Genomic DNA, 111,764 nt, shown 5'->3' with positions numbered 1-111,764 from the left:
TGCGGGGGATCTGCTTGACCAGGTCCTTGCGGATTTCCCAGATCTTGTAATAGGCATTCTTATTGTTGTGCACCACCTTGAACTCGATGGCGGTCGAGGCCTTTTCGCCGTAGCTGTCCTCGATCCAGATATCCACCTTGCGCCGCTCGGCAGCGATCAGCCAGCGCGGGACGTTACAGCGAGGAACGCTGATGTGGCTGGGGCGGTAGTCGTCGCGTTCATCCAACTGGCCGCCGAGGCCGAAATGCTCGCGATTGATGTCCAGCAATGCCGCCGATTCCAGGCTCAGCCACAGTTCCGGAGCGACGCTGACAACAATCGATTTGAGAATGCGCTGGCGTTCTTCCTGTTGCAGGTGCGTCAGCAGCAGTTCGGTAAAGCCGGGAACAAAGGACATGAGATCTCCTTATCAGGTCCGAAAGGGTGGAGCGGTGAGGTTGATGCTGTTCTGTAGGAGCGAGCTTGCTCGCGATGATCTCCAAAGCGCCGCAGGTTTCCTGTGAGTGCGGGTTATCGTTGACGTCCTTCGCGAGCAAGCTCGCTCCCACAAGGTTGGGTCAATATGGGCCACGGGGTTCCGGGATGCCCAGTTGCTGTTGCCGGGCCTCGATCTGTTGGTCCACGGCGCGTTTGCCACTGTGCAACTTCAGGTGCTGCAGGCTGGGCGGCAGCTGTTGCTCGATCAGGGCCAGCAGGTCCACTTGTGGGATCTTGATCAGGCACAGGTCGGCGATTGTCGAGGTGTGCAGGTGGTTGATCAGCCCCAGGTTCTTGAGGTTGATCAGGCTCAGCTTGCGCAACTGCGGCGCACCGCTCAGGTCCAGTTGGCCGAGTTGCGCCTGGTCCTCGATCTTCAGCGCTTCAAGCTGTGGAAAGCCGTCCAGGTCCAGGCGGTTGAGGCCGCGCACCCGCATGATCTCCAGCTCCTTGACCTGCGGGTTGCGCAGCTCCGGCATCTGCTCGCGGCTGCCGAAGGTCACCGAGAGGCTGCGCAGGCCGCTCATGCCGGCGACCATCCCCAGGGGCGTCTTGGCCGGCATGCGGTGCAGGTCCAGGTGGCTGATGCCCGGGCACTGGCTGAGCACGTCCAGGTGATGGGTTTGTACGCTGAGGGATAGGGTGTGCAGCTCGGGCATGGCGGCCAGTGGCGCCAGGTCGATGGCCGGGCCTTTGTCCAGGGACAGGCGCAGTGTTTGCAACCGCCTCAAGTTGGGCAGGGCCAACAGGTCCGGCAGTTCGGCGCTGATGACCTGCTGGGCAAAGTCCTTGACCTGGTGCAGGCTGCCAATGGCCTCGTAGTGATCCAGGGTGTCGAGGCAGTCCAGGCTCAGGGACTGCACGTGGGGCAGGGCCAGCAACACCCGGGCATCGAACGCGCTGCCCGGGTAATGGCTGTAGAAACGCACCTTGAGGCGTTCACCGAAACGGGCGCAGAGCGTGTCGAGCTGACTCAGCAGTTCGCCGTTGTACTGTTCGGCCTTGGCGAACTGGACGACGACCTGGGCCTGGTCATCGGCCTCCAGGCGGGCGCTAACCTGCAGTTCCAGGTCGGCCTGGCTGGGGGCTTGAATTCGATGGGGAAACATCGGCGGTCCTTGATGATTTTCGCCGCGGCATCATGCCATTGCGCATGCTTCATCACCATCTGCGCGCAGGCCCGGCCAGCTGCCGGGCCGCCTTTCCGGAAGCGTTACGGGTCGACCTGACCCATCAGCTCGGCCACCGATTCCGGGCGCTTGGCGTAGCGCTGGGCCAGCACCGCGCAGACCATCAGCTGGATCTGGTGGAACAGCATCAAGGGCAGAATCAGCACGCCCATGGTGCTGCCGGCGAACAGCACCTGGGCCATGGGCACGCCGGTGGCCAGGCTCTTTTTCGAACCGCAGAAGAGGATGGTGATGCGGTCTTCCTGGTCGAAGCCGAACAGCTTGCCGAGAAAGCTCGAGGCCAGCAGCACCAGGGCCAGGAGGATGCAGCAGGCCACCACCAGCCCGCCCAGTTCCCACAGCGGGATCTGGTGCCAGATGCCTTCGTTCACCGCCTCGCTGAAGGCGCCGTAGACCACCAGCAGGATCGAGCCCTGGTCGACGAAGCGCAGCCAGTGCTTGTTGCGCCCGACCCAGGCGCCGATCCAGCGTCGGGCGATCTGCCCGGCGATGAATGGCAGCAGCAGTTGCACGCTGATCTTGATGATCGCATCCAGGGTCGAGCCGCCTTCGCCGTGCACGTTCAGCAGCAGGGTGACCAGGAGCGGGGTGAGGAAGATCCCGAACAGGCTCGACGCCGCGGCGCTGCAGATGGCCGCCGGGATATTGCCCCGGGCCAGGGAGGTGAAGGCGATCGCCGATTGCACCGTGGCCGGCAGCGCGCACAGATACAGCATGCCCAGGTACAGGTCGTTGCCCACCAGCGGCGACAGCAGCGGCTTGAGCGCCAGCCCCAGGACCGGAAACAGGATGAAGGTCAGGCTGAACACCAACAGGTGCAGGCGCCAGTGGCCGGCCCCGGCGATGATCGCATCGCGCGACAGCTTGGCGCCGTGGAGGAAGAACAGCAGGCCGATGGCGAGGTTGGTCAGCCAGCCGAAGCCGACCGCCACCTGGCCGCTGGCCGGCAGGAAGCTGGCCAGCAGGACCACGCCGATCAGGGTCAGGGTGAAGTTGTCGGGCAAAAGACGTGAGCGAGTCATAGCGGTTTCATCCGGGGGTTGCCAAGTGCAGTGGGGCGACTCTAACGTGGCTGCGGTTTACCGACTAACGCCAAGGAGCCCATTAATGCCGCCTAAAGGACATGAAAAGATCGTCCGCCGCAGTATTCCCGGGCTGCCGAGCCTGCCGCGACCGGTGTACGGGCGCACCGAATCCTTGCCCAACCGGGCCCTGACCCGGCGCCACAGTCACCCCTGGGTGCAATTGTCCTACGCGATCCAGGGCGTGCTGGAGATCCAGACCAACGCCGGGCGCTTTGTTGCCCCGCCGCAGCGCGCGGTGTGGATTCCCGCCGGGGTGCCGCACCGGGTGTTCAGCTCGCCGCGCACCGAAATGCGCAGCCTGTACCTGGATTGCAGCGTCACCGCCTGGGCGGCCACCGACAGCTGCCAGGTGCTGGCGGTCAGCAGCCTGTTGCGGGAACTGATCCGCGCCTTCAGCGAATTGCCGGTGGAGTATGTCGAGGACAGCGCCGACGGCCGCCTGGCCCAGGTCCTGCTGGACCAGCTGGCTGCCGCGCCACAACTGGACCTGATGCTGCCGCTGCCCCTGGACGCGCGCTTGCGCACGATCTACCGCAGCCTGCAGGCGCATCCGGAGCAGCCGACCACCCTGGGCCAGTGGAGCCAGAAGCTCGGGGTTACGGAGAAAACCCTCAGCCGCCTGTTTCTCAAGGACACCGGGCTGACCTTTCGCGCCTGGCGCCAACGCTTGCGCCTGCTCGGCGCCCTGACCCCGCTGGAGCAGGGCGAGCGGGTCACCGATGTGGCCCTGGCCTGCGGCTATGACTCGACCTCGGCGTTTATCGCCGCGTTTCGCCAGCAGTTCGACGCCACCCCCGGCGAGTTCTTCCGCGACCTCTGAACCCCCGCGATTCCTGTAGCCGCTGCTGAGCCCGCGAAGCTGCGCAAAGGTCCGCAGGACCTTGCTTGACGACCTCCCGTCGAACCTCTATCGATCTTAAGAACCCTACGTCCCTTCGGGCCGTTCGCAGCCTGCGGCAGCGGCTACAGGGTGCGACGATGCGACGATGCGACGTGCGGCAGGTGCGACGATACGACGATACGACGATGCGACGATGCGACGATGCGACGATGCGACGGTGCGACGATGCGACGATGCGACAGGTGCGACGGTGCGACGATGCGACGGTGCGACAGGTGCGACAGGTGCGACAGGTGCGACAGGTGCGACAGGTGCGACAGGTGCGACAGGTGCGACAGGTGCGACGATACGACGATACGACAGGCGCGACAGACGCGACAGGTCAGGCCTTTGATGGGCGCAGCAGTGCGATCTGCTCCGGCGGCACCAGGGTACGCAGGGTCTTGTACAGGGCCCGGGTTTCCAGCAGGTTCCAGATCCGCAGCAGGGTTTCCAGGGCGTCCAGCGGCTTGCTGATGAAGTCCCGCGCGCCCAGGGCCAGGGCCCGCAGGCGGGTGTCGCGGGTGGCGTCGGCGGTGAGCACCAGGATCGGCAGGTAGTCGTGGGCCGGAATCCGCCGGTTGAGCTGTTCGAGCACGGCAAAACCGTCGAACTCGGGCATGTGCAGGTCGAGGATCACCAGGTCCGGCTCGAAGCTGTTGAACAGCTCCAGGGTGCGCAGCGGCTGGGTGCTGCTCAGGACGTTGTGCAGGCCTTCGCGGGCCAGCAGCTGTTCCATCAGGTCGAGGTTGGGGCGCTGATCATCGACGATGAGGATGCGCATATCGGCAGTCATAGGGGCTCCGCTAAACAGGCGTCCAGGTGGGCGAAGAACGCCGGGATGTGAATGGGCTTGGTGAGAATCGCCGTGGCGCCGGCTTCCAGCAGGCTGCGCTGGGTCAGCTCGCTGGCGTCGGCGGTGATCATCAGGATCGGCGTGCTGGCGGTGCTGCCGGAGGCCCGCAGCCGTTGCAGCACTTCCAGGCCTTGCAGGTCCGGCAGGTTGACGTCCAGCAGGATCATCTGCGGTGAGTGCTGGCGGGCCAGGTCCAGGCCCAGCTGGCCCTGCATGCTCGACAGTAACTGAATACCCGGACGGCGCTGCAGCAGGGTTTCGATCAGCGCCAGGCTTTGCAGGTTGTCTTCGATGCAGAGGATCTTGCCCCGATAGGGGCTAGGCGTGGGCAGCGTCGGCGGCTTCAGCGCCGGGGTGGCCAGGGGCGTTGCGAGCGGGGCATCGGGCAGGCGCACACAGGGCAGCTCGAGGATGAAGCGGCTGCCGCTGCCCATTGTGCTGTGCACCTCCAGGCTGCCGTCCATCATCTCCAGCAGGCTCTTGCTCAGGGCCAGGCCCAGGCCGGTGCCTTCGACCTTGGGATCGGCGTCCAGGCGTTCGAAAGGCTTGAACAGGCGTTGCAACTGGTCGGCGGCAATCCCGGCCCCGGTGTCGATCACGGCAATGCGCAGGCGCGCTTCTTCCAGGGTCACCTCGATGCTGACCCGGCCCTGGGCGCGGTTGTACTTGATGGCGTTGGACAGCAGGTTGAGCAGGACCTGGATCAGGCGTTGGCGATCGGCGATCACCCCGCTGTCGGCGGGCAGTTCCGGCAAGGCGCTGAGCTGGATGCCGGCGTCGGTGGCCATCGGCGACACCAGGGTCAGGGCCTCATGCAGCACCGCCGCCAGGGGCATGGGTTCGACGTTCAGCGGCAGGCGCCCGGCTTCGATGCGGGCGATGTCCAGCACCTCGTTGATCAGCCCCAGCAGGTGCTGGCCGGCCCGCAGGATATGCCCGACCTGGGGCCGCTGGCCGGCGCTGGAATCCATGTCGAGCAATTGCGCGAAACCGAGGATGGCATTGAGCGGGGTGCGCAGTTCGTGGCTCATGCGCGAGAGGAACTCGCTCTTGGCGCGGCTGGCGCTTTCGGCTTCTTCGCGAGCGGTGCCCAGGGCGATTTCCGCGGCGCGGCGGTCGGTGATGTCCCGGGTGATCTTGGAGAACCCCCGCAGGGCGCCGCTGGCGTCGTATTGCGCGGTGATCACCACGCTGGCCCAGAAGCGGCTGCCGTCCTTGCGGCAGCGCCAGCCTTCTTCCATGTAGTGGCCGTGGGCGGTGGCTTCGCGCAGGGCCATGTCCGGGTGCTGCGGGCATTCCTCCGGCAGGTAGAACAGGGAGAAATGGCGGCCGATGATTTCCTGGTCGCGGTAGCCCTTGATCCGTTCGGCACCGAAGTTCCAGGTGGTGACCATGCCGGCGGTGTCCAGGGCGAAGATCCCGTAGTCCTTGACCCCGTCGATGATCAGCCGCAGGCGTTCCTCGTTGTCGCGCAGGGCGCGCTCGCGCTCGGCCAGCAGTTGCCCGGCTTCCACCAGGCGCGTGCCCAGCTGGCCGATCTCATCCAGCTCCGGGGCTTGCGGCAGCAGCGGCTGACCCAGGGCCAGGCGCTGGGCGTTGCCCTGGACCTGCTGCACCCGGGTGACGATGCCCCGGGACAGCAGCAGCACCGCGACGATGGCGCCAAACAGCCCGCAACCGGCGGCCAGCAGGGTGGCGAACAGCAGGCGCATGCGGGTCGCCGCCGCGGCCGCGGTGCGCTCGGCCAGCAGCGCGTCCTCGTGGATGCGCATGGCGCTGATCTGCTCACGCAGCACGTCCAGCACCTGCTTGTTGTCGATGAGGATCGCGGTCACCGTGGCGCTGTCGTCGCGGCTGCCGTTGCGCAGGGCCACCAGGCCTTCGAGCTTGGTCTGGATCAGCGGGGTGATGGTGTGCAGGTACTCGCGCATGCGCGTGTCGCGCACGTTGCGGTCCAGGCGTTGCAGGGCCGCTTCGATCTGCGGGCGGGCCTGGAGGTAGGCGGGCAGGAAGTCCTCGCTGCGGGTCAGCAGGTAGCCGCGCACGCTGGCCGCGGCCTCGGCCAGCAGGGTGTGCACGGTCTGGATATCGCCCTGCACCAGCAGCACCCGGCGCACGTCTTCTTCGGCGCGGGCGGTCTGGCGTTCGGCGCTGTAGATCAGCACCAGGGACAGCAGCAGGATCACCAGGGGCAGGGAGATCACCACCAGCGCCTTGCCCCGCAGCGGCAGGTCGGCCCAGCGCCGGGCGCTGCGCAAGTTCATGGCCACTGCCCGCTGGGCTGGGCCACCAGTCCCAGGGCGATCCCACGCACCGCTGCCTGGGTGCGGTCGGAGGCGCCGAGCTTGCCGATCACCCGCTCGACGTGGGCCTTGGCGGTGCCGGTGGTGATGCCGAGCTTTTCGCCGATCTCGCGGTTGCTGAAGCCGCCGGCCACCAGTCCCAGCACCTGGCGCTCGCGGGCGGTCAGGGCCTGGGCCTGGGGTATCTGGCCGTTGCCGCGTTCGGTCATGCGCCGCAGCAGGCGCGCGCTGACCGCACTGTTGAGGGCTTCCTCGCCCTGGGCCACCCGCTGCAGGGCGCCGATCACTTCGTCGCGGCTGGCGTCCTTGAGCAGGTAGCCCACGGCGCCGGCGGTCATGGCCGCTTCCAGGTGATCGGGGCTGTCGTCCATGGTGAAGATCACCACCTTGACCTCGGGCTGGCGCTGCTGCAAAAGGCGCGCGGCCCCCAGGCCATTGAGCCGTGGCATGCGGATGTCGAGGATGGCGATGTCCGGGCGCAGTTGCTCGCACAGGGCCAGGGCTTCTTCACCGTCCCTGGCCTGACCCACCACCTCGAACTCCGGGTTGCCCGCCAGCAGGGCGACGAAGCCGGTGCGGGTCACTTCATGGTCGTCCGCCAGGACCAGGCGTATCAGGCTACTCATGGCGCTTGCTCCAAGGGTTGCACGGGCACGCTGGCCAGCAGCCGGGTGCCGCTGCCGGGCCGGCTGTCGCAGCTGAAATGGCCGCCCAGCAGATGGGCGCGCTCATGCATGGCGACCTGACCCAACTGCTCGGCCACCGGGGCCGGCGAGCTGACGAATCCGCAACCGTCATCGTTGACCCCGAGCAGCGCCAGGCCGTCTTCCAGGGCCAGGCTCAGGTGCACCTGCGAGGCCCGGGCGTGCTTGAGGATGTTGTTGATGGCTTCCTGGGCGATGCGGAACAGGGCGATCTCCACCGCATCGGGCAGGCGCTGCGGCGCGCGCTGCCCCCAGTACACCAGCAGACCGGCGTCGCGCAGGCGGTCGGCCTCGCGGTCGATGGCCCGCAGCAGGCCGAAGTCGTCGAGCACGTGGGGGCGCAAGCCGCCGATCAGTTGCCGGCCTTCGCCGACGCAGCCCTGGGCCAGTTGCAGGATGGTTTGCAGATCCTGGTGCAGCTCGGCGGGCAACGGCGGACAGCGCCCGGCGAAGCCCTGCAGGCGCTGGTGCAGCCCGGCCAGGGTTTGCGCCAGGCCGTCGTGCAGGTCATAGGCGACCCGCTTGCGTTCGTCTTCCTGGGCGCTGAACAGGCGTTGCACCAGCTCCGACATGCTGCGCTCCCGGGCTTGCAGGTCGCGCAGCAGACGATGGTTTTCCAGGTGCGCCGCCAGCAGGGTGGCCAGCAGTTGCAGGGATTCCAGGTCTTCGCTGTCCGGCGGGCTGATGGGCACGCTGTTGGCCAGCAGCAGGGCGCCGAAGGCGCGGCCGTCGGCGCGGTGCAACAGCACGCGCAGCACGGCGCTGTCCGGGGTCGGCGGCGGCTCCGGCCATTGCGGGTGATCGGCCAGGGCACGCAGGCCTTGCAGGCGTTCTTCATGACCCAGGGCGGCGCGGGTGTGGATCACGCCATCCTCGGCCCATTCCAGCAGCAGTCCGTGGTCCATGGCGGCGAAGGCGCAGGCCCGTTGCACCACCCGCTGGCGCATCTGCTCGGGGGGCAGTTGCAGCAGTTCCTGGCCGGTGTCCACCAGCAGTCGCAGGCGCGCGGCGCGGCTCTGGGACTGTCGATACTGGCTGCGCAGGGCCAGGGCGCTGGCGGGGTCGAAGGATGGGGTGGACATGGCGTTGCTCCAGTGCGGCGGCGCTGCGGTTGAACAAAAGCGGGCATTAGACCCGCTGCTGCACGTCACGCCTATCTGCCGAATGGCATAGGCCGAAAGCTCCAGTTGGCCGATGGCGCGGACGACGGCGATGGGCAAAGTGTGGCTCATTGAAACCCACTGGAGAAATCGTATGAAACTGAAAACCACTGCCCTGGCCCTGTTTTTCGCCTTCACCGCTCCACTGGCTGTGGCCGCCGAGGTCAAGCCCTATGTCTACAGCGCCGTTGCCGAGCAGCCGCAAGCGGCCCAGGACCGCGAGATCGCCGGCCTGTTCGATCGCTGGAACAGCGCCTTGCAGACCGGCAACCCGCAGTCGGTGGTGAGCCTGTATGCGCCGAACGCAGTGTTGCAGCCGACCGTGTCCAACCAGGTGCGCAGCACTCACGCCCAGATCCAGGACTACTTCGAGCACTTCCTGGCGTCCAAGCCGGTAGGTCAGATCAACTACCGTGAAATCCGTCACCTGGGCCCGGATGCCGCCCTGGACAGCGGCGTCTACACCTTCACCCTGACCGACGCGTCCGGCAAGAGCGAGAAGGTCCAGGCGCGCTACACCTTCCTGTACGAGCGCATCGATGGCCAGTGGAAGATCCTCAACCATCACTCCTCGGCCATGCCGCAAGTCCAGCCGCAGCTGGCCGCTCACTGATCCACCTTGCGTTCCCTTCACGCCGAGCCTGTGCTCGGCGTTGTCGTTTCCCGCGGCTCACTGCTCGCGGTAGCGCCCCGGGGTCATGCCGAACCAGCGCAGGCAGGCCTTGTGAAAGCTGCTCTGGTCGCGAAAGCCCAATAGCGCACCGATGTACTTGACGCTGCGCATGGAGTTGCGCAGGAAGCTGTGGGCCAGCATCAAGCGGGCTTCGTCCAGCAAGGCCGAGAAATGCACGTCTTCGTGTCCCAGGCGGCGTTGCAGGCTGCGGGTGCTGACCCCGACGATCTGGGCGATGTTCGGCAGGTCGCTCGGTGCGCCCTGGGCCAGGCGTTCGGACAACGCTCGACGGACTCGGGCGGTCATCGAACCGTTGTGCAGCAGGTTGAGGCGATTGCGCGCGTACTCCAGGTGCAGCACATCCAGGGCCGGGTCGGCGGTGGGCAGGGCAATGGCGCAATCCTGGCTGCTGAAGGACAGGCTGTTGTAGGGCGCGCAAAACTGCAGGTTGTCTCCCAGCAGCTGGCGCAGGGACCCGGTGTCCAGCGGCTCCTCGTAGGTGAAGGTGGCCGCCAGGGGCTGCACTTTGTGCTGCGGCAACAGCCAGTGCAGCAGGCCCAGGGTCTGGGCCGCGCCGGCGTCGATAAAGGCCCGGGGCATCATCGAGGGTTCGCTGGCCACGTCGAAGCCGATCAGGGTCAGCATCTGCGGTTTGCGCTCCAGGCACATGCAGAAGCCGTTGCTGATCAGCGCGTGGTAATCCACCAGGCGTTGCAGCGCGATGCCCAGGGTGGCGCAGGACATCACCGCATACCCCAATGCCTCCAGGTTGGCCGGATGGGCCTTGCTGTAGGCCAGCAGGCCCAGGTCCGGCTTGCCGGTGCGGCGCACCGCTTCCTGTATCACCTGATAGACCAGTTCCAGCCTCACGCCCTTGGGGTTTTCATACACATCCCGCAGGCTGCTGCCCAATTGCTTGAGCAAGGTTTCGACGTGGGCGCCGCCCTCATTCATGACATCGGCAAGCACCCGAAAGCTGGCGCTGGTCATTCTATGCATAGGTCTTCCTGGACTGATGGCTTAGTGATATCGGAGAGGCCGTTGGCATGATTGCAATAAACACGGGGCCACAGACGATTCGGCAGTGCCGCGCGTTTCCGAGGACAAGCGAAAGGTATCCAGGAACACTTCCTCAAGGCCTGTGCCGGGGTCGATCATGTTCGGCCAGGGCCCTTGGAAAGGGTGACGGCCAGCGCGTCGCATCCGGTTCGCCGCGAGGGTGCCGTTGTCTTGCCCGGGGAGTTGTCATGCAAAGCGTCAGAGACTTTTATCGTGAACTGGCCCAGGGCCGCCTGATGCTGGCGTTCCAGCCGGTGGTGTGGCTGCCCGACAGCAGCCGGGTGCTGTACCACGAAAGCTTGCTGCGCCACATCGATGCTCAGGGCGGCGAAGTCTATCCTCTGGCGCTGCTGGAAAAACACCAACTGATGCGCGAGCTCGATCAAAGCGTGGTGCGCTGCGTGATCGATGCGCTGCACCGTGATGAACGCCTGCGCCTGGGGTGCAATATTTCCGCCCAGAGCGCGATCATCGACGGCTTCTGGTTGCCGATTCTGCAGGTGCTGCGCGACTCACCCTCAGTGGCCGCGCGCCTGGTGATCGAGATCACCGAAAGCGCCACGCCGCCGAGCATCGAGGCGGCCAGCGAATTCGTCCTGTGCCTGCGGGAGCTGGGCTGCCGGGTGGCCATCGACGATTTCGGCGCGGGCCTGGGCACCCTGGAATTCATCCGCCAGACCCGGCCGGACATCGTCAAGATCGACAAGGGCTATATCCAGCGCGCCCGCGGTGAACTCAACAGCGCCCAGACCCTCAGCCACCTGGTGCAGCTGTGCAAGACCCTGGCGCCTTGCGTGATCATCGAAGGGGTGGAGACGGACAGCGACCAGAACCTGGCCACCGCCTGTGGTGGCGAGTGGGGGCAGGGCTATCTGTTCGGTCGCCCGCAGGTGGATCGGCTGGGGCGGCGCTGCTGCCTGGAGCAGCAGATGGCGCCGCGGTGTGCGCTGGATCAGGCCTAGCCCGGTGGCGCCAAGGCGCGGCGCGAGCCCGCCTGACGGGGTTCAATCAACCTGCGGGCTGATGGGCGGGGTGTGGGCCGTCGGGTCTTGCACCTCGGCACTGATGGGCAATGCCGGCAGCTCTTCCTCGGGAATCTCCTTCATGTCCACGTGCCTGTTGCGCTGGGGCCGTTCCGGCTGGAACGCGTCGTAGGGCAGCAGCACGGTGTCGAGCGCCGCATCCAGGGGCAGGCTGGCCACCAGCAGGATCGGGCACACCACCGTCACCCAGCAGCCGCCGGTGATCATGCGTGCGTAGCCCATGTCATAGCCGGTGAGTACTTGGGCGTTGGTCTTGACGCTGCGGTAGTAGCGGTCGTCGCGAAAGTCCAGGGCATTGCCGCGAGTCATGTAGGTGCCGCAGCCGGACAGCAGCAGGGTGTTGAGCAACAACAGGTAATGGAGGATTCGGATGATCGGGCTTCCACGCAGGGGCGAAACAGGGTCGGGCGCGAATCAGTGATTCATCGCGTCATAGGGCAGCAGCGCGGTGTCGGCCACGGCATCCACCGGCAGGCTGACGATGGCCACCACCGGGCAGACGATGCTGACCCAGCAGAAGACCGTGGCGTAGCCGTCGTAGCCACTGGAGCCACGCATGGTCAGCAGCTCGATATTGGCCTGGGTGCCTTTGTAGTAGTCGTAGCCGCTATGGGCGTTGGGCGTGCGGGCGATCAGGGTGCCGCAGCCCGTCAGGGATATTGCGGATAACAGAAGTACAGCGTTGAGGGCTTTGATGATGCCATTCCTTAGCGAGCAGATTTTTGCCGTGCGCATCGTCGCAGAAGCCTGGGGCGCACGCTAGATAGGCTCGAATAAATAGTCGGCACCCGATCAGAGCGCTGATGGAATCAACAGCAACAGATCGGTATCGCCGATGTCCACGCCGGCTTGGGTCAGCAGGGTGCTGGCCTGGCCCCGGTGATGGGTCTGATGATTGAAAAAATGCACCAGCAGGGCATACACATTGCGCTCGGCGACCACGCCCCGGGTGTTGGCGTAATGCAGGCTGCTGTCCAGGTCGGTTTCGCTCAGGGACTGGCTGAAGTCGAGGATCAACTGATCCAGCCATTGGCGTTGTTGCCAGAGCCCGTCGAGGTTTGGGTACAGCAGGGTCTTGAGGTCCTGGGGCAGGGCCACCTGCTGCAGCGGGGCCAGCGCCGAATGCTGCGTCGGGTGTTGGGCAAAGCGCTTGAGCCAGATGGTGTCACCGGCCAGCAGGTGATTGAGGGTGCCGAGGATCGAGCCGAAAAACGCCTGGCGGTCGAGGACGATCTGCCCCTCGGGCAGGCTCATGGCGGCGTTGTACAGCTTGGCGTTCATCCATTGGTTGTAGCGGGCCATCAGGCCCAGGTGCTCGGTGCGGTTCATGGCCGTTCCTGGTGGTGTGGGGCGCTCGATCAGGCGGTCGTCAGCTTCGCAAGGTGGATGGCCGGCGCGCAAGGGTGGCTTGAAAATCTCCGCGCGATGGGCGTTTTCCCGGTCGGCGAGGCATTAAAAAAACCGCCCCTTTGGCCCCGATAACATCGTTTCTCGGGGCTTGGGCTTTTCTCTATATTGGCCACCAGATCCAGCGCGGCAACAGGCCGCGCGCCCTCTATGGTGAGCCGTTGCAATGAATAAAAAACCTGAACGCACAGGGCTGGAAAATCCCGGGACCGCCACTCGCGTGGTCTGGGGCGGAGAGCAAGTCCGCCACCCTTACAACGCCACGCAAACCCCGATTGTCGCCAGCGCCGCCTACGGCTACGACGACATCGACCAGTGGTACGACGTGGCCCTGGGCAAGGCCCCGGGCTTCATCTACAGCCGCATGAGCAACCCCACGGTGGAAACCCTGGAAGCCAAATTGTGCGACCTGGAAAACGCCGAGTCGGCGGTGGCCTTCAGCAGCGGCATGGCGGCCATCAGCGGCGTGCTCTACAGCTTCCTGCGCCACGGCCAGCGGGTGGTGTCGACCAAGGACAGCTACGGCGGCACCAACAAGATTTTCGAAGAGTTCCTGCCGCGCATGGGCGTGGCCGTGACCCTCTGCGAAACCTTCGACCAGCAGCAGATCGAAGCCGAGATCGCCCAGGGTTGCGACCTGCTGTACCTGGAAACCCCGACCAACCCGACCCTGAAGATCGTCGACATCCAGCGTCTGGTCACCGCAGCGAAACAGGTCGGCGCCCTGGTGGTGGCGGACAACACCTTCGCCACGCCGCTGAACCAGAATCCCCTGGCCCTGGGCGTGGACGTGGTGATCCACAGCGCCACCAAGTTCCTCAGTGGCCACGGCGATGTGCTCGGTGGCGTGGCCTGCGGCAGCGAGGCGCTGATGAGCCAGGTGCGCCATTACCGGGAAATCAACGGTGCCAGCCTCGATCCGTTCTCGGCCTACCTGATCATCCGCGGGATCAAGACCCTGGCCCTGCGCATGCGCCAGCAACAGCACAGCGCGGCGCAGCTGGCGCAGTTCCTGCTCAACGAACCGCTGGTGGAGTCGGTGAACTACCCGGGCCTGCCGAGCCACCCGAATCACGCCGTGGCCTGTGCGCAGATGCGCGGTTTCGGCGCCATCGTCAGTTTTGTCCTGGTGGGCGGCATGGACAGCGTCAAGCTGCTGTTACCGCGCCTGCGCTATGCCCACTGCGCCGGCAACCTGGGGGCGGTGGAAACCATCTACGGCCCGGCGCGCACCACCAGCCATGTGGAGAACACCCTGGAAGAGCGCCAGGCCCTGGGCATTTCCGAAGGCCTGGTGCGGATCTCGGTGGGCATCGAAGACACCGATGATCTGCTGGCGGATCTGCAACAGGCCTTTGCCTGGCTGCGCCAATCCCTCAAGCACAATCCGGCGCCCGGCGCCGTCCCTTCCCTGAATGCCCGGGTCGAGGTGGCCCACTGAAAGAGCGCGCAATACCCCCACAGCAAGGCAGCCCGTGGGGGCTTCATGAAGAGGAATAACAATAAAAACCTGGCGGCATCCGATTTGTTTTCTGCCCATTTCCACAGTCGCAGAAATTGAGACTTGCCCTGACAACTTTCATGAGAACCATCATGTCCCTACAAGAACAACAGACCGACTTGCGCGGCGGCTTCAAGCAAGAAATGCAGACCCGGCACATCGTCATGCTCGCCCTTGGCGGGGTGATCGGCACCGGGCTGTTCCTCACCTCCGGCTACACGGTGAACCAGGCCGGCCCGCTGGGTGCGGTGATCGCCTACATCATCGGCGCGCTGATGGTGTACATGGTGATGATGTGCCTCGGCGAGCTGGCGGTGCAGATGCCCGAGACCGGCTCCTTCAGCACCTACGCCACGCGCTTTCTCGGCCCTGGCACCGGCTACACCGTGGCCTGGCTGTACTGGCTGACCTGGACCGTGGCCATTGGCTCGGAATTCACCGCCGCCGGTATCCTCATGACCCGCTGGTTTCCCGACACCCCGGTGTGGATCTGGAGCGCGCTGTTCGCCCTGGTGGTGTTTTTGTCCAACGTGGTCTCGGTGCGGCTGTTCGCCGAGACCGAGTTCTGGCTGTCGCTGGTCAAGGTGATCACCGTGCTGGTGTTCCTGGTGGTGGGTGGCGGGGCAATCCTGGGCCTGTTGAACATCGATCAGGCCCACAGCATCGGCTTGAGCAACTTCACCCGCGAGGGGTTGTTCCCCACCGGCTTCATGCCGATTGCCATGACCCTGCTGGCGGTGTCCTTCGCCTTCTCCGGCACTGAGCTGATCGGCATTGCTGCCGGTGAAACCCGCGATCCGCAACGCAATGTGCCACGGGCGATCCGCACCACGGTGCTGCGCCTGGCGATCTTCTTCGTCGGCACCATCTTCGTCCTCGCCACCCTGTTGCCCCGGGAGCAGGCCGGTTTGGTGGAAAGCCCGTTCGTCACGGTGTTCACCTACATCGGCATTCCGTACTCGGCCGACATCATGAACTTCGTGATCATCAGCGCGCTGCTGTCCGCCGCCAACTCCGGGTTGTACGCCGCCTCGCGGATGCTCTGGACCCTGAGCGACCAGGGCCACTTGCCCAAGCAGTTCTCGGCCCTGACACGCATGGGCACGCCGCTCAACGCGATCATCGTGAGCATGGCCGGCGGTGCGGCCTCGCTGCTCAGTAGTGTGTTCGCGCCGGACACCATCTACCTGGCCCTGGTGTCGATTTCCGGGCTGGCGGTGGTGGTGGTGTGGATGAGCATCGCCGCCAGCCAGATCGCCTTCCGCCGTCACTACGTGGCCAATGGCGGTGATGTGCGCGAGCTCAAGTTCCGTGTCCGCGGCTACCCCTGGGTGCCGCTGGGGGCCTTGTTCTGCTGCGCCCTGGCCTGTGTCGGCATCGGCTTCGACCCCGAGCAGCGAGTGGCCCTGTACTTCGGTGTGCCCTTCATCGCCTGGTGCTACTTCGTGTATTACATTACCCGCAGTAGCCGCCAGCGGCGCCTGGCCCTGGCACCTCTGGCACGCTCGTCCGATGCCCTTCAGGGCTGAAGAACGGGAGCGGTCTCCAGGGTGTCCATGAGAGTCAGGCCATGAAGCAGAAAAGCTTGCCCCCGCTGAACTGGCTGCGCGCCTTCGAAGTGTCCGCCCGCTGCCTGAACTTCACCCACGCCGCCGAGGAACTGTTCCTCACCCAGGGGGCGGTGAGCCAGCAGATCCGCCAGCTGGAAAGCCACCTCGGGGTGGCGCTGTTCAAGCGCCTGCCCCGGGGCCTGGACCTGACCGAGGAGGGGCGCTCCTACCTGCCGGTGGTGCAGGACGCCATTACCCGGCTGGCGGTGGGCACCAACGAGATCTTCGGCCAGCACCAGCACCGGCCGATCAAGGTGCGCGGCAGCCTGGCGTTCTTCGTCCACTGGCTGGCGCCCAAGCTGGTGACCTTCCAGCAGGCCCAGCCCCAAGTGGACCTTCGCTACATCAGCAATATCTGGGTCAAGGAACTGGACGGCGAGGACGACATGGAGATCCGCTGGGGTCGCGGTCATTGGCCGGGGCTGGTGGCCCAGCGCCTGACCTGGGACAGCCTGTTCCCGGTCTGCGCCCCGGCCTTGCTGGCGCGCTTGCCGCTGCAGGTGCCGGACGATCTGGCTCGGCATCAACTGCTGCATGTACTGGGCTACGAAGAGGGCTGGGGCTACTGGCTTGAACGGGCCGGCGCCAGAGGCGTGGACTCGTCCCGGGGCATGCAGTTCGACACCCTGATCTCGACCCTGCGCATGGCCGAACTGGGCCAGGGCGTGGCCCTGGCCCGTTCCTCGATGGTCGCTGAAATGCTGGCCGACGGGCGCCTGGTGGAGCCTTTCGAGCAGCGTATCGAGGCCAGCGAATCCTTTTATCTGGTGCGCGGCGCCGATGCCGAGCAACACCCCGATGCGCTGAAGTTCTCCACCTGGCTGGTGGAGCAGGCCCATCGCTATAAATGACTGGCCGGAGCCAAGCATGCGCTATGTGAGTACTCGCAGTGCCACCGAACAGGTGGATTTTGCATCCGTGGTTTTGTCCGGCGTGGCCGCCGATGGCGGGCTGTATGTGCCGCAGCGGCTGCCGTGTTTCAGCCCCCAGGAAATCGCCAACTGGTCGACCCTGGATTACCCCGAACTGGCCTTTCGCGTGCTCAGCCCCTTTGTCGGCGACAGCCTGCCCGAGGCTGACTTCAAGGCGTTGCTGCACCGGGCCTACAGCGGTTTTGGCCATCGTGCGGTGGCGCCTTTGCGGCAGATTGATCGCAACGAATGGCTGCTGGAGCTGTTTCACGGTCCCAGCGCTTCGGCCAAGGACTTTGCCGCACGCCTGCAGGCCCAGCTGGTGAGCTACTTTCTCCAGCGCCGGCAGCGTCGCGGGGTGCTGGTGGGCGCCAGCAACGGCGACACCGGGCTGGCGGCGATCGACGCCTTCAAGGATTGCCCGCAGACCCAGGTGCTGGTGTTCTACCCGCAGCACGGTGTGCCCGAGCAGCAGGGGCGGCAGTTGCAGGCGGCGCATCACCCGGGGTTGTGGCGCTTTGCGGTGCAGGGCAGTTTTGACGACTGCCAGACCCTGGTCAGCCGCCTGCTGCGCCAGTGGCCTTTGCCCGAGCACGAGGCGATCGGCTTCAACTCCAGCAACTGGGTGGGGGTCATGGCCCAGTTGGTGCTGTATTTCCATGCCGTGCTGCAACTGGGCGGCGGTCAGCGGCCCATCGGCTTCAGCGTGCCGGCGGCGAGTTTTGCCGAAGTCTATGCCGGCTACATCGTGCAGAAGATGGGCCTGCCGATCACCCAGATGATTGTCGCCACCAATAGCAATGACGCGCTGCATCAGCTGTTCCTGAAGAACCGCTACTCCCGCGGGCAGGCCCGCCAGAGCCTGTCGCCGGCCATGGACCTGTCGCTGTTCGCCAACCTGGAGCGCCTGGTCTGGGAGCTGTATGGCCAGGACCCGCAGGCGGTGGCGGCGCTGATGCGGGGGTTCGAGGACAGCGGCGAGATGAGCCTGAACAACGAGGCCTGGCTGCAGGCGCGGATGATCATCGACTCCTATTCGGTCAGCGACGAAGAGACCGGCAAGGAGATCGTCAGCCTGTACCGGGATACCGGCTACGTCATCGATCCCCACGCCGCCACCGGGGTGCTGGCGGCGCGCCTGTACCGCCGCAGTCTGGTGGCACCGATGGTCACCCTGGGGGAAATCGCACCGGCCAAGTCGGCGCGGCTGCTGGGCTCGCTGGGCATTCCCGGGGTGGTCCCGCCACCGGTGGCAGCGCCCTCGACGCAGCAGTGGCAGACCCTGGCGGCGGATGATTTTGCCGCATTGCTGCATTGCCTGAAGGCACTGTGATGGACCGGTTCAAGGGGGCTGTATGAAGCGGATTCTGGATCCTCTGGACGAGCGCATCCTGGCCGAGCTGAGCGTCAATGCCCGAGCGGCCCATGCCGAGCTGGCGGCCAAGGTCAACCTGTCGCGCAATGCCGTGCGCCAGCGCATCGAACGCCTGGAGCGCGACGGCGCGATCCAGGGCTACACCATTCGCGTGGGCGAAGGGCGCGGGGCGGATACCCGGATCAATGCGCTGATCTTCGTCTACCGCTACGACCGCATGCGCGGCGCCGAGGTGTTGCAGGCCCTGCGGGCGATGCCGGAGATCGTCCAGTGCGAAGTGCTCAGCGGCGAGTTCGATGTACTGGTGCGGGTCAGCGCCGCCACCGCGGAGCGGGTGCACCGGGTGTGGAATGACATCGCCGCCTTGCCCGGGGTGGAAAACACCGTGACTTCCTTTGTCTTGTCCTCCGTGGCCTGAGCGCAGAGCCGGATCTTCTGGCCTCCTGTAGCCGCTGGTGCAGCCTGCGAAAAGGCCCGAGGGGGCTTCCGCGTGGGTGGGGGCGCTGCGTGCCCAAGGCCCGTTCGCAGCCTTCGGCAGCGGCTACACGATCTATAGCCCGAGCAATCCCTGTAGCCGCTGCCGAGCCTTTGGCGAGGCTGCGAAAAGGGCCGAAGGACCTTCCTGCGCCGTCAATCAGCATGTTGCGATGAATGGAACCCTGTGTGTTGTCCTGATGGACCGCACCGCCAGGTTTGGCGTCTCCTGCGGAGCCGATCGCAGCCTTCGGCAGCGGCTACAGGGGGCAGTCTTGGTTGCGGGTTTTGCGTAGCCAGTGCCTGTGAGCGCAGCCTTCGGCAGCTGTCACGGGCGCTGGGCAAAATGCTCAGCAAATACAGCAAAACGGCATATTTCACTGCCCGGCCCCGGCCCCTAACCTTGTCTCCATCAGCTTCTTCAACCCGGATGGAACACAACAAAAATGACTGAATACAACATCGCCCTGGTGGGCTTCGGCGGGGTCAATCGGGCCCTGGCGCAACTGATTGCCGAGCGCAATCAGGCATGGAAAAAACAGCTGGGTTTCAGTTTGAAAATCGTCGGCATCAGCGATCTGTTCCTCGGTTCTATCGTGGCTCCCCAGGGGCTGGATGCCGGTCTGCTGAGCAAGCTGCCGGCAACCAAAGGCGCGTTGGCGCAACTGCCGGGCGGTCAGGTGGAGGCGCTCAACGAACAGGTGATCAAGGACTCCGGCGCCGACATCATCGCCGAGGCCACCTTCACCAATCCGGTGGACGGCGAGCCGGCCAGCACCTTCTGTCGCTGGGCCCTGGAGCAGGGCAAGCACGTGGTGACCACCAACAAGGGGCCGATCGCCCTGCACGGCGCCGAGCTCAAGGCCCTGGCCCAGCGCAATCAGGCGGCGTTCGAGTACGAAGGCGCGGTGATGAGCGGCACCCCGGTGATCCGCATGGCCAAGCAGTCCCTGGCCGGCAGCGAGCTGCTGGGTTTCGAGGGCATTCTCAATGGCACCTCGAATTTTGTGCTGACCCGCATGGACGCCGGCCTGGGCTTTGCCGAGGCGGTGGCCGAGGCTCAGGCACTGGGGTATGCCGAGGCTGATCCGACGGCGGATGTCGAAGGTTTTGACGTGCGCTTGAAGGTGGTGATCCTGGCCAATGAGCTGCTCGGTGCACAGCTGACCGTCAGCGATGTCAGCTGCCGGGGCATCTCCGGCCTGACAGTGGCCGACCTGGAGCAGGCTCGGGCCGAGGGTGCGCGCTGGAAGCTGATCGGTTCGGCCCGGCGCCTGGCCGATGGCTCGCTGCAGGCCAGCGTCGAGCCGCGGCTGTTGCCCCTGGCTCATCCGCTGGCGGGTATTGGCGGGGCGATCAACGCGGTGTCGTTCAACACCGAACTGCTGGGCGCGGTGACGGTGTCCGGGCCGGGCGCCGGGCGCATCGAGACGGCCTTTGCCTTGCTCTCGGACATCATCCACATCCACCAGTCGCGCACCAGCCGCTAGGAGCCTGTCCATGAATCTGTCACGTCTGGCGCCGGTCGCCGATTCGATTGACGTCTGCAGCCCCTTCGATGGTCGCCTGATCGGGACCGTGCCACGCCTTGACGCCTGTGCCGTGCCCTACCTGTTGCAGCAGGCGCGCCAGGGCGTGAACGACTGCGCCGCGTTGCCGCGCCATCAGCGGGCACGGATTCTGGAGCGGGCGGCCTTGAACATCGAGCGCGACGCCGAGCATTTTGCCCGGCTGATCGTCGATGAAGCGGGCAAGACCCTGAAACAGGCGCAGAAGGAGGTCAAGCGCTGCGTCAACACCCTTAAACTCTCGGCCGAAGAGGCCAAGCGCAATGCCGGCGAGGTGCTGCCCTTCGATGCTTACGAAGGTTCGGAGAACCGCCAGGGCTGGTTCTCTCGCGAGCCTCTGGGGTTGATCCTGGCGATCACCCCCTACAACGATCCGCTGAACCTGGTGGCGCACAAGCTGGGCCCGGCCATTGCCGGGGGCAACGGGGTGATCCTCAAACCGTCGGAGCTGGCGCCGCTGTCGGCCATCAAGCTGGTGGACTACTTGCGCGATGCCGGGCTGCCGACTTCGGTGGTGACCCTGGCCACCGGCGGCGCGGAATTGGGCAAGGCCCTGGTGGCGGCCCGCGAGGTGCGGATGATTTCCTTCACCGGCGGCTTTGTCACCGGCGAGCAAATCGCCCGCAGCGCCGGCCTGAAGAAGCTGGCCATGGACCTGGGGGGCAACGCGCCGGTGATCGTCATGGCCGACTGCGACCTGGCGGCGACGGTGGAAAGCTGCGTGTCCGGTGCGTTCTGGGCGGCGGGGCAGAACTGCATCGGCACCCAGCGCCTGCTGGTCCAGGCCTCGATCTACGAGGCGTTTCGCGAGGCCTTTGTGCGCCTGGCCCGGGAGCAGGTCAGTGGCGATCCATCGGCCGACAGCACGGATATCGGGCCGATGATCAGCCTGCAGGCAGCGCAGAACGCGCAGAAGGTCGTGGATGAAGCACTGCAGCAGGGCGCGCGGTTGCTCTGCGGGCATCAGCGCCGGGGTTCGTGCTACGCCGCCACGGTGCTGGAGAATGTCGACCATGGCAGTCGGCTGTGGCAGGACGAGGTCTTTGCGCCTGTGGTGGTCTTGCAGCCGTTCGACGATCTGGATCAGGCCATCGCCCTGGCCAACCAGCCCGAATACAGCCTGCATGCGGGGATCTTCACCAACGATCTGCGCACCGCCATGGACGCCGCGCGGCGGATCGAGGCCGGTGGGGTGATGATCAACGATTCGTCCGATTACCGTTTTGATGCCATGCCGTTTGGCGGCTTCAAGTACGGCAGCCTGGGCCGCGAAGGGGTGCGTTTCGCCTATGAGGAAATGACCCAGCCCAAGGTGGTGTGCCTCAACAGCCTGAGCTGAGGCCGATTGCAGCAACACGACAGGTCGTCGGGCACCGGGCAGGTTTGGTCACCTGCCCGGTGTTTTTTTGTCTGTGGCCAAGGCACGGCCGTGGCCATCCGGGGGGCGCGGATCAGACCACTTCGTCGATCAATGAGGTTTTTGGCGCCGTGACCGTGACCGGTGGCTGAGGCTGTTCCTTGGCCTTGTCTCTGAGTTTTTCCAGCGCCTCTTTCTGTTCCGCCGTCAGGGGCGGTGGGGTCAGCACCTTGCCCGAGTCAGGCAGCTTGATGCCGGGCTGAGAGCCGCCGGCGGTCAGGGGGGGAAGGGGACGGTTGTTTATTTCCATGTCACTGCATCCTTGAGTGGGGTGAATAAAAGATAACGACCGCTTTGCGCTGATCTTTAGAGCCAATGCTCTAGGCCGCCAGCTGAACCTTCTTTCGAAGGGGGGCTTGATTTGATGTTGATAATTATTCTTGTTTGCAAATAAGATATGTTATTACGTTTTGAAATCACCCCAAGGAGTCTCTCCCATGAAAGTCCTGTCCTCCCTCAAAGAAGCCAAGAACCGTCACCGCGACTGCCAGATCGTCAAGCGTCGCGGGCGGATCTACGTGATCTGCAAATCCAATCCTCGCTTCAAGGCGCGCCAGGGCGGGGCGAAAAACCGCAACAAGGGCTGATCCGCCGCTTGCTCCTGTCCAGGACAGGGCGCCCGATACGTGGCAAGCACCGTCGGGCGCGTTGGCGGCTTATCTGCCGAGGCGGGCGATCAGGGGCTCAAGCGTCGGGCGTTTGCTCTGCCACTCCGCTTTGGTGATGCCCAGCAGGACCACGTCCATGCGTTGGCCATCCTTGAGGATGTTCTGGCGCCGCAGCCCCTCCTGTTGGAAGCCGAATTTCAGGTGCATGTTGATCACCGCAGGGTTGCTGGCCAGTACCTCGCAGTTGAGTTTTTCAAGACCGGCTTCGGTGAAGGCGTAGTCCAGCATCCAGAACTCGATCAGGCTGCCCAGGCCCTTGCCTTGCTGCTTGGCGTCCAGGTAGAACGCCCAGTCGGCGGTCTTCTGTCGGGCATTGATGGCATTCAGCGAAACGATGCCCAGGGCCTGGCCTTCGTCCATGACGACAAACACCGCCTGGGCCGGATTGTCCTGCAAGGAACTCAGCCAGCGCTGGTGTTCCTGCTCGCTGATTTCGTGGGAGGTGTACATGTACTGGCGCACCTCTTTCTGGTTGCGCAGCGTGCGTACATGGGCCTGGGTGGCGGGGTCGGCATCGACCAGGGGGATGAACTGCATCCTGATGTCCTTCTCGGATGGGTAAGCGGTGGTGGCGCATGATGGCATATCCACGGCCGTTGCATGGATTTGTCTCGCGGGACAAGAACCGGTAGAAAGAGCCCTCGCATTCAGAAAACAGATACCTGCATGAGCAACATCGAGAAACCCAATAGCCGCCTGTTCGACCTCGACTTGCTGCGGGCCATTGTCACGGTGGCCGATTGCGGCAGTTTCACCACGGCGGCCAGTCGCCTGCATTCGACTCAGTCCACCGTCAGCCAGAAGATCCGCCGCCTGGAGGAGATGGCCGGGCACCGCCTGCTGGAGCGTGGCAATCGCGATGTCCTGCCCACCGATGCCGGCGCCACGCTGCTGGGGTATGCCCGGCGCCTGCTGGCGCTGAACGACGAGATGCTTGAGGCGCTGTCCGGCGCCACGGTGGCGCTGACAGTGCGGATCGGCGTACCGGATGACTTTGCCGCGGGGCGCACCACCGAGCAGTTGGCCGCCTTCAATCGCCGCTATCCCCAGGTCAAGCTGGAAGTCACCAGCGGCATGAGTCGCGACCTGAGCGCCAGCTATGACCGCGGCGAACTGGACCTGGTGGTGCTCAAGCAACTGCGCAACAGCCGCGAGGCCCTGGGCTGCTGGCCGGAGAAGACCCGCTGGGTGGACAGCGCGAAAAACCCCTGCATCGACCTCGACCCGCTGCCCATCGTCACCTTCCCGCCGCGTGGGGTGTACCGCGATGAAATGATCAATGCCCTGGAGTCCATCGGCCGGCGCTGGCACATCAGTTTCACCAGCTCCAGTCTCAGCGGCCTGCAGTCGGCGATTGCCGATGGCATGGGCATCGGCCTGCTGCCGCTGCGCGCGGTGACGGCGGGGCATCAGGTCCTGGCCCGCAGCAGCGGGTTGCCATCGGTGGATGTGTTCGAGGTGGCGTTGCTGCACCGTCCGGCGGCGGATCCCATGGTCAAGGAGCTGGCCCGGGTATTGTCACGGGTGCTGGCCCAGGACACCCGTGGCTGAGTCTGTTTGCTATTTGATAAATGAATATACCGGATTCCGGTATTTAATTTGTGCATGAAGGCGGCGCTGGATATCGTGATGGCCAGCAGCGATCCGCAGCATTGCCTGGCGCGTCGCTCCGCAGATTTGTTCACCCCGGCGGCGCTGCTGCACGGGGTAGCAAAACAACAATGAGGAGAGTCTCGATGTCCAAAACCACTTATTACGCACCCCACGGCGGGCACCCGGCGCAGACCGAAATGCTCACCGACCGTGCCATGTTCACCGAAGCCTATGCCGTGATCCCCAAGGGCGTGATGCGTGACATCGTCACCAGTCACCTGCCGCACTGGGACAACATGCGCATGTGGGTGATTGCCCGTCCGCTGTCGGGTTTTGCCGAAACCTTTTCCCAGTACATCGTTGAAGTGGGCGCCAATGGCGGCAGCGACAAGCCCGAGCAGGACCCCAACGCCGAAGCGGTGCTGTTCGTCGTCGAAGGCGAAGTCAACCTGACCCTGCAGGGCCAGGAGCACGTCCTCAAGCCCGGTGGTTATGCCTTCATCCCGCCGGCGGCCGACTGGAAGCTGCGCAACACCAGCGGCACCGAGGCGCGTTTCCACTGGATCCGCAAGCACTACCAGAAAGTCGACGGCGTGCCGTACCCGGACGCGTTCGTCACCAACGAGCAGGACATCGAGCCGCGGGTGATGCCGGACACCGAAGGTCGCTGGAGCACCACCCGGTTTGTCGACATGAGCGACATGCGCCACGACATGCACGTCAACATCGTCAACTTCGAGCCGGGCGGCGTGATTCCGTTCGCCGAGACTCATGTCATGGAGCACGGCCTGTATGTTCTGGAAGGCAAGGCGGTGTATCGCCTGAACCAGGACTGGGTCGAAGTCGAGGCTGGCGACTTCATGTGGCTGCGCGCCTTCTGCCCGCAGGCCTGCTACTCCGGCGGCCCAGGTCGCTTCCGCTACCTGCTGTACAAGGATGTGAACCGCCAGATGCGCCTGACCCTGAACGCGCCGCATTGATACTAAGGTGGGGCAGGGGCGCTCAAGGCCTCTGCAGCAGCGAGGGATGAAAACCGGCGAATATTCGCCGGTTTTTTTTGCTTCGCAGCAAGGCAGGCACCGGATGGTCGCGCCAGGTTGTTTCGCGTCGAGGTTCACTTAGCGATTGATGATTAGCACGACCTGTCGAACTGAGGGCCGAAAGTGGGCTCGGACAAGTAAAGGGCTATTCAGGGGAGTTGCAACTTATCAACGTTGAGCCAAGGCCGCCGAAGGCAGCCTTGGCTGCTGTTAGTGCCTTAGGCGACCGGGTGAATAGTCTCACCGTGGTCTTTCACGGTGCTGCTATCAACTTCGATCTTGCTCGTGGCCTGGACATAGTAAGGCGCCTGGGTGCCGTTCCTTTTCAGGGACAGCACAAAGCCACGGTCGTCCGATCTGTCCCAGCTTTCCTGCTTGCCGCTGTCGATTCCAAAGAAGGTGGTGTCGCCGTCGCTGCCCCATTTGTTGACCGAGACTTCAATCTTTTTCGATGATTTGTTGGTAACGGTAATACCCATCTCTATATTCCTTTTAGATTGAGGTTTAGTTGATCTGGCTATTGACTGCTATCCAATGCTTACAGTCGTTATGTCGTTCCATACAACCTAACTAGAACTGCCAGTCAATGCAGGTGAAGCGCCTTGAAGTCTAGATACTATTTTGCTATCAGCAAGGCTGCACTCCTGGAGCTTCCTCAATGAATCGCCAATGCCCATCTCGCCTTGTCACAACGCCTCCAGCTGTGCCGGGCAACGACGATTTTGCTCCTCACCCACCTATTTGGCAGCAAGATCCGGACTTGCCGATCATGGGCAGCGCTGCATCGGCCATCATGGGGTTCTGCTTCTTGGTGCTTTGGTCCTTGCCGGTCTTGGTGCTGACGATATTGCTCCTTCTGGGGGCCGAAGCGATGCTAGGTGAACCGCGCAGCGATGGGTCGAGTTTCACAACGGCGCTTCTCATCCAGTTCCTGCTGGGCTTTATCGTGCTCATGGGACTGGTCTTCGCGTGGATTTTCTCTGTGCCCAGAGTGCTGGCCTTCACGTTCGACGAAAACCAGCAACTGCTGACCCTTACCGTCAGCCGGCGCGGCCGTAAGCCCACCGAAGTACGGGTGCCATATAGCGACATCATTGGCATCTACCCTTACGTGTTCGCCAGTTATGACCGCGATGGCCATTTCAGCGTTTTGTGTCAGGGGCCAAGAGGCAAGCAGTCGCTGTACCGATTGGCCGAGGGTACTTCTCTGGAAGAAATGGAGTTTCATTCGGCGTGGTTGCGAGGAGCGTTAGGCGAACGGATGCATAACCTGGCGGATCTGGACAAATGAACCAAGCGCGCCCATCCCGCCACTTCTTCGGGCGTTTATCCGCTCGAGGCATTGGGGGAGGTGGTACATGATCCTTGAATTCATGGCGCGTGGTTGATTGGGGTGAGGGTGTTATGGGGGACCTGATAGGGGAGGCGTTGTTTCATGCGACCTGTCTGGAGCGGCCGGCCAATAAGGGTGAAGCGCATTGGCGTCCAGACAGTTTCTTGCTGTCGGCAAGGCAGTGGACGGCAACCTGGCTGAGGTGTCGTCAGTTCAACTATGTGCAACTTGAGCCTTGAAGGAAAAGAGGACGCCACTTGTCGAACAGCCTGTGCGCGGCGTCTCTTGGTTGTTCAATGCACGCTGCGGGCGGCCTTCCAGAGGTCTTGCGCACCCAGGCCGGCCTGCCAGGCTTCGAAGCAGGATCGCCATTGTTCAAAAGCCGGGCCCAGGGGATGACGGGGGGCGCCGCTGAGTGAATAGGCCATACCCTCGATCAGCCCTGATGCCTGGCGTTGCCCGCCGGTGGTTGACCTTGAGCCAATGGTGATCTGGGCGAGGTGGTTGACCTTGCCAAGACCATCCGTGAAGTGTCGATGCGGTCGAGCATGGTCACCGGCAAGGTGAGGTGCTGTTCATTGGCGACGCCGGCAAGGCTTGGGAACTAGGTCAGATTCAACCCGCCGTCCGAGAGGAGTATCTCGCCGGTCAAGTAATCCGACTCGACCAGCATGATCACGGCGTGGGCGATGTCATCTGGGCTGGCGGCCCTGCGCATCGGGGCGCGAGTTCGCCACAACTCTTGGGCATCGGTCCACTCTGCGGTCATGGGCGTGTCGACCAAGCCTGGCGCCACAGCGTTTACGCGAATGTCTGGCCCCAGCGATAACGCGAGCAAGCGGGTCATGTGATTCAGCGCGGCTTTGCTGACCGCATAGGGAATCGATGCGCCTTTAGGACGGATACCGGCATGTGAACTGATGTTCACGACACAACCCGCTCGCCGCTGACGGGCGGCATCGCGCAATGCCGACTCGGCCAATGTGACGAGGTGGAACGGTGCCACGACATTCACCTCGTTCAATTCGTGCCACACCATCGAGTTGGCCGAGGCAAGGTCGCCGTGGGGAATGACTCTGCTAATACCAGCGTTATTGACCAATACATCGAGCTGCCCCCACGCGGCGATCGCCTCGTTAACAAGCCTGACTCTGTCAGCTTCGACAGCAAGATCGGCTTGTACATAAACAGCCTGCTTCATTTCAGCGGCCATAGCGCGTCCCGTATCCGCAGAAGTTCGCGAATGGAGCACCACCGCATAGCCTGCCTGGCTGAGTGCACGTGCAATGGCTGCACCGATGCCGGAAGTGGATCCTGTCACCAACGCGACGCGTAATCCGTTATCGATTGTCGGATTGGGGGTCATATGGACTTCTCTGAGGGGTTGCTGGAAAGCCGTTATCGGAGCACCAAGCGGGCAAGGTTGGAACGGGTCGGCGTAACCAGGCACGCGCCTTGTTCATCAGCGTCTATTTCCCTGAGGGCCGAGTAGAGCGCCGCATGATAAGGGCTGCCGATTCCAAGTCCAGCATTCTGTCCGTTGGGCAGGTCGACGGGAGCCCTGTATGCGCAAAGATGGGAGCAGGGTTGCCGTTGAATCCGACGCCTGTTAGACAGCCGGCCCAAAGTGTCGCCAAGGACTGCAATCAATGTTTCTGCTAATGATGGTTCTCTCGCTCTGGGCGGAGGATCCCGCCTATGTCGTCAACGAAGAACACTGCAAATTCGGGCATTTTGTTGAGTTACCGAAGGACAAGAGACAGGGGCGGCTGATCAAGGCGTGCATCTATCGAATGGAAGGTAAAACCCCGCCTCTTTTTGAACGCGTGCAGGCCAATCCTGTTCGGCCACTGACAGAACTCATGAAGGCGCCTGCTGAATTACGCTAACGCGGCTTGGCTAACCGTCCGCTGGAACTTGAGGAAAGTGCTGTGGGGAGGCTGATTTTATTTCAGGCATGACTTTGATGAAGTCCTGTGCCGCTGCACGTTATGCCAAGAGAACAGACTTCAGAGCGTAGTAGCGATTGCCAGGGCCAGTTGTTCGTCGGTCATGTACGGCGGGCCATAGGCCGAGTGGTAGTAGCGAACGGCTTGCTCGAATTGAGCGCCGCGAATCTCGCCATCTGAGCCTACGAATGCCAGTGCATCAGCCTTGGCAGGCTGGAATTGCTTCACCGCCAGCTCAGATAGTCCGGTTGTTCCTGAAAGAAGCAAGGTTGGAGCCAGCGTTATCATCATCATCGAGTTTTGATAGGAGCCCTTGTTTTCCGCCGCGGCTTGAGCACCGGTCAATGCCAGGATAACGAACACTAGAGTTTTCCATTTATGCATTCCTCACCGCTTCCTTGCTGCCTGCCGAATAGTGGTGCAACGATACCAAGGTGGGTCGCTGTATAGATAGAAGAATCCCGGTGCCGGGCCGGGCTCGATACGGAGGCCTGTCAATCATCAGCCGTTGTTCACCACATCGCCCCCGGCGGGTTTGGTCGTAGGCTCTATCAGTTCCGCCCCGTGGTTCCTGACGTTGCCGATGGCGGTGCTGACTTTGAACCATTCGAAGGCGTCGGCGGGCTCACCCTGGTGCAAGGCCATCTGTTCGGCGCGCTCCTTCGGCGTGGCCGGATCGAGCCATTCCCGGGCCTGCTCCGGCGCCAGGACCACCGGCCGGCGGTCGTGAATATCGACCATGCCACCTTGGGCGTCGGCAGTGATGATCACAAAGCCGTCGTGCTCTGCGCGGCCTCGCTTTGGATCCGGAAGTTGTCCGATCGAGGCACAGAGGATGGGGGAGCCGTCGCGGTGCCGGATCAGGTAGGGCTGCTTCTTCGCGCCGCCTTCATCCACCCACTCGAACCAGTTGTCGATCGGGCATAGGGCTCGTTGCGGCCAGATCTGGCGGAAGAACGGACCGTGGGCCACTTTTTCGACCCGGGCATTGACCGGGGTTGCGCGATCATCCGCCCAGTGCGGCCGCCAGCCCCAGCGCACGGCGTCGGCATGCAACGCTTCGCCGGCAACATGGAAGAGGGCAAGCTGCATTGTCGGCGCTGCGTTGTAGCGCCCCAGGGGCTGGTCGCCAACGCTGTTGACCAGTGCCCCTGGCATGCTCAGGGCAGCGACGAAGTCGTGGATACCGCGATACTGAGAAAGTCTTCCGCACATTGCTGTGCCCTCACGCTAGGAGCGTAAGCATAGCGCCGCCTGTGGGCTTCTATTCATCAGCGCGCTCAGTGGTGAAGAGATTTGGCATGGCGCAGTTTGGCTTGGACATCAATGGCGTTGAGGAGGTTGACGGGGCCCTCTATGCGCCAGCGTGGTGGTACCGCGTCGAGTCGATTGCCTTCAAGGTGTTCCGATCGGGCTTCCTGGTGAAAATCGCACCCCGGAAAACTGCGGCCATGGCTGAGTTTTACCCGGCGTACCTGCACTACGGGGTGAAGCGCGGCAGGCGTCTGGGCAAGCTGGCGCCAGGAACAGGCAAAGGAAAGTCCAACCGGCGAGCTGCTGGCGCGCGTGCGGCTATAGCCGAGCGTGCAGCGGGGGAGTGGCGCATCAAGCCACGTGACAACTACATGGCTGATGCGCTGCAGGACTCTAGCTCTGACGTGAAGGGTATTCTCAGTGCGGCCTTCGCTAGCGCCTTGCGCTGAAAGCGGGTGATGCCTGCTCTGAAGATGCGCTACGATCCGCGGTCCATTGGAAGGAGGTCAAAAGGAATGATCGGTCGTTTAGCTGTGTGCGCTCTTCTGGCTGCGCAAGTGGTGCCTGCATTCGCGGCAAAGGATGAAGTCGAGTATTTGATCCCGGAGGACTGGGATTCGAAAAAAGACGAGGCTAAGCCTGCCGGCGGCTTGCCTCTGACTTCGAAGGAACTTGAGTCTGGAATGAAAAAGAGATTCAAGGAGGTTCCGCAGTGTTCAGGCGTTGCGTTTGGTAAGGCCCAAGCCATGAAGAATGGTGAGGTGATTTACCAAACCTTGAGCTTGAAGGGGGCCTAGCTGGAGATGTTTGTTGAAATCAACAGTGTTGGGAAGGTAGGCAATGCCAAGTTCCTGGGTAGCAAGGGAGCAAAGGACGATCCCGAACTTCGTCTCATGATGTGCTCGACCTACGCCGTTATGCGCACTTTGCAGCCTGAACTGGAGTCGTCTGAAGCTGCGCTGAAAAGCTCCTCCCGAGCGTGGACTTTGTCAAAGCAAAAGCCATTTGAAATGGCCTTCTATTTCAACAAGATCAAAACCCAGTACGTGCCCTTTGAGATGAACGTCTACTGAAGTTTGCTGCTCGGTTGAAAAGTAAATCCAGCGGACTCTGGGTTTCTTTGGCTTTGAGATTCTGGAGAGTTATCGGTGTTACAGACGTTGTGGATGTTGCTCAATTGGGAGGTTTGGGAGTCACTTGCAATAGTTTCTATCCCATTTCAGCTGTTTGTCTGGGTTGGGGTTATGGTCACAATGCTTATCATTCGTTTCCGTGGCCGCATTCCTATCTTTTGGGCCAATCTGTTGGCGGGCGGGGTTGCTGGGCTGGCAGCTATGCAGGTTTGTATGATGTCGGCACCTTATGCGCTCGATTACAAGGATTACCGCGAGAGCGTTCGGAAGTTGGAGGCTCAGGAGCGCTTACAGCGACAACAGGAGTCGCCAGATGTTGATGCGCCGCCTGTTGAGTTGGCGGGGGGGATGGCAGGACTGGAGTCAATGAAGATTTTTATGGCACTGGTTTCATACCGGGCAGATTCCAAACAGCCTCAGGAGAGTGACCAGCAACCGGAAGAAAAGGAGTTCTGAATCGCCCCGGCCAGTACATCTCATTCTTTGGCTACCTGCGAGTGCATCTCTACGAGCTTGAAGACGTTGTGCCGGCTTTCGCGCAGTAGGCGGGTCAGCTCCGCGATTTCGTTCTCCAGCAACAGGATGTGCTGCTTGCAGGTTTCAAGGGGCGAAGGAATGCCCAGCCAATCGGCTGTGTCGTCTTCGGTGTGCACGGTACTACCTCGAATCCAATGCTGTGTGTGCATACAGTAATCGAGGCTTGAGCCAGGCGCGATTTGCGCCGACGAACTTTAGGGGATAGGGGTGGTGTACGGTCGGCAGAACGCCGGAGACGGGCTACAGCAGTATGCACAATCGGCATATTGCGGTTGCATTGGATTGAGGCGAAAGCCTCTCAAAAAGAGCAAAGTATTCGGACGCGTCCAAAAATGCTTGAGCTGGGTCGACGTGGCGAGGTCAGGAGTAAAATCCCCCAGACACAAAAAAGCCCTGAAAAATCAGGGCTTTCTCGTTGAGATTTGGCGGAGGCGTAGAGATTCGAACTCTAGGACCTGTTACAGTCGGCGGTTTTCAAGACCGCTGCCTTAAACCACTCGGCCACACCTCCAGATCGCATTGCGGGCGCCATAATACCCGAATGAAACACACTGTCAAACTCTCTGCATCGCGAGTTACAGAGCCTCTGTTATCATCCTTGCCACTAAATGTTTCCCCCAACAGGAGTGTCGCCATGCGCGAACAGGATTACGCAGTTAACAACGGCGTGCAGGCCGAGCAGCTAGAGGTTAGCCGCGTCCTGCGCAACACTTATGGCTTGCTGGCCCTGACCCTCGCGTTCAGCGGTGTCATGGCTTATGTGGCGCAGCAGATGCGGGTCGGTTACCCGAACATCTTCGTGGTGCTGATCGGCTTTTACGGTCTGTTCTTCCTCACCAACAAACTCCGTGACTCGGCCTGGGGCCTGGTCTCGGCGTTCGCCCTGACCGGCTTCATGGGCTTTTTGCTCGGCCCGATCCTCAACCGTTACCTGGGCATGCAGGGCGGCGCTGAAGTCGTTAGCTCGGCCTTCGCCATGACGGCGCTGGTGTTTGGTGGTCTGTCGGCCTATGTGCTGATCACCCGCAAGGACATGAGCTTCCTCGGTGGTTTCATCACCGCTGGTTTCTTCGTGTTGATGGGCGCCGTGCTGGCCAGCCTGTTCTTCCAGATCAGCGGTCTGCAGTTGGCGATTAGCGCCGGTTTCGTGCTGTTCTCCTCGGTGTGCATCCTGTTCCAGACCAGCGCCATCATCCATGGCGGCGAACGCAACTACATCATGGCCACCATCAGCCTGTATGTATCGATCTACAACCTGTTCGTCAGCCTGCTGCAGCTGTTCGGCATCATGGGCCGCGATGACTGAATCCGGTTGTTGAGCCAATAAAAAAAGCCCGCTTCGGCGGGCTTTTTGTTGTCCAGGTTTCAAGCGTGACAAGGTTTCAAGGGCTGTGCAGCTGCAAGCGTGCGCTGGCCATGGCGTCCTTGTTGACCTCGATGGAGAACGACAGCACGGCGACTTGCTGCTGCTCCAACTGGTCGATCCAGGTGATCAGGCCGTTGAGAGGCCCCTCCAGACTGAGGTTGACCCGTCCTTCATCCTCCTGGTCCATGCGTTCCAGGTTGAGCCCGGCCTGGCTGCTGGAGCGTGCCAGCATGCCCGGCAGGGCATCACCGGAAATGACTGGGCCACGAAGTGCGGAAGTGCTGACGGGCAGCCGTTGTAGATCTAAAAGCAATTGCGTTTCCTCGGTATAGCGTTGCTCGGCCAGGGCCAGAGCCTGTTGTTGCGGTTGCCAGAGTAGATAGAGGCTGGTCAGGCCAGCGAAGACCACCAGGGCTTGTACCGCCCGTTGTTCGCGCTTTGCCAGACGCTGCCAGCGTTGTCGGAGTGGGTTCGCCAGGGCGGTTCTGGTCGGAGTCGTGGCGCTGGATGGATTCACGTCTTACTCCTTGATTTGAAAACGCGCGGAGACGCCTTGAGCGTCCCGCACGGATGAGTCGGTGCTGACGCTCAGGCCCTGGTTGATCAGGCCCTCGCGCAGCATTTGCAGATCGGCAAAGGCCGGGGCGCTCACTTGCAGGCTCCAGCCTTCCTCGGCCTGGTAATCCAGACGCTGGATCATCGACAGCGCGCCGCCACTGGCGACCCATTGCTCCGCCAGTTGCGACAGACGCAGGGCTACGCCCGGTGTTTCCTGCACCTGTTGGCGTTGCTTGAGCCGCACCTGACGCGCCAGATCGGCGGTAACCGGTTCATCGGCAAAGCGCTCTTGCCACAGACTCTGACTGGCGGCGTGCAACTGGTCGCTGCGTTGCTCCAGGTACAGCCGGTGCCCGATGTTCTGCAACAGATGGGCGCCGCCGGCAATCGCCAGCACCAGTAGCGTCAGGCGCCAGGGCTTCGCTTTACGGGTGCGGCGCTGGAATTGGCCCTGGCACAGGTCGATTGCCTGCAGGCTGCCCTGGCTGAGCACTTGCCAAGGCTGCTCTTCGACCTGCCAGTGCTGCGGTTCCAGGCCGTCGATGCCCGGGGCCTGGGCGCCTTGCCACAGCAGCCCGTCCGGCACCAACCGGCTCAGGTCGCCGAGCTCCTGGTCGCTGAGGGTCAGGCGCAGTGGGGCGCTGCCGCCCAACAGCCAGCGGCCGTCCCAGGCCAGGGCTCGTGGCCGGTCCTGGGGCAGGCAGTCGGCATCGATGTGCATGCGCGCCGGGTGCAGTCCGTGTTCGGCCAGGCGCTTGAGGCAACGCTGCAGGCGCTCGCGATTGATGACCAGCACCGAGCAGTGACGTCGCTCGCGCAATGGGCCATGGGCCATGTGCAAGTGCTCGACGTCGTCGATCAGGTGTTCTTCCAGGGCACTGTGCAGCGCCTGGCGCAACCAGCGACCGCTGCGCGCCGGGACGCTGACTTGATGAAAACTGGCCATTTCCATCGGCAGCAGCAGGACAAATCCATGCTCGCGAAGCTGTTCGGCGGCCTGTTCCAGGCTGCCTTGCTGGGGCGTGCTGCCGGCTGACCACCAGTGGCAACGCCACGGGGTGTCGCCGGTGGTATGGGGCGAAAGGTAAAGCCAATGGCTCATCAATGGTTACTCGGTAAGCAGATGGGCGTTGGACGGTCCGGGGAGCAGCGTGCGCTGTTGCACCCGGACCTGTTCAGCGTTCATGACGCGCAGGTCGCTGACCAGGCGCAGGCGTCGGCCATGCAGTTCAACGTCGATGGTGGCGCGGAACTGGCGACTGTTGACGCTCAGCCCGCGAGGGGTAATGTCCCGGCCCTGGAGCATGGGGTTGGCGAGGAACGCGGCGACCGTGGGATAGCCCTTGCTCGGGCGCGATTGGGCCAGGGTCTGGGCGGTCGGCAGGTCGATGCCTTCGATGCTGGCCAGCACCAGGGCGCTGGCGGTATTGAGGTTGATGTGGGCTTGTTCATAGGCCGCGACCAGTGGCGACAGGCGTTGCAGGGTGGCGCGATCGACTTCCGGCAATTGTCGCAGCTCGCTGATGTCGCTCAGGGGTAATGGGCGGCCCAGGCGATCAAGAGGGCGCGACAGCGCCGCCGGGTCGTGGGGCTTGATCTGGGCCAGGGCCAGCAGCCGCTGGTAGCGGGCACGGGGGATGACATCGTCCTGCACCAGCGCGCTGTTGAGATTGAAGCGCGCGCCCAGATCGACGATCTGGATCGCCATCCTGCCCCCTTCGATCGGGAACGCCGGGGCCGGTCGGGCCCAATGCTGGCCCAGATGGGTCACCAGCAGGCCGCCTTCGCTGCGGGCATCTTCCTGCAACTGGCTACGGGCCCAGCTTTCGCCACTCAGGGCCAGTTGCCAGAGCTGCTGGTGTTGCACCAGGTGGCTGCTGCTGGCGAGGCTGAGCCGCTGGCGGGCGAGCATATTGCTCACCACCAGGGTCACCAGCGCGGTGATCAGCAACACGCTGAGCAAGGCAACGCCGCGCTGTGCACGAGGCTTATTCACGGGGGGTGTCCTCGTCCACTTCGGCGCCGCCGGGCAGCAGAATGACCCGGCGGATATGCGGGAAGCCGGGCGCGCTCAGCTCAATGTCCACGGCGGCCGGCAGGCTCAGGGCCTCGCTGCCGATGGGCCAGCTGTCATGGGGCAGGCCCAGGGCGTCGATGAAGCGCAAGTGGACCAGCTCGACCCCACTGAGCAAGGGTTGCACCTGGCTAGGGCTGTCTCGTTCCAGGCCCCAGGTTTCGCGAATCCACTCGCCGTCGCTCAAGCGATGGTTGACCTGCAACAGATCGCTGCGCGGAGCGTCCAGGGGGTTGCGCCAGCCGCCGCGCAGCAGGCGCAGCCCCTGGTGCTGGCTGATCAGCGCCTGGCTATGGCTGTGGTCGTCCTTGAGGGCGTGACGCTGCACTTGCACCAGATCACGCTCCAGCAGACTCAGGGCCCGTTGCAGGTGGCGCAACTGCTGTTCCTGGGTCTGGATGCGCTGGTCGCTGCGCATCACCCGATCCAGCAACTGATAGGTCGCCAATCCCAGGAGGCTGAAGATGGCGATGGCCACCACCACTTCCAGCAAGGTGAAACCGCGCTGGTTCATGGGTTGGCCTCGACGTAACCCAGCAGCTGCGCGCGGCTGTATTGCCGGGCCCGTTGCGGGTCTTGCTCGGCCGAGACCCGCAGGCTGACCTTGAGCAACCGCGAGTCCGGGGCCGCCTCGATCTCGCTGAACAGCCACCAGTTGCGCCCGCCAAACTCGACCTGCCGTTGCTGGCGCCCAAGGGTGCGCGGCTGCATGCCGCTGCGCAGTTCATTGAGGTAGTTGTCGGCAATCCAAGTGGCTTGGGTGCGTTCGGCCAGATTGCCGCTGTTGATGGCCACATGCTGGATCGCACTGAACAGCGCAATCGACACCGTGGCGAAAATCGCCAGTGCCACCATCACTTCCAGCAGGGTAAAACCCCGCTCAGTTCGCGGTTTCAAGTCGGGGCTCCTGTATGCCATCGCTGGACAGGGTCAGCAACGGAGTGTTGCGGTGCTCGATCCACAGGGTGAAGGCGCTGGTTTCATCGCTGGACAGCACCAGCAGTTGGGGCAGGGCCCTGCGACTAACCGCCTGGCCCAGGGCCGGGCCGGCTTCGGCAACCTCAAGGCGCAGGCGCAGGTTGTCGGGCAGGCTCTGGGCCCGCCAGTCGCGGTCGGCCAGCCACTGTCCCTGTTCATCCAGGCGCAGCACGGAGTAGGCGTCGGGTTCGATGCGCAGGCCGTAGTCGCTGTTGCTCAACACCGCCTGCTGGCGCAGCAGTTGCAGCAGCGCCAGCAGACGATCGCCTTCACGGCGCGCCTGGCGGCTGGCGGAGTCGGGGTTGATCAGGCCGATCATGCCCGCGGACAGGGCGATGATCAGCACCACCACCAGTACTTCGACCAGAGTGAAGCCCTTGGCGTGGGAGCGTTGCACCGCTCAGCGGTCCCAGTTGCCGATCTCGGCGTTCAGGCCGTCGCCGCCGAGCTTGCCGTCGGCGCCAAAGGAGAACAGGTCATAGCCCGTACCGCGGGCGCCTGGCACGCGGTATTGGTAGGCATTGCCCCAGGGATCGATGGGCAGGCGCTTGAGGTAGCCGTCGGGGTTCCAGTTGCGTGCCGGCGGGTTGCCGCTGGGCTTGCTGACCAGGGCTTCGAGCCCTTGCTGGCTGCTGGGGTACTGATGGTTGTCGAGCTTGTAGATGTCCAGGGCCATGGCAATGGCCTTGATATCGCTCTGGGCGGCGGCGCCCTTGGCCTGGTCGGGACGGCTCATGATCTGCGGCACCACCAGGGCCGCGAGGACCCCGAGAATGACCACCACCACCATGATTTCAATCAGGGTAAAACCGCGTTGTTTGTTCTGAGTCTGCACGTAGGGGGTTCCGCATTCAGGTAATCAATTGGTTCAGGCTGAGGATCGGCATCAGGATCGCCAGCACGATGATCAGCACCGAGGCGCCCATGAACACCAGCATCGCCGGTTCGAACAGGCCCACCAGCAAGGCAATGCGGTTGGCCAGTTGTTCTTCCTGCTGCTTGGCGGCGCGTTCGAGCATGCTGTCCAGCTCGCCGGAGCGTTCACCGCTGGCGATCATGTAGAGCATCATCGGCGGGAAACTGCCGTTGAGTTCCAGGGCTCGGGTGAGGCTGATACCTTCGCGCACCCCCCGGACGATGTCTTTCAGACCGGTACGAATTTTCTGATTGGCCACCACTTCGCTGGCGATGGACAGGGCGTCCAGCAGTGGCACGCCGCTGCGTCCAAGAATCGCCAGGGTGCTGACAAACCGCGTGCAGTTGCTGGCCCGGATCAGCCGGCCCAGCAGCGGCAGTTGCAGCACCAGGGCATGCCAGCGCTCGCGGGTGGCCGGGTTGCGGACGGCGGCGCGGGCGGCCAGTACCAGGGCCGCCACCAGCAGCAGCATGAGCAGGCCATAGTCCTGCAGGAAGGCGCTGCTGGCGATCAGGCCCCGGGTCAGCAGCGGCAGTTCCTGGCCACTGTCGATGAACACCTTGACCACGTCGGGCACCACGAAGCCCAGCAGGAAGCCGACGATGCTGACGGCCGCCAGCATCAGGATGCTCGGGTAGAGCATGGCCAGCTGGATCTGCTGACGGGCCGCTTGCTGGGCTTCGGTGTAGTCGGCCAGGTTCATCAGCACCTGACCCAGGTGTCCGGAGCGTTCGCCGGCGGCCACCGTGGCCCGGTACAGATCCGGGAAGGCCCGCGGGTAGGCCGCCAGGGCCACCGCCAGGCTATAGCCCTCCAGGACCCGGGAGCGGATGGCCAGGAGCATGCTCTTGATCCGCTGTTTCTCGCACTGCGCGGCGACCGCGGCCAGCACCTCCTCCAGGGGCAGGGCGGCTTGGACCAGGGTCGACAACTGGCGGGTGAGCAAGGCCAGTTCGGCGCTGCTCAAGCCGCCGCCGGACACCTGCAGCAAGCCTTTGCCACGCACGCGCTTGCTCTGCGCGGCGCTGACCTTGAGGATCACCAGCTGGCGCTCGCGCAACAGTTGCCGGGCATGGCGCGGGCTGTCGGCTTCCACCACGCCGGTGGATTTTTTGCCGGCGGCGCACATGGCCAGGTATTCGTAAGCGGCCATGATCAGTCCCTCTGGGTCACGCGTAGCAGTTCTTCCAGGCTGGTCTGCCCCTGCAACACCATGGCCTGGCCGTCGTCGAACAGGCTGGCGCTGTGCTGGCGCGCATGCTCCAGCAGTTGGTACTCGCCGGCGCCGGTGTGGATCAGCTGGCGCAAGGTGTCGTCGAACAGCACCAGTTCATAGATGCCCCGGCGCCCGCGATACCCCGAGTGCTGGCAGGCGCTGCAGCCCTTGGGCCGGTACAGCAGCGGCGCGGCGTCGGCGCTCAGCCCCAGGCGTTCGCAGGCGGCGGCATCGGCGCTGTGGGACTCCTTGCACTCCGGGCACAGCAGGCGCACCAGGCGCTGGGACAACACCCCCAGCAGTGAGGTGCAGAGCAGGAAGGGTTCGATGCCCATGTCCACCAGCCGGGTCACCGCGCCGATGGCGCTGTTTGTGTGCAGGGTCGAGAGCACCAGGTGTCCGGTGAGGGACGCCTGCACGGCGATTTCCGCGGTTTCGCGGTCGCGGATCTCGCCCACCATCACCACGTCCGGGTCCTGACGCAGGATGGCCCGCAAGCCCCGGGCGAAAGTCATGTCGACCTTGGCGTTGACCTGGGTCTGACCGATCCCGGTCAGGTGGTACTCCACCGGGTCCTCGATGGTCAGGATGTTGCGTTCCAGGCTGTTGAGGCTGGCCAGCCCGGCATACAGCGTGGTGGTCTTGCCGGAGCCGGTGGGGCCGGTGACCAGGAGAATACCGTGGGGTTTGTGCAGGGCGATTTCCAGGCGCTGGCGCACCGTCTCATTCATCCCCAGGTGGCTCAGGTCGAGGCGCCCGGCCTGTTTGTCCAGGAGGCGCATCACCACCCGTTCGCCATGACTGGAGGGCAGGGTCGAAACCCGCACATCCACCTCGTGGCCGGCGATGCGCAAGGCGATCCGGCCGTCCTGGGGAATACGCTTCTCGGCGATGTCCAGCTTGGCCATGACCTTGATCCGCGACACCAGCAGGGTCGCCAGCTCGCGGCGCGGGCGCAGCACTTCACGCAGCAGGCCGTCGACCCGCAGGCGCACCGACAGGTGTTCTTCGAAGGCTTCCAGGTGCACGTCGGAGGCCTTGCTCTTGACCGCCTCGCTGAGGATCGCGTTGATCAGGCGGATGATCGGCGCGTCATCCTCCTGTTCCAGCAGGTCAGTGGTCTTGGGCAGTTGCTCGGCCAGGCTGTTGAGATCGAACTCTTCGTCGAACTGCTCGCCCAGGCCGTCGGCCACCTGCTTGGCGCCGTTCTGTCCGTCGCGGTAGTGAGCGGCCAGGCGCTGGGCGAAGGCTTCGTCGTCCAGCACCTGGCTGCGCAGCAACGCGCCGTTGAAACGGCGCACTTCGGCCACCACCGACAGCGGCGTACTGGCGCGGCAATACAGCACCGCGCCGTCTGCCTGATGGTCCAGCACCACGCCGTGGCGGCGCGCGTAGGCAAAGGCCAGACGCGCGTCTTCGTGGGTGGCGATCATGGCTGGCGCTGGGCGCCGGGGGCGCGCATGTCGATCAGGCCTGCATCGCCATCGCGCTGGGCGTCGAACAGGCGGTGGGCGTCGGCAGGCAACTGGCCGCCGGTCTTGCCGTCCGGGCTGCGCAGCGAGCGCATGTTGTTGTACTTGTGCTGGCTCATCTGCTCGGTGCTGGCGGCGTTGCGCAGCAGGGTCGGACGCAGGAACACCATCAGGTTGGTCTTCTCGTTGACTTCCTTGCTGCTGCTGAACAGGCGGCCGACCCAGGGAATGTCCCCCAGCAGCGGCACCTTGCTGACCTGGACCTTGACGTTGTCCTTGATCAGCCCGCCGAGGACGATGATCTGCCCGTCGTTGGCCAGGATGGTGCTCTTGACCGAGCGCTTGTTGGTGATCACGTCGCTGGTGTTGATGCCCGGCGGCGCGGCGGCCAGCTCGGAGCTTTCCTGCTCGACATTCAGGCGCAGGAAGTTGCCTTCATTGATATGTGGCGTGACCTTGAGGGTGATCCCCACATCCTTGCGCTCCACCGTGGTGAAGGGGTTGCTGGCGCCGGCGGTGTCGGTGGTGTAGGAGCCGGTCTGGAACGGCACGTTCTGGCCGACGAGGATTTCCGCCGCCTCGTTGTCCAGGGTCAGCAGGCTCGGGGTGGACAGCAGGTTGTTGTTGGAGTCGCTGGACAGGGCGGTGATCAGCGCGCCGAAGTTGCTGCCGCCGATGCCGATGATCGCGCCATCGGGCAGGTTCGGGCGCTTTTCGTCCTGCAGGCTGTTGAGCAGGGTGCCGATGGACAGGCCGGCGCTATTGAAGTTGGCGGCGGCGGACAGCTTGCCGCGGTTGCCGGCCCATTGCACGCCGAGGGCCTGGTTGATGTCGCCGCTGACTTCGACGATCGCCGCTTCCACCAGCACCTGGGCCCGGGGCCGGTCCAGCTCGTTGATGATGCTTTCGAAGGTCGCCAGCTGGGCCGGCGAGGCCATCAGCACCAGGGCGTTCTGGCTGGTGTCGGCGCTGACCAGCACCGGGCTGTCGGGTTTCTGGCTGTCGCCGCCACGGTTGCCGGACTCCATGCGCTTGCCAATGCCGCTGAGCAGTTCTTCGAGCTTCTTCGCATCGCTGTGGTTGAGCCGGCGCACCCGCGCGGTGTCGCCGACATTGGTCGGCACATCCAGGCTCTGTGCCAGACGCTGCATCTGCTGGCGGACCGGCGCCGGGCCCACCAGGATCAGGCGGTTGCTGCGCGAGTCGCCAATGGCCTTGGCGCTGGTCATCGCACTGTTGCTGTCGGCCAGGCTGTCGGTCAGGGTCTTGGCCACTTCGGTGGCCCAGGCGTGCTTGAGCTGCACGATGCTGAACTGCCGGCCACCGGCGTTATCCAGCTCGTTGATCACCAGGCGCACCCGCTCGACGTTGTTGGCGCTGTCGGAAATCACCAGGGCATTGGAGGTGGTGGAGGGCGCCATGTAGGCGTCCGCGGCCACCAGCGGGCGCACCGCGCTGGCCACTTCGCTGGCGTTGGCATTGTTCAGTTCGATGACCTGGGTCACGAACTCTTCGCTGGCGCCGCTGGGCTCGGCGTGGGCCTTGGTCTTGGCTTCGGCCACCGGCAGGATCAGCACCCGGTCGCCCTGGTCCATGGCGACAAAACCCTGGCTGCGCAGGGCGGTGAGAAACAGCGAGTAGATGCCCTGCTGATCCATGGCGGTGCTCGATTGCACCGTGACCTTGCCGTTCAGGCGAGGGTCCAGAATCATCGTCTTGCCGGTGATCTGGCCCACTTCGTTGACCAGGTCGCGCAGCTCGGCGTCCTTCATGTTCAGGGTCCATTGCTGGGCCGCGGCGGCTTTTTCCGTGGCGTACACGGGATTGATTAGGGTGCCCAGGGTCAGCAGGGACCCGGCGATAAAGGCTCGATTCATGATGCTCCAGGGGATTGCACAGACGGTTGCAGCAGGCTCCCGCTGCCTGGCTGTGGATGGGGTTGGGCCGCGGCGGCGTCCTCTGCCTGCGGGGTCAGCAACGGCGTTGCGTGCTGGGGCAGGCTCAGGATCAGTTCCTCGCCAAAGCGTTGCACTCGCACTTGGTCGGTGCCGATCTGACGCAGGCTGCCCCCGCCCGGCAGGGGCTCGCCGATGCCATAGAAGCGGCTGCCTTCCGGCGATTCGATCAGGGCCCGGGACTGCTCCGGGTGAGCGGCCACCAGGCTGGCCAGCAGGCTCAGCGGCACCCGGGGCAGGTCGCTTGGGTGCTCTTGCAACTGGACGCCGAACAGCCGGGCGATGGCTTGCGGGTCGGGCTGGGACCGGGGGGCCGCCGGCACCACGGCGGGCGCCTGCAGGCTCGCCGGGTTCAGGCTTTGCCGGAACTGCCAGCTGCCGTACGCCAGCCACGCCAGCCAGGCCGCCAGAAACGACAAGGCGCCGACCAGCAGGCCAGCGCGAAGCGAGGGGCGAAGGGCGCTCATAAGCACAGGCGCCTCGGCAGGTTTTCACCCTGCCAGAGCAGGGTTCTTGAATAGGGGGTTGAGCTCATGGGGGGCTTGACCGCTAACAAGGAGCGTGGCGCCGTGGCGCCACGCTCGGGTGGTTGACGCTATGACTTACTTGGCGTTCCAGGCCGACTGCCAGGCGAAACCTACGCCCGGCTCGTAGGCGTTGGAGCCGCTGGTCCACTGGGTGCACCAGCCGGCGACGGCGCCAGGCTTGCACTCATAGGTCTTGCCGTCCTTGGGTTGCAGGACCACGGTGCCGGCCTTGTAGGATTTCAGGCCATTGGGGAACACGTAGTCGTACTTGGCGCCGCCTTCACCGCCGTTGCCGCCTTCGTTGCCACCTTCACCACCGCCGGCTTCGGCCTTGAGGGTGAAGCGGGCGGACTTTTGCAGCACTTCGCCTTTCTTCGAGGTGGCCACGACCACCAGGTCGTAGACCCCGGGGCTGACATTGTTCAGCGGCATGGAGAAGTGCGGGGTGTTGCCGGCCGGCGCTTGCTGGAAGGTCACGCTTTCGCCTTTGGCGTTGAATACGGTGGCCTTCACGGTGTAGTCGCCGTTCTTGGCGATGGCGTTGAAGTGCAGTTCGGTCTTGCCGTCTTTCAGGGTGTATTCGGACTGCATGCCGGTGATGGACAGCTCGCCCGGTTTGGCGGCCTGTTCCTTGTCGATCATCACGTTGACGATGTCGCTGCCTTTCTTGACCAGGATTTCGTTCCTGCCGAAGTTCGGCACCACTTCGTCCTTGTCGTTGAGCAGGCCCATCTGGTAGCCCTGCTTGGCGGCATTGACCTTCTTCGCCAGCTCGCGCGGCCAGACGTCGGCCTTGGCCAGTTCGGCGCTATCGATGTTCAGCACCACTTGCTTGGCGTGGAGCTCGCCCTGTGCGTTGAAGACGCGAGTCTTGACCTTGTCGCCGATGCTCAGGGCTTCAGGTTGTACCGCGCCCACGGTGTTCCAGTTCGACGGGATGACCGCGCCATTGTCGATGTTCAGGTCGACCACGCTGTAGAAGGTGGCGTCGGTGTCGTTGACTTTCCAGGTGGCCAGCAGCACGTGGTAACCGGAGCGATCAGACGGGATGTCCACGGTGTGATGGGTTTTGCCTTCGGACGGGGCTGGGACGGTGCCGGACGGCCATGGCTGATCCAGCAGCGGGGTCATCTCGAACGAGTCGCGGGTCAGTGGCTGGTTCGGGTTCCAGTCTTTTTTGGTGATGTAGAACTGCCAGTAGCGGGTGGCGTGACCGGCTTTGTAGTGCCAGGTGAAGTTCTGCGGGCCCGGCTTGATGGTGGTCTTGGCCCAGCGGGTAGCACTCTGCTCGTTGATCGGGGAGAAACGCACCAGGCCGCCGGCGGCGATGGTGCCGTTAGCCGGGCCGCATACCTTGAAGTCGCCGGTGCAGGCCTGGGCGTTGCTTGGAAAGTGCTCGAGATCGTTACGGCCGGGCACGCCGATGTACTCGGTGCTTTGTGGCTCGTACATCACTGGACCGCAGTTGACGTTCAGTCTGCCGCCATCGGAACTGCACATGAAGGCGCGGGACTTGGGGCTTTCGATGTAACCGTGGGCCGAGGCTTGCTGGGCGGCCAGTCCCGCCGTCGCCATGGCGATGACGATCGGCAGTTTGAGGAAGGAGCGAGTCCGGTTGGAGTTGATCATGCTGTATGCCTTGAGCAATTGAAAAATGAGTGTTGAAGCGCTGCGAGGAGCCGGTGATGGGGGAATGGGACACCTTGGAGGTCCGCTGTTCCGGCAGCCTTGCCAGCGAGCACAGGCTACGTGCTGCTTCCGGGTGTTCCCATGGGACGAGTACGAGAGTCAAAGGGCTCTAGAACAAGCTTTTGCTGGACTCTTGGCGGATCGGTGCGACCCGTCTGACGGGCCTTTGCAGGCGTGCAAAAGCGCGCCGGCCGGATAAAAAAATGAGCGTGACGCTTGCGCGTCACGCCCCAAGGAGCAACTGGGGAGTTGCCGGGTTACTTGAGGATCCAGGCCATCTGCCAGTGAGAGCCGGTGCCGGGTTCGTACTGGGTCACGCCGGCCTTCCACTGCACGCAGTAGCCGCTGTACGGGAACGGCTTGCACTGGTAGGTCTTGCCGTTCTTGGGCTGCAGCACCAGGGTGCCGGCCTTGTAGGATTTCAGGCCTTCAGGGAACACGTGGTCGTACTTGGCCGGCGTCTCGGGAGTGGTGCCGCCCTCGTTGCCACCGCCGCCCGGGGTTTCCTCAACCTCTGGCTCGGCCTTGAGCTTGAAGCTGATGGTCTCTTGCAGCAGCTCGCCTTTCTTCGACTTGGCCACCACCACCAGATCGTACTGGCCCGCTGTCACGCCTTTGAGCGCGAGGCTGAAGTGCGGCGTATTGTTGCCACTGTCGGCTTGCTGGTGAGCAACGGTTTCGCCCTTGGCATTGACCACGCTGGCGGTGATGGTGAAGTCGCCGTTCAGAGCGATGGCGTTGAAGTGCAGGTCGACCTTGCCGTCCTTCAGGCTGTACTCGGACTGCATGCCGGAGACCTTGAGTTCAGCTGGCTTGGCGGCTTGTTCCTTGGCGATCAGCACGCTGTTGATATCGCTGTTCTTGTTGACAAAGATGCTGTTCTTGCCGAACTGCGGCACCACCTGGTCCTTGTCGTTGAGTTCGCCGATCTGGTAGCCGAGCTTGGCCTGGTTGACCTTTTCCGCCAGCGCCTTGGGCCAGTTGCTTTCCTTGGCCAGTTCCGCGCTGTCGATGTTCAGGGTGACCTGCTTGGCCGACAGTTCGCCCTGGTCGTTGAACACCCTGGTCATGACCTTGTCGCCGATGCTCAGGGCCTCGGGTTGAACGGCACCGATGTTCTTCCAGCTCGACGGCGCGACTTCGCTGTTCTCGATGTTCACGTCCACCACCTGATAGAAGGTGTTGGTGTTGTCGCTCACCATCCAGGTGGCCAGGACGATGTGGTAGCCGCTGCGGTCGGCCGGAATGTTGACCTTGTGGCTGGTGAGGCCGCCGGTCTTGGTCGGCAGGGTGTTGTTCCAGTTGTCGGTCAGCAGCGGCGCCGCTTCGAACGAATCACGGGTCAGTGGCTGGTTGGGGTTCCAGTCTTTCTTGGTGATGTAGAACTGCCAGTTGCGGGTGGCGTGTACCGCGGTGTAGCGCCAGTCGAAGGTGTTCAGCCCGGGCTTGATGCTCATCTTGGTCCAGCGGCTGGCGGTCTGTTCGTTGAGTTTGGCGAAATGGCGCAGGCCACCGGCGGCAATGGTGCCGTTGGCTGGGCCGCAGCGGGTGAACTCACCGTGGCAGGCTTGGGCGGTGCTGGGGAAACCGTCGCGGCTGGCGTTGGCCAGGTATTCGACGCTCTGTGGCTCGTAGGCTACCGGGCCGCAGTTGGTGTTCAGGTTGCCGCCCTTGGCGCTACACATGTACGAGCGGGACTTGGGGTTTTCGATATAGCCGTGCGCGGCCGCTTGTTGTGCGCTGAGCGCGGCCATGCTGATGGCCATTGCCAGAGGAAGTTTGAGGAATGAACGGGCTTTGTGCAGCGTGATCATCGCTTAATCCTTGGTTGTGCGTTATTGGGGTCAACAGGCATCGATTGACAGTGCGGTTACTCGCAGTGAGCTAGGCGGGGGATGGTCAGTGCTCGATGGCCGTGGCCAGAGTAAGAGGCCGTCTTCGGCGCTTGAATGGGACCAGTACGAGAGTGTGCGGGCAGGACTGGGGCTACAGAGGGAGCAGAAAAACGTGGCGCCGGGGCGCCACGTTCAAGGGGTTGGCAATCAGTGTTTACTGGCGCGTCCAGCCCCATTCCCAGGCACTGCCGACGCCCGGCTCGAACACGTTCATGTTGCTCGTCCACTGCTTGCAGTAGCTGCTGGAAGGCAGCGGCTTGCATTCATAGACCTGGCCGTCCTTGGGTTGCAGAACCAGCGTTCCGGCCTGGTAGGACTGCAGTCCCTGAGGGAAGACGTAGTCGTACTGGGCGCTGACGTCGGCCGGATTTTCCGGCTTCTGCTCGACGACCTCGGGCGTGACCTTGAAGCTGGCGGTCTTCTGCAACAGGCGGCCTTTCTTGGAGCTGGCCACAATGACCAGGTCGTATTGGCCGGGCTGGATGTCCTTCAGCGTGGTGGCGAAGTGGGGGGCGAGGTTGCCGACATCGCCGTATGCCTGCTGGATACGCTTGCCTGCTGCGTCATAGATTTCCAGGGACACGAAGTAACTGTCGTTCGGGTCGGTGTGTTCGAGCACGGCATTGAGGTGCAGCTCGACCTGGCCGTTCTTGATCGGGTACTCCTTATGCAGGCTCAGAACGCTCAGTTCAGTGGTGCGCTCGGCAAGGGTGCGGTCCACCAGGACGCTGGTGATGCCGCTGTCTTTCTTGGCGAAGATGGTGTTCTTGCCCAGTACCGCAACCACCTGGTCCTTGGCGTTCAGATCACCCATCTGGTAGCCGAGGTTGGCGGCGTTGACCTTCTTCGCCAGTTCCCGGGTCCAGGTGTTCTTGTCCGCCATGGCGGCCGAGGTAATGTCCAGGGTCACCTGTTTGGCCAGTTGTTCGCCTTGCGCGGTAAAGACCCGGGTCCTGACCTTGTCGCCGACTCCCAGTGCCTCGGGCTGCACCGAACCGATATCGGTCCAGATCGACTTCGCGACTTCGGCCTCGGGCTTGGCAGGCGCGCCGGCGTTATCGATGTTCAGGTCCACCACTTGATAGAAGGTGTTGCTGTTGTCAGCCACCATCCAGGTAGCCAGGACGATGTGATAGCCGCTGCGATCAGCCGGGATGTTCACCTTGTGGCTGGTTTTACCCCCGGCCTTGGCCGGCATGGTGTTGTTCCAGGTATCGGTGAGCAACGGCGTTGACTCGAACGAGTCGCGAGTCAATGGCTGGTTGGGGTTCCAGTTCTTCTTGGTGATGTAGAACTGCCAGTTGCGCGTGGCGTGTGCCGCGGTGTAGCGCCAGTCGAAGGTGTTCAGCCCAGGCTTGACGGTGACTTTTTTCCAGCGCGTGGAGGTTTGTTCGTTGAGCTTGGCAAAGGCGGCCAGTCCACCCGCGGCGATGGTGCCGTTGGCTGGGCCGCATTGGGTAAAGGCGCCGTGGCAGGACTGCCCGGCGCGTGGGAAGTCCGCGCGGCTGCCGCCTGTCAGGTACTCGATGCTCTGCGGTTCATACGTTGCGCTGCCGCAGTCCTTGTTCAGGTTGCCACCGGCATTGCTGCACAGGAAGGCCCGGGATTTCGGGCTTTCGATGTAGCCGTGTGCACCTGCCTGTTGCGAAGCCAGAGCCGCCATGCCCATGGCGATGACCAGAGGCAGTTTAAGGTGGGTGCGAGCTCTTTGTGAGGTAACCATCTGGTATTGATCCTTACCTTGAAATAGTGAGTGTCACTGGGTAGTCAAAAAGGGGAGAGGTTGCTGTGCTGCCGCCTGGCCTGAACACGAGTGTCAGTTCCCATTGCGTTGGCGGCCGCTACAGCCGGTCAAGAGCAGGTGGCGCTTGCGCGCCACGCTCAAGGCTTTGAAGCACCGGGTTTAACGGCGTATCCAGCCCCATTCCCAGGAGCTGCCGACACCTGGTTCGAACACGTTCATGCCGGTCGTGAACTGCTTGCAGTAGCTGCTGAACGGCAGCGGCTTGCATTCATAGACCTGGCCGTCCTTGGGTTGCAGAACCAGCGTTCCGGCCTTGTAGGACTGCAGTCCCTGAGGGAAGACGTAGTCATACTGGGCGCTGACATCCTCCGGATTTTCCGGCTTCTGCTCGACGACCTCAGGCGTGACCTTGAAGCTGGCGGTCTTCTGCAACAGGTGGCCTTTCTTGGAGCTGGACACGATGACCAGGTCGTATTGGCCGGGGTTGATGTCTTTGAGCGTCGTCGAGAACTGCGGGTTGAGGCTGCCGACATCGCCGTATGCCACCTGGACGCGCTTGCCTGCTGCGTCATAGATCTCCATGGACAGGAAGTAGCTGTCGCTTGGGTCCGTGGCCTCAAGGCTGGCCTTCACTTGCAGCTCGACCTGGCCATCCTTGATCGGGTACTGCGCTTGCAGTCCGGCGATTTTCAGTTCGGTTGGGCTGACGGCCAGGGTCCTGTCGATCAGCACGCTGGTGATGCCGCTGTCTTTCTTGGCGAAGATGGTGTTCTTGCCCAGTACGGCAACCACTTGGTCCTTGGCGTTCAGATCACCCATCTGGTAGCCGAGGTTGGCGGCGTTGACCTTCTTCGCCAGTTCCCGGGTCCAGGTGTTCTTGTCCGCCATGGCGGCCGAGGTAATGTCCAGGGTCACCTGTTTGGCCAGTTGTTCGCCTTGCGCGGTAAAGACCCGGGTCCTGACCTTGTCGCCGACTCCCAGTGCTTCGGGCTGCACCGAACCGATATCGGTCCAGGCCGACTCCGCGACGGGGTCCGGCTGGCTAGCCGCCCCCGGGTTGTCGATGTTCAGGTCCACCACCTGGTAGAAGGAGTTGCGGTTGTCATCGACTTTCCAGACAGCGAGCAATACGTGATAGCCGCTACGGTCGGCAGGGATATTCACGGTGTGTCGGGTTTTTGCGTTCGGCATGCGACCGCCCCACGGTTCGTCGAGAAGAGGTGTCATCTCGAAGGAGTCGCGGGTCAGCGGCTGGTTCGGGTTCCAGTCCTTTTTGGTGATGTAGAACTGGTAATTGCGGGTCTTGTGATAGGCGGTGTAGTGCCAAGTGAAGGTGTTCGGGCCGGGTTTGATGGTGTTCTTCTTCCAGCGACTGGTGGTTTGCTCGTCCAGTTTGCCGAAGCTGCCCAGGCCGGCAGACGCGATTCGGCCGTTGGCCGGACCGCAGGTGCGGAAGTCGCCATCACAGGCTTGTGCGTTGCTCGGGTAGCTGGTGTGGCCGTACCCAGTGGAGGCGAAGTACTCGATGCCCTGAGGCACGTAGGTGGCAACGCCGCAACCTGTGTTTTGGCCTTTGTTGCACAGGAACACGCGCGATGCCGGACTCTCAATGTAGCCGTGAGCAGCGGCTTGCTGAGCCGTGATCGAGGCCAGGCCGATGGCTAGAGCCAGGGGCAGCTTGAGAAAGGTACGCGCACGCTGTAGCGAGATCATCTCTTGATCCTTAGTTGGTTTTTTAATGGATTCAACAGGCAATCAAGTGAGGGGGGAGCCACTTTCGGTCGTACTGGCGCCTCTGTCTGGCACCCCCCTCTCCGAAAGCAACGGGCAGGATAGGGTGCGCTGTATCAGGGCTATATGGGACGGGTACTAGATTGCGTTTGGAGCGCCTCGGGCGGTGTATCGGTGGGCTGTGGCGGCGGCTCGCGCAGGCTGGCGAGCTGCTGCCTGGCTTGTTGGTAAACCTGCTCCATAGCGCTGAGCAGCGCTTGCTGGCAGTTGCGCACGGACGGCAGATGGGTCACGTCGACCTTTCTCAGGGCCTCGCAGGTTCTGGCCATTTCCTGGGCGTTGATCAGGCAGGCCACGCCGCTCAGGCGATGGGTCAGGTCGTTGATCAGATGCGGGGTATTGGCCAGGACGCAGGTGCGCAGTTCGGCGATTTCCTGCTGCAGGTTCTTGGTCAGTTCGTTGAGGATGCGCCGATGCAGGGTCGGACTGTTTTCCCCCAGGTCCCTGAGGTGGTCGATGTCGAAGGCGCGCACCCGCTCTTCGCCGGCACCGCTGTGACTGCCCAGGACTTCCTGCAGCCGGGCCAGGGTCACCGGCTTGATCATCAGATCGTTCATCCCGGCGTTGGAGCATTGGGTCGCTTCGTTGCTCAGGGCGCTGGCGGTATAGCCGACGATCAGCCGCGGCTTGGCCCCGCTCTGTTGTTCGGCCTCACGCACCGCACGGGCCAGGCTGTAGCCGTCCATGCCCGGCATGTTGCAGTCGCTGATCAACACGTCGTAGTGGCGGTGGCGCAGCAGCTGCAGGGCTTCTTCGCCACTGCTGACGTGTTCGGCCACGTGACCGATGCGCTCCAGCTGCAGGGTCAGCACCAGGCCGTTGGTGGAGACGTCGTCCACCACCAGCACCCGCAAGGCTTTGCCGGTGATCGGCGGCACTTCCGGCTTTTCCGCCACTTCCGCGTTTGCCGTCTGCCAGCTCACCGGCAGTTCGACGTGGATGCAGCAGCCTTGTCCGGGTTCGCTTTCCAGCCAGATGCGGCCGCCCATCAGTTGCACCAGCTGGTGGCAGATGCTCAGGCCCAGGCCCGAGCCGCCGTACAGGTGGGCGGTGCGCGCGGTGGCCTGGCGATAGGGCTCGAAAATCCCCGCCTGGTTGGCCAGGGGAATGCCGATGCCGGTATCGCGCACGCTCAGGGTCAGCAGGCTGTTGCTGTCCTGCACATGGGTTTCGCGCAGGGTGACCTGGATGTGGCCGCGGTCGGTGAACTTCAAGGCATTGCTCAAGAGGTTGTGCAGGATCTGCTGCAGGCGTAGCGAGTCGACCCAGTACAGCCGGTTGGGGCTGGCCTGATAGTCGAAGTTCAGTTGCAGGCGTTTCTCCCGGGCTTGCACGGCAAACAGTCCCAGGCCGTTGGCGAGCAGGGGTTCCAGGGCGGTGGGGTGGGGTGCCAGTTGCATCAGGCCACTCTCTATTTTGTCCAGATCCAGGATGTTGCCGATCAGGTCGATCATCGAGGTCGCCGATTGCTGGGCCACCCGCAGGTTGTGCGACGGCGCCTGGCTGGCGCTGGTTTCCAGTTCCAGCAGACCGACCAGGGCATTGAGCGGGGTGCGCAGTTCGTGGCTCATGGAGGCGAGGAACTCGCTCTTGGCGGCACTGGCTTTTTGCGCAACCTGCTTGGCTTCGCGCAATTTGAGTTCCAGGTTCTTGCGCTCGGAGATGTCCAGCCAGCCCCCCAGCAGCCCCTGCAGGACCCCGCGGGCGTTGTAGAACGGCACCAGCCACTGATAGAGGCAGTACTGCTGCTCCTTGATCCACAGGCTGGTGTCGAGAAAGCGTGGCCGGTGATTGGCCAGCAGCAGTTGATGCTCCTCTTGCAGCACCTCGGCGAAGTCGCGCGGCATGTTCGGCTGCTCGGTAGGCAGGCAGCCCTCGACCTGCTCCTGGGAGGTGGCGAAGAACTCCTCATAGGCGCGGTTGCAGGTGCTCAACCGGCCATTCAGGTCGCAGACATACAGCGGCGTCGGCAGGCCGTTGAGCAGGGAGAACTGGAAGGCCAGCTTGTCCTGCAGGCGGGTCTGCACGCAGATGGTTTCCCGCACCTGGATCTTCAGGCGCCAGTTCCAGATCAGCGACAGCACGAAGATGATCAGGATCACCACGCCCACATGCCAGGCCTGCTCGGCGACCCAGCTCCAGAGCGCGGCGCTGGAATGTTGTTCGGCAATCAGTTGGATGTCGCTTTGCGGGTTCCTGGCCATGGAGTCCAGCAGCTTGTCGAGCACGCTCAGCAACTCCCTGGCACCTGGGGCCGCGGCAAAGCGGTGGGGCGTGGGCAGGGCGTCGAAGGCCAGGCCGAACTGCAGTCCTGAACCGGACAGCGCCTCGGTGCCCACCGGGGTGTCCAGGGTGGCGTCGACCTGACGTTGCAGCACCAGGTTCAGGGCCTGGCGATGATCCTCGGTGAGCACCAGATGGATGTCCGGGTAGCGCTGTTTCAGGTGTTCGAGCAGCGGGTGATTGCGCGGTAGCGCCAGGTGTCGCCCGAGCATCGCGTCCAGGGAACTGGGAGAACTGTCGCCATGACGCACCACAAAGGCCCAGTTGCGAGTGCCGTAGCTCTGGCTCAGGCCGATGCCCCTGGCATTGCCGGGCAGGCCCAGGTCGCGGGTGGTCAGATCGGCGTTGCCGGCGGCCAGTTGTTCCAGGTCATCGGTCCTGGAGCGACTGGGCTGAATGTTGAGCTGCAGGCGGAACGAGTCGGCCAGGGTGCGCAGGATATCGATGCTCAGTCCGGCCCACTGGCCCTCGGCATTGCGGTAGATGTAGGGCGGCGCTTCCTCCGCCAGCAGATTGATCTGCCGGTGCGCGGTGAGCCAGTTCAGTTCGCTGGGGGTCAGGGAAAACGACTCGGTCGGCGCGAAGGGAAAGGGCTCCTGGCTCGACTGGTTCTGGATCCGCCGCTTGTGCTCCTCGGGAATGGCGTTGAGCACGTAGTCGATCAGCGCTCGCAGGGTGGCATCCTCGCGCCGCACGGCAAAGGCGAAGCCGGCGTCGGGCAACTGTGGATAGAACTTGCTGTGCAGCCGCAGGTCGGGGCGGGCCTGCATGTACAGGGTGGTGCGGAAACGGTCGCTGATAAAGGCGTCGGCCTGTTTGCCGGCCAGTTGCTCAAGGGCCAGGGCGGTGGTGTGCACGCCGCTGACGTCGGCCCGTGGATAGGTCTTGCGGACGATCTTGAGGTCCAAGTAGTTGTCCAGCACCAGCACCCGCTTGTCTTCCAGGTCCGGTGGCAGGCTCTGGTCGTTGATGCGCCCGACGATGATCGGCTGGTTGTTCAGGTACGGACGACTGAGGGACAGGCCGGGGGTCTGTGCTTCAAGCGCAGTGGCCCGGGGCAGCAGGTCGATACGGTGTTCGAGCAGGGCGCGGATCGCGTCCTGGGGCGAGGCCAGCTCGACGAACTCGAAGCGCAGGCCCAGCTGCTTGCCGATGAGCTTGAGGTATTCGTCGGAGATCACCTTGAGCACCTGGTTGCCGGCGCTTTCCAGGGGCCGCTCGGGGGGCACGATGGTCGCTACCCGCAGCACCTTGTGGGGCAGGGTGCTGCGCATGTCCAGCAGCCGGGCCAATGACGGATTACCCGGCTCTTGCGACTCGGCGCAGTGGGCGGGCAGGCTGAAAAACAGGCTGACCAGGACCATGAAGCTGAACAGCAGGCAGACACGGATCAGCCTCCAGAACTGGGGGGGGCGGGAAATCAGGGGCATAGGGGGGAAGCTCCGGAGTTTTGAGGACCGCTCAGCTCAGGCCGTGTTCCTGGATGTACAGGAACAGGCTGGCCGAGGTGTCCAGGCCAAGCTTGCGCATGGCGCTGCTCTTTTGCGTGCTGATGGTCTGTTTGCTGCGGCACAGGTGCTGGGCGATGGCGCCGATGCTCATGCCGGTGCCGTACAGACGCAGCACCTCGATCTCTCTGGCCGACAACTGCTCGGGCTGCAGCAGCGGCTTGCCATGCAAGGCGGTGCTGGTGTCCAGCAGATGCTGGATCGACGGCGACACGAAAGGTGCCCGCGAGTGGGCGGCAATCGCCTTGGGCAGGTCGTTGAGCAAGCCGCGCTTGCTCACCAGGCCCTGGATTCCGAGTTTGAGCAGGCTGCTGATCAGCGCCGGGTTGTCGAGCATGGTGATCACCACGATGGCCAGCTCCGGGTAGCGTGAGCGCAGGCGTCTGATCAGACGAATCCCATCCACCTGATCGCCACCGGGCATCATCAGGTCGGTCAGCAGCAGGTCGCAGGGCTGGCGCTGCAGGTTTTCCAACAAGGCTTCCACGCTGTGGGCCTGGGCAACGATTTCCAGTTCGGCGCGGTTTTCCAGCAGGGTATGAATCCCAATCAGGGTCAAGGGATGGTCATCGGCTATCTGCACGCGGATCGGCATGGGTTCTTGTACTCGGCTTTTCGACAGGCATGAGCCCACAACAATGCGCAGCTTCCGCAAAGGAGCAGGCATTTTGCTAGTGGGGTCGTCAGAGGATTCGCAGGGTATCACTGAAATTGACGCCAAAAAGACGTCTGGGGGATTTTAAGAATCGTCTTATGCCTAAGGGGAAACTTTCTGAAAAGAGCTCGAGAAGTCAGCTGGTTTTTTGTAAGAAACGCCTCTGGAACGGCCTTTTCACCCCACAGTTGCAGGCCGTTTTCAGGGGCTTTTTCGACGGTGAAAAAGCCCCTTTCACGGGGTCAATTCATGGGCGGCAACCGCCGCTTGATCGGCGATTTCTTGATGATCGCGGTGTTGGTTTCGGCGAAATGGTTGAGGCGGTCCAGCAGGCTGTCCAGCTGTTCCATGGAGCGCACTTGAAGGCGGGCGATAAAGCAGTCGTCACCGGTGACCTTGTCGCATTCGGTGAACTCGGCAATCGCCAGGATCTGCCGTTCCACTTCCTGCAGTTTGCCCGGCAAGGGGCGAATGCGGACGATGGCCTGCAACTGGTAGCCCAGAAGTTTTGCATCGATCTCCAGGGTATAAGCGCTGATCACGCCGCGTTCTTCCAATCTTTTCAAACGTTCGGCGACGCTGGGGGCGGACAGCCCACTGATCTGCGCCAGGGCCTTGAGGGAGCGGCGGGAGTCCTGCATCAGGGCACTGATCAGTGCCTGGTCGATGGCATCAAGCATGGTGATCTCGTTAGGTAGGATGGCTGTTTTGCCTTGATAAAAAAGGTCTTGATTGAGTCTAGCCTAGGTTTTGAACTGGCGATGGGCAGGTTGCGCTGGGCATAATTTGGCCACTGTTAGAGGAGATTGATGATGGATGCACTGACACGCCGCGGATCGCTGGAAATGACCGCCGCCATGCTGATTTCCGGAACCATCGGCTGGTTCGTCCTGGTGTCCGGGCAGCCGGTGCTGGACGTGGTGTTCTGGCGTTGCCTGTTCGGCGCCGGGACTTTGCTACTTATTTGTGGCTCTTTCGGTTTTCTTCGTAAGAACATTCTGACCAAGCGCGCGCTGATCCTGGCGGTGCTCAGCGGCGTGGCCATTGTCGGTAACTGGGTGCTGTTGTTCGGCTCCTATTCCCGAGCCTCGATCGCCATCGGCACCGCGGTGTACAACGTCCAGCCTTTTATCCTGGTGGCCCTGGGGGCGCTGTTCCTGGGGGAGAAGATCACCTCGCAGAAGCTGTTCTGGCTGTGCCTGTCCTTTGCCGGGATGCTGGCCATCGTCAGCGCCCACGGCACCCAGGGCGAAACCGGCAACGACTACCTGCTGGGCATCGCCCTGGCCCTGGGCGCGGCATTGCTCTATGCCTTCGCCGCGTTGCTGATCAAGCGCCTGAGCGGTACGCCGCCGCACCTGATCGCGCTGATCCAGGTCTGCACCGGGGTCCTGCTGCTGGCGCCCTGGGCCAACCTCGCCGAGCCACCCCAGCAGGCCACGGCCTGGGCCAGCCTGCTGACCCTGGGCATCGTGCATACCGGGGTGATGTATGTGCTGTTGTACGGGGCGATCCAGAAGCTGCCGACTGCGCTGACCGGCGCCTTGTCCTTCATCTATCCGATCGCGGCGATCTTCGTCGACTGGCTGGCCTTCGGGCATCGCCTGGGACTGCTGCAATGGGTGGGCGTCGGCGCGATTCTGCTGGCCGCCGCCGGCATGCAGCAGGGCTGGACCCTGAAGCGTCGGCGCAGCGTTTTGCAATGAGCGCGGGGGGGGGCGCTGGGCGGGGACCTGCAAAGGGTTTCACGCCAGCCTTCCAGCGGCAGCAAGCGCCCTCGCCACGGCCACAATCTGCTATTTTCCTGTCGGTGATTTTTCCGACCGCAGCCTGTGGAAACCATAATGACCCAGCCTTACTCCCTGGCCGAGCGCAAGCCTGAGCCGCAAGCCATCTGCAACCCCATCACCCGTAGCGCCATCTTTATCGTCGCCACCCTGGCCCCCGGCGCCAGCGCGGCGAAAACCGTGCGTGAGTGGTGCGCCGATGTCGCCGCCCTGACCCGTTCGGTGGGCAAGCGCGTGCCGGGGGGCAATCTGTCCTGTGTCTGCGGTTTTGGCTCCAGTGCCTGGGACCGGCTGTTCGGCGGCCCGCGTCCGGCTGCGTTGCACGACTTTCGTGAAGTGGGCGTGGAAGGGCGCCGCGCGCCATCCACCCCGGGCGACCTGCTGCTGCACATCCGTGCCGAGCAGATGGACCTGTGCTTCGAACTGGCCACGCAACTGCTCAAGCCCCTGGGGGATGCGGTCAAGGTGGTGGACGAGGTCCAGGGCTTTCGTTATTTCGACATGCGCAGCATGGTCGGCTTCGTCGACGGCACCGAGAACCCGGAAGGTCGCGAGGCGGTGGATTTCACCCTGATCGGCGACGAAGACCCGTCGTTCTGCAACGGCAGCTACGTGCTGGTGCAGAAGTACCTGCACAACATGGCGGCCTGGAACGAGCTGACGGTGGAGGCTCAGGAACGCATCATCGGCCGCACCAAGCTGTCGGATATCGAGCTGGATGATTCAGTCAAACCCAGCTGTTCCCACAGCTCCCTGACCACCCTGGAAGAGAACGGCGAGGAGGTGAAGATCCTGCGCGACAACATGCCCTTTGGCCGTCCGGGCGCCGGGGAGTTCGGCACCTACTTCATCGGCTACGCCCGTTCGCCACGGCCGGTGGAGCAGATGCTGGAGAACATGTTCGTCGGTCGCCCGGCGGGCAACTACGACCGCCTGCTGGATTTCAGTACGGCGGTCACCGGCGGGCTGTTCTTCGTGCCATCTGCCGATCTGCTGGAAGACCTGGCCGAGCGCGCTGCCGCCGGCCCGTAAACGGCAAAACCCCGGCCCGCTGCTGCGGGCCGGGGTTCCAGGCGTTATACCCATCTTCAGTGGCTGTGCATTCCGGCGGCCTGCATCAGCAACCGCAACAGGCCGGCCACCAGTCCCAGACCGATCACACTGGCCAGCCAGATGCCGAGCATCCACAGCAGGCGCTGCCAGCCGGGTGCTGCTTGGGTCGTGACCTTATCCATGAGCCAGCTCCAGCATCAGTGCGCCGCTGCAGGCGAGCATCAGCAGCGCGCCGATGAACAGCAGGCTCAGGTGCGCCACTTGCCGGTGCCAGGGCTGGGGGGCCAGGGTCTGCGCTCGATCAATGGTAGCCATCGCCAATCCTCACTTTGCCGCGGAACACGTAGTAGCTCCAGCAGGTGTACATCAGGATGATCGGCAGGATGAACAGGGTGCCGATCAGGATGAACAGCTGGCTGGTCAGAGGCGATGCCGCGTCCCACAGGCTGATGGACGGCGGCACGATGTTCGGCCAGATACTGAATGCCAGGCCGATGTAGCCGAGGAACACCAGCACCAGGGTGAACACGAACGGCCAGTGGGAATGATGCTGGCGCAAAGTGCCCAGCAGCCCGCACAACGCCAGCAGACCCAGCACCAGCAGCACACCGAAGATCACGATATGGGCATGGCTGAACCAGCGGGTGGCAATCTCCGGGTGCAGCAGCGGGGTCCAGACGCACAACACCGCCACCACCGCCATCAGCGCGAACGCCAGGGGCCGGGTGTAGTGGCGCATGCGCGCTTCGAGCATGCCCTCGGTCTTGACCAGCAGCCAGGTGCTGCCCAGCAGCGCGTAGGCCACGATCAGCCCCAGGCCGCAGAACAGCGGGAACGGCGCCAGCCAGTCCAGGGAACCGCCGGCGAACTGGCGGTTGACCACCGGGATGCCGGAAATGTAAGTGCCGATCACGATGCCCTGGCACAGGGTCGCCAGCAGCGAGCCGCCGATAAAGGCCCAGTCCCAGATGTGGCGCTGCTGCGGGCTGGCCTTGAAGCGGAACTCGAAGGCCACGCCGCGGAAGATCAGCCCCGCCAGCATGAAGATCAGCGGCAGGTACAGGGCTTCGAGAATCACCGAGTAGGCCAGGGGAAAGGCCCCGTACAGCGCTGCGCCGCCGAGGATCAGCCAGGTCTCGTTACCGTCCCAGACCGGGGCCACGGTGTTCATCATCACGTCCCGTTCCCGGGCATCGGGGATCAGCGGGAAGAGAATCCCCAGCCCCAGGTCGAAGCCGTCCATGATCACGTACATCATCACCCCGAAGGCAATGATCACGCCCCAGATCAACGACAGGTCTATGCCTTGAATCGTCATGTTGATATCCCTTGTTTCAGTGGTGGTGGTCGCTGGACGCAAAGGTCTCGGCGATGGCGGACAGAGGACGGCGCGGCGTTGGCTCCTGGCCGACAGGGTGGGTCGGCGGGTGCTCGTGGTGGGGCTGCGGGCCCTTGCGCACCAGCTTCATCATGTAGCCGATGCCCACCGCGAACACCGAGAAGTAGATCACCACGAACAGCGCCAGGGAGATGCTCAGTTGGGTCACGCTGTGGTTGGAAGCGGCGTCGCTGGTGCGCAGCAGGCCGTACACCACCCAGGGCTGGCGCCCGACTTCGGTGGTGATCCAGCCCGCCAGCATGGCGATCAGGCCGGTGGGGCCCATCCACAGCACCAGGCGCAGGAACAGGCGGTTGCGATACAGCGCGCCGTTACGCCGCAACAGCAGGCCCAGCACCCCGGTGAGGATCATCAACATGCCCAGCCCGGCCATGATGCGGAAACTGAAAAACACGATGGCCGAGTTGGGACGGTCTTCCTTGGGGAAGCTCTTGAGCGCAGGGATCTGCTTGTCCAGGCTGTGGGTCAGGATCAGGCTGCCCAGGTAGGGCACTTCCACGGCGTAGTCGGTTTTTTCGCCGTCCATGTTGGGAATGCCGAACAGCACCAGGGGCGAGGGTTCGCTGCCGTGGTTTTCCCAGTGGCCTTCGATAGCGGCGATTTTTGCCGGTTGATGTTCCAGGGTGTTGAGGCCGTGGGCGTCACCGACCACCGCCTGGATCGGCGCCACGATCAGCGCCATCCACAGCGCCATGGACAACATCTTGCGCACTGGCGGCGTGTTGTTGCCCCGCAGCAGGTGCCAGGCGGCGCTTGATCCGACGAAGAACGCCGTGGCGACGAACGCGGCAATCGCCATGTGCGCCAGGCGGAAGGGGAACGACGGGTTGAAGACGATTGCCAGCCAGTCCATGGGCATGATCCGCCCATCGACGATGGAGAAGCCCTGGGGCGTCTGCATCCAGCTGTTGGAGGCGAGAATCCAGAAGGTCGAGATCAGGGTGCCGATGGCCACCATCACCGTGGCGAAGAAGTGCAGCCCGCGGCCGACCCGGTTCCAGCCGAACAGCATGACCCCGAGAAAGCCCGCTTCAAGGAAGAACGCGGTCAGCACCTCATAGGTCAGCAGCGGCCCGGTGATGCTCCCGGCAAAGTCCGAAAAGCGGCTCCAGTTGGTGCCGAACTCATAAGCCATGACCAGCCCGGAGACCACGCCCATGCCGAAGTTGACGGCAAAGATCTTCGACCAGAAGTGATACAGGTCCTTGTAAGTGCTGTTGTGGGTCTTGAGCCACAGCCCTTCGAGCACCGCCATGAAACTGGCCAGGCCGATGGTGATGGCGGGAAAGATGATGTGGAACGAGACCGTGAACGCGAACTGGATGCGTGCAAGGTCGAGCGCCTGTAGATGAATCATGACGATACCCTCGTAATGGCTTGATGCCCGAGCAGGCACTGCGCGGCCGTCGCGAACCCGTGGGCTCGCGGCGGGGGCAGGGGCACTGCACAGGTAAAGGCTGGGGTGGCGATAGCACCGCCCCAGGCTGGATCACACGCCAACGGACTGGATCAGGTTGCTGGCCGCAGCCGGCTCCAGGCGGATGGCGATGAACTTGGAGGTCGGCGTGTAGGTGCGGTCGCCATAGCTTTCCAGGGGCACCAGGGGGTTGGTCTCCGGGTAGTAGGCGGCAGACTGGCCGGCGGGAATGTCATAGGCAATCAGGGTGAAACCGCTGACCCGACGCTCCCGGCCGTCGTCCCACAGCGAGACGATGTCGACCTTCTGCCCCGGCTCGAAGCCCAGCTGGCGAATGTCCTGCTCGTTGGCGAACAGCACCTCGCGCATGCCGTAGACCCCGCGATAGCGGTCGTCCAGGCCATACAGGGTGGTGTTGTACTGGTCGTGGGAACGCATGGTCTGCAGGATCAGGTCCGGCTTGACCTTGAGCTTGCGCACCCCGGCGCTGACCAGGTGCTCCGGCAGCACGCTGGGAATGAAGCGCGCCTTGCCGGTGGCGGTGTTCCAGCGCCGCTGGGTGGCGTCGTTGCCCAGGTGGAAACCGCCGGGGTGCAGCAGCTTGAGATTGAAGTCCTCGAACCCCGGGATGGTGTCGGCGATCAGGTCGCGGATGCGTCCGTAGTCTTCGATGGTCCACAGCCAGTCGATGGGGTGCTGGCCCAGGGTGGCGTTGGCGATGCCGGCGATGATTGCCGGTTCCGAGCGCAGGTGCGGCGACTTGGGTTTCAGTTGGCCATGGGAGATGTGCACCATGCTGAAGGTGTCTTCCACGGTGATGCCTTGGGGGCCATTGGCCTGGATATCGATATCGGTACGGCCCAGGCACGGCAGGATCAGCGCCTCGCGACCGGTCACCAGATGGCTGCGGTTGAGCTTGGTGGCAATGTGCACAGTGAGCTCGCAGTTGCGCAGGGCGGCGTGGGTGCGCGGGGTGTCCGGGGTGGCCTGGGCGAAGTTGCCCCCCAGGCCGATGAACACCTTGGCCCGGCCCTGTTCCATGGCCGAGATCGCCATCACTGTGTTGTGCCCGTGCTCCCGTGGCGGCTTGAAGCCAAAGCGCGCCTCCAGGGCATCCAGCAGCTCGGTGGGCGCCAGTTCGTTGATGCCCATGGTGCGGTCGCCCTGCACGTTGCTGTGGCCGCGCACCGGCGACAGGCCGGCGCCGGGGCGGCCGATGTTGCCCCGCAGCAACAGCACGTTGATCACTTCCTGGATGGTCGGCACCGAATGGGTGTGCTGGGTCAGGCCCATGGCCCAGCACATGATTGCGCGCTTGGCCTTGCGGTACATGCGCGCCGCCAGCTCGATGTCGGCCAGCGTCAGCCCGGACTGCTCGACGATGTGGTTCCAGGACGTGGCATCGACCTCGGCCAGGTAGCTGTCCAGGCCCGAGGTGTGCTCGGCGATAAAGGCCCGGTCGAACACCGCTTCGCCATTGTTGGCCAGGGCCTCGCGCTCCCAGCGCAGGAGGAACTTGGCGATGCCGCGAAAGGCCGCCATGTCGCCGCCCAGGGCCGGGCGGAAGTAGGCCGAGGAGGTGGGTTCGGAGCCGTTGGTGAGCATCTCCAGCGGGTGCTGCGGATGCTGGAAGCGTTCCAGGCCACGCTCCTTGAGTGGGTTGAAGCAGATCACCTGGGCACCGCGTTTCACCGCCTCGCGCAGTGGCTCCAGCATCCGTGGGTGGTTGGTGCCGGGGTTCTGGCCGATGACGAAGATCGCGTCGGCTTCTTCCAGGTCATGGAACACCACCGTGCCCTTGCCCACGCCGACGCTTTCGAACATGCCCACGGCACTGGCCTCGTGGCACATGTTCGAGCAGTCGGGAAAGTTGTTGGTGCCATAGGCGCGCACGAACAGCTGATACAGGTACGCCGCCTCGTTGCTGGCCCGGCCCGAGGTGTAGAACTCCGCCTGGTTCGGCGAGTCCAGCCTTTTGAGGTGGCTGGCGATCAGCTCGAAGGCCTCGTCCCAGGTGGTTTCCACATAGCGGTCCTGGGTGGCGTCGTAGCGCATCGGGTGGGTCAGGCGGCCCTGGTATTCAAGCCAGTAGTCGCTCTGCGCGGCCAGGGCCGAGACCGTGTATTTACTGAAGAAGGCCGGGTTCACCAGGCGCCCGGTGGCTTCCCAGTTGACCGCCTTGGCGCCGTTCTCGCAGAACTTGACCATGCCGTTTTCCGGCGACTCGCCCCAGGCGCAGCCCGGGCAGTCGAAGCCGCCGTTCTGGTTGGTCTTGAGCATGGCGCGGATGTTCTTGAAGGCGTTTTCACTGCCCAGCCAGTTCCTGGTCACCGCGATCAGTGCCCCCCAACCGGCGGCCGCCCCCTTGTAGGGTTTATATCGATCAACTTCGCTCATGATATTTCTCCAATACAGCGCACGCAGGCAACCGCCCGACAAATAATCGATGTCAGTGATTGTTTAACTGCACAGGCTAAATGCGGTTTTGTGGTGACGCCGTTTAAGTTCGGATCTGTTTGGGGCAACGGAGTCACTTATAGGGCCCGTTTCATGGGCCACGAATAAAGCCTATTCGGCGCTTGTATGGGCTGTCTAATCGCAATTAATGACTGGCTGATCGAAAGCCTCTATCAAGAATTAAAAGCCATGATAATCAATGAGTTGAGTTGAATTCTTGTTGCTGATTGTGGACGGTTTTTTCGTTGATAGAGTGCGTTGATCAATCAGTTGTAAATAGCGATTGGACGCAACTTTTAATCGCTCTTAGTCTTGCCGACAACAACTCCTTAACGGTCGTTTTTGGCCGCGAATTACAACTAAGACCTATAGGTCGCAAGCGTCGACAGAGGCTGTGATGTCAGATCAAGTATTGGTGGATGGCTTTGCTCGACGGGTCGACTATTTACGTATGTCGGTGACCGACCGTTGCGATTTTCGTTGCGTGTATTGCATGGCCGAGGACATGCAGTTCCTGCCGCGCCAACGCATCCTGACCCTGGAAGAGCTGTACCAGCTGGCGCAGCGTTTCGTCGCCCTGGGTACGCGCAAGATCCGCCTCACCGGTGGCGAGCCGCTGATCCGTCCCGGGGTGGTGCAACTGTGCGAGCGCATCGGGCAATTGCCGGGGCTGCGGGAGCTGTGCATGACCACCAATGGCTCGCAACTGGGCAAGCTGGCAGCGCCGCTGTTCGAGGCCGGGGTCAAGCGCCTGAACATCAGCCTCGACAGCCTGGACCCGACGCTGTTTCGTCAGCTGACCCGCACCGGTGACCTGTCCCAGGTCATCGCCGGCATCGACGCGGCGATTGCCGCGGGCTTCGAGCGCACCAAGCTCAACTGCGTGGTGATGAAAGGGCGCAACGACCGCGAGATCAACGAACTGGTGGCGTTCGCCATCGACCGCAGCCTGGACCTCTCGTTTATCGAGGAGATGCCCCTGGGCACCATCAGCGAGCACAGCCGCCGCGATGCATTCTTTTCCAGCGCCCAGGTCCGTGAGCGGATCGCCGAGCGCTACACCCTGATGGAGTCCGCCGAGTCGACCCAGGGGCCGTCGCGCTACTGGCGCCTGGCCGAGGCGCCGCAGATCCGCCTGGGCTTCATCTCGCCCCACAGCCACAACTTCTGCGGCACCTGCAACCGCGTACGGCTGACAGTGGAAGGGCGCTTGCTGCTGTGCCTGGGCAACGAACACTCGGTGGACCTCAAGGCCGTGCTGCGCGCCCACCCCGGTGACGCCGAGCGCCTGCAGCGGGCCATTGTCGAGGCGATGAAGCTCAAGCCCTATCGCCACCATTTCGAGCTCAACGATGAGCTCCAGGTGGTGCGTTTCATGAACATGACCGGCGGCTGAGCCGCCGCTCATTGCTCCCTTCTTATCGTGCAAAGGTTTCGCTCCGATGATCGTCAGATCCAAACCCAACCTGATCAGCGTGCTGATCTCCCTCAAGGGGTCGATCGCCAAGCGCATTGCTTTGCGCAGCCTGCTGGTGACCCTGCTGGCCTCGGCCATCGTGCTGATCGAAACCCTGCACCCGGCCTACTTTTCCAAGGTCAATGCCACGCCTTTCACCTTGCTCGGGTTGTCGCTGTCGATCTTCATGAGCTTTCGCAACAACGCCTGTTACGACCGCTGGTACGAAGGGCGCAAGGCCCTGGGCGCGGTGCTCACCGAGGTGCGCTCGCTAATCCGCGAAACCCAGGTGCTCGGCGATGCCCAGGCCCGCAGCAGCATCCTGCGGGACCTGTGCGGTTTCGCCCACGCCCTCAAGGCCCGGCTGCGCCAGGAAGACGAGCTCAGCGCGGCAGGCACCTGGCTCAGCCAATGGCCGGCGGCCCGGACGCCGAACCTGCCGGACAGCGTCCTGCGCCAGGTGTCGCGCCAGTGCTCGGCCCTGGCGACTTCGGGCGTGATCAGCGAGTGGCGCTACCTGCTGATCGCCAATCTGCTGTCCGGGATCACCGCCGCGCAAACCACCTGCGAGCGGATCAAGGGCACGCCGCTGCCGTTCCCCTACACCTTGCTGCTGCACCGCACCAGCTACATGTTCTGCATCCTCTTGCCCTTTGCCATGGCCGAGCCCCTGGGCTGGCTGACGCCGATCTTCACCGCCATCGTCAGTTACACCTTCTTTGGCCTGGACGCCATTGGCGACGAGCTGGAAGACCCCTTTGGCCACGACGAGAACGACCTGCCGATGGACGCCCTGGTGCGCACCCTCGAACGCGAGATTCTCGACGCCCTGGGGGCCACTGAACTGCCGCCGGCCCTGGTGCCGGTGGACTATGTCCTGAGCTGATCCACTGTCTTTATCCGAGGTTGCACATGAACGAACTCACTCACCTGGACGCCCAGGGCCGGGCCAGCATGGTGGATGTCACCTGTAAGGCCGTAACCGAGCGCGAAGCCCAGGCCCAGGCCTGGGTGCGCATGCTCCCGGCCACCCTGCAACTGATCCAGGACCAGGGGCACCCCAAGGGCGACGTGTTCGCCGTGGCGCGCATCGCCGGGATCATGGCGGCGAAGAAGACCCACGACCTGATCCCCCTGTGCCACCCGTTGCTGCTCAGCGGCATCCACGTCGAACTGCAAGCGCTGCCGCCAGATCGGGTGCAGATCACCACCTGCTGCCGACTCAATGGCGCCACCGGGGTCGAACTGGAAGCCATGACCGCCGCCAGCGTGGCGGCGCTGACGATCTACGACATGTGCAAGGCGGTGGACCGGGGCATGGTCATCGAGGGCCTGCAACTGCTGAAGAAGCAGGGCGGCAAATCAGGGCTGTTCATCGCTGGAGAAACGCAATGATTCTGGTCAATTACTTTGCCCGCTACCGCGAACAGCTGGGCAGCGGCGGCGAGAAACTGCCCCTGGACGCCGACCTGCACACCGTCGATGACGTGCGCCAGTTGCTGATGGCCCGGGGTGAAACCTGGGCCACGGTGCTGGGGGAAAGCAGCCTGATGTGCGCGCTGAACCAGGACCTGTGCAAGCTCGATGCGGTCATCGAGGACTTCGATGAAATCGCCTTCTTTCCTCAAGTGACCGGGGGCTGAGGCATGAGCATTCAGGTGCAGACCCAGGCCTTCAACCTTGATCAACTCAACGCCGGCCTGCAGGCCGGCGATAGCCGTGTCGGCGCGGTGGTGACCTTTGTCGGTTATGTGCGCGACCTCAACCTGGGGGAGGCGGTACAGAGCCTGTACCTGGAACACTACCCGGGCATGACCGAGCGCTCGCTGCAGGGCATCGTGCAACAGGCCCGGGAGCGTTGGCCGCTGAACCGGGTGAGCCTGGTGCATCGGGTGGGGTTGTTGCAGGTGGGCGAGCCCATCGTTTTTGTCGGCGTGGCCAGTGCCCACCGGCAAGCCGCCTTCGAGGCCTGCGCCTTCATCATGGATTACCTCAAGACCCGCGCACCGTTCTGGAAGCGCGAAGTCACCCCCGGTGGCGAACGCTGGATCGACGGACGTGAGAGCGACCGGCAGGCTGCCGAACGTTGGGTTGCAGAACGTTGAGCTGATGCCGGTGAGTGAGGCTTGAGGGAAGGTGGGGAACAACGCCGGATGCCTGTCTTCCGGCGTTGTGCATTTACACCGGGCTGTAGATCCGCGGGGCGTTGCGGTGGGGCACATGGACCAGGTTCAGGTGGTGTTTGTTGGCCCATTGCACGGTCAGGGCGGTGGGCGCCGACAGGCTGACCAGGGTGCCGAGGCGGGCGCGCACGGCTTTGTGGATCAGTTCCAGGCTGCAGCGGCTGGTGACCACGGTGAAGCCCTGGCGGCCATCGATCCCGGCGTTCAGCAGGGCGCCGATCAGCTTGTCCAGGGCGTTGTGGCGGCCGATGTCTTCCTGGCACAGGCGCACGTCACCCTGTTCGTCGATATACAGCGCCGCGTGCAGGGCGCCGCTGCTGCGGGCCATGTGCTGGGCCTGTTCGATGCGCTCGCGCAGGCCCTGCAGATGCTCGGCGGGGGGCAGCGGCGAAGGTTCGAGGCTCTGCAGTTGCGGCAGCGCCTGTTCCAGGGCTTCCACGCCGCATAACCCGCAGCCGCTGGTCCCGGCCATTTGCCGGCGATGGTCCTTGAGGGCCCAGAAGGCCCGGCTGGAAATCTGCACATCGGCCTGGCAGGCCTGGGGAAAGTGGCTCAGGCGGATGTCGTAGATTTCGCTGAGGTCGCTGACGATGTCGTTGGTGATGCTGAAGCCGCGAATGAAATCCTCCAGGTTGCCGGGAGACACCATCATCACCGCCTGGCTCAGACCGTTGTAGGTGATGGCCAGAGCAATCTCGGCGGCCAGCGGCGCCTCGGCCACTCCGCCCTCGGAGCTGTATTCGCGATAGGTCACGCGCTGCGGCGCGGGGGCCGGTGCATTGGCCTCGGGCTGTTGCTCCGATTGTTCGATACGGCAAACCATGACGACACCTCAATACAGTCGATTCACTCCGGGGCACGCTGGCTCCGGGGGCGTTCATTCGCCCTTGATGGCAAAGAGTTTCCTGGCTTCGGCGAAGCACTTTTCGGCAATCGCCGAGCGCGGTTCGGTCTTGCGCATCACCAGGCCCAGGGGCGCCAGCACGCTGGCATCCGGCAGCTGGATAAAGGCCAGGTTGTCGATGGGCGAATCCAGGCCGCTGTCCAGGGGCATGATCGAGCAGCAGAAGCCCTCGTGGATCGCCTGGAACAGCTGGTAGGTGGAATCGCTTTCCAGGATCGGCGTCGGGTTCAGGCCGCGGCTGCGAAAGCTCAGGTCGATGGACTTGCGATAGTGCATGCCGGTGCTGAGCATGCCCAGGGGCAGCTCGGCGGCGTCTTCCCAGCTCATTTCGCTGCCTTCGAAATGAAAGTGCCGGGTGTCGTAGAGCAGGCCGACCCGGGTCTCGCCGATCTCGAAGAAGTCCAGGTAGTTGGGGTTGACGTGGTCCAGGTAGCAGACCCCCAGGTCCAGCTGGTTGTTGCCGATGTCCTCGATGATCCGGTCGGAGCTGGCGGACGACAGGCTGAACTTGAGCTCGGGAAAGCTCGCCGAGAGCTTCTGCACATAGCTGATGGGGTTGAAGCCGCTCAGCGGCACCAGGCCCAGGCGCAGGTTACCCACCAGTTGCCCGCGGCAGGCGGCGGCCTCGGCGAACAGCCCGTCATGGGCCGCCAGCAGGGTCTTGGCCCAGGCCAGGACCCGCTCGCCGGCCTCGGTGAAGCCTTCGAAGCGCTGGCCCCGGGTCACCAGGATCAGGTCCAGCTCATCCTCCAGGTTGCGCAGGCGCATGGACAGGGTCGGCTGGGTAATGTGGCAGCGCGCGGCAGCCTGGCCGAAGTGCCGGGTCTGCTCCAGGGCGATCAGAAACTTGAGTTGCTTGATGTCCACAATGGCACCTGTGGTGAAGGAAATCGGAGTCAGTATTAACGCAGGTGTCCGGTTCGTGGAAAGACGTTCAGTCTTCCCGGGCCGAACCCTCGGGGCACACCGTCGGCGTTCAGGCCACGGGCCCGGGGTCTGTTTCAGACAGTAGTTCAGGGGTGTTGAAGTTGCTCAGCCGCGGATCGTCGGCGGCGCAAGGCAAAGGCTTCAGGCCATGGGCGGCGAGGGCCCGCAGCAGGCTGCGCTCGCCGCGCTCCCAGGCGGCGCGCAAGCGGGCTGCCAGGGCTGTGGGTATCAGGCTGAACATGGGTTGCCACTGTCCGTCCTGCTGCACCATCAACGGGCTGAGGGTGTCCGCCGGGCGGGCATCCAGCAGCGTCTGGATCAGCGCGCCGTCGATCCGCGGCGCGTCGCAGGCCAGCACCAGCAGCCAGGGGTGCCGGGCCACTGCCAGGCCCGCCAGCACGCCGGCCATGGGGCCGGGAAAGTCTGCCTGCTCATCCGCCACCAGGCGATCGGCATAGGGCCGGTACTGCTCGGCGTTGCGGTTGCAGGAAATGATCAGGTCGTCGCTGAAGGGCCGCACCGTGGCCTGCACATGGGCAATCAAGGGCCGGCCCTGCCAGGTCACCAGACCCTTGTCGCGACCGCCCATGCGCGAGCCGCGGCCACCGGCCAGCAGCAGGATCGAGCAGGGCGGGGAGGCAGTTGGGGCAGAGCGGGTCGGGGTCATGGTCTGGCGCATGTCAGGTGGGTGGCGCAAACGATGGCATTGTCCTTCGGGCACGTCCAATCGGAAGTGTTGAATGGACGATTGATGGGCTTTATCAACCGCCACGCCAAACCGCGGTTGACGATAGAGCGCCTCGATAATCCGGTCAGCCAGAACGATTAGACAGCCGCGGTTTCGGGCCTTTAGCCTGCATCCATGATTTTTATCTTGCCGGTCGGAGAATGACATGAGCGTGAAGTCGGATGCGTTGTTTGTACCCTTGAACATAGCCGTGCTGACAGTCAGCGATACCCGGGAATACGCCACGGACACCTCCGGGCAACTGCTGGTCAGTCGCCTGCTGGAAGCCGGCCACACCCTGAGCGAACGCAACTTGCTCAAGGACGACCTGTACAAGATCCGCGCCCAGGTGGCGGCCTGGATCGCCGACGAGCGCATCCAGGTGGTGTTGATCACCGGCGGCACCGGCTTCACCGGTCGCGACAGCACCCCGGAAGCCGTGAGTTGCCTGCTGGACAAGCACATCGACGGTTTCGGCGAGCTGTTTCGCGCCATCTCGATCCTCGATATCGGCACCTCCACGGTACAGAGCCGGGCCCTGGCCGGGCTGGCCAATGGCACCCTGGTGTGTTGCCTGCCGGGCTCCACCGGGGCCTGCCGCACCGCCTGGGAAGGCATCCTCGCCGAGCAACTGGATGCCCGCCATCGGCCGTGCAATTTCGTGCCGCACCTCAAGCCGGTGCAGGCCTGCGAGTCCCGGGGATGAGCCAGGGCCACTTGATGCCGCTGGAAGAAGCACTGGCCAGCCTGCTGGCCATGGCCGATACCCAACGTCTGACGCAAAGCGAAACCCTGGCCCTGGACCATGCCCGGCAACGGGTGCTGGCCACTGACCTGGTGGCGACCCTGGACCTGCCGCCCTGGGCCAACAGCGCCATGGACGGTTACGCCCTCAACCTGCAGCACTGGGACGGCCAGCCACTGGCGGTGTCACAGACGATCTTTGCCGGTCAGCCCGGCGACCCCCTGCAGCCGGACACCTGTGCGCGGATCTTCACCGGCGCCCCGGTGCCTGCCGGCGCTGACTGCGTGGAGATGCAGGAGAACGTCGAGTTGCTGGAGGATGGCCGGGCGCGCTTCACCCAGGCGCTGAAACCGGGACAGAACATCCGCCCCCAAGGCCAGGAGAACCGGGCTGGTGATGTGCTGTTGCAAGCCGGCAAGCGCCTGGGGCCTTTCGAACTGGCGGTGGCCGCCGCTCAGGGCTGCACCGAGCTGCAAGTGGTGCGCCGTCCGCGGGTGGCGTTGCTGTCCACCGGCGATGAGTTGCTGGAACCGGGCATGCCCATGCGCCCGGGTTGCATCTACAACAGCAACCGCACCTTGCTCCGCCACTGGCTCGACAGCCTGGGCTGCGAGGTCATCGACGCCGGGATTCTTCCCGACCAGCCACAGCAGACCCGGCTCAGGCTGGAACAGTTGCAGCATGGCGCGGACCTGATCCTGACCACTGGCGGGGTCTCGGCGGGGGATGCCGATTGCCTGGGCCAGGTGCTGAGGAACAACGGCCGACCGCTGTTCTGGAAGCTCGCCATCAAACCCGGAAAACCGCTGACGGTGGGCCACTTCGGCCAGGTGCCGGTGATCGGCCTGCCGGGCAATCCGGCCTCGGCCCTGGTGACCTTCGGCCTGCTGGCCCGGGCCTACCTGTTGCGGATTCAGGGAGTGGAGCAGGTTGCGCCCTTGAGTGTGCCGGTCAGCGTGGCCTTCAACTGGCCCAAGGCCGGCAGCCGCCGGGAATACCTGCGGGCGCGCCTGGAAAACGGCCGCGCCGTGCTCTACCCGAATCAGAGCTCGGGGGTATTGCTGGGAGCCTCCTGGGCCGATGGCCTGGTGGAGATCCTTGAAGGCCACACCCTGCAGGTGGGCGAGGCGGCGCGTTTCATTCCCTTTAGCGAGTTGTTTTAAATCTTCCAGTGCCGGGCGCTTTTGGCCAGTCGCTGGCGCATTTCGCCCAGGGTCGCGGCCAACTGCCGGGTGAGCAGTCGGTAACCGTCAAGGGGCGAATACACCGGCGCCTCCAGGGCCTTGTCGGCATGGCCTTCCAGGGGTTTGTCCAGGCGCTGGGTGCCCCCCGTTTGCAGGGCCCGGGCCATGCCGATCAACTGCACGCGGATCTGCCGGTGCTCGGCCTTGAGTGCCAGTTGCATCTGTGCCATGGCCTGCCGGTCGCTGGCATCGGGGCGGGTGTTGCCGAGGATTTCCAGGGTGCTGATGCACATCCGCAGATTGCGCTGGATGGCGTCCAGTTCGGTCATGGAAATCCGCACTTCCTTGGACACCGACGGCATCAGCGAACGCAGTTGCAGCATGGCGGCGTTGACCCGGCCCAGGAGCTTGAGGTGTTCGTCGTCGGTCACCGACTGGCCCTGGATGATCCGTCCGTACAACTGGGCGCAGTCGCGCAGGGCGCTGGCCAGGGTGTAGCGCCAGGAATACACCGCGTACAGCGGAATGGCGAAGGAAAACGCCAGGGCCAGGGCAATGCCGATGAGGATGTCCACCGCGCGCCACAGGCCGTCGCTGATCTGGTTGTCGCCATGGCCGGCGACGATGAACACGGTGATCGCCGCCAGCAGCGCGGTATACCCGCCCTTGCCGATGGCGTGGTAGGAAAAGTAGCCGCACACCGCCGACATGCCCAGGTAGGTCAGCCAGGGATGGCCGAAGTACGCCTGCTGCACCACCAGCACCAGGCCGACCCCGGCGCCCACCAGGGTGCCGATGGCCCGCTCGGCGGCCTTCTTGCCGATGTTGCCGTGGTGCTGCAGGCCGCCGATCACCACCAGCATGGTCACCGACGCCCACTCGCCGTGGGGCAGGTTGAGGCCGGTGGTCAGGAGAATGGTGGCGATCAGGCCGAGGGCGACCCGCACCGCGTGGATCAGGCGGGCGTGACGGTAGCGCCGGTACGGGTCCAGCAGGGGACGCAGCAGGCGCTGCAGCAAGGGCGGCAGGTGGATGCCCCGCAGGTGTTTGAACGGGCCCAGACCGGTTTCTCCAATAGCTGATGAGTGGCTGAATCAGTAGCCGCGACTCGCCGCGTGGCGAGCCCCGGCCAGGCGCTTTTAGAAAATGTAGTCGGTGGTCAGGAAGCTGGAGTCGCGGTTGCGGATGATGTCACTGATCAGCTCCTTGTTGCGCTCCTGGAACTTGGTCGCCACCAGGGTGCGGATCGAGAAGGTGCGCAACGCATCATGCACCGACAGCGTGCCCTCGGCGGAGTTCTTGCGGCCGTTGAAGGGGAAGGTGTCCGGGCCGCGCTGGCACTGGGCGTTGATGTTGATCCGCCCGACCTGGTTGGCGAAGGTGTCCACCAGCCGGCCGATCACCGCCGGGTCGCTGCCGAACAGGCTCAGTTGCTGGCCGAAGTCCGACTCCAGGACGTAGTCGATCACCGTGTCCAGGTCGCGGTAGGGCACGATGGGCACCACCGGGCCGAACTGTTCCTCGTGGTAGACGCGCATCTGCGGGTTCACCGGGTACAGCACCGCCGGGTAGAAGAACGACGCCCGCGACTCGCCGCCATGGGGGGTCACCACCTGGGCGCCGTGGGCCTGGGCATCGGCTACCAGGGCGTGCAGGTAATCGACCTTGGTGTTTTCCGGCAGTGGCGTCAGGGCCACGCCCGGCTCCCAGGGCATGCCCGGCTTGAGGCCTTGCAGCTTGGCGTTGAACTGCTGGATAAAGCGCTCCACCACGCTTTCATGGACGAACAGGATCTTCAGCGCGGTGCAGCGCTGGCCGTTGAACGACAGCGCGCCGGTAACGGCCTCGCTGACCGCGTTGTCCAGGTCGGCATCGGGCAGCACGATTCCCGGGTTCTTCGCGTCCAGGCCCAGGGCCGCGCGCAGGCGGTGCGGCTTGGGGTGGAGTTTCTTCAGGTCGCTGGCGGCCTTGTTGGTGCCGATGAAGGCGAAGATGTCGATCTTGCCGCTGGCCATCAGCGCGCTGACGGTCTCGCGGCCGCTGCCGTAGATGACGTTGATCACCCCGGCCGGGAAGCTGTCGCGGAAGGCTTCGAGCAGCGGGCGGATCAGCAGCACGCCGAGCTTGGCCGGCTTGAACACCACGGTGTTGCCCATGATCAGCGCCGGGATCAGGGTGGTGAAGGTTTCGTTCAGCGGGTAGTTGTAGGGGCCCATGCACAGGGCCACGCCCAGGGGCACGCGGCGGATCTGGCCGAGGGTGTCCTGCTCCAGTTCGAAGCGGCTGGAGCGCCGGTCCAGTTCCTTGAGCGCGCCGATGGTGTCGACGATGTAGTCGCAGGTGCGGTCGAACTCTTTCTCCGAGTCCTTGAGGTTCTTGCCGATTTCCCACATCAGCAACTTGACCACTGCTGTGCGCTGTTCGCGCATGCGCGCCAGGAAAGCTTCCACGTGCTGGATGCGCTCAGCCACGCGCATCGTTGGCCAAGCGCCCTGGCCGCGGTCGTAGGCGCGCACGGCGGCGTCCAGGGCGGTGAGGGCGGTATCAGCGTCCAGCAGCGGCGTGCTGCCGAGAATCACTTGCTGGTCGCCGTCGGTGCCGCTCAAGTAGATCGGGCTGCGGACCTGGGCCAGGGGGCCGTTCCAGGTGCGCAGTTCACCGTCTACCAGGTAGTCGCGCTGCTCCACCGGATCGGGCAGGCGATAGGCTTCGGGGATGTCGGCGGCAGCAGGAAACAGGTTGTTGAGGACATTGGCTGTGGTCATGACTCTACCCCGTGTTGGAAATGGCTCCGGCGCGGATGACAGTGGCGCCATCGCTCCAAGGTTTATACGCCTGAATGGCCTGCGGCTTTAGCGCTTTGTGCAGTTGGCACACCCGCGGTCATGGTTCGAGGTTAAACGTTTCAGCTGTTGCCCAGCAACTGCCGGATCAGGGTTGGGGTGCTGCCGGTCCAGCGCTTGAAGGAGCGGCGGAAGTTGGCCGGGTCATTGAAGTTCAGGTACTCGGCCACTGCGTCGTTGCTCCAGCCCCTGATCTGGTACAGGTACAGCGCCACCTGCTTGCGCACCCGGTCCACCTGCTGCTGGTAGCCGCTGTGGTGCTTGCTCAGCTTGCGCTTGAGGGTCGCCGGGCTCATGGCGAAGGCCTGGGCGGTCTGTTCCAGGCTCGGCGCATGCCGCACGTTGGCTTGCAGGTAGCGGTCCAGGGCATCGAGAAAACTCCCGGAAAAACCCAGCTGGCGCAGGTGTTCGTCGGCTTCCAGGCGCGCCACCTGGCCGGCGGTGGCCGAGGCCCCGGGCCAGGGCCGGGTCAGGTATTGCCGGGGGATGCGCATCAGGTCCAGGGGCCGCCGGAACTGGGTCTGTTCCCCCAGGTGCACCCAGTACTGCTCGACGTAGCGCGGCTCGGCATGGCTGAAGCTGCATTCCCAGGGCAGGCGCTGGCCGCTGAGCCACTGACTCATGGCCACCAGCGAAGTCATGCTGGCTTCCAGCAGGAAGCGCCCGTGCTCGCCGGCGCCGCAGCTGTCCAGCCAGTAGCAATAGGCATGCTGCTCATCCAGCACCAGGCGTAGGCTCAGCAGGGGGCTGAGCAGGGCCTGCTGCTGCACCAGGGTGTCCAGGGCCTGATGCAGGTTCTGGGCATGGCGCAAGGCATGGCTGGCGGCGCCGTAGTGCCCGGGCAGCAGGCGCTGGCCAAACAGGAAACTGCTGTCGTCGGCGTCCAGCAGGCGCCGGCTGTTGCCGATCAGCGCCAGGAACTGCTGCGGGCTGAGACGGGTCTGTCCGGCCAGGATGTCCTCGTGGAACAGCCCGGTGCCGCGCAGCAGGCGATGGCTGTCGATGTCCCGCGACAGCGCCAGGTCGATCAGCGCCGCCGGTTGATAGTGCCCGGGGATGAAGCGGGTATCGGCTTCGTACCAGTGGGTCTTCACGGTCATGACGGCGCCTCAGGCGGTTTTCGCCAGGGGCTGCTTGGCCCGGGCCAGGGCCAGGTTGAGGCGTTTGAGCAGGACCTCCGGGGTCTCCTCCAGGGCCATCACCACCGCGGTGCTGGCCGCCAGGTGCAGGCGCTCGCCGTGTTGCCGGGTCTTGTGCGCCAGGCCCTGCACCGCCTGTTGCAGTTCCAGGGCCAGCAGTCGGGCCTGGCTCTCGCCGGTGTTGGGCAAGAGCACCACGAAGCGGTCGCCGGCCAGTCGGCACAGCAGGTCCTGGCGCCGCAGGTTGAGCAGCAGCACATGGCTCAGGGCTTGCAGCACCGCATCCCCTTCGGCGTGGCCGTAGTCCTGGTTGATCGCGGCGAAATGGTCCAGGTCCAGGGCCAGCAACGACAACGGCTGCTGCTGGCGGCGACTGTCCTCCAGGCTGGCGGCCAGCTCGCGCTTGAGGTAGTCGGCGCCGGCCAGGGGCGTGAGCTTGTCGAACTGCCGGTGCTCGCGAAACAGCCGTTCCTTCTTTTCCATCTGCGCGCTGATGGCCAGCTGTTCGCGGTGCCAGTGGTAGATGCCGATGGTCAGCAGGATCATGCCGATGGGCATCGGCCCGGACTCCAGCCAGTGGTCCCAGGTGATGCTGGCGGGCAGGCGGATGAACTCGTCGAGGCTGTCGATCCACCAGGAAAAGAAAATGCAGCTCAGGCCCAGGGCCAGGTAGTTGGTGACCCGGCCGGCGGGGCGGCTCTTGAGCACCAGTGCGAGCCAGACCAGGGCCAGCAGTGCCGAGCCGCCTTCGCCGATGATGTCCAGCCATTGCCACTCGCTGACCGATTTCAGGCTGCCGCAAGCCAGGTGCAGCAACAGCCCGGCATTGGCCGCCAGCAACAGCGCGGCGAGTTTCCAGCGGTGGGGTTTGAGCACGCAGAACATGGCCGCGATCCTTTTTGCCAGGAGTGAGAGGGCGCCAGCACAGCAGATGTTTGTGACGGTGGGGTGACAGCGGAAAAACCGTCGAGGGGTCGAATCAGCTCAGGGTTCAGGCGTTTTTTTTTTGCTGGATGGGGCCGCCTCGAGGGCCTCTTCGCGGGCAAGCCCACTCCTACGGGGCGGCGGGGGCGCCACGGATGTGTAGGAGCCGGCTTGCCGGCGAAGGGGCCCGCAAGACTTGCGCCCGACGGGTGATGGCTTTTGCCGGCAAGCCCGCTCCCGCAGGGGTCAATTCAGCTCATTTGCCGGGGCGAAACCCGGGAAAACGACTGTTTTGGCGACCTGCCGACCAGGCCTGTCACAGAACCGTCATTCGCCAACCCTAGCGTGCCCTCCCAGTTGCCGGGCCCCTTGCCCGGCGTTGGCGGACTCTTGGGGAGGAACCTCATGTACAAGCGCAGCAGTCCCGGGCTGGTCAGCTTTACCTTGACCGCGCTGGCCATGGCCATCGCCAGTGAACGCTTGAGCGCCGCCGAAACGGCCGCCACCGAGCACGTCCAAGTGGTGGGCCAGGCGGCCAGCATCGATCAGGCGCTCAAGGAACAACGGCGTTCGGACAGCATCCAGAGCGTGGTACACGCCGACGGCGTGGCCCAGTTGCCGGACCAGAACGCCGCCGAAGCGGCGCAGCGCCTGCCGGGCATCAGCATCGAGCGCGACCAGGGCGAAGGGCGCTTTGTCAGCGTCCGCGGCCTGGGCCCGGACCTCAACAGCGTGACCATCAACGGCACCCTGGTGCCGTCCCCGGAAAGCGCGCGCCGCGCCGTGGCCCTGGATGTGCTGCCCTCGGAGCTGGTGCAGTCGCTGTCGGTGATCAAGACCCTGACCCCGGACATGGATGCCAACTCCCTGGGCGGCACCGTGGACGTGAAAAGCCTCTCGGCCTTCGACCACAAGGGCCTGTTCTACAGCGGCAGCAGCGAGGCCAGCTACGACCAGAACACCCGCCAGACCAGCCCGAAATTCTCCGGCGCGGCGAGCAACCGCTTCAGCCTCGGCGACGGCATCGACAACTTCGGCGTGGCCGCGGCCCTGAGCTGGCAGAAGCGCGATTTCGGCTCCGACAACGTCGAGACCGGCGGCGCCTGGGACTTCGAGCGCGGCGCCAGGCTGCAGGAGTTCGAGCAGCGCGACTACGCCATCAGCCGCGAGCGGGCCGGCGGCGGCCTGAACTTCGATTACAAGCCCGACGACAGCAGCAGCTACTACCTGCGCACCCTCTACAGCCGCTACAAGGACAGCGAGACGCGCAACTCCACCAGCATCGAGTTCGCCGACCCGCTGGCGGCCGGGGAGCGCGGCGACGCCGAGGCCAAGCGCAAGCTCAAGCAGCGCGAGGAAACCCAGGAGATCCAGTCCTACGTGTTCGGCGGCGAGCGCCAGCTGGGCCTGTGGACCCTCAGCGGCCAGACCGGCTACAGCCGCTCCAGCGAAGACAGCCCGGCGCATATCGCCGGGGCCACCTTCAAGGGCAACAGCGACTTTTCCGACAGCGGCTTCTACGACAACGGCAAGCCGCGCCCGGTGATCGGCTCAGGCTTCTTTGACGCGGCCAACTTCACCCTGGACAAGGTCGACTGGGAAAAGCAGAACACCACCGACACCGAGAAGAACCTGCGCCTGGACCTGGCCCGGGACTATGACCTCAGTGGCTACGCCGCGCAGTTCAAGTTCGGTGGCAAAGTCAGCCGGCGCAACAAGGACAACGACCTGGAAGCCTGGGTCTACAAGGACTTCGACACCCTGGGCTTCACCGACCAGCAGCTCAACCTCGGGCAGTTCCAGAACGGCAGCGTGGACTATTCCCTGGGCCGCTTCGGCCCGGGCATCAGCGGCAGCGCCATCAAGCAACTGATCGGTGGCCTGAATCCGGCGGCCTTCTACGACGAAGAAGAATCCCGGGTCAACGACTTCAAGATCCGCGAAGACATCAACGCCGGCTACTTCATGAACACCCTGGACATCGACGACTGGCGCTTCATTGCCGGCCTGCGCTACGAGGGCACCGAGTTCGAGGCCAAGGGCACCGGGGTCACCGACGGCGCCTTCACCGCCACCGACACCAAGCGCCGCTACCAGCACTGGCTGCCCGGGCTGCACGCGCGCTACCAGCTGGACAAGAACACCCAACTGCGCGCGGCCTGGACCAAGAGCGTGGTGCGCCCGACCTTCGGCCAGCTGGCCCCGGGCTTTGTCATCGACGGCGACGAGGCGACCTTCGGCAACCCGGACCTCAAGCCCCTGGAGTCGAGCAACCTGGACCTGGGCATCGAGCACTACATGGGCCGCGCCGGCAGCGTCTCGGCCTTCGTGTTCTACAAGGACATCCATAACTTCGTCTACAACACCGACCTGGCCGGCACCGGCGCCTGGAGCGGGTTCTCCGAGGCGCACACCTTCGCCAACGGCGACAGCGCCAAGCTGTATGGCCTGGAGCTGGCCTACTCGCAGAAGTTCGACTGGCTGCCGGCGCCGTGGAACGGCCTGCTGCTGGGCGCCAACAGCACCTTCAGCCGCTCCAGCGCGAGCATCGAAGGCTTCGACCAGAAGGCCGGGGTCAACCGCAAGCGCGACATCGACCTGCCCAACCAGTCGGATACCGTGGGCAACCTGATGCTCGGTTGGGAAGACGACAAGCTCAGTCTGCGCCTGTCGGCCAACTACAAGTCGGCCTACCTCTATGAGCTGGCCTCGATCGGCGACAAGGCCCACGACCTGCACGTGGACGCCCAGACCTTCGTCGATTTCAGCGCCAAGTATTCCCTGAGCAAGAACCTGCAACTGAGCTTCGAGGCGCAGAACCTCACCGCCCAGCCGTACTTCGTCTACACCGGCAACCGCTCCTACAACGCCCAGTACGAGGAATACGGCCCGACCTACAAGCTCGGCCTGACCTTCACCCATTTCTAAGTACCGGGCCGTTGCCCGACTGCACCTCCAAGGATTGTGATGAGCACTGTATCGATCGCGAAAACCACCCTGCTGGCGCTGTGCATTGGCCTGGCCTGCAGTGCTGCCCAGGCCGCCCCCGGCGTGCCGGGCCTGACCCTCAAACCCTGGGCCGAGCAGACCCCGGGCGTCACCGGGCTGGGCTTCGTGCCCGCCGGCACAGGCGCCGACCGGCTGCTGGCCAGCGAGCGCGAAGGCCTGTTGCTGCTGGATGAACAGGGTCGCCAGTTGGCCCGCCTCAAGGGCTCGTTCAACGGCCTGGACAGCCGCGCCGCCGGCCAGCAACTGCTGGTGGCCAGCCTGGACAACGAACGCCAGCAGGCACTGCTGCTGAGCCTCGACCCGAAGGCCCGGCATTGGGGCCAGCCGCTGTACCTGCCGCCCCGCGACTTCCCGGTCAACGGCCTGTGCCTGTACCGCGACGAGGCCAGCAACCTGTTCCTGTTCCTGGTGGGCGAGGAGGGCAAGGGCGAGCAGTGGCTGGTGGGCCACGGCGCACAACTGAGCGCCGAGCCGCGACGGGTGCGTGGCCTGCCGCTGCCGCCGGAGGCCAAGTTCTGCCAGGTGGACGACGCCGCCCAGCAACTGCTGGTCAATGAACAGAACGTCGGCTGGTGGGCCTACCCGGCCCACGCCGAAGCCGACACCGCGCGCCAGCCGGTGGCCCTGCGCGCGCCCTTTGGCGAGATCAGGAAAAGCGCCGGGGCCATGGCCCTGGTGCCGGGCGGGCTACTGGGCCTGGACCCGAAAGCCGCGCAACTGCATCTCTATCAGCAGCAGGAGCAGGGCTGGTCGGCCCAGGCCACCTTGCCCCTGAGCGGCCTCAAGGAACCGGAAAACATCGCCCTGCGCGCCAGCGCCAAGGGCCTGCAAGTGTTGCTGCGCGATGACGAGGATGGCCGCCTGTACCAGGGCCAGCTGGACTGGCAGGCCCACGCGCCGGTCCTGCCACCGGTATTGCCCAACGTGCAGGCGGCGGTGCAGAGCGAACCGGTGGGGCGCCAGGGCGATGCCGCCGATGACCCGGCGATCTGGGTCCACCCGCAGCAGCCGTCCCTGAGCCGGGTGCTGGGCACCAACAAGAAGCAGGGCCTGCTGGCCTACGACCTGCAGGGCAAGCTGTTGCAGGAACTGGCGGTGGGGCGCCTGAACAACGTCGACGTGCGCCCCAACTTCAAGCTGGGCCAGCAGACCGTGGACCTGGCCGTGGCCAGCAACCGCGACCGCAACAGCCTCAGCCTGTTCGCCATCGACCGTGCCAGCGGTGAGCTGCGCGAGGCCGGGGAGATCCCCACGCCACTCAAGGCGATCTACGGCCTGTGCCTGTTCCAGCCCGCCAGCGGCGAGATCTATGCGATTGCCAACGACAAGGACGGCACCTTCGTCCAGTACCGCCTGAGTGCGCCGTCCGGCAGTGCCCAGGGCGAGCTGGTGCGCCAGTTCAAGGTGGCCAGCCAGCCCGAGGGCTGCGTCGCCGACGACCAGCGCCAGCGGCTGTTCCTGGGGGAAGAGGACGTCGGGGTCTGGGCCCTGGACGCCCGCCCCGAACAACCGGCGACCCTGCACAGCGTGATCAAGGTCGGCGGCCTGTTGCAGGCCGATGTCGAGGGCCTGGCCCTGTACCAGAGCAACGCCCGCGACTACCTGGTGATTTCCAGCCAGGGCAACGACAGCTACCTGGTGCTGGACGCCGAGCCGCCGTTCGCTTCCCACGGTGCCTTCCGGGTCGGCCTCAACGCCGCGGCGGGGATCGACGGCGCCTCGGAAACCGACGGCCTGGAAGTCACCTCGGCCAACCTCGGCGGGCCCTGGAGCCAGGGCCTGCTGGTGGTCCAGGACGGGCGCAAGCGCATGCCCGAGCAGACCCAGAACTTCAAGTTCGTGCCCTGGGCCGACGTCACCCGGGCCCTGAAGCTGCCCTGAGCGGCTGTCATCACCCGGTCATCGGCATGTCATCGAATAGCCCCGCCGGCACGGCTCAGGCCCCGGCGGGCACCCGCGAAGGAGTTTCACCATGCAAGCCACACTCGAACACATGAGCATCTGGGGGCTGATCAGCGATGCCAGCCTGTTGGTCAAGGCGGTGATGCTGACCCTGCTCCTGGCGTCCCTGCTCAGCTGGTACCTGATCATCCAGCGCGGCGCCGTGCTGCGCGGCCTTGAGCGCCGTTGCAACGCGTTCATCCAGCGCTTTCGCGCCGCCCCCGAACTCTTGCCGCTGTACCGCGAAGTGGCCCGCAAGGCCGACGGCGAAGGCGGCGTGGAGCCGATCTTTGTCGCCGGCTATGAGGAATTCGGCCACCTGCACGGCGCGGCCGGCGGCGCCGCTGAAGGCGTGCTGGAGGGCGTGGAGCGAGCCTTGTACGTGGCCATCAGCGAGCAGGAAACCCGCCTGGAAAAGGGCCTGCAGTTTCTTGCCACCGTGGGCTCGGTCAGCCCCTATATCGGCCTGTTCGGCACCGTGTGGGGGATCATGAACTCCTTCCTCGGCCTGTCCCAGGTGCAGCAGGCGACCCTGTCCACCGTGGCCCCGGGCATTGCCGAGGCGCTGATCGCCACCGCCATCGGCCTGTTCGCGGCGATTCCCGCGGTGATCGCCTACAACCGCTTCTCGGCCCGCAGCCAGACCCTGCTGACCCGCTACTACGCCTTTGGCAACGAACTGCAGGTGCGCCTGCACCGCACCTTGCAGGGCACCCCGAGCCACCTGGCCGTGGCCGCCTGAGAGAAGGAGCAAGCCGATGTTAGTCAGGCCGCAACGCAAGCACGGACCCAAGGCGGAAATGAACGTGGTGCCCTACATCGACGTGATGCTGGTGCTGCTGGTGATCTTCATGGTCACCGCGCCGATGCTCACCCAGGGGGTGAAGATCCAATTGCCCAAGGTCGCCAGCCAGGCCCTGGCCACCGACAGCCGCCAGCAGATCCTCACCCTGTCGGTGAAGGCCGAGGGCGGCTACTACTGGAACCTGGGCAGCGAACTCGACACCCGGCACCAGACCGACAGCGCCGTGGACCTGGAGCAGATGCGCGCCAAGGTGGCACAGGTGATTGCCCAGCGCGGCGACACCCAGGTGTACATCCGTGCCGACCAGGACGCCGCCTACGCCAGCGTGGTGGCGGCCATGGCCGCGTTGCAGCAGGGCGGGGTGCACAACCTGGGGCTGGTGACCGAGGCCCCGCAATGACGGCGATGATCATCCACAGCCCCACAGTGCTGCCCATGGGGCCCGAAGCCTCCGGCTTCTGGCGCAACAGCCTGGCGGCGACCCTGGCCCTGGCCCTGCACGCTGGGGTGCTGGCGGCGCTGGTGCTGGGCTGGTCGGTGGACAAACCCCAGGTCGAGGCCCCGGCGGTGCTGACCACCCAACTGGTGATGCTGGCGCCTCCCGCCGCCCCCGCCGAACCCCTGCCGGCGGGGGCCGAGGTGGCACCGCCACCGCCACCACCGCCCGCGCCAGCGGCTCCGCCGCCGCCGAGTCAAGCCCAGGTAGACCCCCAGGTGCAGGCGCAGAAGCTGGAACAGGCGGCCCTGGCGCGCAAGCGTGTGGACGACAAGAAACGTGAGCAGGCGCAGGAGCAGCAACGCCAGCAGCGCGAGCGCCTGGACGCCGAACAGCGCCAGCGCGACGCCGAGCAACGCCTGGCCCAGGAACAAGCCCAGGCCCAGCGCGCCGAACAGTCGCGGCTGGCCGCCGAGCGCGCGCGCCAGCAGGCGGCCCAGGCCGCCGCCGACAGCCGCCAGTACCAGCCCCTGAGCAAGGAGGCTCCGGACTACCCGCAGCGAGCCCTGGACAAGAACCTGGAAGGCGACTGCACCGTGGAATACAGCGTCAATCCCCAGGGCCGGGTGGAGAACCCCAAGGTCATCGACGGCTGCCACCCGCTGTTCATGCGCCCATCCCTGGCGGCGGTGGCGACCTTCCGCTACCAGCCTCGGCTGATCGACGGTCGGGCAGTGACGGTGCCGGCGGTGCGCAACACCTTTCACTATCGGATCCACTAGGGGCGCCCCGGCTTCGCCCGCCAGCGGCTGCCGGGCGGGCCGAGCAGTCCCTTGGCGCAGGCCGGAGCTGTGCTGTTGCCGCCGGTTGCCAATCCGTTGCGCAACGGCACTGACGCCTGCGCCGCACAGCGGTAAACTCCCCGCCTTTATTCAGGAGTTCCCATGAGTTACTACCAGCCCGGCATCCTCGCTGCACCCGTTCCGTCCCAGGCCCGTCATTTGTTCTTTGCCCTTGAGTCCCTTGAGGCGCTGCCCCAGGCCCTCGACCAGTTGCTGGCGCGGGTGGACGGCGCAACGGCGGTGGCAGGCTTTGGCGCATCGCTGGTCAAGGCCCTGGGCGCTCGGGTGCAAGGGCTCAAGGCGTTCCCGGCGCTGACCGGCGTCGGTGTCGACAACCCTTCGACCCAGCACGCGCTGTGGGTCTGGCTGCACGGTGAGGAGCGCGGCGAACTGATGCACCGCAGCAACGAGCTGGAGGCCGCGCTGGCCCCGGCCTTTCGTCTGGTCGGCATGCAGGAAGCCTTCCGCCACAAGAGCGGTCACGACCTGACCGGTTATGAAGATGGCACCGAGAACCCTCATGAAGAGGCCGCCGTGGCTGCGGCGCTGGCCGAGGGTGAAGACGGCCTGCGCGGTGGCAGCTTTGCCGCGATCCAGCAGTGGCAGCACGACTTCAAGGGCTTTGCCGCGATGCACCAGCAAGAGCGCGACCACATCATCGGCCGGCGCCTGAGCGATAACGAAGAGCTGGACGACGCGCCGGAATCGGCCCACGTCAAGCGCACCGCCCAGGAAAGCTTCACCCCTGAGGCCTTCATGGTGCGTCGTTCGATGCCCTGGATCGAAGGTGACAAGGGCGGCCTGATGTTCCTCGCCTTCGGTCACAGCCTGAACGCCTTCGAAGTCCAGCTGCGGCGCATGAGCGGCCTGGAGGACGGCATCGTCGACGGCCTGTACCGCATGAGCCGGCCGATCACCGGTGGCTACTACTGGTGCCCGCCGCTGCACAACGGTCAGCTCGACCTGCGCGCGCTGCAAGCGGCGAAATGAGCACCGAGGCCGGGCCGCTGCGCACCGTGCGCTGGGGCATGATCGGATGCGGCAGCGTCACCGAGCGCAAGAGCGGCCCGGCCTTCTACAAGGTCCCGGGTTCGGCGCTGGTGGCGGTGATGGGCCGCCGCCCCGAGGCGGTGCGCGACTATGCGCAGCGCCACGGCATTGCCCGTTACTACACCGATGCCCAGGCCCTGATCGATGACCCCGAGGTGGACGCGGTGTACATCGCCACGCCCCCCGACAGCCATTACGCCTACAGCCTGCAAGTGGCTGCCGCCGGCAAGCATTGCTGCGTGGAAAAGCCCATGGCCCTGCATGCCGGGCAAAGCCTGGCCATGCAGCAGGCCTTCGAGCAGGCCGGGCTGCACTTGTTCGTGGCCTATTACCGGCGTTCCCTGCCGCGCTTTGCCCAGGTGCGGCAATGGCTGGCGGACGGGCGCATCGGTGAGGTCCGGCACCTGCACTGGAGCCTGAGCAAGGCTGCTTCCGAGGCCGACCGCAGCGGCGCGGCCAACTGGCGGACCGACCCACAGATTGCCGGTGGCGGTTATTTCGCCGACCTGGCCAGCCATGGCCTGGACCTGTTCCAGTACCTGCTGGGGGACATCGTCGAGGTGGCCGGCATCAGCACTCGCCAGGCCGGGCTGTATGCCGCCGAGGACGCGGTCAGCGCCAGCTGGCGCTTTGCTTGCGGGGCCCTGGGCAGCGGCGCCTGGAACTTCGTCGCCGACCGCCGGGTGGACCGGGTGGAGATCATCGGCAGCCAGGGGCGCATCACCTTTTCCGTGTTCGACGAGCATCCGCTGCAACTCGACGCCGAAGAGCCCCTGAGCCTGGTCATCGAGCACCCCGAGCACATCCAGTGGCATCACGTGCAGGGCATGAACGCCCACATCCGCGGCGACGCAGTGCACCCGGCCCAGGCCTGCGAGGCGCTGAAGACCGACTGGGTCATGGATCGGATCCTGCAGCGCGGCTGAGCCAATGGCGGCGGTCTTTCGGGCCGCTTCGCCGGCAAGCCGGCTCTGCAGGAGGCACCGATCATTGGGCAGGCAGGTGCAACTGAACCTCCATGGCGTCATGCAGCAACCTGACCACTTCGATCAGGCTGTCATCGATCACTCGATAAAACAGGACATGTCGTGGTTTCTTGACCTGGGCTTGAGGGGGCCTGGAGTGTTGGCGGGAATAGAACAGGTGGTAGCTGCGAAGGCCCGGTGCGATGTCGTCACGCTCTTGGCTGCCAACGTGCTGGGGGTTGCTGGCGAGATCGTGTAGGGCTCGCAGGATCAAGGCCTGATAGCGAACCCGGGCAGCTTCGCCAAAGTGTCTTTGGGAAAACCGCAGAGCGTCGACGATGTCGGTTCGGGCTGCATTGGAAATCCGGTACTGGACCACCTCAGTGTTTCTCTTGATCCGTGGCGACGGCTTCCAGTCCCAGCTCATCCAGGTAGTGCTGCAGGTTTTCTTCCCGCACCTGGCTGAAGCGTCCTTGTTGCAGGTCCGCGATACCGATCGCAGCGGCTTGGCGCAATGCCTCGATTTTCGCCGCGTCCTCGGCAACCCGTTGTTCCAGCAGACGCAAACCTTCGCGCATGACCTCGCTGGCGTTCTGGTAACGACCGGATTTGACCAGGTTGTTGATGAGCTGCTCTTGATGGGCGGTGAGGACAACGTTTCGCGTTGGCATGCCGTGCTCCTGGGCTGGGCGTGTGAGGAAAGGCGTTGGCATATTATGCCAAGTGGTGGGCGGATTCAGCCTTGACGGGCGCCTGACGACAGGCGGTTGCGGGCGTTCATCGGCATCGACGATGGTTTTCTGGCAGGACTGATTGGCGGTTCTTGTCAGATAAATCCGAGAGGAGTACAAATGTACTCCATGACGACTTTATCCCCCCGCCGCAGTGCCATCCTGACCTTTATCCGCGAACGCATCGCCGATCATGGCCAGCCCCCAAGCCTCGCTGAAATCAGCGAGGCGTTCGGTTTTGCCTCGCGCAGCGTGGCGCGCAAGCATGTGCTGGCGCTGACCGAGGCCGGGTTCATCGAGGTCAACCCCCATCAGGCCCGGGGCATTCGCCTGCTCAATCAGCCGCGGCGCCCGGAGCTGCTGGAGATCCCGGTGCTGGGGCGGGTGGCCGCCGGTGCGCCGATTGGCGTCGATGCCGACATACACGGCCAGTTGTGGCTGGACCCGGGGATGTTCTCCCGCACTCCGGATTATTTGCTGCGGGTCCAGGGCGATTCGATGATTGATGACGGCATCCTCGACGGCGATCTGGTGGCGGTGCGCCGCAGCAGTGAGGTGCGTAACGGCCAGACGGTGATCGCCCGCCTGGACGGCGAGGTCACCATCAAGCGTTTCGAGCGCAAGGGGCAGGGCATTCGCCTGTTGCCGCGCAACCCGGCCTATCAGCCGATCGAGGTTACCGACGACCACGAACTGTTTATCGAAGGTGTGTTCTGCGGTCTGGTGAGGCCAGGCTGATGGGCGCCGTGGTCGCACTGGATACCCTGTTCAATGGCGGACGGGTATGGAAAGGCCGCCCGGCGGCCGCGTCGGCCAGCCTGCAGCCGACGGGGCATGCTGCTTTGGATGCGGTGCTGCCCACCGGCGGCTGGCCGGAGGCGGCGCTGACGGAAATCCTCATCGCCGCCCAGGGCCTGGGCGAGCTGCAGTTGCTGTGGCCGAGCCTGGCGCGGCTGACCGCGGCGGGGGAGCGGGTGGTGCTGGTGGCGCCACCCTTCGTGCCCTATCCCCAGGCCTGGCAGAACGCCGGGGTGGATGTGCGCCAGCTGTCGATCATCCAGGCCGGGGAGCGCGATGCCTTGTGGGCCGCTGAGCAATGCCTGCGTTCCGGCAGTTGCGGCGCGGTGCTGTGCTGGCCGCAACAAGTCGACGACCGCGCCCTGCGGCGCTTGCAGGTGGCGGCGGAAAGCGGCCAGACCCTGGCCTTCGCCTACCGGTCCCTGGACGCCGCGCACAACCCGTCGCCGGCGGCCCTGAGGATCAGCGTGCAGGGTCGCCCCGTGCAGTTGCGGGTACTCAAGTGCCGGGGCGGGCTGGCCCATCCGGCCCCGATTGCCTGGCCCGCCGGGCACTGAGGTTGGCATGCGCTGGGTGTGCATTCTGTTCCCGCAATTGGCGCTGGACGCCGTGCTGCGTCAGCGCGCCGAACCCGAGGCGCCCCTGGCGCTGCTCAGTGGCACCCCGCAGCGCCGGGTGATCCAGGCGGTGAATGGCGCCGCCCGCGAGCTGGGCCTGCGCCCCGGGCAATCGCTGACCGCCGCCCAGGCCCTGACCAAGGCCTTTGCCAGCGCCGAATACGACCCCCGGCAGATCGAGCACTGGCAGCAGTTTCTCGCCGCCTGGGCCTATGGCTTCAGCTCCCAGGTCAGCGTGGCCTACCCCCGTACCCTGGTGCTGGAGATCGAGTCCAGCCTGGGCCTGTTCGGCCCCTGGCCGCAGCTGGAAGCGCGTCTGCGCCGGGAGTTGCAGGCCCTGGGCTTTCGCCATCGCATCGTCGCCGCGCCCAACCCGGCGGCGGCCCGGGTCCTGGCCAATGCCTATGACGGCTTGGCGGTGGCCGACGGCGAGGCCCTGGCCAGGGCCCTGGGGGCCATGCCCATCGAGCGCCTGGGGCTGGCCCCGGAACAGGCCACGGCCCTGTCGCGCATGGGGGTGCGCAGCTTCCAGCAGTTGCGGGAGCTGCCCCGGTCTAGCTTGGCCCGGCGTTTTGACGGCAGCCTGCTCAAGCACCTGGATACCCTGCTCGGTGAGCGTCCGCTGGGGCTGGCGTTCTATCAGCCGCCGGACCGTTTCGACCTGCGCATCGAGCTGAATTTCGATGTGCTATCCCATCAGGCGCTGCTGTTTCCCCTGCGCCGGCTGACTGCCGATCTGGCGGCCTTTCTCTGTGGCCGCGACAGCGGGGTGCAGCGTTTTGCCCTGCACCTGGAACATGCCGAAGGCGCCGACACCCTGATCCCGGTGGGGCTGCTCAGTGCCGAGCGCGATCCGGCGATGCTGTTTGAACTGGCCCGCGGGCGCCTGGAGCAGATCCAGGTGCCGGCGCCGGTGCGCAACCTGCGGCTGGTGGCCGAGGACTTGCCGCTGTTCGTGCCCCAGCACACTGAACTGTTCGATCCGCGTCCGCAGCAGAACCTGCCCTGGGAGCAGTTGCGCGAACGCCTGCGGGCACGCCTGGGGGATGACGCGGTGCAGGGCCTGGGGCATCGCTCCGATCATCGACCGGAGCGCAGTTGGCAGACCCAGACTGATCCGCGCCCCTGTCCGCTCAGCCCCGGATTGCGCCGTCCTGGTTGGCTGTTCACTGAACCCCAGGCCCTGAATGAAGGCAGCGTGCGGATTCTCATGGGCCCGGAGCGCATCGAGTCCGGCTGGTGGGACGGCGCCGACGTGCGCCGCGACTACTACCTGATCGAAACCGCGGCCGGCCAGCAGGGCTGGGCCTATCGTCAGGTCGGCGAGCCCGGGCCCTTGCTGCTGCAAGGCTGGTTCGCATGAGGGCTTACGCCGAGCTGCACTGCCTGTCCAACTTCAGTTTCCAGCGCGGAGCTTCCAGCGCTCAGGAACTGTTCCAGCGCGCCAAGGCCCTGGACTATCAGGCCCTGGCGATCACTGATGAATGCACCCTGGCGGGGATTGTCCGGGCCTGGCAGGCCTCACGCGATACTGGCCTCAAGCTGATCATCGGCAGCGAAATGCAGGTCGAGGACGGCCCGCGCCTGGTGCTGCTGGTGGAGGACCTGGCGGGTTACCAGGGCCTGTGCCGGTTGATCACCCGGGCCCGGCGCCGGGCGGAGAAGGGCAGTTATCGCCTGCTGCGCGAGGACTTCATCGAACCCTTGCCGGGGCTGCTGGCCCTGTGGCTGACGGACGATGGCCCGGCGACGGAGCACAGCCACTGGCTGCGCCAGATATTTCCCGAGCGCCTATGGCTGGCGCTGGAACTGCATTGCGGCCAGGACGATGCCCGGCACCTGCAACAGCGGCTGGCCCTGGCCCGGCAACTGGGGCTGCCGGCCGTGGCCTGTGGCGATGTGCACATGCACGTGCGCGGGCGCCGGGCCTTGCAGGACACCATGACCGCGATCCGCCATCACCTGCCGGTGGCCGAGGCCGGGCAGCGGCTGTTCGCCAACGGCGAGCGTCACCTGCGCCCCATCGAGGTGCTGCAAGGCCTGTACCCGCAGGCCTTGCTCGACGAATCGCTGGTCATCGCCGGACGCTGCGTGTTCGACCTCGGCCAGTTGCGCTACCAATACCCCCGGGAGCTGGTGCCCGACGGCCATGACGCCGGCTCCTGGCTGCGGGTGCTGACCCAGCGCGGCATTCTGCGCCGCTGGCCCGGTGGAGCCCGGGCCGAGGTGCTGCAGCAGATCGAGCATGAGCTGACGTTGATCAGCGACCTGGGCTACGAGAGCTACTTTCTTACCGTGCACGACATCGTCGATTTTGCCCGGCGCCAGCACATTCTCTGCCAGGGCCGGGGTTCGGCGGCCAACTCGGTGGTGTGTTTCGTCCTCGGCATCACCGAGATCGACCCGGACCGCTCGACCCTGTTGTTCGAGCGCTTCCTGTCCAGGGAACGCAACGAGCCGCCGGACATCGACGTCGACTTCGAACACGAGCGCCGCGAAGAGGTGCTGCAGTACGTGTTCCAGCGTTACGGCCGGCACCGCGCGGCGCTGACCGCGGTGGTCAGCACCTACCACGGCGCCGGGGCGGTGCGCGATGTGGCCAAGGCCCTGGGCTTGCCGCCGGATCAGGTCAACGCTCTGGCCGACTGCTGCGGCCACTGGAGCGATACGCCGCCCAGCGTCGAGCGTCTGCAGGAGGCCGGTTTCGACCCCGAGAGCCCGGTGCTGCGCCGGGTCCTGAGCCTGACCGGGCAGTTGATCGGCTTTCCCCGGCACCTGTCCCAGCACCCCGGCGGCTTCGTGATTTCCGAGCAGCCCCTGGACCATCTGGTGCCGGTGGAGAACGCGAGCATGGCCGAGCGCACGGTGATCCAGTGGGACAAGGACGACCTGGACATGGTCGGCCTGCTCAAGGTGGACATCCTCGCCCTGGGCATGCTCAGCGCCATCCGCCGCTGTTTCGACCTGATCCACGGCTATCGCGGCCAGCGCTACAGCCTCACCAGCATTCCGGCCGAAGACCCGGCCACTTACCAGATGATCGGCCGCGCCGACACCATTGGTGTGTTCCAGATCGAGTCCCGGGCGCAGATGTCGATGCTGCCCCGGCTCAAGCCACAGAACTTCTATGACCTGGTGATCGAGGTGGCCATCGTCCGCCCCGGGCCGATCCAGGGCGGCATGGTCCATCCCTACCTGCGTCGGCGTAACCGTGAAGAGCCGGAGACGTATCCGTCGCCGAAGTTGGAAGCGGTGCTCAAGCGAACTCTGGGCGTGCCGCTGTTTCAGGAGCAGGTGATGCAGATCGCCATTGTCGCCGCCGACTACACCCCGGGCGAGGCCGACCAGTTGCGCCGTTCCATGGCCGCCTGGAAGCGCCACGGCGGCCTGGAGCCGCACCGCGAACGGCTGCGCCAGGGCATGCGCAAGAACGGCTACAGCGACGAGTTCGCGGCGCAGATCTTCGAGCAGATCAAGGGCTTTGGCAGCTACGGCTTTCCCGAATCCCATGCCGCCAGTTTTGCCTTGCTGACCTACGCCAGTTGCTGGCTCAAGTGCCACGAACCGGCGGCCTTCGCCTGCGCCCTGATCAACAGCTGGCCCATGGGTTTCTACAGTCCGGACCAGATCCTCCAGGACGCCCGGCGCCACGGTCTGCAGATCCTGCCGGTGGAGGTGAGCGCCAGTGACTGGGACTGCAGCCTGGAGCCGCTCCCTGCCCAACCCGGACGGTCTGAAAAGGGCCTGTCCGGGCAGCCGGCCGTGCGCCTGGGGCTGCGCATGATCAAGGGCTTTCGCCAGGAGGACGGCCAACGCATCGAGAGCGCACGCCGGCAGCGGGGCTTTGTCGATATTGCCGACCTGGCCGAGCGCGCCCGGCTGGACGTCCGCGCCCAGGAGCTGCTGGCGGATGCCGGAGCCCTGCGGGCGCTGGCCGGGGATCGCTACCGGGCACGCTGGGAAGTGGCCGGGGTGGAGAAGCAACTGGGGCTGTTCGCCGATCTGCCACGCCAGGAGGAGGCCCCGGTGAACCTGCCCCGGCCCAGCGTCGGCGAAGACTTGCAGGCCGATTACCACAGCCTCGGCACCACCCTGGGGCCCCATCCTCTGGCGCTGCTGCGTGCGCAGCTCAAGGCCCGGCGCTGCCGCAGTTCCCGCGAGTTGCTGGCGGTGGAGCACGGGCGTTCGGTGAGCGTGGCCGGGCTGGTCACCGGGCGCCAGCGCCCGGGCACCGCCAGCGGGGTGACCTTCGTCACCCTGGAAGACGAGTTCGGCAACGTCAACGTGGTGGTCTGGCGCGACCTGGCCGAACGCCAGCGTCGGGTACTGGTGGGTTCGCAGTTGCTCAAGGTCGACGGCACCCTGGAAACCGAGGGCGAAGTGCGCCACCTGATTGCCGGGCGCCTGACGGATCTGAGCCCGTTGCTGGCTGGCATCAGCGTGCGCAGTCGGGATTTTCGCTGACTGCCGCCGAGCCTCTGGCGATCTCAGGACTTTGCGTCTCCTGCGTCGGAATGCCGCCCAAGCCGTTCGCAGCCTGCGGCAGCGGCTACACAAGCCTGGCTCGGCACTGGCCTGTAGCCGCTGCCGAGCTTTGGCGAGGCTGCGCAAAGGCCTGCAGGGCCTTGCTTGGCGATCTGCCGCCGGCCTCTAGCGATCTCAGGACTTTGCGTCTCCTGCGGAGCCGTTCGCAGCCTGCGGCAGCGGCTACAAAAGTCAGGCTCGGCACTGGCCTGTAGCCGCTGCCGAGCCCTGGCGAGGCTGCGCAAAGGCCCGCAGAGCCTTGCTTGGCGATCTGCCGCCGAGCCTCTGGCGGTCTCAGGACTTTTGCGTCTCCTGCGTCGGAATGCCGCCCAAGCCGTTCGCAGCCTGCGGCAGCGGCTACACAGCTCCCGGCCCCGAGGTTTTGCGAGCGGACACAGGTGGACGCTGATGATTTTTTATTCCTTTTCGGCATGGTGGCGCTTTGGCATAATCGCCGCCGATGATGCCCCCTGCATCAAGTTTCAGAACGTCCCGCCGATGCTTTTCCAGCCCCCACAGACTGGGGCCAGAGGCTTACGGCAGGGCGAAAGTGCATCGAGACGGTGCACCCAAATGGATACTCAGAAAGGAACCTAGAGTGAGAGTGATCTCGAAGTTGATGTTGTCCGCTGCAGCACTGGCGGTGCTGACGGGCATGAGCGGTTGTGCCACTGAAAGCTCCCGCGCCTTGCCGGTGGAAAAGGTCCAGAGCGCCAGCCAGGTGTGGACCGGGGCCCGGGTGCCGATGGCGGTGGGCAAGTTCGATAACCGTTCCAGCTACATGCGCGGGATTTTCTCCGACGGCGTCGACCGCCTCGGCGGCCAGGCCAAGACCATCCTCATCACCCACCTGCAGCAGACCAACCGGTTCAACGTGCTGGATCGCGACAACATGGGCGAGATCCAGCAAGAAGCGGCGATCAAGGGCCAGGCGCAGAAACTCAAGGGCGCGGATTTCGTGGTCACCGGCGACGTCACCGAGTTCGGCCGCAAGGAAACCGGCGACCACCAGCTGTTCGGCATTCTCGGTCGCGGCAAGACCCAGGTGGCCTACGCCAAGGTGGCGTTGAACATCGTCAATATCAGCACTTCCGAAGTGGTCTATTCGACCCAGGGTGCCGGCGAGTACGCCCTGTCCAACCGTGAAGTGATCGGCTTCGGCGGCACCGCTTCCTACGACTCGACCCTCAACGGCAAGGTGCTGGACCTGGCCATGCGCGAGGCGGTCAACCGCATGGTCGAAGCCATCGATGCCGGGGCCTGGAAACCCGGCCGCTGATCAATACTGCTGACAGGGAGACGTAAGCATGTTCAAGACCTTCACCGCGCGGCCACTGCTGGCCGGCGCCTTGCTGGGCAGCGTTTTGCTGGCTGGCTGCAGCGGGCCGAAGACGCTGTACCAGTGGGAAACCTACCAGGCCCAGACCTACGAATACTTCAAGGGCGAGGAAGCCCGCGAGGCCCAGGTCGAGGCGCTGGAGCGCGACCTGCAGAAGATCAAGTCCACCGGCAAGGCGGTGCCGCCGGGTTACCACGCCCACCTGGGCATGCTCTACGCGGGCCTGGGCAAGGATGACCAGATGGTGCAGCAGTTCAATACCGAGAAGGCGCTGTTCCCCGAGTCCGCCTCGTACATGGACTTTCTGTTGAAGAACGCCAAGCAGGGAGCCGCTAAATGAACTTCACCACCTTGCGCAACCTCCTGGGCCTGTTGAGTGTCAGCCTGCTGGTGGGCTGCGCTGCACCCAAGACCGTGGACTATTCGGCCTACAAGCAGGCCCGGCCGAAGTCGATCCTGGTGCTGCCGCCACTCAATGAGTCGCCGGACGTCAAGGCCACCTACAGCATGCTGTCCCAGGTGACCTTTCCCCTGGCCGAAGCCGGTTACTACGTGATGCCGATTGCCGTGGTGGATGAAACCTTCCGCCACAACGGGCTGACCAACCCGGCGGACATCCATGGCCTGTCGCCGGCCAAGCTCAACCAGATCTTCGGCGCCGACGCCGGGCTGTACATCACGGTCAAGGAATATGGCACCAGCTACATGTTGATCAGCAGCGAGACCGTGGTCACCGCCAGCGCCACCCTGGTAGACCTCAAGACCGGCACCACCCTGTGGACCGGCAGCGCTCGCGCCTCCAGCGAGGAAGGCAACAGCGGCAACAGCGGCGGCCTGGTTGGCATGCTGATCACTGCCGCGGTGAAGCAGATCATCAACACCTCCACCGACGCCGGGCACCCGATCGCCGGCATCACCAGCCAGCGCCTGCTGTCGGCCGGGCAACGCACCGGTCTGCTGTACGGTCCGCGCTCGCCGAAATACGGCACCGACTGAGGCCTTGCGGGCGGGCAATCCGCCCTTTACCAGGGGGGCGCTTAGCGGCGTCCTCCTGGACTGGCCGGGATCGCCTATTCTGTGTGTTCAGTGCTGTTGAACCGGGCGTGTCCAGGTTTTCCGGTCCAGGGCTGAAAACCGTGAAACCATCCGCCCGGGCCGTGCTCAAAGGCTCTGGAGGCTGTGCGCAACCTCTTGAAAACCCATGCTGTATCACGTTTTTCGTAGAGTCCGTTCATGCCGTTCTTATCAGATCATCACGGGTGCCAGGGGTGGAAAGGCGAGATGGCCGAACGCATCCGTGCCTTCGACTGGTCCGTCACCAGCCTGGGTTCATTGCAGCACTGGAGCCATAGCCTGCGCAGCACGGTGCAACTGATGCTCGGCTCGCCGGTGCCGATGGTGATGCTCTGGGGGCCGCTGGGCTACATGATCTACAACGATGCCTACGCGGTGTTCGCTGGCGGGCGCCACCCTTATCTGCTGGGCTGCGCGGTGGAGCTGGGCTGGCCGGAAGTGGCCGAGTTCAATCGCGGCGTGATGAACACCTGCCTCAGTGGCGGCACCTTGTCCTATCGCAACAAGGAACTGGTGCTGCTGCGCAACGGCGAACCGGAAAACGTCTGGCTGGACCTCTACTACAGCCCGGTGGCCGGTGATGACCAGGCACCCGCCGGGGTCATTGCGATCGTCGTGGAAACCACCGCCCATGTGATTTCCGAACAGCGCCGGCAGGCCGCCGAGGATGATCTGCGGCAAATGACCCGCAACCTCGAGCAGCGGGTGCTGGAAGAGGTCAATGCACGGCTGAGCGCCGAGGAGCAGTTGCGTCAGGCACAGAAGCTTGAAGCCATTGGCGGCCTCACCGGTGGCGTGGCCCATGACTTCAATAACCTGCTGCAAGTGATTTCCGGCAACCTGCACCTGCTGGCCCGCCATGAGCCGGACAACGCCAATGTGCAGCGCCGCACCGGGGCTGCACTGGCGGCGGTGGAGCGCGGGGCCAAGCTGTCGACCCAACTGTTGGCCTTTGCCCGACGCCAGCCGTTGTCGCCGGCGATCTACAACCCGCACCATCTGTACGAGGGGCTGGGTGAACTGCTGCAGCGTGCCCTGGGTGAAACCATTGCTATCAAGGTGCAACTGCCCGACCAGCCCTGGTGCATTCATGTGGACCGCAATCAGTTGGAAAACGCCGTGCTCAACCTGGCAATCAATGCCCGGGACGCCATGGGCGGCGAGGGCACCATCAGCATCAGCGCGGAGAATCTGCTGCTGGACCGCAGCTTCTGTACCGGCAAGGACATCATCCCCGGCGAGTACCTGCGCCTGACCGTGGCCGACAGCGGCAGCGGCATGTCCCCTGAAGTGCTCAAGCAGGCTTTCGAGCCGTTTTTCACCACCAAGTCCGACGGCCATGGCACCGGCCTGGGCCTGAGCATGGTGTTCGGGTTCGTCAAGCAGAGCGGCGGCCATATCGACATCCTCAGCCTTCCCGGGCAGGGCACCCGGGTGCAGATGTATTTCGCCCGCAGTGCCGCTCAGGAGGCCCAGCGTGCGCCGGCCTGCCCGGCGCGTGGGCCAGGAGGGCAGGCGTGCATCCTGGTGGTGGAGGACAACGCCGATGTGCGCAGTGCAGCGGTGGAAATGCTCAAGCACGAGGGCTATCAGGTGCGTGCCGCGACCAATGGCGATGCCGCCATGCAATTGCTGATGGCAGGGCTCAAGGTCGACCTGATCTTCACCGATGTGGTGATGCCCGGTCTGATCAAGAGCACCGATCTGGCCACCTGGGCCAGGACCCAGGCACCGCCGATTGCGGTGCTGTTCACCTCGGGGCACACCCGGGACATGATTTCGCGCAATCATCAGCTCAGCCCGGACACTCATCTGTTGAGCAAGCCTTACGGCCCCGAGGACCTGAGCGCCATGGTGCGCTCCTTGCTGGGGGCCTGAGTCCTTTGCGCACCGCCGCTTCAGGGCTTGCCCCGGCACCTGCAGGTTGTGTGATGATCGCCGCTCGCGCCGTTTGCGACACTTCCCGAATTTCGACTCCAGGCAGGTCCATGACTTCTTCGCGCAACGCCCCCCATGATCCCCTGACGCGCACGCTGCCCACCCACAGTTCCGGTTTTGTCCGGGTGCGTGGCGCCCGCGAACACAACCTGAAGAATGTCGACGTGGACATTCCCCGGGATGCCCTGGTGGTGTTCAGTGGGGTGTCCGGCTCGGGCAAGTCGTCCCTGGCCTTCTCGACCCTGTACGCCGAGGCCCAGCGCCGCTATTTCGAATCGGTGGCGCCCTATGCCCGACGGCTGATCGATCAGGTGGGGGTGCCGGATGTGGACCGGATCGACGGCCTGCCGCCGGCGGTGGCCCTGCAACAGCAGCGCGGTACGCCGAGCACGCGTTCTTCGGTGGGCAGCGTGACCACCTTGTCCAGCCTGGTGCGCATGCTCTATTCCCGGGCCGGCAGTTACCCGCCGGGGCAGGCGATGCTGTATGCCGAGGACTTCTCGCCGAACACACCCCAGGGTGCCTGCCCCGAGTGTCACGGCCTGGGCCGGGTGTATGAGGTCAACGAAGCGACCATGGTCCCGGACCCTTCGCTGACCATCCGCCAGCGCGCCGTGGCTTCCTGGCCCCTGGCCTGGCAGGGGCAGAACCTGCGGGACATCCTGGTGACCCTGGGCTACGACGTGGACATTCCCTGGCGCGAACTGCCGAAAAAGCAGCGCGACTGGATTCTCTTCACCGAGGAAACCCCCACGGTGCCGGTGTACGCCGGGCTGACGCCGGAGCAGACCCGTGAAGCCCTCAAGCGTCAACAGGAGCCCAGCTACATGGGCACCTTCAGTGGTGCCCGGCGCTACGTGTTGCACACCTTCACCCACACCATGAGTGCGCTGATGAAAAAGCGCGTGTCGCAATTCATGCGCGGCAGCCCGTGCCCGCTGTGCGCAGGCAAGCGCCTCAAGCGCGAGGCGCTGTCGGTGACCTTTGCCGGGCTGGATATTGGCGAACTGTCGCGCCTGCCGTTGCTGCAACTGGCCGAGGTGCTCAGGCCCGTGGCGGCGGCCGACTACCTGGAGCAGGCGGCCGCCGGTGATGAGGTGCTGAGCCAGGCGCAGACCCGGGCTGCGCGTCAGCAGCGCCATGCCCAGGGTGCCCCGGAGCACCGTGGCGCGCCGGATGTGCGGCATACCCCCAACCTGTCCCTGGAGAAGCGCCTGGCCGCGCAACGCATCGCCCAGGATCTGCTGGAACGGGTCAGCACCCTGACCGACCTGGGGCTGGGTTACCTGGCCCTGGAGCGCAGCACCCCGACCCTGTCGTCCGGCGAGTTGCAGCGCCTGCGCCTGGCCACGCAATTGGGGTCGCAGTTGTTCGGGGTGATCTATGTACTGGATGAGCCTTCGGCGGGCCTGCACCCGGCGGACGCGCAGGCCCTGTTCGAGGCCTTGCAACGACTCAAGGCCGCGGGCAACTCAGTGTTTGTTGTGGAGCACGATGTGCAGACCATGCGCCGCGCCGACTGGCTGGTGGACGTTGGCCCGGCGGCGGGGGAGCGCGGCGGCCAGGTGCTGTATAGCGGGCCGCCAGCGGGGTTGGTCGCCATCGAAGCCTCCCAGACCCGGGCCTATCTGTTTGCCGAACAGGCCCCGACCCGGCGTACTCCGCGCCAGCCCCGGGGCTGGCTGCGCCTGGAGGGCATCACCCGCAATAACCTCAAGGACCTGGACGCGGCGTTTCCCCTGGGCTGTTTCACCGCCGTGACCGGGGTTTCCGGTTCCGGTAAATCCAGCCTGGTGAGTCAGGCCCTGCTGGAACTGGTGGGGGCCCACCTGGGTAAGGTGGCCGGCGGCGAGGAGGCGCCGCAGCTGGACCTGGAAGACGACGAGCCGCAGAGCAGCGGCGGCCGGGTCAGTGCCGGCCTGGAGCAGATCAAGCGCCTGGTGCAGGTGGACCAGAAACCCATCGGCCGTACCCCGCGCTCCAATCTGGCGACCTACACCGGGTTGTTCGATCAGGTGCGCAAGTTGTTTGCCGCCACCCCCGCCGCCCGGGAGCGCGGCTTTGACGCCGGGCAGTTTTCCTTCAACGTGGCCAAGGGCCGTTGCTCGGCCTGCGAGGGCGAAGGCTTTGTCAGCGTCGAGTTGCTGTTCATGCCCAGCGTCTTCGCCCCGTGCCCGACTTGCCAGGGGGCCCGTTACCACCCCGAGACTCTGGCCGTGACCTGGCAGGGCCTGAACATCGCCCAGGTACTGCAACTGAGTGTCGAACAGGCCTTGCCGGTGTTCGCGCAACAGCCCGGCATCCGTCGCGCTTTGCAAGTGCTGCGCGACATCGGCCTGGACTACCTGCGCCTGGGCCAGCCGGCCACCGAGCTCTCCGGCGGCGAGGCCCAGCGCATCAAGCTAGCCACCGAGCTGCAACGCAATGCCCGGGGCGCCACCCTGTACGTGCTGGACGAACCCACCACCGGCCTGCACCCACGGGATGTGGACCGTCTGCTGGAACAGTTGGACAAACTGGTGGAGGCGGGCCACAGCGTGGTGGTGGTCGAGCATGACATGCGCCTGGTGGCCCAGGCCGACTGGGTCATGGACATCGGCCCGGGCGCGGGCGACCAGGGCGGCACTCTGGTGGCCTGCGGCACGCCGGCGCATGTGGCCACACAGCGCAACAGCCGTACCGCGGCGTTCCTGGCCCAGGCCCTGGCCGGAAATTGATCCAGAACAGGTGCCCGTGACGAACGGTGACCGCTGGTCTGATTGGCGGTCGACAGACCCGGGGCGCCGAGCCCATTCTGATCACTGGCAGGGGCGTAATGAAGCCCTTGTTGCCATCAACCACGGAGGTGTTCCATGCCGGTGATCCACGACCTTTACCAGGACCTGAGCTGCAGCAAAGAGGACATTCAACAGCGTCGGGCCAGTGACCCCCACCTGAATGCGCTGTTCGACAAGTACACCAGCATCGACAACCAGGTGCTCAAGGCCGAAGCAGCCGCCGCCGCGGACGACGAACTGAAGAAACTCAAGGAAAAGCGCCTGCTGATCAAGGACGAAATCTCCGAGAAACTCACCGCCCGTTCCTGAGTCCCCCCTGTGACAAGGGCCTGACAACGTCAGCAATCCTTCGCGCAATGACAGCGGCCCTAATCGATAGTGAGCCGCTGGCAGGGGCAAGGTAGCCAGTGGACTTGTACCTCTCAGGTTGCAGAGCTGATAGCCGGATCGCAACAAAATATGCTGCAGCGCATCACCTACGGTGGCATCCAATCTGGGAGGGATAGTGACTTCCACCACTTGCTGCAGTAGGTCGCGCTGGTGATGCTCTGGAACCAGCTTGACGAGGGGGTAACGTCCGTAACGGACCACGGGCACGTTACTCTGGATCGCTTCCTTGATTGTTTTGAATGGAACAATGTCGGCTGAAGATGATGGGAACTGAAGTGCCACGCATCCGGACAGCAAGCACAAGCGGGGTAATGGGATGAGTGAGCGAAAGGCGAAGGTGCACATGCGGCAAATCCCTGGGGTCGGTGATGTGCCACCATCGCTCTCTATGTGTTAGTCATCAGTAAACAATGGGTATTTCTGATGATCCGGATTATTGCCACGGGACTGGAGGGGGCGTACGAGCACTAGCTGATTACGGAACCCTTGGGGCCACTCGCAATTAAGCTGGCGCCACAAGCGGTTTTCATACCGTCCAGAGCTACAGGTGTACCGTCCACGCTGTAGGTACTGCTGCCTTCTGCCATGGGGAATACGCCCTTGCATAATGGGCAGCTCACCATGTGACCAACGCCCGCTATGGGCTTCCCATTGAGGTTGGTTTGGGAGAATGCTCCAAGTACCGTTCCACCGTGGGTGGTGGAGTCGCCTAAACGAATGATGTCCTTCACTACACGCACTCCTTCAAGAGGTAGAGACATGGAACGAGGGGGGACTAAGCCCCTGGAATTATCCTCATAGTAACGAACGTCAGAGCTGGCGACGTAGCAGCTACTGTGCACTATCAGGCGATAAGTGTCAGCGATCTAACCCAGCGCATACTTGAAATTCTAAGGGATCAGACAACCGGGATTAAATGGCTTTGATTGAGGTTTCTTAACGCACTTAGATTGCCCGCCGAAAGAGGGGTATGCTTTCTAGAATACTCAAGAAGCTCTTCATTCCACTTCTTTTTCTCAAGTGCAACAGCTTCTGAGTCTCCACTTTCATAGCCTAATATATCAATCGCCTCCGATACTTTCTGAAGAGCATGCTCCGCGATTTTCTGCTCAGGATTCTTTATGTGGCTAAGGCAATAGTATGTGCAAATAAAGGTATGCTGAACCTGGTCCACTAAAACATTGCTGTAATCTTCGGTATCTGGGATTAAGGTATCAAAAGTCTCTAGTAACCTGCCAACCATAACCTTGTCAGCCTGTCCTAAGGACGTTTCAAATGTTCCAGCAGTAGTAGATTTTCGTTTCTGTGCCATTGGGTCAAGCTCACCATGAGCATCATTTGCAAGTTGCTGAGTGATGCTACAGCTGCATACCCCTCCAGCAGCCGTCTTTTGAAGTCCACGTGGCTCTACTGGGATACTTATTTTTGATGCAGGACACTAGGTCTTGGTTGCTGCTGTCCCCGTAGAACTCATTGTTTTCAGCTCAGCAGGCTAAGTCTTCGGTTCTATCTTCAGGGTCACTCCACTAGACATTATCTGTAAATCGACAGCTCGAAATTGTAAGGTTGATAAGTTGTATGGTGCCTCAACATAAAATCCCAATGCCTCAATATCTCTTTCAAGTCTGTCTGTCTCGATTAGTAACTGATGGTTGGCTGCATGTTCATGCTCGCAAAAAAGTGAGGTGTATTGTTCGAAATTGCTCGTTGGGATTAACTCTCCTTCGATAAGGTTGTCGAATATTTTTGAAATTATTATTTTTCCGCACGTATTGTCATTTTTATCTTTTAAATGAAGTTCTTCTATTTTGTACATTTGCTTTTCTCCCCTAGAGCTACGGAAAGCTGTTCGAGATTTTGATTGTTGAATCCATCGGCTCCATTAGGATGAATTATTCGAGCATGATTAGGGAATCTACTTGTTGGATCTTCAATAACATCAAACCCTGCGGAACGAATCGCATCTGCGCTTCCTGATGAAACGGTTTCAGATGCTTTGTGTAGCCCTGTAGCTTTCGGGAACGCGTCTCTCATCTGTTGCGCCGCACTACAAGGACAGCAACTGTGAAGAACTGATATTCCGGGAGGAGATAGCGCGGCTTCTGCCGGTTTAAGTTGTAGATTTTCAACCGAGTTTCCTCCAATTCGGTTAACTCTGGTGGAACCTGGCAGAGGTTTCCCTGCAAGGCCTAGCGCGTCAGCCCAAACGACTGGATTTGGGGCGAACTGAAAAATGTTCAACCCACCTGCGTACCCAATCGGATCCTTACCAACAAACCGCCCCACCCCGGGATCATAGTACCTATACCGGTTGTAATGCAGTCCCGTCTCATGATCGTGATACTGCCCCTGAAACCTGATCGGGTTGGCAATCCCTTGCTGCGATGCGCTGCTTGATCGCTCTTCTTTTATCCCGACCCAAACTTTGCGATGCCAGGGTACTCCTGCAGTAGATTGTTGTCACAGTGTTTGTTGTTTTGGATTAAATCCATATGCAGTCATGTGTAAAATATCAAAGGAGTATTAAGGTGTCGCATAATAAGCGCTCTGCTGGTTTGTTGAGTGTAATTTTGTTGCTCATTTTGTTAGTTTGAGTTTTCCTGTGTCTTGCGTTTCTTTTATGTGTTGGATGGCAAGCGTAAGTTGTTTTGGGGATGCAAGATTGTAGTTGTGATTTTTTAATATTAAATTAAGTGGTTCTATTGATGAAAAGTATGTTTCGAGCCTCCAGCTATCTAAGAGGTCTGGTGAGTTTTCTATGTCAGTATGGGCGTCTATTTCGGCATTTGTTTGTTGGTTTTTAAAGCATACTCCCGCGCCATGTTTTCTAAATAACCATGTTTCACCGTTGTAAAAAATTTTTCCGGTTTTAGCCCAGGTTTTCCCATTGGGGTTGATGGATAAGTATATTTCTAGCAGTTTTTTTTGAGTTATTGATAATCTTTTTAGAATGTCAATAAGCTCTAGCGGGGTTATGTCTTTCATTTGCACCTCGAATCAAACATGTCATCCTCAAGTCTGGTGGCGGTTGTTGGGTCAACGTCGTGAATTACAACTGGAACCTTCTCTACTCGTGATCTTACGGCAGCCTGGCTGCGGTGATGCCCATCAATAATAATCAACTTCCCATCTACTTCGGCTACATCAATTGGGTGGTTTTCGTCAAACCCTTCGCTCCTCATTTTTTTGCTGAGTTTATCTACCTTGTTTCTAGACATCTCTTCGCGTGTTTGTCTCGAGTTGAGGTTTCGAGGATCGACTTTTTTGGGTGCTGGGCAAATTACGCAGCTACAATGAGTATCGCCAATTTTCTTAGCCAACCCTAACGGATCAATCCATTCAATCGGGTTCGGTGCATATTGGAACAGGTTCAACCCACCCGCATACCCAATCGGATCCTTACTAACAAACCGCCCCACCTCCGGATCATAGTACCTATACCGGTTGTAATGCAGCCCAGTCTCTGGATCGTGATACTGCCCCTGGAACCTGAGCGGGTTGGTAATCCCTTGCTGCAATGCGCTGCTTGATCGCTCTTCTTTGATCCCACCCCAAGCCTTGTACTGCGCACTCCAGGCCATTTCACCCGTCTGATCAGTCAGCTCCTGCGGTGTCCCCAGGTGGTCGCACTGATACCAGGCCAGTGCATCGATCTCCATGGGTTTTGGCGCATCGGCCCAAAGCGGGTCGTTTTCCTGTTGGTAAAACGCTCCGTATTCGGGCTCCGGGATCAGCGGAATAAATCGCTTGTGCACTGCCTGGGCCACTGGCACAAAACTGCCCGGTTCATAGAGGTAGTGGGTGGTGCGTGCACCTTCTCCGGCCTTGTCCGGTGCCCGGCTTTCCCAGGCGAGGGTATCGCCATCCCAACCGTACAGCGTCACGCCGCAATCGAACTGGCGATTGCGTTTCAGGCGCTCAAGCCGGTTCAGTTCGGAACCATCCTCCGGCCGGTCCTGGTAGTGAGCCTCGGTCTGTTTGTACAACCGTCGGCCCAGAGCGTCGTAGGCATAGTTGGCTTGTAGACGGTCGTCGCGGTAGCTCACCAGGCGGTCGAACAGGTCCCAGGTGAAGTGGCTGCGCTGGCCGTCACGCAGGCGTTGGGCGAGGTTGCCACGATCGTCGTATTGGTAGTGGGTGCCGGCGTACTCGCGCAGCAGGTTGTCCAGCAAGCGGCTGCGGGGCAGGCCGCGTTGTGGAAGATCCGCTGTTTTGGGGTCGAGGAGGTTGCTGGCGGGGTCGAAGGCAAAGGTCTCTTGCCCAAGGCGCGAGGTTGCGCTGAGCAGGCGACCCACTGGGTCGTATTGGTAGCTCAGCGAGCCGCGGCGGCTGTCGTCGATTTGCAGCAGTTGGCCGATAGCGTCGTATTGGTAACCACGCTTGATCAATGTGCTCTTGCCGTCGCCGCTGCCCAGCCATTGTTCCTGGAGACGTCCGAGCGGGTCCCACTTTTGCGTCTGGAGCAGTTGGTTGCCCTGGTGTCGGGCGACTTCGCGGTGCAGGTCGTCGCGTTCGTAGGCCAGTAGTTCATGCGCGTCCAGACGCATGCCGAGCAGGTGCCCGCTGCCATAGGTCAACCAACTGACCTTGTGGCCATCAGGGCGGACGGTGGCGATGCGCTGGTTGAGGGCGTCGTACTGGTGCTGCCAGACCGCGACCTGAGGTTGTTTCAGGCAGCTGTAGTGTTGATGCTCGCGTGTCAGGTTGCCGGCGGCATCGTGGAAGAACTGCAACTTGCTGTCGTTGTTGCTGGCCAGCAGCAGGTTGCCATTGCCATCGTAGGCATAGCGTTCAAGCTGCTCCTTGGCTTTCGAAGAGTCGGCGCCGTCAACGCTGAGGCTGGCCCGGCGTTCGGTCAGTCGGCCCATGGGGTCGAACTCGAGGCTGATGACGCGCTGGCCATCGATGGCCCGGGCGAGTCGGCCTGTTTCAGGGGCGTATTCATAGCGGGTGTTGTGCCCGTCGAAACCTGCTTCTTTAAGCAGGCGACCGACCGGGTCATAAACGAAAGTGGTGTATTGCTCGTTTTCGTTTTGCAGGCGCTGCAGTCGCCCGAGCCGGTCCCATTGATAACGCAGGGTTTGTCCGGCGGCATCGATGCGTTCGGTCAGCAGTCCCGCTTCGCTGTAGGACCAGGAAGTGGCTAGACCCAGGGCGTCGATATGACCGAGTAGCCGGCCCTCGGCATCGCGCTCAAAGCGTTCCTCGGTCTTGTCGGGATGAACAATGACGGCCAACTGGCCGGCGTCATAGTGGTAGCTGGTTTTTTGACCCAGGGCGTCGGTGAAACAGATCAGTTGACCTCGGGCATCGTATTCCCAGGCACTGGCTTTGCCGGAGCAGTCGACATAGTCGGTGAGCTGCCCGCTGTCGTTGTACTTCAGCTTTTTTTCATTGCCATTGGCATCGGTAATGGCAGTGGGCAGGCCCATCTGGTTGTACTTGTATTCGGTCTTGTTGCCGAGGGGATCGACGGCCTCGGTGAGGTTGCCGCGCAAGTCGTAGTCACGGCTCCATTGACCCCCTTCGGCGTCGCTGATCTTGATCAGTTGGTCCTGGGCATCCCAGGCGTAGTGCACGGTGTTGCCATCTGCTTGCGTATGCTCAAGCAGGTTGACCCCTCGCTCGTCATAGGCATAGCGATCCTCGCTACCGTCGGTGTGAACGTGACGAACGACGTTCTTGGCATCGTCGCGGAAGAACCATTCCGAGAGACCGTCCGGGTGTAGAACACGATAGGGGTAGCCGAGGCTGTCGTAGTAGTGCCAGGTTTCGTGGCCATTGGCGTCTGTGACGTAGGTCAGACGGATATTGCGGTCCCACTCCAGGCGCGTTTCGAAACTGCCATCGTCGGCCCATTCATGGATGGCGCGAGCATCGGGGCCTTCGCCTTGCCAGCGCAAGTTCATCCCGCGGCCGCTACGGTCCGTGTAGCGGGTAATGAGGTGGTGCTGGTACTGGTAGGTCCAGGTCGCGGCGTTCTCGTCCTGGGCGAGAATCAGGTCCCCGGCGACATCGTATTGATAAAGACTCAGGCGACGCAGGGGGTCTTTTTCACCCATCAGCCACAGGCCAGTAATGCGGCCTTGTTCGTCCACCAGGGTGCCAAGGTGGGTATGCACCTGACCGGGTTCGTCCTGATAGGTCATCAAGTCGGACAGCACAGCCTTTTTGCCCATGCGGTGTTCATAGCCCAGCAGCATGCCGGCACCGCCACGCAGTTCGATTTGCACGAGCAAAAAACGCTCGCCATCGCGGCGATAGGTTTCCCGCCGGTCGAAGCCGCGACATAGGGCAATTTGCACATCGCTGACGCGAATCAGCGTGAGGTTTTCCACTCGATCATCGTGGGCTTCACCCACCTTGGGCAGTGGGTAGTCGAAGCTGCGTCCATCGGCCGCGTGGTAGCGCAAACCATCACCAATCAGGTCCAGGCGTGTGGTGAAGGGGGTGATCCAGCGTGCGCCCAGTTCATCGTCATCGTAGGCACTTAGGCTGGAGCGGTACGTCCGGGTCCAGTCGATGGGGAAGGGGCCGGGCAAGGTGAAATCGGTATGGGAAATGATCTCGCTGCCCATGGCAAAACTGATGCTGCCGCAGGTGCCGGTGCAGGTACCGGCCTTTTGAGGGGATGGGTCCTGGGTGGCCGGCCCTTGCCGGGATTGCCCTTCCAACTGGTTGCCACTGCGCTGATCCCGAGCCTCGCTGCTTCCCTTGGGCTTGATGTTGGTGCTGTGTCCATGGGCGCCGCGGCTACGCCAGGCAGTCACGGATGCGGAGAGAATCTTCAGCAGGTTGCCGATGCTATTGACTGTCTCGGGGTCACCCAGGCTGGCCACCTGCTCGCGCAATTCAGGAGCGAACTCCCGCAGTGCCCTGGTTTTGCTCAGTGCCAGTTGTCGTTGTTTTTCGTCGAGCAGGTTTTTCGCGGCGGTGTTTGCTGCGGCTTTGCCGACGGCCTTGTAAGCGCTCCAGACTGCGCCGAAGAAGTTGCTGATACTGGTCTTGGGATCATGTAACAACTGGTCGCCAGCCTCGCGCATTTGCTGCGCTGCAGCCTCGGCATCTCCTTTGGCATCAAGTTTTCCCTGAACCAGAGCGTCGAGTCCGCTGGCAATTTCGACAACGGTATTTTGCCCGAGCTCGCCGGCATCACTGAGGATGCCGCTGATCTTGCCCTCGGCTTGCTGCACGAAGTCGTCGATTTCACCGACGATGGTCGCGTTGAGGTGAGCCAGGATCACGCCAATCAATGCATCGCCAACCAGGCTCTTGCCGGTGGCCTTGAGTTCCTGACGCACCAGAAACAGGCTGGGACGCAGGCTCATGCGAGCCGCCGCCATGGTCGGTGGCGCGGGGAGCACGCCGATCAGGTTGATCCCCAGGCTGACCCAGTCGAGCATCTCGCGCTTGCTGGCCCGGCTGAGGGTCACGATGTCCCCCAATGCATCGACCAGCGCAATGATGTTGCCCACCACAGGCAGTGCACCGGCAACGCTGCGGATGCGCTCCAGGGTGACAGTGTCATTGCTCATGGCGCGTAGCCAGGCGTCGAATTGGGCGGCGCCTTGACCCACATCGGCGGCGTCAATGGTGTTCAACGGCGCGACGGCAATCTGCGGTTCGCGAGGGGCTTGTTCTTGATCGGTGCTGTCCATGCTGCTTACTCAAGGGATGAGAAGGGCTTGGCCGCATCCATCTGGCGATGGCGGCCTTGCTGAGTTGCAAAAAGGAGAGGGGGCAGGATTATGGCGGTGCTGGCTGACGCTGTTGCACACCTTTGCTCCAGAGCAAAGTGCCGACCTTGAGCGCTTCGCAGAGGATCAGAAGGCTGATGCCGAACACCGGACTGCTCGTAGCCGCTAGCGGCACAATCCAGGGGATGAAGGGCAATGACGGTATGACGAAAATCAGTCGAAATGGCACTTGGACATAGGCCAGTGCACGAGCAAAACGACTGCCACTGAGAAACAGCCAGGCCGAGACGATTATCGAAACCATCGTCAGAAGTCCAAGGCTGAACATTGGCAGGGCCAGTGGGCCGGGTTCGCTCAACTGTACTTGTTGAAATGCCAGAACATCGTTGTAGATCGGGATTCGGCCCTTGGCTAGGTTGACCCAGACATGGTGAGCGACGTAAAGCAGGTCCATGCATCCCCAGAAGACGAAAGTTGCTGTTCGCTTGCTCACGGTTTCTCCTTGGGCTCGAACACTTGGTCGGCGGTCACCGGTTGCCAGTGCCACGAGCGGCCTTCGACACGCAATGGATCGTCACCTTCAAGGTAACGTTGCTTGATCTTCCGGGTTTCGCCATAGGTATGAGTGGCCGAGTTGTCGGTGGCCCACTTGTTTGCATCCCCAGGAAGTGGTTGCCACTCCTGGATTTTGTCCCGTGTGGTGTTCATGTAGTCCTTGCCATCGGAGCCGAATAAACGACCTTCATCACCCATTGAGGTGAGTCGGTTGATCAGCATGACGCCGAGGTTCTGGGTGCCATGATAGTCATTGTCGATGGTGACCCATTGTCCCGGCCCTTCTTTGGGGGCTGCTTGCAGGGCCTGTGCTATCAGTGTCTTGGTCTGTTCCGAAGCCGCGTTCGGCGGTGTGTGTGGCCAGTCCTGGGTGCCGATGAAGCTCCCTTCGGACCATGTGTCTGCGGGGTCCATGCCGAATGTGACGCGTGCAGGTCCCGGCGCGGCGCCCGCTACCAGCGCGTGCCCACTGGCGTCCAGCTTCCCTTTGAAAATTTTTCCCAATGCATCTTCGACCTGAAAGCTACCGCCCTGAACCGCTCTTCTGTTGGCCGTGTAGTTGTTGAACAGCTCAAGCTCGCCCTTGCCGGGTTTGGGGGGGGCAGGGAAACGCGCAGCCCGACTTTTAGGGCCGCTATAGCTGAAGTCGGCGGCATGGGCTTTGTACTGGCCAGTGGTCTGGTGGGTGATGCCTCCTGCGTTGTAAACGGTGGCACTGCCGCCGCCGTTGATGACCAGCTCGGTCTTGGCGGTGATGGTGATGCGGTCGGCGGTTTGAGTGATATCGAGCTTGGCCAGCAGGTTGATGCTGTCCTTGAGTGCGCGAATGTCGATGTTTCCTGCCGCGGCGACCAGTCGCCAGCCCATGTTCTGCACAAACAAGCGCATGCCCCGACTGGCGCTGGCCAGCAGCCGGTTACCGATGGACAGGCTGGTGTGTTCGGTGCTGCTCAGTGCCAGGTGCTTGCCACTGGCAATGTGCGTGGAGCCTGGGGTGGATGAAGCGATTCCCGCCGGGCTGGCGAGCACCAGGTGAGGGTCCTCGAACTCAGGGTAGTCGTTGGCTTCAGCTCGTCCTGGAGCATCCCTGAGGATGCCTTTGTTTTGCGCTTTGAGGGCTTTGGCGACGGTGTCCTGATCCCCTGATTCCTGGGCTTGTACCTCACGGGCCATGATGCCGAAACCGTCCTGCTGGTTCTCTGCCACGTCCAGACGCAGGGCGGTTTCCTTGAGGTCCTTGTGGTGCTGCGAAGCATGATGCCGAGGCTCGGTGGTCAACAGCAGGCCGGCTGCGGCACGTACCGCGCCGTGTCTGTCGGTGCGCAGCTCAAAGCCTTCGCCCCGGGGTTTGCCGCCACTGGGGCGCGGATGGGTCAGGTAGCCCAGGTTCAAGGCGCTGGCCGCGTGATCGCTCATCAGCGCCGCGCTGATCTCGCCGGTGGTGTCGTCGATCCGCAGTTCGTTGGCCCGAGCCCCTTTGTGCTCATGGCTCTTGATGGTGGTCAGGGTTTTGAAGTGGGGCAATTTGTAGGGCGTGGGGTGAGTCGCCGGGTAGGCGCGCCCGGTAATGATGGGTTGGTCCGGGTCACCGTTGAGGTGGCTGACGATGACCTCATGGCCAATCCGGGGGATCGCCATATGCCCCCAGTTTTGCCCCGCCCAGTTCTGGGATACGCGAACCCAGCAGGAACTGTGGTCGTCGTGCTTGCCTTCGCGGTCCCACGGATATTGAATTTTGACCCTGCTGAATTCATCACAGAAAATTTCCTCTCCGGCCGGGCCTACCACTGTGGCAATCAGCGGGCCATCGATTCTGGGCTTGGGAGGGGAGGCGGGCCGCCACTCGATATGGTCAGGGATGAGCTCCGCTACATAGCTGTAGTGAGTGCTCTGCTGGGCGTCGGCGCTTTCTTCCTGCTGGCTGGTGTACTGCTTGCCGCTATGGACCATGCTCACGGTGCGCCAGCCACGGTTCATGTCTGCGCGTGGGTGTCCGCTCAGGTCAAAGGCCAGGCCCGGCAGCAAACGAGGATCGTCGCCTTCGACCCTTGCGGTTCTGGCATCACGGCGCAGAGCCAAAAGCCGGGTGTTGGTAAACGGCTTGCCGATTTGGTCGGTTTTGTAACGCCCGGGATAGTCGTAGCGTTCATACTCGTCCTGGTGCTCCAGCTCGCTGGCCTCACGCTCTTGGTGCTGCTCGTAGCGGGGCTGCTTGAAGGTGTAATCACGCTGCACCTGGCGCGAGGTGCGGACTTTTTCCTGGTATTCGAAGCGCCGTAGCGCGGGCTCCTGCTGGGCGCCTCCTGGCTGGTGGTTGTACAACACAGCACCGCCGGTGATGGCTCCATGTACGTAAAGGCGGTCGCCATGGATCAGCCGGTGGCCTTGGGGCGAGTGACTGAAGGCATAGAAAAACCCCTCTTCTGCGGCCAACCGATCAAGAAACGTCAGGTCGGTTTCATCAGCCTGGACACAGTACTCGCGGGGCACGTGGTGCGATTGGGTGACGACTTTGTCGTAGTCGGTAATGCCGTGGGTCTTGAGTATGAACTGTATGATTTCCGGCACTGACTTGTGCTGGAAAACCCGCCAATCCGAGCACAGGGCCGTTCGTGCCAACTGGGGTTCGACGGCTGCACGGTAGCGGGTGCGTCGAAAGCCCGTGGTGCCCTGGCTGAATTCGCTCACCAGTCCGTGAACGTAGCGTATCGGTTGTGTCCCCTGCCAGATGGTCAGCAGCGCTGTCTGATCCAGAACCTTGGCAAAGTCGATGGCCGGATTGCTGCTGGCCAGCTCAAGGTCCAGGCGATACAGGTCGCAAAGCCCTTCTTCCAACCTGAACTCGACGACATCAAGCTCCATGCCGTTGATGTCGAAGGTAAAGCGCAGATCGATTTGATGTGACACGAGATTCCTCCCTGGCTAGAGCGTCGGCTGTTTGCCGGTGCGCATTGGCCATTCGTAAGCTTCCTTGCTACGGCTATTGATGACTTTCAATAGGTGAAAGGAGTGTTTGCTGGCGTACATGGCGAAGAAGTGGCTGAGCACCGTGGCGAACAGAAAAAGGTCGCCGTCCCCGGCAAAGCCTGCCGGGTCCATGTGCAACACAGTCTTGTAGCCCCGCACAGGGTTTCCGCGAATCAACCGGTCGATGGTCTGGGTGTTGACGGGGCCAATGCTGTGCAGCCGTCCTTTGAGCTGACGGGCGTGCTCAATGTTGTGCCCAGAGCAAAGGTCGTAGGCTTCGAGGACTTCGCGCATCGGAGCACTGTCGGCCAGTGACTGCTGATTGAGGGCGAAATTGGAGATCAGTTGCCACTGCTGCTGACCATCGAGCACTGGCCTGTAGGTGGGAGTGGGCGCAGTGATGTTGCTGAAGTTTGCGATCACCGGCGTTTCGCTGGTGGGCAAACAGATGTCGCCAATACCCAGTGCCGCTGGCAGGTTGTTGTTGGTGCAAGTCAGTGTCAGCGAGGCAATTTCAGTCTCGGCGTGGTAAGGACGACCGTCGCCATGAACGAAAGCCACGTAGTGCAGTGCCTGCTGGGAGACCAGATCGGATTCGATACGTTCCTGGTAGTAAAGATCGACCTTGTCACGCTTTTCATCGCGGGAAATATCGTGAAAAGCCTGGAACAGGTAGACCGGCATATCGTCTTCGGCGTCGTGTTCGCGCTGCATCCCCTGGGCTTGATCAATACTGAAAATTTCACATGCATCCACCGGCAGATCCGCTGGTTGGACGAGTTGCTCCCGATCCAGTTCGCCTAATGCCAAGGGGATAGCATCGTGCTGGAATAAGTTGATGGCAGGTACGCAGTACAGGGCCAGGTCATCAATGTTCAGATGCAGATCAGCCGGCATCGGTCGATTGAAACGAAACTCAAAGCGAACTTGCTCGGTCTGTTCGGCAGGCCATAGGTTTTTCAGGTTGATCAACCGAAAACAGAGGAAGCGTTCGGGAAAGGTGAAGTAGTCCTGGATGATGCGATAGCCGTCGAGGCTTGCGTCTGGTGCGGGTAACAGGGCGTCGTCAGGAGCAAAGCCGGGAAACTCGACATGCTGTGCTGTGACGCTGGTGGCCCTGCCGTTGAATTCCACGCGAATCTCGCTCAGATACCTGGCCAGCCACAAATACACCTGCAGTGCCGTGGCCTTGTCCCCCGTGAACTGGAACTCCAGTTGATCGCAGTTGAAATCGCCCAGGCTCAGCTTGCCGTTTGGTCCCAGGTCAATATGCAAGAGTGAGTGATCGTGTGAGTGAGTCTCCCTGACCTGATCAATGCGCAGTGGATACAGAATCAAGTCCTTGCAGGTACGAAATTCGCACTGAACGTCACGGATCGGTCGGGACATCAGGCGTGTCCCTTTGGGAATGATGTGTTGTTGGTCGAGTGCCCCCTCGACTGGGTTAAAGCGGATCAGGGCTGTGCTGGGGAACGGGCGCAGATATTGAGGCCATATCCGCTGAAGCAGCGGGTGGGTCAGCTCCGGGAGAGGGGCATCAAGGGTCAGGTGCAGGCGTGCAGCGAGAAAGGAGAAGCCCTCAATCAGGCGCTCGACATCTTTGTCGACGCCTCTGGTGCTGAGGAAGGGAGCAAGCGCCGGATTCCTGGCGACCAACGTCCGGCCGAATCGACGCAGGCTGTCCATTTCCTTGAGGAATGAATCCTTTAGCGGCACTGACTGCCCCTCCCTGGGACCTATACCTAGATACGTCTATCGATCTGAATGTGTTGTGGACCCAGAATCAAAAAGCCGCGTAATTGAAGATAGGCTGTACTTAACCCACGGTTGGTCGATATAGGAGAAGTCCGAAACTTACCTAGGTGGGTTCTGGTTTGATTGCTACGCGGGAGGGTGAAACTGCACTCGTCTGAAAGTCACCCTATAAGGCCTCTGGCCCTGTGACAGGGAACAGGCTTCACCTCCTACAAAACAGCGCGCTTATTCAGGTCTCTACTGGCAACGCGTTTCGTGCAATTTCATGGATTTGGAAAGTGAGCAGCGGCTGTTCGCTGTAGCAAGGAGGCTTGTTGTGGCAAGGGAGCTTGCTCCCGCTGGGCGGCATAGCCGCCCTGACGTCCGCCGCGCTGTCCCCATTGCAGGCTACAGCGCATCGCTTTCATCCCCTCAAGGCGCCAGCGCCTCCTTCAATGGCAGCCGCGCCATGTGGCTGGCACTCAAGGAGCCCAGGTACAAGTCATCTCCATACTCGCGCACCGTGGTGATCGGCGAGTAGTTGCCGCTGCTGCCGTCCTGCAGGTTGGCAATCACCCGGCCCTGGGTATCCAGACCCAGGAC

General features: G+C 63.5%; 106 protein-coding genes, 1 tRNA gene and 1 pseudogene (2 of these 108 cut by a window edge). 46 read left to right on the top strand and 62 right to left on the bottom strand.

All coding sequences use genetic code 11. The features are described 5' to 3' along the window. From J5M73_RS17645 to J5M73_RS17635, 3 genes are all read right to left on the bottom strand, one after another. A protein-coding gene (locus J5M73_RS17645) for a hypothetical protein (RefSeq protein WP_102864774.1) crosses the window boundary here: on the bottom strand, positions 1-397 show its 5' portion. It extends 287 nt beyond the left edge of the window; 397 of the gene's 684 nt are visible here — the first part of the coding sequence; it begins with the start codon at positions 395-397; its stop codon lies off the left edge, out of view. A 160-nt stretch (positions 398-557) separates the two neighbouring features. Continuing rightward, positions 558-1,586, bottom strand: coding sequence for a hypothetical protein (locus J5M73_RS17640; protein ID WP_102864775.1), 1,029 nt, complete (start codon positions 1,584-1,586; stop codon positions 558-560). A gap of 104 nt (positions 1,587-1,690) precedes the next feature. Next, the gene (locus tag J5M73_RS17635) at positions 1,691-2,689 is read right to left on the bottom strand and encodes a bile acid:sodium symporter family protein (RefSeq protein ID WP_102864776.1); all 999 of its coding nucleotides are present in this window, start codon (positions 2,687-2,689) and stop codon (positions 1,691-1,693) included. An 85-nt stretch (positions 2,690-2,774) separates the two neighbouring features. Here J5M73_RS17635 and J5M73_RS17630 point away from each other — a divergent pair, with 85 nt between their 5' ends. Continuing rightward, positions 2,775-3,572: a helix-turn-helix transcriptional regulator gene (locus J5M73_RS17630; protein WP_102864777.1), complete on the top strand. Its 798-nt coding sequence runs from the start codon at positions 2,775-2,777 to the stop codon at positions 3,570-3,572. Positions 3,573-3,975: 403 nt separating this feature from the next. Here J5M73_RS17630 and J5M73_RS17625 read toward each other — a convergent pair whose 3' ends face one another. The 4 genes from J5M73_RS17625 to J5M73_RS17610 are packed head-to-tail and all read right to left on the bottom strand — an operon-like array spanning position 3,976 to position 8,577. After that, on the bottom strand, positions 3,976-4,428 hold the full coding sequence (locus tag J5M73_RS17625; RefSeq protein ID WP_060840076.1) for a response regulator: 453 nt from the start codon (positions 4,426-4,428) through the stop codon (positions 3,976-3,978). Then, entirely contained in the window at positions 4,425-6,752 is a 2,328-nt protein-coding gene (locus J5M73_RS17620) for an ATP-binding protein (RefSeq protein WP_060840075.1), read from the bottom strand. Before J5M73_RS17620 ends, J5M73_RS17625 begins: the two co-directional genes overlap by 4 nt. Next, positions 6,749-7,417, bottom strand: coding sequence for a response regulator transcription factor (locus J5M73_RS17615; protein WP_060840074.1), 669 nt, complete (start codon positions 7,415-7,417; stop codon positions 6,749-6,751). Before J5M73_RS17615 ends, J5M73_RS17620 begins: the two co-directional genes overlap by 4 nt. Then, positions 7,414-8,577 (bottom strand): sensor histidine kinase, encoded by a 1,164-nt coding sequence (locus J5M73_RS17610; protein ID WP_060840073.1) that lies wholly within the window; start codon positions 8,575-8,577, stop codon positions 7,414-7,416. Before J5M73_RS17610 ends, J5M73_RS17615 begins: the two co-directional genes overlap by 4 nt. Before the next feature lie 172 nt (positions 8,578-8,749). Here J5M73_RS17610 and J5M73_RS17605 point away from each other — a divergent pair, with 172 nt between their 5' ends. Further along, positions 8,750-9,268, top strand: coding sequence for an SgcJ/EcaC family oxidoreductase (locus tag J5M73_RS17605; RefSeq protein WP_102864778.1), 519 nt, complete (start codon positions 8,750-8,752; stop codon positions 9,266-9,268). Positions 9,269-9,325: 57 nt separating this feature from the next. Here the strand turns inward: J5M73_RS17605 and J5M73_RS17600 are convergent, their stop codons facing one another. After that, positions 9,326-10,327 carry an AraC family transcriptional regulator gene (locus tag J5M73_RS17600; protein WP_102864779.1) on the bottom strand — a complete coding sequence of 334 codons (1,002 nt, stop codon included), beginning with the start codon at positions 10,325-10,327 and terminating at the stop codon, positions 9,326-9,328. A gap of 248 nt (positions 10,328-10,575) precedes the next feature. Here J5M73_RS17600 and J5M73_RS17595 point away from each other — a divergent pair, with 248 nt between their 5' ends. After that, positions 10,576-11,349: an EAL domain-containing protein gene (locus J5M73_RS17595; protein WP_102864780.1), complete on the top strand. Its 774-nt coding sequence runs from the start codon at positions 10,576-10,578 to the stop codon at positions 11,347-11,349. Between the two features lie 42 nt (positions 11,350-11,391). On the opposite strand, the gene J5M73_RS17590 is transcribed toward J5M73_RS17595, so the two are convergent. From J5M73_RS17590 to J5M73_RS17580, 3 genes are all read right to left on the bottom strand, one after another. Next, positions 11,392-11,781, bottom strand: coding sequence for a YceK/YidQ family lipoprotein (locus tag J5M73_RS17590; protein WP_243433835.1), 390 nt, complete (start codon positions 11,779-11,781; stop codon positions 11,392-11,394). A 63-nt stretch (positions 11,782-11,844) separates the two neighbouring features. After that, the gene (locus tag J5M73_RS17585) at positions 11,845-12,165 is read right to left on the bottom strand and encodes a YceK/YidQ family lipoprotein (RefSeq protein WP_102864782.1); all 321 of its coding nucleotides are present in this window, start codon (positions 12,163-12,165) and stop codon (positions 11,845-11,847) included. Between the two features lie 57 nt (positions 12,166-12,222). After that, on the bottom strand, positions 12,223-12,759 hold the full coding sequence (locus tag J5M73_RS17580; RefSeq protein WP_102864783.1) for a DinB family protein: 537 nt from the start codon (positions 12,757-12,759) through the stop codon (positions 12,223-12,225). A 244-nt stretch (positions 12,760-13,003) separates the two neighbouring features. Here J5M73_RS17580 and J5M73_RS17575 point away from each other — a divergent pair, with 244 nt between their 5' ends. The 7 genes from J5M73_RS17575 (at position 13,004) to J5M73_RS17545 (ending at position 21,615) form a co-directional block, all read left to right on the top strand. Continuing rightward, a complete protein-coding gene (locus J5M73_RS17575; protein WP_102864784.1) occupies positions 13,004-14,278 on the top strand; it encodes a cystathionine gamma-synthase family protein in 1,275 nt (424 codons plus the stop codon). A 152-nt stretch (positions 14,279-14,430) separates the two neighbouring features. Next, positions 14,431-15,867, top strand: a complete 1,437-nt coding sequence (locus J5M73_RS17570) for an amino acid permease (protein ID WP_102864785.1) — start codon at positions 14,431-14,433, stop codon at positions 15,865-15,867. Positions 15,868-15,908: 41 nt separating this feature from the next. Beyond that, positions 15,909-16,799, top strand: a complete 891-nt coding sequence (locus tag J5M73_RS17565; protein WP_102864786.1) for a LysR substrate-binding domain-containing protein — start codon at positions 15,909-15,911, stop codon at positions 16,797-16,799. A 16-nt stretch (positions 16,800-16,815) separates the two neighbouring features. Beyond that, a complete protein-coding gene (gene thrC / locus J5M73_RS17560; protein WP_102864787.1) occupies positions 16,816-18,192 on the top strand; it encodes a threonine synthase in 1,377 nt (458 codons plus the stop codon). 22 nt (positions 18,193-18,214) lie between these two features. Further along, positions 18,215-18,652, top strand: a complete 438-nt coding sequence (locus J5M73_RS17555; RefSeq protein WP_102864788.1) for an Lrp/AsnC family transcriptional regulator — start codon at positions 18,215-18,217, stop codon at positions 18,650-18,652. A gap of 502 nt (positions 18,653-19,154) precedes the next feature. Continuing rightward, positions 19,155-20,198, top strand: a complete 1,044-nt coding sequence (locus J5M73_RS17550) for a homoserine dehydrogenase (RefSeq protein ID WP_102864789.1) — start codon at positions 19,155-19,157, stop codon at positions 20,196-20,198. Positions 20,199-20,208: 10 nt separating this feature from the next. Next, positions 20,209-21,615: an aldehyde dehydrogenase family protein gene (locus tag J5M73_RS17545; RefSeq protein WP_102864790.1), complete on the top strand. Its 1,407-nt coding sequence runs from the start codon at positions 20,209-20,211 to the stop codon at positions 21,613-21,615. A 112-nt stretch (positions 21,616-21,727) separates the two neighbouring features. Here J5M73_RS17545 and J5M73_RS17540 read toward each other — a convergent pair whose 3' ends face one another. Beyond that, complete coding sequence (locus tag J5M73_RS17540; RefSeq protein WP_060844058.1) at positions 21,728-21,943, bottom strand: hypothetical protein; 216 nt, start codon at positions 21,941-21,943, stop codon at positions 21,728-21,730. A 187-nt stretch (positions 21,944-22,130) separates the two neighbouring features. On the opposite strand from J5M73_RS17540, the gene ykgO reads away from it, so the two are divergent. Then, the gene (ykgO, locus tag J5M73_RS17535) at positions 22,131-22,280 is read left to right on the top strand and encodes a type B 50S ribosomal protein L36 (protein ID WP_011062095.1); all 150 of its coding nucleotides are present in this window, start codon (positions 22,131-22,133) and stop codon (positions 22,278-22,280) included. A gap of 69 nt (positions 22,281-22,349) precedes the next feature. On the opposite strand, the gene pseH is transcribed toward ykgO, so the two are convergent. Continuing rightward, entirely contained in the window at positions 22,350-22,898 is a 549-nt protein-coding gene (pseH, locus tag J5M73_RS17530; protein ID WP_102864791.1) for a UDP-4-amino-4,6-dideoxy-N-acetyl-beta-L-altrosamine N-acetyltransferase, read from the bottom strand. Positions 22,899-23,027: 129 nt separating this feature from the next. Here pseH and J5M73_RS17525 point away from each other — a divergent pair, with 129 nt between their 5' ends. Then, complete coding sequence (locus J5M73_RS17525) at positions 23,028-23,912, top strand: LysR family transcriptional regulator (RefSeq protein WP_102864792.1); 885 nt, start codon at positions 23,028-23,030, stop codon at positions 23,910-23,912. 185 nt (positions 23,913-24,097) lie between these two features. Next, entirely contained in the window at positions 24,098-24,934 is an 837-nt protein-coding gene (locus J5M73_RS17520) for a bifunctional allantoicase/(S)-ureidoglycine aminohydrolase (protein ID WP_047305085.1), read from the top strand. Positions 24,935-25,212: 278 nt separating this feature from the next. Here J5M73_RS17520 and J5M73_RS17515 read toward each other — a convergent pair whose 3' ends face one another. Then, positions 25,213-25,473 carry a hypothetical protein gene (locus J5M73_RS17515; RefSeq protein ID WP_102864793.1) on the bottom strand — a complete coding sequence of 87 codons (261 nt, stop codon included), beginning with the start codon at positions 25,471-25,473 and terminating at the stop codon, positions 25,213-25,215. A 179-nt stretch (positions 25,474-25,652) separates the two neighbouring features. On the opposite strand from J5M73_RS17515, the gene J5M73_RS17510 reads away from it, so the two are divergent. Beyond that, the gene (locus J5M73_RS17510; RefSeq protein WP_242553877.1) at positions 25,653-26,285 is read left to right on the top strand and encodes a hypothetical protein; all 633 of its coding nucleotides are present in this window, start codon (positions 25,653-25,655) and stop codon (positions 26,283-26,285) included. Positions 26,286-26,931: 646 nt separating this feature from the next. Here the strand turns inward: J5M73_RS17510 and J5M73_RS17505 are convergent. After that, on the bottom strand, positions 26,932-27,693 hold the full coding sequence (locus J5M73_RS17505; protein WP_102864794.1) for an SDR family oxidoreductase: 762 nt from the start codon (positions 27,691-27,693) through the stop codon (positions 26,932-26,934). Positions 27,694-27,976: 283 nt separating this feature from the next. Here J5M73_RS17505 and J5M73_RS17500 point away from each other — a divergent pair, with 283 nt between their 5' ends. Beyond that, the gene (locus J5M73_RS17500) at positions 27,977-28,216 is read left to right on the top strand and encodes a hypothetical protein (RefSeq protein WP_102864795.1); all 240 of its coding nucleotides are present in this window, start codon (positions 27,977-27,979) and stop codon (positions 28,214-28,216) included. A gap of 120 nt (positions 28,217-28,336) precedes the next feature. On the opposite strand, the gene J5M73_RS17495 is transcribed toward J5M73_RS17500, so the two are convergent. Then, on the bottom strand, positions 28,337-28,660 hold the full coding sequence (locus tag J5M73_RS17495) for a DUF2388 domain-containing protein (protein WP_102864796.1): 324 nt from the start codon (positions 28,658-28,660) through the stop codon (positions 28,337-28,339). Between the two features lie 117 nt (positions 28,661-28,777). Next, the gene (locus tag J5M73_RS17490; protein ID WP_102864797.1) at positions 28,778-29,491 is read right to left on the bottom strand and encodes an SOS response-associated peptidase family protein; all 714 of its coding nucleotides are present in this window, start codon (positions 29,489-29,491) and stop codon (positions 28,778-28,780) included. An 86-nt stretch (positions 29,492-29,577) separates the two neighbouring features. On the opposite strand from J5M73_RS17490, the gene J5M73_RS17485 reads away from it, so the two are divergent. The 4 genes from J5M73_RS17485 (at position 29,578) to J5M73_RS17470 (ending at position 31,119) form a co-directional block, all read left to right on the top strand. Further along, positions 29,578-29,979, top strand: coding sequence for a hypothetical protein (locus tag J5M73_RS17485; RefSeq protein ID WP_180988625.1), 402 nt, complete (start codon positions 29,578-29,580; stop codon positions 29,977-29,979). Positions 29,980-30,045: 66 nt separating this feature from the next. Continuing rightward, positions 30,046-30,327 (top strand): hypothetical protein, encoded by a 282-nt coding sequence (locus tag J5M73_RS17480; protein WP_102864798.1) that lies wholly within the window; start codon positions 30,046-30,048, stop codon positions 30,325-30,327. 6 nt (positions 30,328-30,333) lie between these two features. Further along, positions 30,334-30,603 carry a hypothetical protein gene (locus J5M73_RS17475; RefSeq protein WP_102864799.1) on the top strand — a complete coding sequence of 90 codons (270 nt, stop codon included), beginning with the start codon at positions 30,334-30,336 and terminating at the stop codon, positions 30,601-30,603. Positions 30,604-30,678: 75 nt separating this feature from the next. Further along, on the top strand, positions 30,679-31,119 hold the full coding sequence (locus J5M73_RS17470; RefSeq protein ID WP_102864800.1) for a hypothetical protein: 441 nt from the start codon (positions 30,679-30,681) through the stop codon (positions 31,117-31,119). 20 nt (positions 31,120-31,139) lie between these two features. Here J5M73_RS17470 and J5M73_RS17465 read toward each other — a convergent pair whose 3' ends face one another. Together J5M73_RS17465 and J5M73_RS17460 are read right to left on the bottom strand one after the other, a co-directional pair. Then, positions 31,140-31,349: a hypothetical protein gene (locus J5M73_RS17465; protein ID WP_146036428.1), complete on the bottom strand. Its 210-nt coding sequence runs from the start codon at positions 31,347-31,349 to the stop codon at positions 31,140-31,142. 274 nt (positions 31,350-31,623) lie between these two features. Beyond that, positions 31,624-31,711: transfer RNA gene (locus tag J5M73_RS17460), tRNA-Ser, on the bottom strand. Between the two features lie 123 nt (positions 31,712-31,834). Here J5M73_RS17460 and J5M73_RS17455 point away from each other — a divergent pair. Then, positions 31,835-32,506, top strand: coding sequence for a Bax inhibitor-1/YccA family protein (locus J5M73_RS17455; RefSeq protein WP_011062013.1), 672 nt, complete (start codon positions 31,835-31,837; stop codon positions 32,504-32,506). Positions 32,507-32,582: 76 nt separating this feature from the next. On the opposite strand, the gene gspM is transcribed toward J5M73_RS17455, so the two are convergent. The 18 genes from gspM to J5M73_RS17365 form a co-directional block, all read right to left on the bottom strand. After that, entirely contained in the window at positions 32,583-33,083 is a 501-nt protein-coding gene (gspM, locus tag J5M73_RS17450; protein ID WP_242553876.1) for a type II secretion system protein GspM, read from the bottom strand. A 3-nt stretch (positions 33,084-33,086) separates the two neighbouring features. Beyond that, positions 33,087-34,226, bottom strand: coding sequence for a type II secretion system protein GspL (gspL, locus tag J5M73_RS17445; protein WP_102864801.1), 1,140 nt, complete (start codon positions 34,224-34,226; stop codon positions 33,087-33,089). A gap of 6 nt (positions 34,227-34,232) precedes the next feature. Continuing rightward, positions 34,233-35,120, bottom strand: coding sequence for a type II secretion system minor pseudopilin GspK (gene gspK, locus J5M73_RS17440; RefSeq protein WP_162884070.1), 888 nt, complete (start codon positions 35,118-35,120; stop codon positions 34,233-34,235). Further along, a complete protein-coding gene (gene gspJ, locus J5M73_RS17435; RefSeq protein ID WP_102864802.1) occupies positions 35,113-35,712 on the bottom strand; it encodes a type II secretion system minor pseudopilin GspJ in 600 nt (199 codons plus the stop codon). The genes gspK and gspJ overlap by 8 nt, the downstream gene beginning before the upstream one ends. Then, positions 35,709-36,095: a type II secretion system minor pseudopilin GspI gene (gspI, locus tag J5M73_RS17430; protein ID WP_240322028.1), complete on the bottom strand. Its 387-nt coding sequence runs from the start codon at positions 36,093-36,095 to the stop codon at positions 35,709-35,711. Before gspI ends, gspJ begins: the two co-directional genes overlap by 4 nt. Continuing rightward, positions 36,079-36,573 carry a type II secretion system minor pseudopilin GspH gene (gene gspH, locus J5M73_RS17425; RefSeq protein ID WP_180988617.1) on the bottom strand — a complete coding sequence of 165 codons (495 nt, stop codon included), beginning with the start codon at positions 36,571-36,573 and terminating at the stop codon, positions 36,079-36,081. The genes gspI and gspH overlap by 17 nt, the downstream gene beginning before the upstream one ends. Before the next feature lie 3 nt (positions 36,574-36,576). Beyond that, positions 36,577-37,011 carry a type II secretion system major pseudopilin GspG gene (gene gspG, locus J5M73_RS17420; RefSeq protein WP_102864804.1) on the bottom strand — a complete coding sequence of 145 codons (435 nt, stop codon included), beginning with the start codon at positions 37,009-37,011 and terminating at the stop codon, positions 36,577-36,579. A gap of 16 nt (positions 37,012-37,027) precedes the next feature. Continuing rightward, positions 37,028-38,245 carry a type II secretion system inner membrane protein GspF gene (gene gspF / locus J5M73_RS17415; protein ID WP_207815932.1) on the bottom strand — a complete coding sequence of 406 codons (1,218 nt, stop codon included), beginning with the start codon at positions 38,243-38,245 and terminating at the stop codon, positions 37,028-37,030. A 2-nt stretch (positions 38,246-38,247) separates the two neighbouring features. Continuing rightward, positions 38,248-39,741 carry a type II secretion system ATPase GspE gene (gene gspE, locus J5M73_RS17410; RefSeq protein ID WP_207815930.1) on the bottom strand — a complete coding sequence of 498 codons (1,494 nt, stop codon included), beginning with the start codon at positions 39,739-39,741 and terminating at the stop codon, positions 38,248-38,250. After that, complete coding sequence (gspD, locus tag J5M73_RS17405) at positions 39,738-41,657, bottom strand: type II secretion system secretin GspD (RefSeq protein WP_207815928.1); 1,920 nt, start codon at positions 41,655-41,657, stop codon at positions 39,738-39,740. Before gspD ends, gspE begins: the two co-directional genes overlap by 4 nt. Beyond that, a complete protein-coding gene (locus J5M73_RS17400; RefSeq protein WP_207815924.1) occupies positions 41,654-42,202 on the bottom strand; it encodes a type II secretion system protein N in 549 nt (182 codons plus the stop codon). Before J5M73_RS17400 ends, gspD begins: the two co-directional genes overlap by 4 nt. A 135-nt stretch (positions 42,203-42,337) precedes the next feature. After that, positions 42,338-43,891, bottom strand: coding sequence for an N-acetylglucosamine-binding protein GbpA (gbpA, locus tag J5M73_RS17395; RefSeq protein WP_115580436.1), 1,554 nt, complete (start codon positions 43,889-43,891; stop codon positions 42,338-42,340). 317 nt (positions 43,892-44,208) lie between these two features. After that, positions 44,209-45,765 carry an N-acetylglucosamine-binding protein GbpA gene (gbpA, locus tag J5M73_RS17390; RefSeq protein ID WP_102864809.1) on the bottom strand — a complete coding sequence of 519 codons (1,557 nt, stop codon included), beginning with the start codon at positions 45,763-45,765 and terminating at the stop codon, positions 44,209-44,211. Between the two features lie 235 nt (positions 45,766-46,000). Continuing rightward, a complete protein-coding gene (gene gbpA / locus J5M73_RS17385; RefSeq protein WP_102864810.1) occupies positions 46,001-47,569 on the bottom strand; it encodes an N-acetylglucosamine-binding protein GbpA in 1,569 nt (522 codons plus the stop codon). A 180-nt stretch (positions 47,570-47,749) separates the two neighbouring features. After that, positions 47,750-49,303, bottom strand: a complete 1,554-nt coding sequence (gene gbpA, locus J5M73_RS17380; protein WP_102864811.1) for an N-acetylglucosamine-binding protein GbpA — start codon at positions 49,301-49,303, stop codon at positions 47,750-47,752. A 140-nt stretch (positions 49,304-49,443) separates the two neighbouring features. Further along, the gene (locus J5M73_RS17375; RefSeq protein ID WP_207166171.1) at positions 49,444-53,094 is read right to left on the bottom strand and encodes a transporter substrate-binding domain-containing protein; all 3,651 of its coding nucleotides are present in this window, start codon (positions 53,092-53,094) and stop codon (positions 49,444-49,446) included. Positions 53,095-53,125: 31 nt separating this feature from the next. Next, on the bottom strand, positions 53,126-53,767 hold the full coding sequence (locus J5M73_RS17370) for a response regulator transcription factor (protein WP_102864813.1): 642 nt from the start codon (positions 53,765-53,767) through the stop codon (positions 53,126-53,128). Positions 53,768-54,069: 302 nt separating this feature from the next. Next, positions 54,070-54,507, bottom strand: coding sequence for an Lrp/AsnC family transcriptional regulator (locus J5M73_RS17365; protein ID WP_102864814.1), 438 nt, complete (start codon positions 54,505-54,507; stop codon positions 54,070-54,072). 132 nt (positions 54,508-54,639) lie between these two features. Here J5M73_RS17365 and J5M73_RS17360 point away from each other — a divergent pair, with 132 nt between their 5' ends. Both J5M73_RS17360 and J5M73_RS17355 read left to right on the top strand, forming a co-directional pair. After that, on the top strand, positions 54,640-55,533 hold the full coding sequence (locus J5M73_RS17360) for a DMT family transporter (protein WP_102864815.1): 894 nt from the start codon (positions 54,640-54,642) through the stop codon (positions 55,531-55,533). A 138-nt stretch (positions 55,534-55,671) separates the two neighbouring features. Continuing rightward, positions 55,672-56,646 carry a Dyp-type peroxidase gene (locus J5M73_RS17355; RefSeq protein WP_102864816.1) on the top strand — a complete coding sequence of 325 codons (975 nt, stop codon included), beginning with the start codon at positions 55,672-55,674 and terminating at the stop codon, positions 56,644-56,646. Between the two features lie 56 nt (positions 56,647-56,702). Here the strand turns inward: J5M73_RS17355 and J5M73_RS17350 are convergent, their stop codons facing one another. The 5 genes from J5M73_RS17350 to J5M73_RS17330 form a co-directional block, all read right to left on the bottom strand. Beyond that, positions 56,703-56,849, bottom strand: a complete 147-nt coding sequence (locus J5M73_RS17350) for a DUF2474 domain-containing protein (protein WP_102864817.1) — start codon at positions 56,847-56,849, stop codon at positions 56,703-56,705. Then, the gene (locus tag J5M73_RS17345; RefSeq protein WP_180988618.1) at positions 56,842-56,982 is read right to left on the bottom strand and encodes a hypothetical protein; all 141 of its coding nucleotides are present in this window, start codon (positions 56,980-56,982) and stop codon (positions 56,842-56,844) included. The genes J5M73_RS17350 and J5M73_RS17345 overlap by 8 nt, the downstream gene beginning before the upstream one ends. Beyond that, positions 56,969-57,985 (bottom strand): cytochrome d ubiquinol oxidase subunit II, encoded by a 1,017-nt coding sequence (cydB, locus tag J5M73_RS17340; RefSeq protein ID WP_102864818.1) that lies wholly within the window; start codon positions 57,983-57,985, stop codon positions 56,969-56,971. The genes J5M73_RS17345 and cydB overlap by 14 nt, the downstream gene beginning before the upstream one ends. Before the next feature lie 16 nt (positions 57,986-58,001). Then, a complete protein-coding gene (locus J5M73_RS17335) occupies positions 58,002-59,423 on the bottom strand; it encodes a cytochrome ubiquinol oxidase subunit I (protein WP_207815922.1) in 1,422 nt (473 codons plus the stop codon). Positions 59,424-59,555: 132 nt separating this feature from the next. Continuing rightward, positions 59,556-61,880 (bottom strand): FdhF/YdeP family oxidoreductase, encoded by a 2,325-nt coding sequence (locus J5M73_RS17330; RefSeq protein WP_102864820.1) that lies wholly within the window; start codon positions 61,878-61,880, stop codon positions 59,556-59,558. A gap of 457 nt (positions 61,881-62,337) precedes the next feature. On the opposite strand from J5M73_RS17330, the gene moaA reads away from it, so the two are divergent. From moaA to moaE, 5 genes are read left to right on the top strand one after another with little or no spacing between them, the layout of a single operon-like run. Beyond that, positions 62,338-63,336 carry a GTP 3',8-cyclase MoaA gene (gene moaA, locus J5M73_RS17325; protein ID WP_102864821.1) on the top strand — a complete coding sequence of 333 codons (999 nt, stop codon included), beginning with the start codon at positions 62,338-62,340 and terminating at the stop codon, positions 63,334-63,336. A 46-nt stretch (positions 63,337-63,382) separates the two neighbouring features. Next, complete coding sequence (locus J5M73_RS17320) at positions 63,383-64,282, top strand: bestrophin family protein (protein WP_102864822.1); 900 nt, start codon at positions 63,383-63,385, stop codon at positions 64,280-64,282. A 26-nt stretch (positions 64,283-64,308) separates the two neighbouring features. Further along, entirely contained in the window at positions 64,309-64,791 is a 483-nt protein-coding gene (gene moaC / locus J5M73_RS17315) for a cyclic pyranopterin monophosphate synthase MoaC (RefSeq protein ID WP_102864823.1), read from the top strand. Then, a complete protein-coding gene (locus J5M73_RS17310) occupies positions 64,788-65,039 on the top strand; it encodes a MoaD/ThiS family protein (RefSeq protein WP_102864824.1) in 252 nt (83 codons plus the stop codon). Before moaC ends, J5M73_RS17310 begins: the two co-directional genes overlap by 4 nt. Positions 65,040-65,042: 3 nt before the next feature. Next, on the top strand, positions 65,043-65,501 hold the full coding sequence (gene moaE / locus J5M73_RS17305) for a molybdopterin synthase catalytic subunit MoaE (RefSeq protein ID WP_102864825.1): 459 nt from the start codon (positions 65,043-65,045) through the stop codon (positions 65,499-65,501). Positions 65,502-65,574: 73 nt separating this feature from the next. Here moaE and fdhD read toward each other — a convergent pair whose 3' ends face one another. The 3 genes from fdhD to mobA all read right to left on the bottom strand — a co-directional run bounded on the left by fdhD (position 65,575) and on the right by mobA (position 68,077). After that, positions 65,575-66,402: a formate dehydrogenase accessory sulfurtransferase FdhD gene (gene fdhD / locus J5M73_RS17300; protein ID WP_102864826.1), complete on the bottom strand. Its 828-nt coding sequence runs from the start codon at positions 66,400-66,402 to the stop codon at positions 65,575-65,577. Between the two features lie 54 nt (positions 66,403-66,456). After that, the gene (locus J5M73_RS17295; protein ID WP_102864827.1) at positions 66,457-67,350 is read right to left on the bottom strand and encodes a LysR family transcriptional regulator; all 894 of its coding nucleotides are present in this window, start codon (positions 67,348-67,350) and stop codon (positions 66,457-66,459) included. Positions 67,351-67,459: 109 nt separating this feature from the next. Next, positions 67,460-68,077, bottom strand: coding sequence for a molybdenum cofactor guanylyltransferase MobA (mobA, locus tag J5M73_RS17290; RefSeq protein ID WP_180988623.1), 618 nt, complete (start codon positions 68,075-68,077; stop codon positions 67,460-67,462). A 226-nt stretch (positions 68,078-68,303) separates the two neighbouring features. On the opposite strand from mobA, the gene moaB reads away from it, so the two are divergent. Both moaB and glp read left to right on the top strand, forming a co-directional pair. Next, positions 68,304-68,843, top strand: coding sequence for a molybdenum cofactor biosynthesis protein B (moaB, locus tag J5M73_RS17285; RefSeq protein ID WP_060840020.1), 540 nt, complete (start codon positions 68,304-68,306; stop codon positions 68,841-68,843). After that, entirely contained in the window at positions 68,840-70,045 is a 1,206-nt protein-coding gene (gene glp / locus J5M73_RS17280) for a gephyrin-like molybdotransferase Glp (protein ID WP_102864829.1), read from the top strand. The genes moaB and glp overlap by 4 nt, the downstream gene beginning before the upstream one ends. Here glp and J5M73_RS17275 read toward each other — a convergent pair. The 4 genes from J5M73_RS17275 to J5M73_RS17260 all read right to left on the bottom strand — a co-directional run bounded on the left by J5M73_RS17275 (position 70,042) and on the right by J5M73_RS17260 (position 74,933). Next, on the bottom strand, positions 70,042-71,082 hold the full coding sequence (locus J5M73_RS17275) for an FUSC family protein (protein ID WP_180988475.1): 1,041 nt from the start codon (positions 71,080-71,082) through the stop codon (positions 70,042-70,044). The two genes, glp and J5M73_RS17275, sit on opposite strands and share 4 nt — an antisense overlap. Before the next feature lie 123 nt (positions 71,083-71,205). Continuing rightward, complete coding sequence (locus J5M73_RS17270; protein ID WP_207815920.1) at positions 71,206-72,831, bottom strand: NADP-dependent glyceraldehyde-3-phosphate dehydrogenase; 1,626 nt, start codon at positions 72,829-72,831, stop codon at positions 71,206-71,208. A 140-nt stretch (positions 72,832-72,971) separates the two neighbouring features. Continuing rightward, complete coding sequence (locus J5M73_RS17265; protein WP_102864832.1) at positions 72,972-74,009, bottom strand: AraC family transcriptional regulator; 1,038 nt, start codon at positions 74,007-74,009, stop codon at positions 72,972-72,974. A gap of 9 nt (positions 74,010-74,018) precedes the next feature. Next, the gene (locus J5M73_RS17260; RefSeq protein WP_102864833.1) at positions 74,019-74,933 is read right to left on the bottom strand and encodes a GGDEF domain-containing protein; all 915 of its coding nucleotides are present in this window, start codon (positions 74,931-74,933) and stop codon (positions 74,019-74,021) included. Between the two features lie 444 nt (positions 74,934-75,377). Here J5M73_RS17260 and J5M73_RS17255 point away from each other — a divergent pair, with 444 nt between their 5' ends. The 7 genes from J5M73_RS17255 (at position 75,378) to J5M73_RS17225 (ending at position 83,981) form a co-directional block, all read left to right on the top strand. Beyond that, positions 75,378-77,900 (top strand): TonB-dependent receptor, encoded by a 2,523-nt coding sequence (locus J5M73_RS17255; RefSeq protein ID WP_207815918.1) that lies wholly within the window; start codon positions 75,378-75,380, stop codon positions 77,898-77,900. Positions 77,901-77,939: 39 nt separating this feature from the next. After that, positions 77,940-79,862 (top strand): phytase, encoded by a 1,923-nt coding sequence (locus J5M73_RS17250; RefSeq protein WP_207815917.1) that lies wholly within the window; start codon positions 77,940-77,942, stop codon positions 79,860-79,862. A gap of 91 nt (positions 79,863-79,953) precedes the next feature. Next, on the top strand, positions 79,954-80,664 hold the full coding sequence (gene tolQ, locus J5M73_RS17245; RefSeq protein WP_102864836.1) for a protein TolQ: 711 nt from the start codon (positions 79,954-79,956) through the stop codon (positions 80,662-80,664). 16 nt (positions 80,665-80,680) lie between these two features. Then, positions 80,681-81,127: a protein TolR gene (gene tolR / locus J5M73_RS17240; protein WP_060840012.1), complete on the top strand. Its 447-nt coding sequence runs from the start codon at positions 80,681-80,683 to the stop codon at positions 81,125-81,127. Beyond that, on the top strand, positions 81,124-81,945 hold the full coding sequence (locus tag J5M73_RS17235) for an energy transducer TonB (RefSeq protein WP_102864837.1): 822 nt from the start codon (positions 81,124-81,126) through the stop codon (positions 81,943-81,945). Before tolR ends, J5M73_RS17235 begins: the two co-directional genes overlap by 4 nt. Positions 81,946-82,107: 162 nt before the next feature. Next, a complete protein-coding gene (locus tag J5M73_RS17230) occupies positions 82,108-82,995 on the top strand; it encodes a Dyp-type peroxidase (RefSeq protein WP_060840010.1) in 888 nt (295 codons plus the stop codon). Positions 82,996-83,012: 17 nt separating this feature from the next. Then, entirely contained in the window at positions 83,013-83,981 is a 969-nt protein-coding gene (locus tag J5M73_RS17225; RefSeq protein WP_180988624.1) for a Gfo/Idh/MocA family oxidoreductase, read from the top strand. A gap of 61 nt (positions 83,982-84,042) precedes the next feature. Here J5M73_RS17225 and J5M73_RS17220 read toward each other — a convergent pair whose 3' ends face one another. Then, positions 84,043-84,399, bottom strand: a complete 357-nt coding sequence (locus J5M73_RS17220; protein ID WP_102864839.1) for a type II toxin-antitoxin system RelE/ParE family toxin — start codon at positions 84,397-84,399, stop codon at positions 84,043-84,045. A 1-nt stretch (position 84,400) separates the two neighbouring features. Then, positions 84,401-84,691, bottom strand: coding sequence for a type II toxin-antitoxin system ParD family antitoxin (locus J5M73_RS17215; RefSeq protein ID WP_102864840.1), 291 nt, complete (start codon positions 84,689-84,691; stop codon positions 84,401-84,403). A gap of 180 nt (positions 84,692-84,871) precedes the next feature. Between J5M73_RS17215 and lexA the strand changes: the two genes are divergently transcribed. The 10 genes from lexA (at position 84,872) to J5M73_RS17165 (ending at position 98,127) form a co-directional block, all read left to right on the top strand. Beyond that, positions 84,872-85,489, top strand: coding sequence for a transcriptional repressor LexA (lexA, locus tag J5M73_RS17210; protein WP_016965813.1), 618 nt, complete (start codon positions 84,872-84,874; stop codon positions 85,487-85,489). Then, entirely contained in the window at positions 85,489-86,106 is a 618-nt protein-coding gene (imuA, locus tag J5M73_RS17205) for a translesion DNA synthesis-associated protein ImuA (RefSeq protein WP_102864841.1), read from the top strand. Before lexA ends, imuA begins: the two co-directional genes overlap by 1 nt. A gap of 7 nt (positions 86,107-86,113) precedes the next feature. Beyond that, positions 86,114-87,529 (top strand): DNA polymerase Y family protein, encoded by a 1,416-nt coding sequence (locus J5M73_RS17200; protein ID WP_102864842.1) that lies wholly within the window; start codon positions 86,114-86,116, stop codon positions 87,527-87,529. Then, a complete protein-coding gene (locus tag J5M73_RS17195; protein WP_102864843.1) occupies positions 87,526-90,630 on the top strand; it encodes an error-prone DNA polymerase in 3,105 nt (1,034 codons plus the stop codon). Before J5M73_RS17200 ends, J5M73_RS17195 begins: the two co-directional genes overlap by 4 nt. Before the next feature lie 679 nt (positions 90,631-91,309). Continuing rightward, positions 91,310-91,969: a CsgG/HfaB family protein gene (locus J5M73_RS17190; protein WP_162884148.1), complete on the top strand. Its 660-nt coding sequence runs from the start codon at positions 91,310-91,312 to the stop codon at positions 91,967-91,969. Positions 91,970-91,997: 28 nt separating this feature from the next. After that, positions 91,998-92,369 carry a DUF4810 domain-containing protein gene (locus J5M73_RS17185; RefSeq protein ID WP_102864845.1) on the top strand — a complete coding sequence of 124 codons (372 nt, stop codon included), beginning with the start codon at positions 91,998-92,000 and terminating at the stop codon, positions 92,367-92,369. Next, entirely contained in the window at positions 92,366-93,025 is a 660-nt protein-coding gene (locus J5M73_RS17180; protein WP_102864846.1) for a DUF799 domain-containing protein, read from the top strand. Before J5M73_RS17185 ends, J5M73_RS17180 begins: the two co-directional genes overlap by 4 nt. A gap of 237 nt (positions 93,026-93,262) precedes the next feature. After that, on the top strand, positions 93,263-94,981 hold the full coding sequence (locus tag J5M73_RS17175) for an ATP-binding protein (protein WP_102864847.1): 1,719 nt from the start codon (positions 93,263-93,265) through the stop codon (positions 94,979-94,981). A gap of 110 nt (positions 94,982-95,091) precedes the next feature. Beyond that, the gene (locus J5M73_RS17170) at positions 95,092-97,758 is read left to right on the top strand and encodes an excinuclease ABC subunit UvrA (RefSeq protein ID WP_102864848.1); all 2,667 of its coding nucleotides are present in this window, start codon (positions 95,092-95,094) and stop codon (positions 97,756-97,758) included. A 135-nt stretch (positions 97,759-97,893) separates the two neighbouring features. Continuing rightward, the gene (locus J5M73_RS17165) at positions 97,894-98,127 is read left to right on the top strand and encodes a DUF465 domain-containing protein (protein ID WP_102864849.1); all 234 of its coding nucleotides are present in this window, start codon (positions 97,894-97,896) and stop codon (positions 98,125-98,127) included. Positions 98,128-98,142: 15 nt separating this feature from the next. Here J5M73_RS17165 and J5M73_RS17160 read toward each other — a convergent pair. The 11 genes and pseudogenes from J5M73_RS17160 to J5M73_RS17110 form a co-directional block, all read right to left on the bottom strand. After that, positions 98,143-98,415 (bottom strand): annotated as a pseudogene (locus tag J5M73_RS17160) (hypothetical protein); the annotation flags it as partial. Between the two features lie 260 nt (positions 98,416-98,675). Further along, positions 98,676-98,939 (bottom strand): PAAR domain-containing protein, encoded by a 264-nt coding sequence (locus tag J5M73_RS17155; protein WP_102864850.1) that lies wholly within the window; start codon positions 98,937-98,939, stop codon positions 98,676-98,678. Between the two features lie 167 nt (positions 98,940-99,106). Further along, on the bottom strand, positions 99,107-99,520 hold the full coding sequence (locus J5M73_RS17150; RefSeq protein WP_146036429.1) for a hypothetical protein: 414 nt from the start codon (positions 99,518-99,520) through the stop codon (positions 99,107-99,109). 180 nt (positions 99,521-99,700) lie between these two features. Next, the gene (locus J5M73_RS17145) at positions 99,701-100,024 is read right to left on the bottom strand and encodes a hypothetical protein (RefSeq protein ID WP_146036430.1); all 324 of its coding nucleotides are present in this window, start codon (positions 100,022-100,024) and stop codon (positions 99,701-99,703) included. Next, complete coding sequence (locus J5M73_RS17140; protein WP_258009295.1) at positions 100,012-100,581, bottom strand: RHS repeat-associated core domain-containing protein; 570 nt, start codon at positions 100,579-100,581, stop codon at positions 100,012-100,014. The genes J5M73_RS17145 and J5M73_RS17140 overlap by 13 nt, the downstream gene beginning before the upstream one ends. A gap of 204 nt (positions 100,582-100,785) precedes the next feature. After that, positions 100,786-101,193, bottom strand: a complete 408-nt coding sequence (locus tag J5M73_RS17135) for a hypothetical protein (RefSeq protein ID WP_207815916.1) — start codon at positions 101,191-101,193, stop codon at positions 100,786-100,788. Then, on the bottom strand, positions 101,190-105,866 hold the full coding sequence (locus J5M73_RS17130) for an RHS repeat-associated core domain-containing protein (protein ID WP_207815914.1): 4,677 nt from the start codon (positions 105,864-105,866) through the stop codon (positions 101,190-101,192). The genes J5M73_RS17135 and J5M73_RS17130 overlap by 4 nt, the downstream gene beginning before the upstream one ends. Before the next feature lie 88 nt (positions 105,867-105,954). Continuing rightward, a complete protein-coding gene (locus tag J5M73_RS17125; RefSeq protein ID WP_102864852.1) occupies positions 105,955-106,398 on the bottom strand; it encodes an arginine:ornithine antiporter in 444 nt (147 codons plus the stop codon). Further along, positions 106,395-109,367, bottom strand: a complete 2,973-nt coding sequence (tssI, locus tag J5M73_RS17120) for a type VI secretion system Vgr family protein (RefSeq protein WP_102864853.1) — start codon at positions 109,365-109,367, stop codon at positions 106,395-106,397. The genes J5M73_RS17125 and tssI overlap by 4 nt, the downstream gene beginning before the upstream one ends. Before the next feature lie 15 nt (positions 109,368-109,382). Continuing rightward, on the bottom strand, positions 109,383-111,143 hold the full coding sequence (gene tssF, locus J5M73_RS17115) for a type VI secretion system baseplate subunit TssF (RefSeq protein ID WP_207166146.1): 1,761 nt from the start codon (positions 111,141-111,143) through the stop codon (positions 109,383-109,385). Positions 111,144-111,593: 450 nt separating this feature from the next. Continuing rightward, positions 111,594-111,764, bottom strand: partial view of an SMP-30/gluconolactonase/LRE family protein gene (locus J5M73_RS17110; protein ID WP_102864855.1) — the end only. 933 nt of this gene lie beyond the right edge of the window; the window shows 171 of its 1,104 coding nt (coding positions 934-1,104); its start codon lies beyond the right edge, outside the window; it ends in the stop codon at positions 111,594-111,596.

The sequence above is a fragment of the Pseudomonas sp. 50_B genome (assembly GCF_017491625.1).
In the GTDB taxonomy this organism is placed as follows: domain Bacteria; phylum Pseudomonadota; class Gammaproteobacteria; order Pseudomonadales; family Pseudomonadaceae; genus Aquipseudomonas; species Aquipseudomonas danubii.
This window is presented reverse-complemented; position numbering and strand designations above follow the sequence as displayed.

Excerpts from the sequence above, each read along its gene's own strand:
- J5M73_RS17345 (WP_180988618.1), bottom strand. The coding sequence starts at position 56,982 with ATGGCTACCATTGATCGAGCGCAGACCCTGGCCCCCCAGCCCTGGCAC.
- gbpA (WP_102864811.1), bottom strand. The coding sequence starts at position 49,303 with ATGATCTCGCTACAGCGTGCGCGTACCTTTCTCAAGCTGCCCCTGGCT.
- mobA (WP_180988623.1), bottom strand. The coding sequence starts at position 68,077 with ATGACCCCGACCCGCTCTGCCCCAACTGCCTCCCCGCCCTGCTCGATC.
- J5M73_RS17230 (WP_060840010.1), top strand. The coding sequence starts at position 82,108 with ATGAGTTACTACCAGCCCGGCATCCTCGCTGCACCCGTTCCGTCCCAG.
- J5M73_RS17355 (WP_102864816.1), top strand. The coding sequence starts at position 55,672 with ATGACCCAGCCTTACTCCCTGGCCGAGCGCAAGCCTGAGCCGCAAGCC.
- J5M73_RS17540 (WP_060844058.1), bottom strand. The coding sequence starts at position 21,943 with ATGGAAATAAACAACCGTCCCCTTCCCCCCCTGACCGCCGGCGGCTCT.
- J5M73_RS17510 (WP_242553877.1), top strand. The coding sequence starts at position 25,653 with ATGAATCGCCAATGCCCATCTCGCCTTGTCACAACGCCTCCAGCTGTG.
- J5M73_RS17490 (WP_102864797.1), bottom strand. The coding sequence starts at position 29,491 with ATGTGCGGAAGACTTTCTCAGTATCGCGGTATCCACGACTTCGTCGCT.
- J5M73_RS17515 (WP_102864793.1), bottom strand. The coding sequence starts at position 25,473 with ATGGGTATTACCGTTACCAACAAATCATCGAAAAAGATTGAAGTCTCG.
- J5M73_RS17270 (WP_207815920.1), bottom strand. The coding sequence starts at position 72,831 with ATGACCACAGCCAATGTCCTCAACAACCTGTTTCCTGCTGCCGCCGAC.
- J5M73_RS17360 (WP_102864815.1), top strand. The coding sequence starts at position 54,640 with ATGGATGCACTGACACGCCGCGGATCGCTGGAAATGACCGCCGCCATG.
- J5M73_RS17135 (WP_207815916.1), bottom strand. The coding sequence starts at position 101,193 with ATGAAAGACATAACCCCGCTAGAGCTTATTGACATTCTAAAAAGATTA.
- gspJ (WP_102864802.1), bottom strand. The coding sequence starts at position 35,712 with ATGAACCAGCGCGGTTTCACCTTGCTGGAAGTGGTGGTGGCCATCGCC.
- lexA (WP_016965813.1), top strand. The coding sequence starts at position 84,872 with ATGTACTCCATGACGACTTTATCCCCCCGCCGCAGTGCCATCCTGACC.
- J5M73_RS17520 (WP_047305085.1), top strand. The coding sequence starts at position 24,098 with ATGTCCAAAACCACTTATTACGCACCCCACGGCGGGCACCCGGCGCAG.
- J5M73_RS17615 (WP_060840074.1), bottom strand. The coding sequence starts at position 7,417 with ATGAGTAGCCTGATACGCCTGGTCCTGGCGGACGACCATGAAGTGACC.
- tolR (WP_060840012.1), top strand. The coding sequence starts at position 80,681 with ATGTTAGTCAGGCCGCAACGCAAGCACGGACCCAAGGCGGAAATGAAC.
- J5M73_RS17310 (WP_102864824.1), top strand. The coding sequence starts at position 64,788 with ATGATTCTGGTCAATTACTTTGCCCGCTACCGCGAACAGCTGGGCAGC.
- J5M73_RS17605 (WP_102864778.1), top strand. The coding sequence starts at position 8,750 with ATGAAACTGAAAACCACTGCCCTGGCCCTGTTTTTCGCCTTCACCGCT.
- gbpA (WP_102864809.1), bottom strand. The coding sequence starts at position 45,765 with ATGATCACGCTGCACAAAGCCCGTTCATTCCTCAAACTTCCTCTGGCA.
- J5M73_RS17595 (WP_102864780.1), top strand. The coding sequence starts at position 10,576 with ATGCAAAGCGTCAGAGACTTTTATCGTGAACTGGCCCAGGGCCGCCTG.
- J5M73_RS17195 (WP_102864843.1), top strand. The coding sequence starts at position 87,526 with ATGAGGGCTTACGCCGAGCTGCACTGCCTGTCCAACTTCAGTTTCCAG.
- J5M73_RS17495 (WP_102864796.1), bottom strand. The coding sequence starts at position 28,660 with ATGCATAAATGGAAAACTCTAGTGTTCGTTATCCTGGCATTGACCGGT.
- ykgO (WP_011062095.1), top strand. The coding sequence starts at position 22,131 with ATGAAAGTCCTGTCCTCCCTCAAAGAAGCCAAGAACCGTCACCGCGAC.
- imuA (WP_102864841.1), top strand. The coding sequence starts at position 85,489 with ATGGGCGCCGTGGTCGCACTGGATACCCTGTTCAATGGCGGACGGGTA.
- J5M73_RS17610 (WP_060840073.1), bottom strand. The coding sequence starts at position 8,577 with ATGTCCACCCCATCCTTCGACCCCGCCAGCGCCCTGGCCCTGCGCAGC.
- J5M73_RS17265 (WP_102864832.1), bottom strand. The coding sequence starts at position 74,009 with ATGACCGTGAAGACCCACTGGTACGAAGCCGATACCCGCTTCATCCCC.
- moaE (WP_102864825.1), top strand. The coding sequence starts at position 65,043 with ATGAGCATTCAGGTGCAGACCCAGGCCTTCAACCTTGATCAACTCAAC.
- J5M73_RS17165 (WP_102864849.1), top strand. The coding sequence starts at position 97,894 with ATGCCGGTGATCCACGACCTTTACCAGGACCTGAGCTGCAGCAAAGAG.
- J5M73_RS17250 (WP_207815917.1), top strand. The coding sequence starts at position 77,940 with ATGAGCACTGTATCGATCGCGAAAACCACCCTGCTGGCGCTGTGCATT.
- J5M73_RS17480 (WP_102864798.1), top strand. The coding sequence starts at position 30,046 with ATGATCGGTCGTTTAGCTGTGTGCGCTCTTCTGGCTGCGCAAGTGGTG.
- fdhD (WP_102864826.1), bottom strand. The coding sequence starts at position 66,402 with ATGGTTTGCCGTATCGAACAATCGGAGCAACAGCCCGAGGCCAATGCA.
- J5M73_RS17320 (WP_102864822.1), top strand. The coding sequence starts at position 63,383 with ATGATCGTCAGATCCAAACCCAACCTGATCAGCGTGCTGATCTCCCTC.
- J5M73_RS17635 (WP_102864776.1), bottom strand. The coding sequence starts at position 2,689 with ATGACTCGCTCACGTCTTTTGCCCGACAACTTCACCCTGACCCTGATC.
- gspE (WP_207815930.1), bottom strand. The coding sequence starts at position 39,741 with ATGATCGCCACCCACGAAGACGCGCGTCTGGCCTTTGCCTACGCGCGC.
- J5M73_RS17575 (WP_102864784.1), top strand. The coding sequence starts at position 13,004 with ATGAATAAAAAACCTGAACGCACAGGGCTGGAAAATCCCGGGACCGCC.
- J5M73_RS17630 (WP_102864777.1), top strand. The coding sequence starts at position 2,775 with ATGCCGCCTAAAGGACATGAAAAGATCGTCCGCCGCAGTATTCCCGGG.
- J5M73_RS17555 (WP_102864788.1), top strand. The coding sequence starts at position 18,215 with ATGAAGCGGATTCTGGATCCTCTGGACGAGCGCATCCTGGCCGAGCTG.
- moaA (WP_102864821.1), top strand. The coding sequence starts at position 62,338 with ATGTCAGATCAAGTATTGGTGGATGGCTTTGCTCGACGGGTCGACTAT.
- J5M73_RS17150 (WP_146036429.1), bottom strand. The coding sequence starts at position 99,520 with ATGGCACAGAAACGAAAATCTACTACTGCTGGAACATTTGAAACGTCC.
- J5M73_RS17180 (WP_102864846.1), top strand. The coding sequence starts at position 92,366 with ATGAACTTCACCACCTTGCGCAACCTCCTGGGCCTGTTGAGTGTCAGC.
- J5M73_RS17485 (WP_180988625.1), top strand. The coding sequence starts at position 29,578 with ATGGCGCAGTTTGGCTTGGACATCAATGGCGTTGAGGAGGTTGACGGG.
- J5M73_RS17455 (WP_011062013.1), top strand. The coding sequence starts at position 31,835 with ATGCGCGAACAGGATTACGCAGTTAACAACGGCGTGCAGGCCGAGCAG.
- moaC (WP_102864823.1), top strand. The coding sequence starts at position 64,309 with ATGAACGAACTCACTCACCTGGACGCCCAGGGCCGGGCCAGCATGGTG.
- J5M73_RS17130 (WP_207815914.1), bottom strand. The coding sequence starts at position 105,866 with ATGGACAGCACCGATCAAGAACAAGCCCCTCGCGAACCGCAGATTGCC.
- J5M73_RS17465 (WP_146036428.1), bottom strand. The coding sequence starts at position 31,349 with ATGCACACACAGCATTGGATTCGAGGTAGTACCGTGCACACCGAAGAC.
- tolQ (WP_102864836.1), top strand. The coding sequence starts at position 79,954 with ATGCAAGCCACACTCGAACACATGAGCATCTGGGGGCTGATCAGCGAT.
- J5M73_RS17565 (WP_102864786.1), top strand. The coding sequence starts at position 15,909 with ATGAAGCAGAAAAGCTTGCCCCCGCTGAACTGGCTGCGCGCCTTCGAA.
- J5M73_RS17625 (WP_060840076.1), bottom strand. The coding sequence starts at position 4,428 with ATGACTGCCGATATGCGCATCCTCATCGTCGATGATCAGCGCCCCAAC.
- J5M73_RS17620 (WP_060840075.1), bottom strand. The coding sequence starts at position 6,752 with ATGAACTTGCGCAGCGCCCGGCGCTGGGCCGACCTGCCGCTGCGGGGC.
- pseH (WP_102864791.1), bottom strand. The coding sequence starts at position 22,898 with ATGCAGTTCATCCCCCTGGTCGATGCCGACCCCGCCACCCAGGCCCAT.
- J5M73_RS17580 (WP_102864783.1), bottom strand. The coding sequence starts at position 12,759 with ATGAACCGCACCGAGCACCTGGGCCTGATGGCCCGCTACAACCAATGG.
- J5M73_RS17365 (WP_102864814.1), bottom strand. The coding sequence starts at position 54,507 with ATGCTTGATGCCATCGACCAGGCACTGATCAGTGCCCTGATGCAGGAC.
- J5M73_RS17145 (WP_146036430.1), bottom strand. The coding sequence starts at position 100,024 with ATGTACAAAATAGAAGAACTTCATTTAAAAGATAAAAATGACAATACG.
- gbpA (WP_115580436.1), bottom strand. The coding sequence starts at position 43,891 with ATGATCAACTCCAACCGGACTCGCTCCTTCCTCAAACTGCCGATCGTC.
- J5M73_RS17330 (WP_102864820.1), bottom strand. The coding sequence starts at position 61,880 with ATGAGCGAAGTTGATCGATATAAACCCTACAAGGGGGCGGCCGCCGGT.
- gbpA (WP_102864810.1), bottom strand. The coding sequence starts at position 47,569 with ATGGTTACCTCACAAAGAGCTCGCACCCACCTTAAACTGCCTCTGGTC.
- J5M73_RS17175 (WP_102864847.1), top strand. The coding sequence starts at position 93,263 with ATGCCGTTCTTATCAGATCATCACGGGTGCCAGGGGTGGAAAGGCGAG.
- glp (WP_102864829.1), top strand. The coding sequence starts at position 68,840 with ATGAGCCAGGGCCACTTGATGCCGCTGGAAGAAGCACTGGCCAGCCTG.
- cydB (WP_102864818.1), bottom strand. The coding sequence starts at position 57,985 with ATGACGATTCAAGGCATAGACCTGTCGTTGATCTGGGGCGTGATCATT.
- J5M73_RS17170 (WP_102864848.1), top strand. The coding sequence starts at position 95,092 with ATGACTTCTTCGCGCAACGCCCCCCATGATCCCCTGACGCGCACGCTG.
- J5M73_RS17215 (WP_102864840.1), bottom strand. The coding sequence starts at position 84,691 with ATGCCAACGCGAAACGTTGTCCTCACCGCCCATCAAGAGCAGCTCATC.
- J5M73_RS17550 (WP_102864789.1), top strand. The coding sequence starts at position 19,155 with ATGACTGAATACAACATCGCCCTGGTGGGCTTCGGCGGGGTCAATCGG.
- thrC (WP_102864787.1), top strand. The coding sequence starts at position 16,816 with ATGCGCTATGTGAGTACTCGCAGTGCCACCGAACAGGTGGATTTTGCA.
- J5M73_RS17235 (WP_102864837.1), top strand. The coding sequence starts at position 81,124 with ATGACGGCGATGATCATCCACAGCCCCACAGTGCTGCCCATGGGGCCC.
- J5M73_RS17640 (WP_102864775.1), bottom strand. The coding sequence starts at position 1,586 with ATGTTTCCCCATCGAATTCAAGCCCCCAGCCAGGCCGACCTGGAACTG.
- J5M73_RS17400 (WP_207815924.1), bottom strand. The coding sequence starts at position 42,202 with ATGAGCGCCCTTCGCCCCTCGCTTCGCGCTGGCCTGCTGGTCGGCGCC.
- J5M73_RS17255 (WP_207815918.1), top strand. The coding sequence starts at position 75,378 with ATGTACAAGCGCAGCAGTCCCGGGCTGGTCAGCTTTACCTTGACCGCG.
- J5M73_RS17200 (WP_102864842.1), top strand. The coding sequence starts at position 86,114 with ATGCGCTGGGTGTGCATTCTGTTCCCGCAATTGGCGCTGGACGCCGTG.
- J5M73_RS17500 (WP_102864795.1), top strand. The coding sequence starts at position 27,977 with ATGTTTCTGCTAATGATGGTTCTCTCGCTCTGGGCGGAGGATCCCGCC.
- J5M73_RS17585 (WP_102864782.1), bottom strand. The coding sequence starts at position 12,165 with ATGCGCACGGCAAAAATCTGCTCGCTAAGGAATGGCATCATCAAAGCC.
- J5M73_RS17525 (WP_102864792.1), top strand. The coding sequence starts at position 23,028 with ATGAGCAACATCGAGAAACCCAATAGCCGCCTGTTCGACCTCGACTTG.
- J5M73_RS17370 (WP_102864813.1), bottom strand. The coding sequence starts at position 53,767 with ATGCCGATCCGCGTGCAGATAGCCGATGACCATCCCTTGACCCTGATT.
- gspF (WP_207815932.1), bottom strand. The coding sequence starts at position 38,245 with ATGGCCGCTTACGAATACCTGGCCATGTGCGCCGCCGGCAAAAAATCC.
- J5M73_RS17260 (WP_102864833.1), bottom strand. The coding sequence starts at position 74,933 with ATGTTCTGCGTGCTCAAACCCCACCGCTGGAAACTCGCCGCGCTGTTG.
- moaB (WP_060840020.1), top strand. The coding sequence starts at position 68,304 with ATGAGCGTGAAGTCGGATGCGTTGTTTGTACCCTTGAACATAGCCGTG.
- J5M73_RS17570 (WP_102864785.1), top strand. The coding sequence starts at position 14,431 with ATGTCCCTACAAGAACAACAGACCGACTTGCGCGGCGGCTTCAAGCAA.
- gspL (WP_102864801.1), bottom strand. The coding sequence starts at position 34,226 with ATGAGCCATTGGCTTTACCTTTCGCCCCATACCACCGGCGACACCCCG.
- gspD (WP_207815928.1), bottom strand. The coding sequence starts at position 41,657 with ATGAATCGAGCCTTTATCGCCGGGTCCCTGCTGACCCTGGGCACCCTA.
- J5M73_RS17505 (WP_102864794.1), bottom strand. The coding sequence starts at position 27,693 with ATGACCCCCAATCCGACAATCGATAACGGATTACGCGTCGCGTTGGTG.
- J5M73_RS17185 (WP_102864845.1), top strand. The coding sequence starts at position 91,998 with ATGTTCAAGACCTTCACCGCGCGGCCACTGCTGGCCGGCGCCTTGCTG.
- J5M73_RS17600 (WP_102864779.1), bottom strand. The coding sequence starts at position 10,327 with ATGCATAGAATGACCAGCGCCAGCTTTCGGGTGCTTGCCGATGTCATG.
- J5M73_RS17475 (WP_102864799.1), top strand. The coding sequence starts at position 30,334 with ATGTTTGTTGAAATCAACAGTGTTGGGAAGGTAGGCAATGCCAAGTTC.
- J5M73_RS17335 (WP_207815922.1), bottom strand. The coding sequence starts at position 59,423 with ATGATTCATCTACAGGCGCTCGACCTTGCACGCATCCAGTTCGCGTTC.
- J5M73_RS17375 (WP_207166171.1), bottom strand. The coding sequence starts at position 53,094 with ATGCCCCTGATTTCCCGCCCCCCCCAGTTCTGGAGGCTGATCCGTGTC.
- J5M73_RS17545 (WP_102864790.1), top strand. The coding sequence starts at position 20,209 with ATGAATCTGTCACGTCTGGCGCCGGTCGCCGATTCGATTGACGTCTGC.
- J5M73_RS17190 (WP_162884148.1), top strand. The coding sequence starts at position 91,310 with ATGTTGTCCGCTGCAGCACTGGCGGTGCTGACGGGCATGAGCGGTTGT.
- J5M73_RS17350 (WP_102864817.1), bottom strand. The coding sequence starts at position 56,849 with ATGGATAAGGTCACGACCCAAGCAGCACCCGGCTGGCAGCGCCTGCTG.